This is a genomic window from Oscillatoria sp. CS-180 (assembly GCF_028330965.1).
Classification (GTDB): Bacteria; Cyanobacteriota; Cyanobacteriia; order Phormidesmidales; family Phormidesmidaceae; genus Halomicronema.
On record NZ_JAQMUB010000031.1, the window covers coordinates 1 to 86,898 of the forward strand.

Annotated in this window: 77 protein-coding genes, 1 tRNA gene and 1 pseudogene; 38 read left to right on the forward strand and 41 right to left on the reverse strand. The window is 49.4% G+C overall.

Going from position 1 to position 86,898, the window contains the following annotated elements; genetic code table 11:
- Positions 1-321 (forward strand): hypothetical protein (locus PN498_RS06575; RefSeq protein ID WP_272061926.1); only part of this gene is annotated, 321 nt, incomplete at its 5' end.
- A 20-nt stretch (positions 322-341) separates the two neighbouring features.
- On the opposite strand, the gene PN498_RS06580 is transcribed toward PN498_RS06575, so the two are convergent.
- Entirely contained in the window at positions 342-1,406 is a 1,065-nt protein-coding gene (locus PN498_RS06580; protein ID WP_272061927.1) for an adenosine deaminase, read from the reverse strand.
- Between the two features lie 277 nt (positions 1,407-1,683).
- On the opposite strand from PN498_RS06580, the gene PN498_RS06585 reads away from it, so the two are divergent.
- The 5 genes from PN498_RS06585 (at position 1,684) to PN498_RS06605 (ending at position 6,292) form a co-directional block, all read left to right on the forward strand.
- On the forward strand, positions 1,684-3,021 hold the full coding sequence (locus PN498_RS06585; RefSeq protein WP_272061928.1) for an adenylosuccinate synthase: 1,338 nt from the start codon (positions 1,684-1,686) through the stop codon (positions 3,019-3,021).
- A 53-nt stretch (positions 3,022-3,074) separates the two neighbouring features.
- Positions 3,075-3,692: a 50S ribosomal protein L25/general stress protein Ctc gene (locus PN498_RS06590; protein WP_272061929.1), complete on the forward strand. Its 618-nt coding sequence runs from the start codon at positions 3,075-3,077 to the stop codon at positions 3,690-3,692.
- A 142-nt stretch (positions 3,693-3,834) separates the two neighbouring features.
- On the forward strand, positions 3,835-5,364 hold the full coding sequence (locus PN498_RS06595; protein WP_272061930.1) for a bifunctional aminoglycoside phosphotransferase/ATP-binding protein: 1,530 nt from the start codon (positions 3,835-3,837) through the stop codon (positions 5,362-5,364).
- Between the two features lie 114 nt (positions 5,365-5,478).
- On the forward strand, positions 5,479-5,781 hold the full coding sequence (locus PN498_RS06600) for a hypothetical protein (protein WP_272061931.1): 303 nt from the start codon (positions 5,479-5,481) through the stop codon (positions 5,779-5,781).
- A gap of 13 nt (positions 5,782-5,794) precedes the next feature.
- Positions 5,795-6,292, forward strand: coding sequence for a GNAT family N-acetyltransferase (locus PN498_RS06605; RefSeq protein WP_272061932.1), 498 nt, complete (start codon positions 5,795-5,797; stop codon positions 6,290-6,292).
- Positions 6,293-6,331: 39 nt separating this feature from the next.
- Here PN498_RS06605 and PN498_RS06610 read toward each other — a convergent pair whose 3' ends face one another.
- Positions 6,332-7,495 carry a tetratricopeptide repeat protein gene (locus PN498_RS06610; RefSeq protein ID WP_272061933.1) on the reverse strand — a complete coding sequence of 388 codons (1,164 nt, stop codon included), beginning with the start codon at positions 7,493-7,495 and terminating at the stop codon, positions 6,332-6,334.
- A gap of 253 nt (positions 7,496-7,748) precedes the next feature.
- Here PN498_RS06610 and msrA point away from each other — a divergent pair, with 253 nt between their 5' ends.
- Positions 7,749-8,240 (forward strand): peptide-methionine (S)-S-oxide reductase MsrA, encoded by a 492-nt coding sequence (gene msrA, locus PN498_RS06615; protein WP_272061934.1) that lies wholly within the window; start codon positions 7,749-7,751, stop codon positions 8,238-8,240.
- 25 nt (positions 8,241-8,265) lie between these two features.
- Here msrA and PN498_RS06620 read toward each other — a convergent pair whose 3' ends face one another.
- The 4 genes from PN498_RS06620 to rpmI form a co-directional block, all read right to left on the reverse strand.
- Positions 8,266-8,808, reverse strand: a complete 543-nt coding sequence (locus tag PN498_RS06620) for a tetratricopeptide repeat protein (protein ID WP_272061935.1) — start codon at positions 8,806-8,808, stop codon at positions 8,266-8,268.
- A 131-nt stretch (positions 8,809-8,939) separates the two neighbouring features.
- Positions 8,940-9,710, reverse strand: coding sequence for a transporter substrate-binding domain-containing protein (locus PN498_RS06625; RefSeq protein WP_272061936.1), 771 nt, complete (start codon positions 9,708-9,710; stop codon positions 8,940-8,942).
- 30 nt (positions 9,711-9,740) lie between these two features.
- Positions 9,741-10,091 (reverse strand): 50S ribosomal protein L20, encoded by a 351-nt coding sequence (rplT, locus tag PN498_RS06630; protein ID WP_272061937.1) that lies wholly within the window; start codon positions 10,089-10,091, stop codon positions 9,741-9,743.
- An 89-nt stretch (positions 10,092-10,180) separates the two neighbouring features.
- A complete protein-coding gene (gene rpmI / locus PN498_RS06635) occupies positions 10,181-10,378 on the reverse strand; it encodes a 50S ribosomal protein L35 (RefSeq protein WP_272061938.1) in 198 nt (65 codons plus the stop codon).
- 340 nt (positions 10,379-10,718) lie between these two features.
- Between rpmI and PN498_RS06640 the strand changes: the two genes are divergently transcribed.
- The 6 genes from PN498_RS06640 (at position 10,719) to PN498_RS06665 (ending at position 15,194) form a co-directional block, all read left to right on the forward strand.
- Positions 10,719-11,162 (forward strand): Fur family transcriptional regulator, encoded by a 444-nt coding sequence (locus tag PN498_RS06640; protein WP_272061939.1) that lies wholly within the window; start codon positions 10,719-10,721, stop codon positions 11,160-11,162.
- An 83-nt stretch (positions 11,163-11,245) separates the two neighbouring features.
- Positions 11,246-11,938 carry a response regulator gene (locus PN498_RS06645; protein ID WP_272061940.1) on the forward strand — a complete coding sequence of 231 codons (693 nt, stop codon included), beginning with the start codon at positions 11,246-11,248 and terminating at the stop codon, positions 11,936-11,938.
- Between the two features lie 224 nt (positions 11,939-12,162).
- Complete coding sequence (locus tag PN498_RS06650; protein ID WP_334312227.1) at positions 12,163-13,149, forward strand: RpoD/SigA family RNA polymerase sigma factor; 987 nt, start codon at positions 12,163-12,165, stop codon at positions 13,147-13,149.
- 82 nt (positions 13,150-13,231) lie between these two features.
- Positions 13,232-13,981 carry a class I SAM-dependent methyltransferase gene (locus PN498_RS06655; protein WP_272061941.1) on the forward strand — a complete coding sequence of 250 codons (750 nt, stop codon included), beginning with the start codon at positions 13,232-13,234 and terminating at the stop codon, positions 13,979-13,981.
- A gap of 65 nt (positions 13,982-14,046) precedes the next feature.
- Positions 14,047-14,586 carry a photosystem II reaction center PsbP gene (gene psbP / locus PN498_RS06660; RefSeq protein ID WP_272061942.1) on the forward strand — a complete coding sequence of 180 codons (540 nt, stop codon included), beginning with the start codon at positions 14,047-14,049 and terminating at the stop codon, positions 14,584-14,586.
- Positions 14,586-15,194 (forward strand): Maf family protein, encoded by a 609-nt coding sequence (locus PN498_RS06665; protein ID WP_272061943.1) that lies wholly within the window; start codon positions 14,586-14,588, stop codon positions 15,192-15,194. The genes psbP and PN498_RS06665 overlap by 1 nt, the downstream gene beginning before the upstream one ends.
- 115 nt (positions 15,195-15,309) lie before the next feature.
- Here the strand turns inward: PN498_RS06665 and PN498_RS06670 are convergent, their stop codons facing one another.
- A complete protein-coding gene (locus tag PN498_RS06670; protein ID WP_272061944.1) occupies positions 15,310-16,065 on the reverse strand; it encodes an ABC transporter ATP-binding protein in 756 nt (251 codons plus the stop codon).
- Positions 16,066-16,069: 4 nt separating this feature from the next.
- Complete coding sequence (locus PN498_RS06675; RefSeq protein ID WP_272061945.1) at positions 16,070-16,762, reverse strand: hypothetical protein; 693 nt, start codon at positions 16,760-16,762, stop codon at positions 16,070-16,072.
- A gap of 326 nt (positions 16,763-17,088) precedes the next feature.
- On the opposite strand from PN498_RS06675, the gene PN498_RS06680 reads away from it, so the two are divergent.
- Together PN498_RS06680 and ileS are read left to right on the forward strand one after the other, a co-directional pair.
- Entirely contained in the window at positions 17,089-17,505 is a 417-nt protein-coding gene (locus PN498_RS06680; RefSeq protein ID WP_272062000.1) for a phosphomannose isomerase type II C-terminal cupin domain, read from the forward strand.
- Between the two features lie 531 nt (positions 17,506-18,036).
- Entirely contained in the window at positions 18,037-20,943 is a 2,907-nt protein-coding gene (gene ileS / locus PN498_RS06685; RefSeq protein WP_272061946.1) for an isoleucine--tRNA ligase, read from the forward strand.
- A gap of 68 nt (positions 20,944-21,011) precedes the next feature.
- Here ileS and PN498_RS06690 read toward each other — a convergent pair whose 3' ends face one another.
- On the reverse strand, positions 21,012-22,631 hold the full coding sequence (locus tag PN498_RS06690) for a bluetail domain-containing putative surface protein (protein WP_272061947.1): 1,620 nt from the start codon (positions 22,629-22,631) through the stop codon (positions 21,012-21,014).
- A gap of 531 nt (positions 22,632-23,162) precedes the next feature.
- Here PN498_RS06690 and PN498_RS06695 point away from each other — a divergent pair.
- Positions 23,163-23,236 (forward strand) — tRNA-Pro (locus PN498_RS06695).
- Between the two features lie 181 nt (positions 23,237-23,417).
- Here PN498_RS06695 and PN498_RS06700 read toward each other — a convergent pair.
- The gene (locus PN498_RS06700) at positions 23,418-23,732 is read right to left on the reverse strand and encodes a Uma2 family endonuclease (protein WP_272061948.1); all 315 of its coding nucleotides are present in this window, start codon (positions 23,730-23,732) and stop codon (positions 23,418-23,420) included.
- Positions 23,733-24,233: 501 nt separating this feature from the next.
- Here PN498_RS06700 and PN498_RS06705 point away from each other — a divergent pair.
- From PN498_RS06705 to PN498_RS06740, 8 genes are all read left to right on the forward strand, one after another.
- A complete protein-coding gene (locus PN498_RS06705; RefSeq protein WP_272061949.1) occupies positions 24,234-24,425 on the forward strand; it encodes a heavy-metal-associated domain-containing protein in 192 nt (63 codons plus the stop codon).
- A gap of 10 nt (positions 24,426-24,435) precedes the next feature.
- The gene (locus PN498_RS06710; protein ID WP_272061950.1) at positions 24,436-26,694 is read left to right on the forward strand and encodes a heavy metal translocating P-type ATPase; all 2,259 of its coding nucleotides are present in this window, start codon (positions 24,436-24,438) and stop codon (positions 26,692-26,694) included.
- Positions 26,695-26,923: 229 nt separating this feature from the next.
- Entirely contained in the window at positions 26,924-27,487 is a 564-nt protein-coding gene (locus tag PN498_RS06715; protein WP_272061951.1) for a cupredoxin domain-containing protein, read from the forward strand.
- 435 nt (positions 27,488-27,922) lie between these two features.
- The gene (locus PN498_RS06720; RefSeq protein ID WP_272061952.1) at positions 27,923-28,219 is read left to right on the forward strand and encodes a PepSY domain-containing protein; all 297 of its coding nucleotides are present in this window, start codon (positions 27,923-27,925) and stop codon (positions 28,217-28,219) included.
- Between the two features lie 285 nt (positions 28,220-28,504).
- The gene (locus PN498_RS06725; RefSeq protein ID WP_272061953.1) at positions 28,505-29,002 is read left to right on the forward strand and encodes an HNH endonuclease; all 498 of its coding nucleotides are present in this window, start codon (positions 28,505-28,507) and stop codon (positions 29,000-29,002) included.
- Positions 29,003-29,128: 126 nt separating this feature from the next.
- Positions 29,129-30,370 (forward strand): DHH family phosphoesterase, encoded by a 1,242-nt coding sequence (locus PN498_RS06730; RefSeq protein WP_272061954.1) that lies wholly within the window; start codon positions 29,129-29,131, stop codon positions 30,368-30,370.
- Complete coding sequence (gene sixA, locus PN498_RS06735; protein ID WP_272061955.1) at positions 30,348-30,860, forward strand: phosphohistidine phosphatase SixA; 513 nt, start codon at positions 30,348-30,350, stop codon at positions 30,858-30,860. Before PN498_RS06730 ends, sixA begins: the two co-directional genes overlap by 23 nt.
- Before the next feature lie 446 nt (positions 30,861-31,306).
- Complete coding sequence (locus PN498_RS06740) at positions 31,307-32,482, forward strand: citrate synthase (protein ID WP_272061956.1); 1,176 nt, start codon at positions 31,307-31,309, stop codon at positions 32,480-32,482.
- 252 nt (positions 32,483-32,734) lie between these two features.
- Here PN498_RS06740 and PN498_RS06745 read toward each other — a convergent pair whose 3' ends face one another.
- The 4 genes from PN498_RS06745 to PN498_RS06760 form a co-directional block, all read right to left on the reverse strand.
- Positions 32,735-33,844, reverse strand: coding sequence for an alpha/beta hydrolase (locus PN498_RS06745; RefSeq protein ID WP_272061957.1), 1,110 nt, complete (start codon positions 33,842-33,844; stop codon positions 32,735-32,737).
- Between the two features lie 76 nt (positions 33,845-33,920).
- Complete coding sequence (locus PN498_RS06750) at positions 33,921-36,338, reverse strand: heavy metal translocating P-type ATPase (RefSeq protein ID WP_272061958.1); 2,418 nt, start codon at positions 36,336-36,338, stop codon at positions 33,921-33,923.
- Between the two features lie 113 nt (positions 36,339-36,451).
- The gene (locus PN498_RS06755) at positions 36,452-37,639 is read right to left on the reverse strand and encodes a DNA double-strand break repair nuclease NurA (RefSeq protein ID WP_272061959.1); all 1,188 of its coding nucleotides are present in this window, start codon (positions 37,637-37,639) and stop codon (positions 36,452-36,454) included.
- 201 nt (positions 37,640-37,840) lie between these two features.
- The gene (locus PN498_RS06760) at positions 37,841-38,638 is read right to left on the reverse strand and encodes an HAD family hydrolase (RefSeq protein ID WP_272061960.1); all 798 of its coding nucleotides are present in this window, start codon (positions 38,636-38,638) and stop codon (positions 37,841-37,843) included.
- Between the two features lie 114 nt (positions 38,639-38,752).
- Here PN498_RS06760 and malQ point away from each other — a divergent pair, with 114 nt between their 5' ends.
- Positions 38,753-40,249 (forward strand): 4-alpha-glucanotransferase, encoded by a 1,497-nt coding sequence (gene malQ, locus PN498_RS06765; protein WP_272061961.1) that lies wholly within the window; start codon positions 38,753-38,755, stop codon positions 40,247-40,249.
- Between the two features lie 259 nt (positions 40,250-40,508).
- Here malQ and PN498_RS06770 read toward each other — a convergent pair whose 3' ends face one another.
- The 6 genes from PN498_RS06770 to PN498_RS06795 form a co-directional block, all read right to left on the reverse strand.
- Positions 40,509-41,261, reverse strand: coding sequence for a fasciclin domain-containing protein (locus tag PN498_RS06770; RefSeq protein WP_272061962.1), 753 nt, complete (start codon positions 41,259-41,261; stop codon positions 40,509-40,511).
- A 180-nt stretch (positions 41,262-41,441) separates the two neighbouring features.
- Entirely contained in the window at positions 41,442-42,284 is an 843-nt protein-coding gene (locus PN498_RS06775; RefSeq protein WP_272061963.1) for an SWIM zinc finger family protein, read from the reverse strand.
- Between the two features lie 101 nt (positions 42,285-42,385).
- Positions 42,386-43,084 carry an SDR family oxidoreductase gene (locus PN498_RS06780; RefSeq protein ID WP_272061964.1) on the reverse strand — a complete coding sequence of 233 codons (699 nt, stop codon included), beginning with the start codon at positions 43,082-43,084 and terminating at the stop codon, positions 42,386-42,388.
- 35 nt (positions 43,085-43,119) lie between these two features.
- Positions 43,120-44,127, reverse strand: coding sequence for a DnaJ C-terminal domain-containing protein (locus tag PN498_RS06785; protein WP_272061965.1), 1,008 nt, complete (start codon positions 44,125-44,127; stop codon positions 43,120-43,122).
- A gap of 398 nt (positions 44,128-44,525) precedes the next feature.
- A complete protein-coding gene (locus PN498_RS06790; protein WP_272061966.1) occupies positions 44,526-44,915 on the reverse strand; it encodes a metal-sensitive transcriptional regulator in 390 nt (129 codons plus the stop codon).
- A gap of 41 nt (positions 44,916-44,956) precedes the next feature.
- Positions 44,957-45,361, reverse strand: a complete 405-nt coding sequence (locus tag PN498_RS06795) for a glutaredoxin family protein (protein ID WP_272061967.1) — start codon at positions 45,359-45,361, stop codon at positions 44,957-44,959.
- 228 nt (positions 45,362-45,589) lie between these two features.
- Between PN498_RS06795 and PN498_RS06800 the strand changes: the two genes are divergently transcribed.
- Positions 45,590-46,768 (forward strand): HhoA/HhoB/HtrA family serine endopeptidase, encoded by a 1,179-nt coding sequence (locus tag PN498_RS06800; RefSeq protein WP_272061968.1) that lies wholly within the window; start codon positions 45,590-45,592, stop codon positions 46,766-46,768.
- A gap of 591 nt (positions 46,769-47,359) precedes the next feature.
- Here PN498_RS06800 and PN498_RS06805 read toward each other — a convergent pair.
- The 5 genes from PN498_RS06805 to PN498_RS06825 form a co-directional block, all read right to left on the reverse strand.
- Positions 47,360-48,115 carry a TspO/MBR family protein gene (locus PN498_RS06805; protein ID WP_272061969.1) on the reverse strand — a complete coding sequence of 252 codons (756 nt, stop codon included), beginning with the start codon at positions 48,113-48,115 and terminating at the stop codon, positions 47,360-47,362.
- A 524-nt stretch (positions 48,116-48,639) separates the two neighbouring features.
- On the reverse strand, positions 48,640-49,620 hold the full coding sequence (locus PN498_RS06810) for an NAD(P)-dependent alcohol dehydrogenase (RefSeq protein ID WP_272061970.1): 981 nt from the start codon (positions 49,618-49,620) through the stop codon (positions 48,640-48,642).
- Positions 49,621-50,322, reverse strand: coding sequence for a DUF4386 domain-containing protein (locus tag PN498_RS06815; protein ID WP_272061971.1), 702 nt, complete (start codon positions 50,320-50,322; stop codon positions 49,621-49,623). It lies immediately after the preceding gene.
- A 147-nt stretch (positions 50,323-50,469) separates the two neighbouring features.
- Complete coding sequence (locus tag PN498_RS06820) at positions 50,470-53,178, reverse strand: LuxR C-terminal-related transcriptional regulator (RefSeq protein WP_272061972.1); 2,709 nt, start codon at positions 53,176-53,178, stop codon at positions 50,470-50,472.
- A 443-nt stretch (positions 53,179-53,621) separates the two neighbouring features.
- Entirely contained in the window at positions 53,622-53,936 is a 315-nt protein-coding gene (locus PN498_RS06825; RefSeq protein WP_272061973.1) for a hypothetical protein, read from the reverse strand.
- Between the two features lie 10 nt (positions 53,937-53,946).
- On the opposite strand from PN498_RS06825, the gene PN498_RS06830 reads away from it, so the two are divergent.
- Positions 53,947-54,120 carry a hypothetical protein gene (locus PN498_RS06830; RefSeq protein ID WP_272061974.1) on the forward strand — a complete coding sequence of 58 codons (174 nt, stop codon included), beginning with the start codon at positions 53,947-53,949 and terminating at the stop codon, positions 54,118-54,120.
- A gap of 177 nt (positions 54,121-54,297) precedes the next feature.
- Here PN498_RS06830 and PN498_RS06835 read toward each other — a convergent pair whose 3' ends face one another.
- From PN498_RS06835 to PN498_RS06860, 6 genes are all read right to left on the reverse strand, one after another.
- Positions 54,298-54,627, reverse strand: coding sequence for a type II toxin-antitoxin system PemK/MazF family toxin (locus tag PN498_RS06835; protein WP_272061975.1), 330 nt, complete (start codon positions 54,625-54,627; stop codon positions 54,298-54,300).
- Complete coding sequence (locus PN498_RS06840; protein WP_272061976.1) at positions 54,605-54,808, reverse strand: hypothetical protein; 204 nt, start codon at positions 54,806-54,808, stop codon at positions 54,605-54,607. Before PN498_RS06840 ends, PN498_RS06835 begins: the two co-directional genes overlap by 23 nt.
- A gap of 343 nt (positions 54,809-55,151) precedes the next feature.
- Complete coding sequence (locus PN498_RS06845) at positions 55,152-55,487, reverse strand: hypothetical protein (RefSeq protein WP_272061977.1); 336 nt, start codon at positions 55,485-55,487, stop codon at positions 55,152-55,154.
- Positions 55,488-55,802: 315 nt separating this feature from the next.
- Positions 55,803-56,255: an HNH endonuclease gene (locus PN498_RS06850; RefSeq protein WP_272061978.1), complete on the reverse strand. Its 453-nt coding sequence runs from the start codon at positions 56,253-56,255 to the stop codon at positions 55,803-55,805.
- Complete coding sequence (locus tag PN498_RS06855; RefSeq protein ID WP_272061979.1) at positions 56,242-56,484, reverse strand: hypothetical protein; 243 nt, start codon at positions 56,482-56,484, stop codon at positions 56,242-56,244. Before PN498_RS06855 ends, PN498_RS06850 begins: the two co-directional genes overlap by 14 nt.
- Before the next feature lie 20 nt (positions 56,485-56,504).
- A complete protein-coding gene (locus tag PN498_RS06860; protein WP_272061980.1) occupies positions 56,505-57,326 on the reverse strand; it encodes a restriction endonuclease in 822 nt (273 codons plus the stop codon).
- 454 nt (positions 57,327-57,780) lie between these two features.
- Here PN498_RS06860 and PN498_RS28565 point away from each other — a divergent pair.
- Positions 57,781-58,002, forward strand: a pseudogene (locus tag PN498_RS28565) (phage integrase N-terminal SAM-like domain-containing protein); the annotation flags it as partial.
- A gap of 309 nt (positions 58,003-58,311) precedes the next feature.
- Here PN498_RS28565 and PN498_RS06865 read toward each other — a convergent pair.
- Complete coding sequence (locus PN498_RS06865) at positions 58,312-58,773, reverse strand: hypothetical protein (protein ID WP_272061981.1); 462 nt, start codon at positions 58,771-58,773, stop codon at positions 58,312-58,314.
- A gap of 1,099 nt (positions 58,774-59,872) precedes the next feature.
- Positions 59,873-60,778: a nucleotide exchange factor GrpE gene (grpE, locus tag PN498_RS06870; protein ID WP_334312228.1), complete on the reverse strand. Its 906-nt coding sequence runs from the start codon at positions 60,776-60,778 to the stop codon at positions 59,873-59,875.
- 318 nt (positions 60,779-61,096) lie between these two features.
- Here grpE and PN498_RS06875 point away from each other — a divergent pair, with 318 nt between their 5' ends.
- The 5 genes from PN498_RS06875 (at position 61,097) to PN498_RS06895 (ending at position 67,294) form a co-directional block, all read left to right on the forward strand.
- Positions 61,097-63,103 carry a GspE/PulE family protein gene (locus PN498_RS06875; RefSeq protein WP_272061982.1) on the forward strand — a complete coding sequence of 669 codons (2,007 nt, stop codon included), beginning with the start codon at positions 61,097-61,099 and terminating at the stop codon, positions 63,101-63,103.
- Positions 63,104-63,268: 165 nt separating this feature from the next.
- Complete coding sequence (locus tag PN498_RS06880) at positions 63,269-64,396, forward strand: type IV pilus twitching motility protein PilT (RefSeq protein ID WP_272061983.1); 1,128 nt, start codon at positions 63,269-63,271, stop codon at positions 64,394-64,396.
- A 225-nt stretch (positions 64,397-64,621) separates the two neighbouring features.
- Complete coding sequence (locus tag PN498_RS06885) at positions 64,622-65,842, forward strand: type II secretion system F family protein (protein ID WP_272061984.1); 1,221 nt, start codon at positions 64,622-64,624, stop codon at positions 65,840-65,842.
- 157 nt (positions 65,843-65,999) lie between these two features.
- The gene (locus PN498_RS06890) at positions 66,000-66,488 is read left to right on the forward strand and encodes an orange carotenoid protein N-terminal domain-containing protein (protein ID WP_272061985.1); all 489 of its coding nucleotides are present in this window, start codon (positions 66,000-66,002) and stop codon (positions 66,486-66,488) included.
- Positions 66,489-66,850: 362 nt separating this feature from the next.
- Positions 66,851-67,294, forward strand: a complete 444-nt coding sequence (locus PN498_RS06895) for an Hsp20/alpha crystallin family protein (protein WP_272061986.1) — start codon at positions 66,851-66,853, stop codon at positions 67,292-67,294.
- 146 nt (positions 67,295-67,440) lie between these two features.
- On the opposite strand, the gene PN498_RS06900 is transcribed toward PN498_RS06895, so the two are convergent.
- From PN498_RS06900 to PN498_RS06910, 3 genes are all read right to left on the reverse strand, one after another.
- Entirely contained in the window at positions 67,441-68,832 is a 1,392-nt protein-coding gene (locus PN498_RS06900) for an alanine/glycine:cation symporter family protein (protein WP_272061987.1), read from the reverse strand.
- Between the two features lie 353 nt (positions 68,833-69,185).
- Complete coding sequence (locus PN498_RS06905) at positions 69,186-69,632, reverse strand: DUF6918 family protein (protein ID WP_272061988.1); 447 nt, start codon at positions 69,630-69,632, stop codon at positions 69,186-69,188.
- Positions 69,633-69,865: 233 nt separating this feature from the next.
- Positions 69,866-70,933 carry a S66 peptidase family protein gene (locus PN498_RS06910; RefSeq protein WP_272061989.1) on the reverse strand — a complete coding sequence of 356 codons (1,068 nt, stop codon included), beginning with the start codon at positions 70,931-70,933 and terminating at the stop codon, positions 69,866-69,868.
- 145 nt (positions 70,934-71,078) lie between these two features.
- On the opposite strand from PN498_RS06910, the gene PN498_RS06915 reads away from it, so the two are divergent.
- The 3 genes from PN498_RS06915 (at position 71,079) to PN498_RS06925 (ending at position 74,539) form a co-directional block, all read left to right on the forward strand.
- Entirely contained in the window at positions 71,079-71,465 is a 387-nt protein-coding gene (locus PN498_RS06915) for a DUF1823 family protein (RefSeq protein WP_272061990.1), read from the forward strand.
- Positions 71,466-72,136: 671 nt separating this feature from the next.
- Positions 72,137-73,939: an aspartate--tRNA ligase gene (gene aspS / locus PN498_RS06920; protein WP_272061991.1), complete on the forward strand. Its 1,803-nt coding sequence runs from the start codon at positions 72,137-72,139 to the stop codon at positions 73,937-73,939.
- A 186-nt stretch (positions 73,940-74,125) separates the two neighbouring features.
- On the forward strand, positions 74,126-74,539 hold the full coding sequence (locus PN498_RS06925; protein ID WP_272061992.1) for a DUF6464 family protein: 414 nt from the start codon (positions 74,126-74,128) through the stop codon (positions 74,537-74,539).
- Between the two features lie 104 nt (positions 74,540-74,643).
- Here PN498_RS06925 and PN498_RS06930 read toward each other — a convergent pair whose 3' ends face one another.
- From PN498_RS06930 to PN498_RS06945, 4 genes are all read right to left on the reverse strand, one after another.
- Positions 74,644-75,903, reverse strand: coding sequence for an adenylate/guanylate cyclase domain-containing protein (locus PN498_RS06930; RefSeq protein ID WP_272061993.1), 1,260 nt, complete (start codon positions 75,901-75,903; stop codon positions 74,644-74,646).
- A 404-nt stretch (positions 75,904-76,307) separates the two neighbouring features.
- Positions 76,308-77,525, reverse strand: a complete 1,218-nt coding sequence (locus PN498_RS06935; RefSeq protein WP_272061994.1) for an FAD-dependent monooxygenase — start codon at positions 77,523-77,525, stop codon at positions 76,308-76,310.
- 47 nt (positions 77,526-77,572) lie between these two features.
- On the reverse strand, positions 77,573-79,825 hold the full coding sequence (locus PN498_RS06940; protein WP_272061995.1) for an amino acid permease: 2,253 nt from the start codon (positions 79,823-79,825) through the stop codon (positions 77,573-77,575).
- Positions 79,826-80,335: 510 nt separating this feature from the next.
- Entirely contained in the window at positions 80,336-81,790 is a 1,455-nt protein-coding gene (locus PN498_RS06945) for an NOL1/NOP2/sun family putative RNA methylase (RefSeq protein ID WP_272061996.1), read from the reverse strand.
- A gap of 45 nt (positions 81,791-81,835) precedes the next feature.
- Here PN498_RS06945 and PN498_RS06950 point away from each other — a divergent pair, with 45 nt between their 5' ends.
- Positions 81,836-84,523 carry a M48 family metalloprotease gene (locus PN498_RS06950; RefSeq protein ID WP_272061997.1) on the forward strand — a complete coding sequence of 896 codons (2,688 nt, stop codon included), beginning with the start codon at positions 81,836-81,838 and terminating at the stop codon, positions 84,521-84,523.
- Positions 84,524-85,196: 673 nt separating this feature from the next.
- On the forward strand, positions 85,197-85,631 hold the full coding sequence (locus PN498_RS06955; protein WP_272061998.1) for an RNA recognition motif domain-containing protein: 435 nt from the start codon (positions 85,197-85,199) through the stop codon (positions 85,629-85,631).
- Positions 85,632-86,074: 443 nt separating this feature from the next.
- Here the strand turns inward: PN498_RS06955 and pflA are convergent, their stop codons facing one another.
- Positions 86,075-86,857 (reverse strand): pyruvate formate-lyase-activating protein, encoded by a 783-nt coding sequence (gene pflA / locus PN498_RS06960; protein ID WP_272062002.1) that lies wholly within the window; start codon positions 86,855-86,857, stop codon positions 86,075-86,077.
- Between the last annotated feature and the right edge of the window lie 41 nt (positions 86,858-86,898).

Sequence of the window (86,898 nt, forward strand, 5' to 3'; positions counted from 1 at the left end):
AGCGTGGTGAGACGGCAAAAAGTATTGAATGGTAATCACTGGGGATTCCTCCAAGAATCATGTTGGGTTGGAATCCCCGAAGATTCAGTCGCCCTTAGACGAAGCGCTTCGGTGGGGCGACCTAAAATAGGCAAAGCCCGTACGACAGATTGTTCCTGTCTATGGGTTAGGCGCTGGTTTGTGTTACGACCACTTGCCAGTGCCGCCGACCAAATGTTCGGGGAAGCAAGCTGCACGGATGCAGCTATGGTTGCCGATGATAATTCATTTGATCCTCCAGAGCAACCGTACTGTTCGACTGAGCTTGTGGGCAAAGGCTAAATCCTATCCCTCATCACCAACTACCGACACACGACAGATTCATCAATTTCACCTTCCATCAAGTCGTCAAGCTGATGGCGCAGCAGATCATTGATCAGCGAACCGGGCTGGCGATCGTGGGGCCAAGCAAAGGCGTGACGAAACGCTGCGGCCTGACAGGCTTGAAGCTGCTCGAAGCTGATGATGTCCTGCGTCAGCAAGCTTTCATACTCAAAGGGCAAGCGAACGTTGTGCAAGCCTGCGTTATCGGTGCAAATGGCAATATCAACCCCGGCCTCAAAGCAGCGATCGAACACAGGTTTTAGCTCTTTGATTTCGTCTAAGGTGCCCGTCTTGATGTAAGTCGTGGGACACACTTCCAAACACTGGCCTCTAGCCGCAATTTCCTTCAGCAAGTCGGGTCTTTGAAGTGGAATCTGAATGCCGTGTCCGATTCGCATCAAATAGGGCAGCAGCTCTGGATAGCAGCCGTCCTTAGTTTCAAACAAATGGCCTGTGGTGCTCAGTCCTAAGCTTCTGGCACGGGAATACAGCGCCGCAAATTCGTCGAGGCGATCGCCATACTGTGCGTCTCCTCCAGCAATATCTACAGCACAGACATAGTGACGATACTGACCAGCCAAGTCGACGATCGCCCGATTAACTTCATAGGGCAAGCGTGAATGCATACAGAGAATCTGGCGCGTGACCACAGGATACTCTGTTTGCTGGCTAGCCTGTCCCACCACCTCAATAATGTCTGCCATCTTGTCGATCCGTTCATGCTGAGGCAGATGCTCCGGCGTCCTTAAATAAGGGGTATAGCGAAGTTCAAGGTAAGCCAAATTCTCAAAAATATAGGCTCCACGAATGAGCCGATAGATAAAGTAAGGCAGTGCCTCGTGGGTTTGCACACTTTCAACTAAGGTGTGCAGTTCCAGATACTCCGCCAGTGTGTTACGGGGGCGGGTGTAAAAATCCTCGAATTCTAGATAACCTGCAAAGCGATCAGCGACATCAGGCCGATTACGCTGGAAATAACGCCACAAAATCCTAGGGACAACAGACCCACCTAAGTGACGGTGAAGCTCAGCATAAAGACTCATGAAAACCCCTTGGCGATGGAACGAACAGCCTCCAAGATATAAAGTTTTGCAAAACAACTCGGAAGTTATCTACTGTTCTACCGCAAAAAATGTCGAAAGAAGTATATGATGAAAAATTTTATTTTTCGTTCATTGTGCACCTAATAACAGCAATCACTCCGTTGAGGTAGAAGAGAAGCGTTGTGGAAGGTATCCCAAAGTTGTTTATTCAACGCTTGACAAGGTTACAAAAACCCGGAGATAATGGTCATTTGTGTGATTAGAAGACCTTAAGAAATTGGCTAACGTCGTTGTGATTGGTGCCCAATGGGGCGACGAGGGAAAAGGAAAGGTAACTGATTTATTAAGTCGGTCGGCCCATGTGGTTGTTCGGTACCAAGGCGGCGTTAACGCAGGCCACACCGTTGTAGTGCAGGGGCAAACGTTCAAGCTGCATCTGATTCCTTCCGGTATTCTCTATCCCGAAACAGAATGTGTCATCGGAAACGGGACTGTTATTGATCCCAGAGAGATTATTAAAGAGTTGGATATGTTGGAGGGGTTAGGGATTTCAACCGAGAATCTTTACATCTCCAATTCTGCTCATGTGACGATGCCGTATCACCGCTTGCTCGATCAAGCCTCTGAAGAGCGGCGAGGCAGCAAGAAAATTGGTACGACTCGTCGAGGAATTGGACCAACCTACGCGGATAAATCTGAGCGCGTTGGTATCCGCATGGTGGACCTAGTTGAGATGGATGGTCTTGAGGAGCAGCTCGAATGGACCATTCAATACAAGAATTTTGTTTTGGAGAAGCTTTACGGTTTAGAACCGTTAGATCCCAAGGCGGTTATTGAGGAATACAAAGCCTATGCTGAGCGTCTAAAGCCTCACATTATTGATACGTCGCTACTGATTGATCGCGCCATTCGGCAACGCAAAAATATCCTCTTCGAAGGCGCGCAGGGAACGCTATTAGATTTGGATCACGGCACCTATCCTTATGTCACCTCCTCTAATCCTGTAGCGGGGGGGGCCTGTATTGGTTCCGGGGTTGGACCCACGATGATCGATCGCGTGATTGGTGTCGCAAAAGCTTATACCACTCGTGTGGGCGAAGGACCTTTCCCCACAGAATTAGTGGGTGGTTTAGGCGACAAGCTCTGTGAACTGGGTGCCGAGTTTGGTACGACCACAGGGCGACGACGGCGGTGCGGCTGGTTCGATGCTGTCATCGGTCGTTATGCCGTGCGAATCAATGGCATTGATTGTGTTGCCATTACCAAACTGGATGTGTTGGACGCACTGGATGAAATCAAGGTTTGTACGGCCTACAAAGTGAACGGGGAAACCTGCCGCGATCTCCCTAGCAGTGCTCGCTTGTTTGCACAGTGCGAACCGATATACACTACATTCCCGGGTTGGAAGACATCCACAGCGGAATGTCGGTCTTTGGAAGATTTGCCGCCCCAAGCGCTGACCTATCTGAAGTTTTTGGCTGAGTTAATGGAAGTCCCGATCGCGATCGTGTCGCTAGGGGCTAGTCGTGACCAAACCATCATTGTGGAAGATCCCATCCACGGTCCGAAAAGAGCGTTGCTGTATGAAAACGGTAGCACCTCTCAAGTTGCCTGATTGTTAGATTGTTTGTTTGCCCAATAGATCATTCTGAGTTGTAAGTAAGTCCTATGGAACTGTCGATTGAATGCAGTAAGCGCCAAGATGGTGCCAACCCCAGAGCATTGCGCCGAGAGGGATTAGTCCCTGCTGTTTTGTACGGCCACGATGGTGCTAACTCTGTTTCCTTGCTTGTGAATGAGCGAGAAGCCCAGAAGCTAGTGAGACAGGCTTCGGTCAATAACTCGTTAATTACAGTCAAGGTTCCTGACATGCCTTGGAGCGGTCAGGCGCTATTGCGCGAGGTCCAAACGCATCCCTGGAAAGGCAATCTCTATCATTTGAGTTTCTTTTCTATCGCCAGTCAGTCCAGTGTGCAAGTGGAGGTGCCCCTCCACTTCACAGGAACTGCGAAAGGCGTTAGGGACGAAGGGGGTGTCCTCGACATTATCGTGTCTCAGCTAGGGATTCAATGTGCACCTGGTGCTATTCCAGAAACTGTGGACGTTGATGTTTCTGACCTAGCAGTTGGAGACAACCTGCATATTAGTGACCTCAAGCTACCTAAAGGGGTAGAAGCGATTTCTGATACTGATAAAACAGTGGTGATGATAGCTGCTCCTAGAACGGTTGCTTCTGAAGAAGCTGAAGAAGCGGTTGTTGAAGTTATTCCAACGCTTGAGGCATAAGTCGTCTTTCCCATAGGTCCTAATCGGGTTGCCTCTAGGAGTTGTCACATTCAAATAACGTCTCCCAAACACAATAGGGGTGTGGTACTGCCGCACCCCTATGATGTATGAGTATTGCTCTAACCTTTAAAGAAAGTTTGCTATGGCTGATGTCTCGCTTCCTCCTCTGATTCAACACATGCTTCAGCCGGAGTTTTATCCTCATCCGGTGATAGAACCTATCCGCCTCATGCAAACTCACGTTTCCTACGTCACGCTGACTGGAGATTATGCTTACAAGGTCAAAAAGCCGGTTGATTTTGGGTTTCTTGATTATTCAACCTTGGAACGACGCCAACATTTTTGTGAAGAAGAACTGAGACTCAATCAGCGAGCAGCGGCGTCCATCTATCTAGAGGTGTTGGCGATCGCCCAGTCCGATAAAGGTTATAGCTTGGGCACCGAAGACACTGTGGTGGAATACACCATCAAAATGCGGCAGTTTCCCCAATCGGCCCTTCTAAGCCAAATGTTTGAGCAGGGCGACCTGACAGAAGCGCTATTGCGACAGCTCGCTGAAGTCATCGCTCAGTTTCACCAAACGGCCAAAACCAACGACTATATTCGTGCTTTTGGCACCGTTGCAAACATTCGCCAGTCGATTGACGAAAACTACGAACAGACTGAAAGTTTCATTGGTGGACCCCAAACTCAACAGCAGTTTCAAGAAACTCAAGCCTATACCGACAGCTTTTTCAGTACCCAGCAGGAACTGCTACAGCAGCGCATTAACCAGGATAGAATTCGGGCCTGCCATGGCGATTCGCACCTCAACAACATTTGCTATTGGCAAGATCAATTACTCCTGTTCGACTGCATTGAATTCAATGAGCCTTTTCGCTTTGTCGATGTCATGTTCGACATCGCCTACATCATCATGGATTTAACCGTTGAAGGCCGCCAAGATTTGGCGGCCACGTTCCTTAGTCACTATGTGGAACACACGGGAGACTGGGAAGGACTCCAAGTACTCCCACTTTATGTGAGTCGTCAATCCTACGTCAGGGCCAAGGTGACTTCTTTCCTATTAGGCGATCCGTCTATCGATGAGGCTGAAAAACAAAGGGCTTCTGCTAAAGCCGCTAAATATTACACACTGGCTTGGTCATACACGCAGCCTCGAACGGGCCGACTGCTCATTATGTCTGGGCTGTCAGGCTCTGGGAAAAGCACTGTTGCCCGTGAACTGAGTCGCAAACTGGGAGCAATTCACATTCGGTCAGATGCGGTTCGGAAGCATCTGGCTGGCATTCCACCTCAACAACGGGGTGACGATAGTCTTTACACCCCAGAAATGATGCAGAAAACTTACGAGCGTTTGATTCGCCTAGGAACCCTACTAGCCCAGCAGGGCTACACCGTCGTGTTGGATGCCAAATTTGACCGTGAGGCAATGCGCCGTTTGGCGATCGCTCAAGCACAGGAACAAGCGATCACTTTTCAGGTTGTTTTCTGCGACGCACCACCAGAGATTTTGAAACAGCGGGTTGAGCAGCGCGAAGGTGATATTGCCGATGCCACGGTGACCGTACTAGAAAAGCAGTCTATGGACCCCTTTACTGATGCAGAGCGCGAGTATGTTATCTCCCTGGATACGACTCAGTCCTTGTCCTCTCAATTGGGGACTATATAGAGGCGTAGTGCTGAGTTGTTGGCCTCCGCTGTGTGCGTTACCCTTGGCACAGATTAAAATTGCTTGGATAACAAGGTTTTTGAAACTTTGGAGAGGTCATTCCTCCTATAAGCTGTGACTGATAAGATCTTTCCCATTGCCCTACGGCTGTGGCTGCTGTTTCTACTAACGTTCTTGGTACTGGGATATACCATTCCAACTAGTATTATTCTGGGGGCGATCGGCGGTTTTGCTGGAGGAACGGTCTCTGCTTGGTGGCAAACTCCTGGCGGTGAGCCTAAGGAAGAAGAATTGGAGCCTACCGCATTGGACAAACTTGCAGACAGATTACGGACGCCTCAGGTACGCACCCGTTTGCCTTTTTTGAAATTGTTCACGCGCCGCGATCGCCGTCACCCTGGGTCTCGTCGCCTGTAGTTGACCCTAATTCATGACCTTCAAAATTCGCGATATTCAGGCGCAAGACAATACGAGGATGGCCGAAATCATTCGGCAAGTACTAACTGAATTTGGTGCCAACCGTCCCGGCTTTGCGTGGACCGATCCTGAAATTGATACCCTATTTCAGGCTTATGGAAAACCGGGTTCTGTCTACTTAATTGCAACGGTCGACGATGCCGTTGTCGGTGGTGGAGGCATCGCTGCGTTTCCGTGCGAGTATCCCCAAATATGTGAACTGCAAAAGATGTATGTTCTACCAGAGTTTCGAGGACGGGGTATTGGCACCTACCTGCTTAAGCAACTCCTCAAAGTCGCTCAAGATCAACACTATCAGGGCTGCTACCTAGAGACATTTGGACCGATGCAGGGAGCTATCCGACTCTACGAGACGTTAGGATTTACCCGCCTATCCCAACCTTTGGGCAATTCAGGTCACTGCGCCTGTGACAGGCCCTATCTGCTTTGGTTTAACCCGCCGAGGGCTTAGGCAAAAGGATGAAGGCAAAACGAAACCTTTAACGTCTCACTAAAGTTTTTTCTCGGTTGATTCAGAACTTTCAACAAAGGCTGTTTTAGCACCAGGGTTAGGATATTCGCCTTCTACATGGGTGTATACGCCATAGCTAGCGAGTCCAAACAGCATCAAACCCATAATGGCTCCACTACTTAAGCAGAGCTTTCTGACCGCTTGAGAAGCTCGGGCCGCGATGGGATAATCACCACGTCGATAAGCAGGTTTGACTTGAGCTGCTAAAACCAATGCGACTACGCCAAACGGAGGAAAGAGTAGAAGCGTTGTGGCAAATGCATCGCGCCAGCGAGACGGTGGACAAGGAGCCTTATCGTAAATGCCGTAGGTTTGGTCCCATTCCGACAATGAAGATTCACCCGCTTTAGCAACTAGACGAAATCGTCTTACTTCCGGGATTTGTAGTTCTACAAGGCGATCGCGCAGCGTATTAGGTAGTTTGAAGTAGTTAATGGGTGTACCGACTGGACGATGAAGCGTTAAAACAAGCAGCGTGCCCTGTTGTTCAGCCGTTAACCAAAAACCATCTGGCAGCAGGTCAGCAAACTGGTCTTGCAGAAAAACGTTTTCGGTTTTCTCCTGCGTTTTTGCCAATAAATGGTGAGCTTCATCAAGTCGCAAGTCGTTACACAATGCAAGTTCCCAATCTTTTACAGCTCCAATGGAATCGCCTAATTCCTGCTTAACCTTGCCCCTGTGAAGATAGGCTTCTGCTAGCAGTGGATTTTTATCAATAGCGACGTCAAAATCAGCTAATGCTGCTTCATATTGCTTCTTTTGAGCAAAAATAAGACCCCGATTGTAGCGCACGTCGGCCTCACCGGGCTGCAAGCTAAGCGCCATTGCCCAATCTTCCAATGCGCCATCCTCATCATCCATTTGATAGCGTACTAAGCCACGATGTCCATAGGCTCGTGCATCTTGAGGATCCAACGCGATCGCCTGATTAAAGTCAGCTAATGCTTCTGCGAAAGCATCCTGCTGGAAGTAAGCGACGCCACGCTTGAGATGAACCTCTTGGGGTTGGGGATGAAACGCTAGCGCTCGTGTTAACGTTTCGATAGCTCCATTTAAGTTGCCCTTCTGTATCAAACTTAGCCCGTGTCTCAGCAAATATTTGCCCTGCTGTTGCTGCACCCAAGATTGCAGTGATCGTGTCATCGCTCTTGCCTCGTTGGACAATTCCATAATGCCCACTACCAAGCTTGACAAACTGATTCCGCAATAACAATACTGTTTCTTGAAAAGCAATAGTTTCTGCTCCTCTAAAGGAACAAAATATACCTTGAGACAGGTCTTAACGCTGCCAATGCAGCCCTATCTTTCGTTTCCTTGCGGCCTTGCAACAATGCTGATTGGCAATATTTCTTGCCCGCGTCATAACAGAAGCTGAAGAATTAGCGTCATAGATGCCATGAATGAGAAAGCAACTGCATTAGCCACTTTTGGAGCAGGCTGTTTTTGGGGCACCGAGGCTGCTTTTCGTCGGTTATCAGGCGTTGTTGAAACCTCTGTCGGATACATGGGTGGCCATTTCGAAAATCCTTGCTATCTAGATGTGCTTTCTCGAATTACGGGTCATGCAGAGGTTGCCCAAGTGTGCTTTGTGCCAGAAGAAATCAGCTATCAAACCCTGCTTGACGTGTTCTGGACAATCCATGATCCCACTAGCTTGAATCGTCAGGGTGCAGACCGGGGGGACCAATATCGCTCCGTTATTTTCTATCACTCATCAGAGCAGCAGACGATCGCTCAGCGCTCCAAAACCGAACTAGACAGATCGGGGAGGTACGACAAAGCGATCGCAACTCAAATTGAGCCCGCAAGTCCTTATTGGCTAGCGTCCGAGGAGCATCAGCAGTATTTTGAAAAACAGGCCCTCAAGCAAGCAGCCTCTCCCCATTAAATTTGGGACACTCTTTTGCTGTCCCCTATTCCTTCTCACCAGCCGGTACAAACCGCTTCCGCAGCGAGCTGGCCCGCCGCTTAGCCGTTTCATTCTCAGGCTCGTGGTTAAGCGCTGTCTCATAAGATTCAAGGGCCTGAGCAGTCAGTTGTTTACGCTCATAGCTATGGCCCAAATTATTCCAGGCCGTCACGTAGCCCGGTGCGATGTCTAGCGCCTCTTTATATTGGCGAATCGCCAGGTCGTATTGCTCTTGGGCAAAATATGAAAATCCCAGCGCATTGTAGATGAGAGCTGCCTTATCGGAATCTTCTTCTTCCAACAGCTTGAGTGCCTGCTTAAGATGAAGCACTGCTTGAGAGTAAAGCTTTTTGTCCAACATTAAACTACCCAACTCGTAATATTCCTGGGCAGTTCCCGTTTCTTGACTCAACTTATTCTGCAGGCGATTAAGGTTGCCCTCAACCCGTCGAGTCTTAAAGACCTGACGAATGACCAACACCGTAGCGACACTTAGCAGGACGACGAGCGTCACTAGATAGATCAACAGCAGATTGGTATCTTCCATATCACCGCTTTCAAAAACTCAGCTTTAACGTTTAGTTCTATATGGACTATCCTGACACGTCGGCATCCATCCTCATTCAGCCGTCCTTCCTCACCCTATCACTGTCATACCTCTGCACTTGTACATTTTCTCTAAGGTAATCCCCAATAAGTCGCTCGCTCTTCTAACCAACCCTCTTCGTGCCACTGCTCTAAGGTCATGTTGATGAACCGTCGGAGTTCCCCATACTGGTTCCCTTTGGGCAGAGTGATGGCAAGCGGCTCAGCGGTCAGGATGCTGGGCAGCAATCTGTATTCTGGATACTCTTGAACCCAGCCTGCGAGAACAGTGACATCCCCTGCGATCGCGCTTACCTGCCCTGCTTCAGCCGCTTCATAGGCCGCTTTATAGGAAGGAAAGCCAACCAAGTCAGCCAGCGGCAGGGTGTAATCAACATGGGTTACCGCATCGGATCCTTCAATTAAGGCGATCGTTTCCTGCCTCAGATCTGTAATGTCTTGAATGTCAGGGGACGGGGTGACAAATGCCGTGCCGTCAAGATAGTAAGGCGTGCTGAAAGTGACAATACGCTGTCGCATGGCAGTAATCGAGATGCCTGCGATCGCAATATCCGCTTCGTCGTTCAGCACAGCAGGAATGCGGTCCTGATTAGAAACTGGATAGAACTGCACGGCTGAGGCGTCATCAAACAGGGTTTCAGCAAGCCTTGAGGCAATATCAATTTCAAAGCCAACCAAATCACCGTCCTCATCAATGAAACCTAAAGGACGCCAGTTATCCTTTACTGCTACAACCAGATAGCCTCGCTCTTGAATAGTTTCTAAGTCAGCAGAAACAACAACTGGGGACGCAACTAAATGCATCCCCAGTAAAACGCCGCAGCCAAGTAATGAAAAACGCATGTGGTTTGCTGGCAGGTCAACCCCAAAAGTTTATGCCTTACTGGCAATTTCGACCACTTTGCTAAATCCTTCTGGATCGAGGACGGCCATCTGAGCCAGCATCTTACGGTTGATCTCAACGTTTGCCTTTTTCAGCTGACCAATCAGCTGACTGTAGCTCATGCCCTGCTGACGAGCAGCAGCGTTGATACGAGTAATCCATAACCGTCGAAAATCGCGTTTACGACGACGGCGATCGCGATAGGCATATCGCAATGCCTTCATAACCTGCTGATTAGCTGTCCGAAAAAGCTTCGAATGAGACCCTCGGAAGCCCTTCGCCAGCTTTAAGACCTTTTTGCGGCGCTTGCGGGCGACATTACCGCGCTTAACCCGTGCCATTGTTGTTTAACCTTTGTAATTACTACTTTACGCTGTGTCCAAATGTCGTGGAGAACGCCAGACTAGGCGCCAATTCTCCTGCTAAGCCTCTAGGAATAAGGAAGCATCAGCTCAACATTGGGAGCATCGACCTCAGCGACAACCACTTTCTGGCCCAAACGAACTTTACGTTTGGTCTTCTTCTTCTCTAGCAGGTGATTTCGGAAAGCTTTACGGCGCATAAACTTGCCACTACCAGTGCGCTTGAAGCGTTTAGCAGCCGCTCGACGGGTTTTTAGCTTCGGCATAACGACGTTTTCTTGTTTTCGACACAGTCTTGTATCTTATACTGAACATCTCTATATGCACAAGCCCCAACTGGAGTCTTCAATCCAATAAATTATTGATTTTTGCGCAAGTTTTTGGGTCGCAAGCTAAAGTGGTACTGAGTATGGGTTGATAGCTTGGTATAAGCTGATTGCAGAGGTGCGATCGCGATTTGAAAGGAGCACTTTCCTGTAAAAGCATTCTATAGTTGTCGCCAGTTCCATTGGAACTAGATGACTAAAGCTAAACCAACTTAAAGTTAACGGTCAGACCAATTTTTGGGGGTCGGCCTAGATGTGATAGAAACGCGGAGTAGATTTGATGCAAAGCCCAATGGCACCCACTCCAATTCGTTCTTTAGAAGATGCGCTAGAGCGATGTCAAAATTTGGGCATGCGTCTCAGTCGCCAACGCCGCTACATTCTGGAATTACTTTGGAACGCTAAAGAGCATCTTTCAGCTCGTGAGATTTACGACCGTCTTAGCCGTCAAGGTTGTGACATTGGTCATACATCGGTGTATCAAAATCTTGAGGCGCTCTCCGAGCAGGGTATTATCGAGTGTGTTGAGCGATCAGATGGCCGATTGTATGGTCATATCAGCGATGCTCACAGCCATGTGAACTGCGTTGACACGCAGCAGATCATTGATATTCATGTGGAACTGCCCGAAGCTCTGATCCAACAGGTCGAGGCCCAAACGGGGACTAAAATTACTGAGTACCGCGTTGACTTCTTTGGCGTACGCCAGTCAGAGCAGTCTTAAGTCCTGTTTAGCCAAAGGCCCGTTTGATTAGGGCAGCAGAGAAGAGGAGATGTTGTAGTCGTGTTTGCGTAGAGGCTTCTTTCATGACCGAGATTCGCATCATTATTGTTGAAGACCATGATCTAACTCGCATGGGTCTCAAAGCTGCTCTCCAGCAACAGCCTCAGATCTCGGTTGTGGGCGAAGCAGCGAACGGGAAACAAGGACTAGCGCTGCTACAGCAGCTTCAACCGGATGTCGCCATCGTGGACATTGGGCTTCCAGATATTGATGGTATCGAGGTGACACGGCAGTTCAAGCAGGCAGAAGGCGAGGAAGCTCCAGCGGCAACTCGAATTTTGATGCTGACCATGCATGATACTGAAGAGTCCGTGATGGCATCGTTTGCGGCAGGCGCTGATTCCTATAGCGTCAAAGATGTAGACATCCAACAGCTAGTTGAGGCCATTCGCTTGACCCACGAGGGTCAGGTATGGATCGATCCAGCGATCGCTCGCATTGTTCTCAACCAGGCAAAGCGCATTACGCCATCTACTGCTATCGCAGGTACTGAGGATGGCTACGCCCAAGTTTTAGAAATGTCGCCCTTGACGGAGCGAGAATTAGAGGTTTTGGAGCTCATTGTGGCGGGCTATAGTAATGCTCAGATTGCGGAAGAGCTTTACATCACTGTAGGAACAGTTAAAACTCACGTTTGCAACATTCTAAATAAACTTAGTGCGAGCGATCGCACCCAAGCCGCTGTTCGTGCTCTTCGCACAGGCCTTGTTCAGTAGGCTCTAACCAAAATAGTTTTGCAGGTTGTTAAGCACGACTTTCCAAGCAAAGCTCTTCAGCGCTCCTCAATTAACCTTTTTCCTGATTATCTACCCCTACTATCCACAGTTACAAATCACTCGTTTGTCACGTAACACTTATCAGCCAGTGTTTCCAGGATTTTTCTCTCGCCACAGATCTTCCCCTCGAAGGATGTGTAATTGGTGAGGATCCTAGATGCTAGATGAACATCCGTAAAGTCCTCATGCATCCTATGCGAAACACTAAATCTTCTGACGCTGTTTATTCTTACCTCAAATCCATTGGTCGCGTTCCCCTTTTGACTCACGAACAAGAGATCAAGTTGGGCAAGCGAGTGAAAGAACTTATGCCTCTTGAAGCTGTTCAGGCGGAACTGGTTGAGGCGTTAGATCGTGAGCCATCTATGGAAGAGTGGGCGGACCGAGCAGATGTTGATGTACAAACGCTGAAGAGGATTGTCCGTTCAGGCAATGCTGCTAAGCGCAAAATGATTGAGGCCAACTTGCGTCTGGTGGTCTCGATCGCCAAGAAGTACACAGACCGAAACTTAGACCTGTTAGATCTGATTCAGGAAGGTTCCATTGGTCTGAACCGAGCGGTTGAGAAGTTTGATCCCGCCAAAGGCTATCGCTTCAGTACTTATGCCTATTGGTGGATTCGTCAAGCCATGACGAGGGCGATCGCTGAGAAAAGTCGCGTTGTTCGCCTTCCCATCCACATCACAGAGACCCTCAACAAAATCAAAAAGACGCAGCGTCAACTCACTCAAAAGTTAGGACGTACGGCCTCAGTTGAAGAAGTTGCTGAGCACCTAGATCTTACGCCCAAACGGGTTAGAGATTGCCTGCGCCACGCTCGTCGTCCCCTCTCGTTAGAAATTCGGGTAGGTGACAATCAGGATACTGAGCTGGCTGACCTGCTGGAGTCCGACGAAGATTCACCCGAGGACTTCGCTGCTCAGCGAGCATTAAAAAGCGACCTGAACGATTTAATTGCCTCCCTTACACCCCAGCAGCAAGAAGTCTTATCTCTAAGATATGGGTTACGGGATGGTAATCCTCTGTCCTTAGAGAAAGTAGGCCGACGGTTAAATATCAGTCGCGAACGGGTTCGGCAACTTCAAAAGCAGGCTGTCAGCAAGCTGAGACAGCATCGCAGCGAGCTAAGAGATTACTTAGCAGCTGTCTAAGTCCTAATCGAGTTGCGATCGCTGCTCGCACCCAAGGGAAACACCTATTAAGCTAAATGGGAAAGTTTTCTTCTGAGTGGAAATGTTGTCGCAGATTAAGTCATCGGTTCGGTTGTTGTTAGTTAGCCTTGCTAGCCTGGTTTTGTTAAGCTGCCAGGCAAACGGCATTATCAATGGCAGCAATCTTGGCGGCAGCGTTTATCAACAGCGACAGCCGAGTCATGATGGCATCGGCAAAATTTACTTGGGTCGTGAGATTGCTCAAGTTATGGGACATGAGGGTGCGTATTGGCTGGAGCGTCCAAGCCGAGAGCTTCAGGAACATCCGCAGTCAGTTGTAGACCTGCTGACGCTCGATCCGACGGATGTCGTTGCGGATATTGGCGCGGGTACTGGATACATGACCGTCAGGTTGGCGGAGCAGGTACCTAACGGCAAAGTTTTTGCGGTAGACGTTCAGCCCGAGATGCTAGCTTTGCTCAATCAGCGTCTTCAAGAACAGGGAATTACCGTCATTCAGCCTGTTCAAGGCGACACTGATGACCCAAATTTGCCGTCTGAGAGCGTTGATTTAGCCTTGATGGTGGATGCTTATCATGAGTTTGAGTATCCCCACGAAATGATGACGCATCTGAAAGAGGCTATTAAACCAGGTGGGCAAGTCGTTCTTGCAGAGTACCGAGCCGAGAATCCCCTGATCTTGATCAAACGCTTACATAAGATGAGTGAAAAGCAGGTGAAGCGTGAGTTGCAGGCGGTCGGCTTTAAGTGGCTCAAAACAGACGAGACTTTGCCGCAGCAGCACCTACTCTTTTTTGAAAAGCCTGCCTAAGTTCAGTATTTCTCCCATGAAATGAGAAGATAGGACATGGCGATCGCACCTCTTTCAGAAGACCTATGCTAAAACGTTTTGCTACTGCATTCCTCATCCTGACTGCTCTTGTTCTTCAGAGTTGTGTAGGGGCAGGCGTTGGATTGCAGCCCTATACGGACAGCTACGACGGATACCGCTTCCTCTATCCCACAGGGTGGACTGAGGTCAAAGTGATGGGCAATACTGATGTCGTTTTTCATGACATTGTGAATGAGACTGAAAACATTAGCGTGGTTATTAGTGACGTGCCGGAAGGACAAACACTAACAGATCTAGGAACCCCGACTGAGGTAGGCTACAAACTCTCCAAAAGCATCAATGCGATGACTGGCGATGATCGAGATGTTGAGCTAGCTAATGCGATTGAAATTGAGCGAGACGGTCAGCCATACTACATTCTGGAATACATTGCCGATCTCCCCTCTGGTGTGCGCCATAACTTGGCTAGCGTAGTGGTCCGGCGCGACAAACTCTTTACCTTTAACGCCTCGACAGAAGAAGCGCGCTGGGATAAGGTCAAGGATTTGATGAAACAAGCGGTTGCTTCCTTCTCGGTTGACTGATGCAGCTTCCAGAACTCCAGTTCGTTCTCGCGTCTGCTTCCATTGCCCGCCGTAAGCTTTTAACGGATGCGGGCATTTCGGTCTATGTTTGTCCCAGTAATTTTGACGAGGATCAGATACAGCTTGCTGATCCGGCAGCGTTAGTCACTGCTCTCGCGAAATCCAAAGCAGAGGCTGTTGCTCCCCAGTTCAGCAATGCCTTAGTGCTTGGATGCGATTCGGTTCTCGCTTTTCAAGGCAAGATTTACGGCAAACCTGAGACACCGGATGATGCAATTGCTCGCTGGCATCAAATGCGTGGCAATATCGGTGAACTCTATACGGGTCACGCTCTGATTGATACTCTACGTCAGCAAGCCGTCGTACGGTGTCGAATGACTGAGGTGTTTTTTGCTCAGGCCAGCGATCGCCAAATTGAGGACTACGTTGCGACAGGCGAGCCTTTGCGGTGCGCGGGTGCCTTCGCGATCGACGGGCGAGGCAGCGTCTTTATTGAAAAGCTAAACGGTTGCCACACCAATGTCATTGGTCTAAGTATGCCGCTCCTCCGTCAGCTTATTCATGAATTGGGCTATGACATCACTGACTTTTGGTCAGTCGCCCCGTAGACACTCCACCGAAGAATAGTGGGAACTTTGCGAATGACAAACCTGCCCGCTTATCTGCCTTAGTTTTGCAGGGCTTTGCCCTTCCTGGAGGGTATTTTGAATTCCGCTAGCGTTACTAGTCAAAGTCTTCACCCCAGTCCTCTCGCTCCTTCAAATCTGCATCCACCAGGGTTTGCCGGAGGCTGGCCCAATCGACGGCTGAAGTAGCTTTGTCCGACAGAAGACGACCTTGTTCTACGTAAAGGATGCGATCGCAAAATTCTTTGACTAGGTCAATCTGGTGGTTGCTCATTATCACTGTCATGCCTTGCTCTTGAATACGGGACTTAATCATCGACAGGATGCGGGATGCCGATCCTAAATCCAGAGCTGACGTTGGTTCATCCATCAGCAATAAGGCTGGACGAGTGACCAGGGCACGAGCGATCGCGACTTGCTGCTGTTGCCCTCCTGATAGCTCAAGCTCCGTTTTCTCTAGCCATTCTGTCGGTATCCGCAGCATATCAATACACTCAGCAACTCTACGGTTTCGCTCTGCAACTGGCAATTTCTGTAGCACCAGTGGATAGTGCAGCGCCTCCATTGCTGTCATCCCCAATAGGCGAACGTCCTGGTTCAACAGCATGGCCTGGCGGCGAAGTTCATAGACCGCGATCGCTTCTATCGGCTGTCCCTGAAAGCGAATCACCCCAGACGACGGGCTTTGAAGACGATTCAACAGCCTTAGCAAGGATGATTTGCCAGCTCCAGAGGGACCTAATAGAGCGACTAACTCACCCGAGCCAACGCTCAATGAAATTGAATCTAGGATAAGGTGATTGCCGGTAGTGGCTTTTAAGGAGACGTTATCGAGTTCCAGTAGTGTACTCAAAGGTCTAGCTCATCCCTGAAAAATGAGCGGCAGTCCAGAGGGTCCAGGCATCTACTAGCAACAAAAGGACGCTAAATCCAAGCAGGATGATGTACATCCAGGGCTGAGCTAGTGGCTTCACGTCCTGAGTATCCAGTTGAGTGTACGCTTCAACATAGCGCAAGAGCTCCGCAAACCCAGCAATTCTCATCGGCAGCAGATAGGCTTGCTGGTGGCGATCGCTAGTGAAGTAATAGACCAGTCCACCTTGGCCCGTTGTGCGCGGTTTCAACGCTCGGATATCTCGCCAATCTAACTGCCACTTACGGCGTAGTAGCCACCCAATCCATTGGGGATATCGCACTTCAATCCCTGTTTGATCAACACGGACTTGCTCGCTTAATCCCCCATAGAGCAGAGCACTACCGATTAAGATCCCTGTCCGAAGCATCCAAGCAGGCACTGGAGCACTGGTAACCGTCGCTAATGTTGGCAGCGGCAGCGTTAGAGCAATGTAAAGCGTCAACAGCGTTAGCCGAATCAGAGGAGAAATACTAAACGTTTTTGGGGGCAAATTCTGCTGGCTTGATTCGGCTACAGATGAAGGCTGAGTAAGACGATTGTCGGACATAACAGTGGATAGTGAAGACAGTTCGGCTGGGTCGAAGTTCAATACCGAAATAGTACGACTTTTAAGCGCTAGCAAGGTAGTGAACACAGTTCAAATCAGTGCTTTTGAGCAGCGCGGCAGTCACTGATTACTTCGCAAATTGAATCTGAGCGTTCCTGAAGGAAGAGCCAATCACAGCGCTTTCAGTTTAAAGTTTTTGTATGCTTCATGACTGTGATATCGGGATTCCTAGCAGCAACGGCTAAGCTGACGAAGGAACTTTGGCAATAGTTTGGGCCTCTCCTATTGACTATTCCGAGTTTTTAGGGAGCGTAATAGCTTAGTTACTCGGGAACTCTTTGCTAAGCACTTGAGACTGATTGTTAAGCAATGTACTTTTAAGACTAAGGTTGGAGGATTTTCTCGTGCCTAAAATGCAGGAACTTGTTGAACCTAAAGCGAATCTGGCATTGCAGTCTGTCTCTGCGCCAGAAACAGCATCTGAAACGGAATTGCGCCCTTGGGGATCTTTCACCATCCTGGAGGAAGGCAAGGGCTACAAAATCAAGCGTATTGAGGTGAAGCCAGGACATCGCTTGAGCTTGCAGATGCATCATCATCGCAGCGAACACTGGATTGTCGTTTCTGGAACAGCCAAAGTCACCTGTGGCGATAAAGAGACGTTGCTGTCCACTAATCAATCAACGTACGTCCCCCCCTGCACCTCTCACCGGCTAGAAAATTCTGGTGTGATTCCTCTTATTTTGATTGAGGTTCAAAACGGTGAGTATCTTGGGGAAGACGATATTGTTCGTTTCCAGGATGATTACGCACGGACCAGCAAAAACTAGAGACTGCTATCAATTCTCTGCCCAATGATGACAAGTCTTGAATTCTGCCTTTTGCTGAGGTCATAGATGAATACAGCAACGCACTCCTGTTGAGGTATTGAAACCTTTAGCACCGCATTGGAGACCTTGCTTCAGGCAGCTGCATTTAGCTTTCTAGGCTAATGCACCTAGTAACGCTGTTCATACATCGTCTTGACCTAATAGAACCAACGACGGCTATACCTCTGATTCTCTATATTGAATCTGAATGCGCTTGCGGTGATAGACCTGTGAGCGCATTTTCATTGATAAAGACCCTATAGCGCCACAGTCTCCAAATCAAAATTCCAAAGTAGGCACGCGGAAATTGCGTCGGCCTTCCGGTATATGAAGATTGGTCAGAGAATTTTTGCAGCGATCACGTCCAAATACTCCTGTCTGACCTACGCTAGAAAGAAGGTTTTCATTGACTGATACTATCTACCCGGTAGAAGAATAGGTCCGCTGTAAAAACCTTCTGATTCAGTGCAAAAAACATCTGTCTGAGCGACCGTGACTGACACTAAAAGCTACAAAGACACCGTTCTCTTACCCAAGACCACATTTGAAATGCGGGCCAACGCTGCTAAGCGGGAGCCTGAAATTCAAAAATTTTGGAAAGAGAACAACTTTTACGAGAAGCTTGCTGAGACAAATCCAGGCGAGCCGTTCGTGCTACATGATGGGCCTCCTTACGCAAATGGCTCGCTGCACATTGGCCATGCACTGAATAAGATTCTGAAAGATATTATCAACAAATACCAGGTTCTTCAGGGACGGAAAGTACGCTACGTTCCAGGTTGGGACTGCCACGGGCTACCCATTGAGCTAAAAGTGCTGCAGAAAATGGATGCTGAAGCCCGTGCTAACCTAACTCCCCTCAAACTGCGATATAAAGCTAGAGCTTTTGCCCTGAAAACAGTTGATGAGCAGCGTGAAAGCTTCAAGCGCTATGGCGTCTGGGGCGACTGGGAGACGCCCTACATGACCCTACAGCCCCAGTATGAGGCAGCTCAAATTAATGTCTTTGGGCAGATGTATCTCAAAGGCTACATCTATCGGGGTCTAAAGTCGGTTCACTGGAGCCCAACATCTCAGACCGCCTTAGCAGAAGCTGAGTTGGAATATCCTGAGGGTCATAAATCTCCCAGTATTTATGCGGCATTTCCAATGGTTAAGGCTGCTGAAGCCGCAGAGTCAACTCTTGCCCCTTATCTATCTGATTTGGGGATTGCAATCTGGACGACAACGCCGTGGACAATCCCAGCCAATATGGCAGTGGCCGTCAATCCAGAATTAACCTATGCCGTTGTGGAAGTTGCAGCAGGGCAGCCCTTTAAATATCTGTTGATTGCCAAGGATTTGCGCGATCGCTTAACTCAAGTTCTAGAAACGGAGTTGACCATTCACGCTGAACTCAAGGGGGCCGATTTAGAAGGCTGTGAATATCGTCATCCCTTGCAAGATCAGTTACCGACTGACAAACGAGGTGAAACCAGTCCCGTTTTGATTGGCGGAGACTATGTCACAACGGAGTCTGGAACTGGGCTAGTTCACACGGCCCCTGGACACGGTCAAGAGGACTTTCAAGTAGGACAGCGCTATGGTCTGGCTGTGCTGTGTCCAGTAGATGAACGCGGCGACATGACTGAGGAAGCCGGGCCTTTTCAGGGCATGAACGTGTTGAAGGACGCCAATCCTGCGGTCATTGAGGCCTTAGAACAAGCCGGTTCTCTGCTAAAGCAGGAACTCTACGAGCACAAATATCCTTACGACTGGCGAACCAAAAAACCGACCATTTTCCGAGCCACCGAACAGTGGTTTGCGTCCGTAGAAGGCTTCCGGGAAGAAGCCCTGAAGGCCATTCAAAATGTGACATGGATTCCCGCTCAAGGTGAAAACCGGATCACGCCGATGGTAGGCGATCGCTCAGACTGGTGTATTTCTCGTCAGCGGACTTGGGGTGTGCCGATTCCCGTTTTTTATGATGAGGCGACTAACGAACCGCTCATCACCGAAGAAACACTGGCACACATTCAAGGGATTTTTGCCGAGAAAGGATCTGATGCTTGGTGGGAGCTGCCTGTAGAGGAGTTGCTGCCAGAATCCTACCGCAACAACGGTCAGACCTACCGAAAGGGTATGGATACGATGGACGTTTGGTTTGACTCAGGTTCCTCTTGGGCGGCGGTGGCTGATCATCGAGATGGCATGAGCTATCCCGTTGAAATGTATTTGGAAGGTACGGATCAGCATCGAGGCTGGTTTCAATCGAGTTTGCTCACGAGCGTTGCTGTGAACGGCTGTGCGCCTTACCGCCAGGTGCTGACTCACGGATTTACCCTGGACGAGCAGGGACGCAAGATGAGTAAATCGCTAGGGAACGTCGTTGATCCTCGCATTGTGATTGAAGGCGGCAAAAATCAGAAGAAAGAACCGGCCTATGGTGCAGATGTGCTGCGCCTTTGGGTTTCGTCGGTGGATTATTCTTCGGATGTGCCTTTGGGAGGCAATATCCTCAAGCAGATGGCTGATGTCTATCGCAAGATCCGCAACACAGCGCGATTTCTGCTCGGTAATCTGCACGACTTTGATCCAGCTAAAGATGCAGTTCCCTACGCTGAACTGCCTGAGTTAGACCGCTATATGCTCCATCGGGTTACTGAAGTGTTCGACGAAGTGACTGATGCCTTTAATACGTATCAATTCTTCCGATTCTTCCAAACCGTGCAAAATTTCTGCGTTGTCGATCTGTCGAACTTCTATCTTGATGCCGCTAAGGATCGCCTCTATATCAGCGACGCTAATTCACTTCGCCGCCGTACCTGTCAGACGGTGTTGGCCATCATTATTGAAAATTTGGCGTCGGCGATCGCACCTGTCCTCTCTCACATGGCAGAAGATATTTGGCAAAACCTGCCCTACACCACGTCCACGCAGTCTGTGTTTGAGTCAGGTTGGGTGAAGCTAGAAAGCGAATGGCGGCAGCCCACTCTCGCTGAGAAGTGGGAGCAGCTTCGCGATGTCCGTCAGGAAGTGAACAAAGTGCTAGAGCAGGCAAGGGCTGAAAAGGCAATCGGGTCCTCTTTGGAGGCCAAGGTGCTGCTATATGTCGCGGATGCTGATCTACGACAGACCCTCAGAGCAATGAACCCAGAGAATAGCATTGCTTCCGACAGCATCCACGTCGATGAACTCCGATACCTATTTCTGGTGTCTCAGGTGGACATTTTGGACACCCCAGATAGGCTGGCTAACGTCAAGTACCGCAGCGAAACCGACCACCTTGGCGTAGGCGTCGTGGACGCAAACGGTGAAAAGTGCGATCGCTGCTGGAACTACTCGACTCATGTCGGGGAATCGCCAGAACATCCCACTATTTGTGAGCGCTGTGTGGAAGCCTTAGCGGGTCGATTCTAGAACAACGAAGCTGGCTGTTCAATTGCCATAGCAGATGGACAGCTGCAGATGGACAGCTGGTGACCGTCTTAGGCGATCGCAAAACTGGCTAGGTCACCGGTATACCCGGTAATCTCAATCACTGCATCGCTAACAGCTTGGAAACCAGCAACTTCATTATTCAGGGCAACGAAAGTCCTTTCCTCGACAGTAAATGTGGCTGCTCCCAAAGCGGGGAACAGATCATTAGTTAAAACAGCTCGAAGACCGGCCTGATGTAGCGCCCGAACAGGACCTAGCTGGAGAAGTTCTTCAGCAGAAACAGCCGAAGGTGCATCGATGATATCTATTCCGATTTCAAGATCCACAATAATGTCGAATCCGCTGAGCAGTGAATGCTCCAACGTACTGTAGAAAAAAGTGTCGCTATTAAGGACGGTCACAGGATCGGGAGGCTGTTCAACGGTGACTCCATCTTCGATGGGTGAAACAACCGGATCGGGAGCTGCTATGGCAGGTTCTTCATCCACAGTGGGGGCGTCAGGAGCGATCGCAGGTGGTTCGATAGGCACAACAATCGGTTCCGGGATGATCAGAGACGATTCGTCATCCGCAACCGGTGCCTCGGCGACGTCAATGGGTACTTCGAGAGGTGTCGGAGGACCTTCCAGTATCAGAGACTCCTCAGCCGCAGGACCTTCGATGGTGACTAGAGAATTCTCCAAAGATGGAGCAGCTTCAGTCGTAGATGCTGAGACAATCGCTGCGCCTTCCGGTGACACAATATTCTCTTTGACCAATTCCTGCTGTAGGGAGTCATCAGCCGGCACATTCGTCGGCTCTACAGGTCGAGCGTCTACTGTCCGTGGCTCCGCAGGCGCTAAGCCTTCAGAATTCTCAACAGGTAGCAACCCTTCGGGTGCACTTTCAGCAGTAGTGCTCTCTGACGATGACGTCGCCGCACCCCCAGAAGCTGTAGGTGCCGACACCAATTCATCATCCGCTGTCTCAAATGGTGCTGCGGGCGGTGCACTGAATTCTCCTGTATCCGGTAGGATATCCGGCACGGTATCTAGCTCATCAACACTATTGGGAGGATCTGCATCGGTTCTCCCATCTGAAATCAATGGCTCGTCTTCGATGATCGATGGTTCGCCCTCAATTTCCTCTGGTTCAGGAATGAAACTTCTGTCCCCTTCCAAACGATCTGACCCAAAGCCGCCCTCAAGAAAATCGTTGCCTTCGCCGCCAATTAAAATATCGTTGCCGAAGCCGCCAATAAAGGTGTCATTGCCTTCGCCACCTGATAAGGAAACACTAAATAAAACACTTGTGGCATCGATGAGATCGCCGAACTGTGAACCGATAAATGCCTCAGTATTGGTGAGTCCAAAAACAGAGGCTGACAACCTAATTGGCTCAATAGCGTCGACGGCATTGATAGTGTCGTTTCCGTCTTCACCATTTAGGGGAAACAGCCGGGTTGGATTGAAGAAATAGACAACTTCGTTGAGGCCGTTGCTGTCAGTCAGGTATAAGACGTCATCTCCGTTTCCACCCAAAACTGTATCGAAACCTGGGCCATCGTAGATAGCGTCATCGCCGTCACCACCATACAGTAGATCATCCCCCTCATTGCCAAATAGGATGTCAGATTCGGGAGTTCCTTGAAGAAACTCGGATTCAATACCACCAATTCTCGTTGCCATGTTCGTGAAATGCCAATCGCTAAATCAACCAATGTCAATCAGGATCCAAACAGCAGCTACCACCCTTTCAGAAGGAGCCTTTGCTCAAGATGTATAAACCTTCAAGGTGAACCTATCCGTACTTCTGTCAGGCTCAGACTCTATCACAATTGTTGCCAGGGCCAATGAGATCCACTTGACCAACCTCTCATCCTTGGAGACTTATTCCTGTAAGCGTAGATGCACAGACAGCAGACCCTACTAACATCAAAGAACGTCTAGATCCAGCTTCTGCACAATCCCTGATTGCTAAACCTATGCGGTTATCAGCGATCGCTGACTTGCTAACACCTTAATCGATCTTCCATGTCCCGCGTCGAAGAAATGAAGTAGTCTTTATGAAGGATTCGTAGGTATTTCACACTAGATTCATGATTTCTTGACATAGCGGATAGAGCTTGCGTCTTTAGAACCGAGCTTCTACGCTTTTGCAGCAGTGCCCGCCATTGTTCACCCCTTTTGTGCTAGTCTATTCGAGCAGTAAAAAAACACCGGGGCGTAGCGCAGCTTGGTAGCGCACCACTTTGGGGTAGTGGGGGTCGTGGGTTCAAATCCCGCCGCTCCGATTGGTTAAAACCTGCTCAATGAGCAGGTTTTGCTGTTTTTATAGAGCGTCGACAGTAGCACTTCAGCACAAACCTGAATGTGTCAAATGTGTTCATTTTGCGTCAACCATACTCAGAAATTGAGATTCGATTGAGATTACACACAGAGTTGAGATCTCAATGAGTAAAGCTAAGAAAGGAACTAAGATTTTTGCTCCCAGATCGACAGTACTTCGGTCGGACAACGGATCTCAATTAGCCAGTCCGGTGCGGCTTGCAAATGCCCTGTTTCGGGTAAGCGAGCTTCAACCACTACAGCAATATCAGGAACTGGCGATAGATTACCCACGTTGCAGCGAAGTTCTTGAATGGCTTCATAGGAACTGTGGGCCGCGTTGATCAGATTAGTCAAATTGCGCTGTAGCCGCGAGTGCTCGACGGTAGGCATAGGTTTTTGAACAGCCCCCTCGGCCAACAACTCCCAAGCCGGACTCGCCTCAATATCTGGGAGTTGCAAAAAACTGCTTTAAGGAAAAAAGAGTAGCGGCTGACATAAGACGAGCTTAGGCAATTTCATTCCCTAGATTGTGGCATGAGCCAAGAGGACTTTTCTCATTGGAGGCTCGCACCTTGTTCTATTCTCGTCCAAGGATGATGTGTTTTCATCCAGATCAAAGAAGCGTTGAACAAATCCCTCTCTTCCGGCAGTGAGTTCATCGATCTGATCTAGCAATGGCTTCCACTGGTCGGTGACTTCGGTGTCTTTGATTAGCTAGTTCTCATACGTGAAATACATGAAAGCACCCATTAGTTCTGTCAAAAACTGTTCGTAAGTCATTTTTTGTGCGTATGAATTTGTGGGATAGAGCAACTACTCGGACTAAAACACAGGGTTTCCGGTAGTTTAATTTCCTAGCAGGAAAATGGAATTCGTTCGTACTTTCTATGTTGCACCCCTTGACCCTAGAGTCGACTAGAGATTTCAAGATGGAGATATCACTCATTAAAAAGGGTTGTGATGAAACTCGATTTGTACGTTTCTGACCTTGCCTGCTCTGCCTACATTGAAACTGTAACCCGAGCTGTTCATTCTGTAGATGCTACAGCTCAAGTTGCTGCGAATCCTCAAACTGAGGTCAGCGTTGTCATGAGAGCAGCTGAAGCCGACATCAAAGCGGTCATCACAACAGCGGGATATACGATCGCATAAGGACGCCACAATGGATAGTCAAACCTTTAAGCTACACGGCATGAGCTGTGCTGCTTGTGCCAGCAACATTGAAGCAGCGATTCGCTCCGTTCCCGGAGTCAAGACTTGCAGCGTTAACTTTGGGGCCGAGCAAGCTACGGTTGCCTATGACGCTGACCGCCTGAGTGCTGCTGATATCCAATCAGCGGTCGATGCGGTAGGCTATCGCGCTCAGCCCGTTGACGATAACCCGCTAACAGCTGGAGACGATGCTGAACGTCGCGAGCGAGCCACTCGGCATCGAGAATTGACGCACAAAGTGATTTTTAGTTTGGTCATCAGTGGCGTACTCATGGTGGGTGCACTGCCGATGATGACTGGGTTGGACATTCCGCTGATTCCAGACTGGATGCACAACCCTTGGCTACAGTTGATGCTGACTTTGCCCGTCATGGTGTGGGCCGGGAGTGATTTTTTCATCAATACCTGGAAAGCCCTGAAACATCACTCGGCTACCATGGATACTCTCGTCGCTGTGGGTACCGGCACAGCTTACTTGTACTCGCTATTTCCAACGGTGTATCCCCAGTGGTTTATCAATCAGAGGCTGCAACCTGATGTTTATTTTGAGATTGCGGCGACCATTGTTTCCTTGATTTTGCTCGGCAATTTATTGGAGAACCGAGCCAAGGGACAAACTTCGGAAGCGATTCGTCAGCTGATGGGGCTGCAGGCGAAAACAGCGCGGGTGATTCGCCAGGGTGAAACCATCGATATTCCGATTTCAGAAGTCGTTTTAGGAGACATTGTACTTGTCAGACCGGGTGAAAAGGTGCCGGTAGATGGGGACATTATTGAGGGCGCCTCGACGTTGGATGAGGCGATGGTGACGGGTGAGAGCATTCCTGTCCAAAAGCAGGTGGGCGACGAGGTGATTGGTGCCACTCTTAACAAGACGGGGAGCTTTAAGTTTCGAGCAACCCGAGTGGGCAAAGATACCTTTCTAGCTCAAATCGTCAAGCTCGTGCAGCAGGCCCAAGGATCTAAAGCGCCTATTCAACGATTGGCCGATCGCGTGACGGGCTGGTTTGTCCCGGCGGTGATTGCGATCGCCATTCTCACCTTTGTTATCTGGTTCAACCTTGTGGGCAACGTGAGCATAGCCCTGATTACCACGGTGGGAGTGTTGATTCTCGCCTGCCCTTGTGCCCTGGGACTGGCGACTCCGACCTCAATCATGGTGGGGACGGGTAAAGGAGCCGAAAACGGCATTTTGATCAAAGGGGCGGATAGCCTAGAGCTGGCCCATAAGATTCAAACCATTGTGTTGGACAAGACCGGCACCGTGACCCAGGGCAAACCAACGGTAACGGACTACATTACCATCAGGGGAATCGCCAACAGCCATGAACTGCCCCTGCTCAGATTTGCGGGTTCCCTAGAGCAAAACTCCGAGCATCCTTTGGCAGAAGCGATCGTGCAGTATGCCCAAGAGCAAGGGGCAACACTCACAGCGCCCACCGGATTCGAAGCTGTAGCCGGAAGCGGCGTTCAGGGTCAGGTTGAAGGATACCGAGTGCAAATCGGCACCTATCGCTGGATGCATGAACTTGGTATTGAGACCCAACGCCTTAAACCCGAATGGGATCAGTTAGAGTCGCAGGGCAAAACCGCCGTTTGGCTAGCAGTAGCGGGGCAGGTAGAAGCCATCATGGGCATTGCTGATGCGGTTAAACCCTCCTCTAAGAACGCCATTCAGACGCTACAAAAAATGGGACTGGAGGTCGTCATGCTCACGGGTGACAACCGTCGCACCGCTGAGGTGATTGCCCGTGAAGTGAATATTCAGCGCGTAATGGCGGAGGTGCGTCCCGAGCAAAAAGCTGATCAGGTATTGGCATTGCAGCAAGAAGGCAAATTAGTCGCAATGGTGGGTGATGGCATCAACGATGCTCCTGCCCTGGCGCAAGCCGATGTTGGCATGGCCATTGGCACAGGCACCGATGTGGCGATCGCCGCTAGCGATATCACACTCATTTCCGGCGATCTGTGGGGTATTGTGACGGCCATTCAGCTTTCCCGCGCCACGATTCGCAACATTCGCCAAAACCTATTTTTTGCCTTCATCTACAACGTGGCGGGCATTCCTATTGCTGCGGGTATCCTCTACCCAATTTTGGGTTGGTTGCTCAACCCCATCATTGCAGGAGCAGCCATGGCCTTTAGCTCCGTCTCAGTAGTCACCAATGCCCTGCGACTGCGCAACTTTCGCCCCAAAACGCAGACCTAGAGAACCCCTTACCCACTACTCCCCACCTCCCCATTCCCCCATCTCCCTACTCTCCATTCCTCCATTCCCCCATTCCCCATCTCCCCATCCCACAAAGGATCTAACCATGACCTACCCCCTCTCCTTCCTCGCCCTACTCGTCGGTGCAGGCTTTTTACTCGGAGCCCTTTCCGGCATTTTGGGCAATTTCATTATCTTTGGCATCGTTAGCTAGCTCAGGAGGTTGACCATGCGTTGTTTTCACAAACTAGCTTTGAGTAGCTTGACCAGTTTAGGGCTACTGCTGACGGTGGCTACTGGCTCTCCAGCTCAAATGACCCATGAGCCAAGGTCTGAATCTAACGGTGGATTTCGTCGGATTGAACAGCCGCTGTGGGCAAAAGCCCTTGTAACGACAGGTGGCTTGGGTTTGATTGGACTAGAACTGTGGTGGTTTGTTTTCAGTCAACCCAAATTGAGCCAAGTCAAGGCCCAAGACGGCATACAGGAAATCACTATCGAGGTAGATGGCGGCTATGAACCGAACCAAATTGTGGTGCAAGCCGGTTTACCCGTACGGCTCAACTTCCATCGTACTGACCCGAGTAGTTGTCTAGAAGAGGTTCGCCTACCTGATTTTCGCATTGCTAAAGCCCTGCCGGTGAATCAAACCACCGCGATCGAGTTCACCCCGGATGAGCCTGGACGATATGAATTTGCCTGCGGCATGAATATGTTTCGCGGCATCGTTGAGGTCGTGGACCACTCCCTGAAAACTAACTCTACTGATTTGGCTACAGTAGCTGAATCGTAGCTCCGGCTTACTGATAACACCGAAGAATAATGTCTTGAAAACGGCAGCGGCGATCGCGATCGCTCTGGCAACAACAAAATCTAATCGCTTCAAGCGTGCTAGGGCTTTCGCTCCTGGTGTACGTTTAGGTATCGCATCAAGGGAACATGCGGCACTATAACTGGTTTGGCTTACAGGATATTATCCGTATCGTTGAGTAGTTGTTCACTAGCCCAAAAAGGGCCACTATCAGATCGTCGTTATTGCTTTCAGTACGCTATCTGAAGTGCTTCTACTGGGTTGGGAGTTCGTTAGATTGCCGCCAGAAGTGCTTCGCTATAGTAAAAGATAAGCCGATGATGGACAATTTCTGCAATCCTTTAAGAATGTTGGATAGAGCCTCCGGAGCAGAATTCACCTGCTAGTGCAGACGGCAACTTGATGGATTGTTAATCTATGAAATTGCAGCCACTGTTTCGAAAACTACATCGTACCCTTGCGCCCATTGTGCTGTTGCCTCTTTTAACGACAGCCATTACAGGGGTTGTCTATCGTCTTTCTAAAGACTGGTTCGGTTTATCCCGCGACCAAGTTCACATCCTCATGACGATCCACGAAGGAGAATATTTAGGCCCGACCCTGGAACCGTTCTACGTCCTGCTTAACGGATTAGGATTATTGTGGATGCTGGTAACGGGCAGCGTTATGGCCTTTCAACATTTCATGCGTTCTCGAAAATCGGCCAAGTCGTGAGCGCCATCACCAGTTCCCTTAGAACAAGACGGTGAGTCATCTGGCTGCACCTCCAGCACCACATGCGGTTAGGTGCACAAGCCCAGATAGCTAAAGCTACAAACGGAGAGAAATTAGGTTTTGAGAATTGGGCCAGCGCGTAGCTGCAATCGAGACGATCATTTGCTCAAGACTTCTCAATATTTATTCGAAAAACTTTGATGAATGTTCGCTAGATCCAAGCTTAAACAGCCGCTCCTAAGGGCTTGTGTTAACATCAGTAAAATATTCTCTAAGCAATCACCGATGAGTAAGGTTCTAGTGCTTAATGCCTCCTACGAACCGCTCAACATCACTAGTTGGCGTCGAGCGATTGTCCTTGTCATCAAAGGTAAGGCTGAGGAGGTTGAACATAACGGACGGTTCATCTATCCAAATATTCCATTACCGACTGTTATTCGTTTGAGGCACTATGTTCGAGTGCCCTACAAGGAAATCCCCCTTACTCGTCGCAACATTCTTCAACGAGACACCCACACCTGCCAGTACTGCGGTTACTCAGGGGATGGTCTAACCCTTGATCACGTACTACCGCGATCGCGGGGTGGTGGTGACACTTGGGAAAACATGGTGACTGCCTGCGTACGCTGTAATGTTCAAAAGGGCAATCGCACACCTCGCGAAGCCTCCATGCCGCTGCAAAATCCGCCTCGTCGTCCTCACAGCAGTCTATATTTCGAAGTGACGCGACAAGTGCGAAGTGGGACTCATGAAGAGTGGAAAAAGTACGTCATCGGGGTATAGACAGTGGCTGTTATCGGTTGAATGAAAGGGCTGTCATTCCTGACATGCCCTTCAATGTGTGGCTTTAGAGGGGTACGCTTGCGATCTGAGGAAGTTATCCTAAAGAGGAAAGCTAAGTAATTACTTGTGACTAACTCCAACAAAGCATCATCCGCTACAGTTAAGGATTCTGACACTTCGGCTACGAATCAATCTACGAAGACAGTTTCAGCTTCGGTAGGACAGCGGGCGATCAGTAAGAGAGCTAATGACGAAGAGCGTAGCCTTGTTTTTCAGCTCAGTAAGTTGTTGTCAGAGCGCTCGGGCCATCGTCATTTAGTGCTCATTCAGGATTTCCCCGACCCTGATGCGCTTTCGTCGGCGTGGACCTATCGATTAATCTGCAAGAATTACAACATTGACTGCGATATCTACTACGGCGGCACCTTGAGCCATCAAGAAAATATTGCGCTGGTGCGCCTGTCGGGGATGCCAGTTCGCCGTTGGAATTTACAGACTAACAGTGGACCGGACCTGAGTCAGTATCAAGCTTACGTGCTGTTAGATACGCAAGGAACGACGAGTCAGCTCATTCACCTTGTCGAAGCAGCAGAACTCCCCCTATTTTTGGTTGTCGATCACCATGCCCCCCAGCACGAGATATCCGCTAGTTTGGTAGACTTGCGGCCTCATATTCGAGCGACGGCAACGATTCTGACGCAGTACTTGCAGAGTGAGCAGCTATTAACGCTAGATCGAGGTAACAGCACTCATGTTAAATGTGCTACGGCTTTGATGCATGGTCTGCGGGCTGATACAAATAACCTCATGCATGCAGCTGAGGCCGATTTTGAAGCAGCCGCATACTTGAGTAATTATTACGATCCACAGCTGCTGGCAGCGATCTTAAGGGCCTCGCGATCCAAGCGGGTAATGGATGTCATTGAGCGATCGCTGCGCAATCGTCAGGTGCAAAACAACTTCTCGATTGCAGGGGTGGGCTACCTGCGATACGAAGACCGAGACGCCATTCCGCAAGCAGCCGATTTTCTTGTCACTGAAGAAAACGTGCATACTGCCGTCGTTTACGGCATTGTTCACGATGAAGATGAAGAAAGAGAAGTTGTCATCGGCTCACTTAGAACAAGCAAGATCACCCTCGATCCAGACGAGTTTATCAAGGAAGCCTTTGGTCGCGATACAGAGGGACGGTTCTTTGGGGGTGGGCGCACGACGGCAGGTGGCTTTGAAATTCCCATTGGGTTCCTGTCCGGTTTTTATGAAAATAGCGACTACAACCGCCTAAAATGGGAGGTCTTCGACATTCAAGTCAAGCAAAAGCTACTGCGTCTCATTAATCCAGAAGATGGCCTCATCTCCACAGACTGATCTGTATTTCATCCGCCACGGTATCGCAGCAGAGCGAGGCACCTACGACAATGATGATGAGCGTCCCCTGACAGAAAAGGGGCGATCGCGAACGAAAAAAGTAGCTCGACGTTTGAAGGAGCTAAACCTTGAGTTTGATTTGGTACTCACTAGTCCCCTCATTCGCGCCTCTCAAACCGCAGAGATCTTGTTGAAAACGGGCCTGGCACCTATATCAGAAACCAGGCTGGAACTGGCTCCAGGAGGTAGTCTCCAAGCCTGGTTGCCTTGGCTAGCTCAATGGCAGACCTGCCATTCTGAAAGTCGCCTCGCGTTGATCGGCCATGAACCCGATCTGACTATGTGGGCGCAGCAGCTGGTGATAGGACAGATTAGCGATCGCTGGCACCTTAAGAAAGCCGGCATTGTTGGAGTGCAGGTCTTAGCGGCAGAAGAGGCGATCGCCAACAGCATGCTCTTCTGGTTCACACCGCCGCGACTGATGCTGTAGCAAAACTTGGGTAAGTTCCCCAAAGCCTTGACAACAGAGTGTTTGTCCTCACGTTCCGCTTCCGTTGATAATAGGTGGGAATTGTCCCTGTTGGAAAAGCGATGGCAAAACACAAAAGGAGCACGGCAGAAAGCAGAACAAATCCTGTATGCAGTGCGGATTTTGACATTCTTGACTCTCTTGAACTTGATAGCTACGGCTCCCAAAAGCCAACCTTTTCTAGTCTTGAGACAACTAAAAATCAATATGCGTTCAATCAAAACAGATTGAAGGACCCAACTTCTGTTACTGAAAGTTTTGTAGCAGAGTGACTCCACAATAGCAGCACAGTATTTTGAGTTCTATCGCCTAACTAAGCCATTATCGATAATGAGGTGTCTCACGATGTACTGCTGGAATCTGGAGATTTAAAGGTATCAACTAACGCATGGGAGCGATGCACCACAATGACAGTCTGTGACTACAAACCTGGTTTAGAGGGGATTCCAGCAACTGAATCAGCCATCAGCTATGTCGATGGCCAGCAGGGAATTCTGGAATATCGAGGTATTCGCATTGAAGACTTAGCTCAAAGCAGCACCTTTTTAGAGTCTGCATACTTGCTGATTTGGGGCGGTTTACCCACCAAAAAAGAACTGGAAGAATTTGAATACGAGATTCGACATCACCGTCGATTGAAGTATCGAATTCGAGACATGATGAAGTGCTTTCCTGAGGGTGGACATCCGATGGATGCGCTACAAGCCTGCGCTGCTGCCCTAGGGTTGTTTTATTCCAAACGGGATTTAGATGACCCGGTCTACATTCAGCAAGCCGTTGTTCGCCTGCTTGCCAAGATTCCGACGATGGTGGCCGCTTTTCAGCTGATGCGAAAGGGAAATGATCCGGTCACGCCGCAGGATGATTTGGGATATGCGGCAAATTTTCTTTATATGCTGAATGAGCAAGAACCGGACCCGTTAGCAGCCCGAATTTTCGATATTTGTTTGACGCTACACGCAGAACACACCATCAATGCGTCCACGTTCTCAGCAATGGTGACTGCATCCACGCTAACGGACCCCTATGCAGTTATTGCATCTGCGGTAGGCACGTTAGCAGGTCCTCTTCACGGTGGTGCCAATGAAGAAGTCATTACCATGTTGGAAACCATCGGCAGCGTCGAGAATGTGCGGCCTTATATTGACGACTGCATTAAGCACAAGAGGAAGATTATGGGCTTTGGACACCGAGTCTACAAAGTCAAAGACCCACGGGCTAAGATTCTGCAAAAGCTGGCAGAGCAGCTATTCGAAAAGTTCGGTGGGGATGAGTATTACGAGATTGCGCTGGAGCTGGAGCAAGTCGTTACTGAGCGCCTGGGTGAGAAGGGCGTCTACCCTAATGTCGATTTCTATTCTGGATTGGTGTATCGTCGCCTCGGGATTCCGACAGACCTATTTACGCCCGTCTTTGCGATCGCCCGTGCCGCAGGTTGGTTAGCTCACTGGAAAGAGCAGCTCAAAGAGAACCGTATTTTTCGCCCTACCCAAATTTACACGGGGTCGCATGGGCAGCAGTACATTCCTATTTACAATCGCCCACAAATTTGGGACAAAGCCTCTAAAAACGGCCACATGTGAAGGGTTTCACCCCTCTTGTCACTATGAGACAAAGGCCGCAATATTACTCCAGTGACGATTTTCAGGAACTCCAGTCCCTCCATTCGTGGAGGGATTTTTCGTTCTATCGTTTTTTCAAATAGCCGTCGCCAATTCCGTTAGGACAAGCGGCCAGCCATTGGGCTATCGCCCCGGCTGCTGTTGCGGCCACAAGCCCATAGCACTATGGCGCAAAGTATGGCAGAAAGGTTGATTCGCCCTTGTGCTCTTGAACTATAGCTGGCTGGTCAAAAAGTCATTGATCGCTTTTGTCCAAAAAGATTTATCGACAGTGACTAACAAGCTGTGACCTGTGTCAGGAAAGAGCGCTAATTCCTTTGTGCCCTGAAGGTTCTCATAGATAGTCCTAATCTCATCAACCGTTGTCCAGCGATCGTCTTCTCCGTGAAGAATAAGCGTTGGCACTTCAACTGATTTAGCGTATCGAGCCGGATTGTGAACGAAGCCATTGTAGCCGTGTTGCACACTGCCCCAAAACACGATTAATTCAGCAATTCCTAAGGTTGGAAAATCTTGGGCTCTCATCCGCGATTTCACTGCGCTCATGAAATAAGCGAAGGGCGCTTCCAGAATGGTCGCATCCGGTTGTAGGCCATCTCTTACGGCTTTCAAGATGGCCGCACTCCCTGCTGAGACGCCATATAAGACGTACGGTTTGGGTAAGCCAATGTCTTCAGCGTGCTGCATTGCGTAAGCCACATCATGGGCTTCTCTCATGCCAATGGTTGTGCTGTTGCCGCTTGATCCGCCTTGCCCGCGAAAGTCCACCATCAGAGTGTGATAGCCCAGTTGGTTAAAGACGCTAGCCGGCAGCATGAGCTGATGGGCTTTATTGCCTCCATTGCCAGGAAACAGTAGGACCGTTCCTTTGGATTCACCATAGACTGGAATGCGCCAAGCCTCTAGCCACTCATCTTCATTAATTGCAATTCGCTCAGTGGCGTAATCCAAACCGAAATCTGCGGGTTTGCGGGCGTTCTCAGGCTTGGGCGCGAATGCTAAACCGGGTAGCAGCGAGTCGTTGAAGTGCGTCAGCGTATAGGCCCCAAAGAAGGCGAGACCATTCAGCAGCACCAACAGAACACTTATGCAAAACAAAATATAAGTTCGACTTTTGCGACTCAATAGTCCCGCCAGAAAAAATGCGATCGCTCCTGTTCCCCCCAACCAAAGCGCAATGGTCACTAGCGGCAGACGACTCATCGAAAACCGTGCCTGGGGTTGCAAAAGCAAGAAAACAATGACGCCCAAGGTCAAGATTCCCCAAGCAAAGAATCCAATCTGAAGCAACACCAAACGAGTCTTAGAACGAGAGCGAATCATGGCTAGATGACTGAAGGTAGCAGGGCGGATAAGTAGGGAGTTTGGAGGCTCGGAAGGCAGGTGAGGTCTCTATGCTCTATTGCAAGTCCCCGATGGGTTGCGTTTTGAGCAGTAGGGAATTGACGACGACGGTCACTGAGCTGAAGGCCATGAGGCCACCTGCAACGGCAGGACTGAGACTGATGCCATAGACGGGCAGCAGAACGCCAGCAGCAGCGGGAATGCCAATGAGGTTATAGGCAAAAGCCCAAACCAGATTTTGCCGAATTTTAGCAACAGTTGCTCGCCCTAGATGCAAGGCCACAGAAATTTCTGTGAGGCGATCGCTCATCAGCACCATATCAGCGGCTTCGGCAGCAATATCAGTCCCGGAACTGAGGCTAATGCCAACATCGGCTTGAGCAAGGGCTGGCGCGTCGTTGATGCCGTCACCCACTAGAGCAACGTGATGCCCTGCGGCCTGAAGGTCTGCAATAGCTTGAGATTTATCGGCTGGAAGAACTTCGGCAATCACACGGTCGGCTGGGATGCCAACGGTCTGAGCAACGGTTTTGGCGACGGGAGTGCGATCGCCTGTCAACACATGAAGGGAGAGTCCTTCTGCTTGAAGCGTGGCTAGGGCGGCTTGCGCATCAGGACGAATAGTGTCAGCAACCGCGATAATACCAACAACTTGGTCGGCAATCACAACGTAGACTGCCGTTTGGTCCTCCGAAATTTGAGCCATTGCGTCTGAGGCAGCCTCTGAAATAGCAATCCTTTGCTTTAAAAGCCAAGTTGAATTGCCGAGCAGTACGGTTTGGGATTGTCCTTGCCAAAGAACAGCAGCAGCAACGCCTAGACCGGCTTCCGTTTGAAAGTCAGTGGCTGTAGGCAGATCCAAATCACGGTCTTGTGCGGCCTGCTGAATCGCGATCGCCAGGGGATGCTGAGTGCCGCTTTCGACTGCCGCCGCAATCCGCAGCAGATCAGTTTCGGTCAACGTATCATCCAAGACCCGACAGGCAGTGACCTGCGGTGTTCCTCGGGTCAGCGTCCCTGTTTTGTCAAAAACAACAGTGTCAACTTTGCTCAAAGACTCCAAGACATCACCGCCCCGGATGAGCAGTCCCCGCTCTGCGCCAATTCCTGACCCCACCAAAATGGCTGTTGGGGTAGCCAGTCCCAAAGCACAGGGACAAGCAATCACTAGGACAGCGATCGCCAGCTTCAAACTGATGAGTGAAGTTGAAGATTGCAAGGTCATGTGATGATGGGCATGAACCGATCCCAGAGCGCTGGTGAGCACGTCCGGCCACAGGTTGAGACCGATAAAATACCAGAACACGAACGTCAAAGCCGCAAGGGTCAGAACGCCGTAAGTGAAGTAGCCGGAAATAATATCTGCTAAGCGCTGAATGGGAGCTTTGCGAGTTTGGGCCGCTTCCACCAAGCGAATCATTTGCGAAAGAACCGTATCGCTGCCAGTTTCAGTCACTTTGAGAGCGATCGCGCCCGTTTGGTTGAGAGTTCCGGCAGTAACGGTCGTTCCTGGCTGCTTTTCGACCGGGATCGATTCACCTGTCAGCATGGATTCATCGACCGTGGTTTGTCCAGCGACGACTTGCCCATCGGCTGGAATCGTCTCTCCGGGCAACACTCGCAACCATTCCCCGGATTGCACCGCGCTCACAGGAATCTCAACGCCGGGCTGGGTGGCACCGTCGGTTTCCGCTGTGCCAATGAGTCGAGCTTTAGTAGGCTGAAGGGCAATCAGCGATCGCAATGCATCAGTTGCTCGAAAACGTGCCCGCTGCTCCAAGGTTCGTCCCAGCAGAATAAAGCTGAGCAGCATGACAGGTTCGTCAAAAAAGCACTCCCATCCCAGACCAGGAAACACCAGCGCGACAACACTGGCACTGTAAGCACTCAAGGCCCCTAATGCTACAAGCGTATTCATATTAGGTGCCCCGTTCCGGATTCCTTGCCAACCATCAAGGACGATTTCACGGGCCGGAAACAATAGAGTTACCGTTGCTAGCACGAAGTGGAACCAGAGATTGCTTAAAACGGGAATCGTCACCCAACCGAAGTGATGGAGGTGTCCTACGGTAGAGAGCGCAAGAAGCGTAAGGGCGATCGTCAATTGCTGGGTCTGACTTTGATTCTCCGCCTGTTTTCGAGCTAGCCAGTCTGTCAGACCAGTGTTGGGGCCGTCAGCGTCATCTGCAGCCCGTCGAACTTGAGACGGAAAGCCCGCTTGAGTCAGGCGATCAGCCAGATCAGTGGGATCCACTGCGGATTTGGGCTCGGTTTTGACAACCGCAACTTCTGTGATTAAGTTAACCGTTGCGTTCATCACCCCTTCGCAGGCTGTGAGCTGTTTTTCAACGGTTCGCACACAGCCAGCACATTTCATACCACTGACATCGAACACAAAAGATTGAGTCGCGGCAGGCTGTGGAGGGGTCTGATCCTGACGGTCTGTAGACGGCGCGGAGGGGGCTTTTACCATTACGGAAGAAAAATGGACTGTATTGTATAGTTTGAGCGTAAAGGTGAATATTTATAGTTGTGGAGAATTATTGAGTTTTCTTTGTGATTGAGAAGCAGGAAGATGACTTAAATTTAAGCGATGCTGCCGCGCTTACGAGCTTCTTTGTAGGAAGTCCCCACATTCTGTAGCCCTACTCGAATCATTTCTCGTTCCAGCAGGGCAAAGAAGCGGGTGCGATCACCCCCTCTAACCACGGCCTGATTGTGCGCCTCTGCTAAAGCAACGGGATAACCATAGCCTTTCTGAACCTGAGTAATCATCATCTCTAGGGCGGCATTTCGCAAAGTGTCATCTAGGGCAACCCATTCGGGCATCTCTACCCGCGCCACCTCCGCTCCAACATGGACATAGCAAAAATAAACGCGATGGTCGCCATAGCTCTCCAAGATATTGGCTGAACTGCGGTAGAGAGGACCACGCTGGCCCGGAGTCAGGTCAGTTGCCCACAGTGCAACATCTCGCAGGGGATCAAAAACCTGACAGGGGAGGCGATCGCGCTCAGCAGCACAGTGGGTTAAACAGTCTGGGGTCTCAAAAGGACAACTCTGCAACCGCAAAAAGTTGAGCGCTTCGCCGCTGCGGGACGCGCTGACATAGCCGATGAGGGGAATACTCGCGGCCTGCAGTTGGTCCCAAGCAGACAGGATAGGCGGTAGGATGCGATCGCGAGCGTTCCCTGGCAAATCCTCTAAAAACCAATAGATTAGAGAACCATCAGTTAAGGCAAGAGTCGGAGCTGTGCCAAAGCGATCGCCGTGGGCAGAAATAGCTAGTTCGGACAGAGCGACTGCCTCCGAAACCGTGCGCCGATGCCCCATCCATTCCTCGGTACGAATCCCCCACTGGCGAGACACGTGAAGATCTTCGGGCCGATAAACCACTTCCGGCAGGCTATCCAGCAGGGGATAACGGCTCTGACCATAGTGCAGCACGACTCGCCCAATATTGAGCAAATAGCAGTAGGCAATCTCGTGATGGCTGGGGGAAATTTGAGAGCCGTCTGTAGCAAGTACGGTGTGGGCTTCAGGAGCTGTTTGAATGTCGATGCGCGTATTAAGCGGTTCGATAGGTTGGGCGATCGCAAAGGGGATGCGATCGCGAAACGCCTCTAGCTGCTCCACCAACTCAGTCTGACGGGTCTGCGCCTGGGACATAAGCTTGGTGGCAATGGACACGCGCCGTCCTGCGGCTTCTGCCTCGTTTCGCAGGTGATTACTAATACCCTGCATCTGCTGGGCTAGCTTCATCAGATCCAACATGGCAAACCACCGTTTAGATACAGCTTTAGCCTTGAGGCTCATGCAGCCAATAGCGCCTGGATGCTTGGCTCATAGCCTAATGGCTGGCCGTCTTGTTCTGACAGAACTGGCGACGGCTATGGGTGCTCAGAGTTTGGCCGTAGCCGTGAACTCGGACTGGTGGGCGTGCTCACCCTACTGGTATCTAATCCAATGTAGGCACTAGGGGATCGATAGCCATTCTGAGAACCCACGTACTAGCTGAGACAACGATAACAGATGAATGCGGGGATCGCTCGCAGCGCTGTCCTTTTCTGCTGTGGTGTTGTAGCCCCAGTCCACTAAAAAGAGCGTAATGTCTTGCAAATTAGCTTCAGCTTTTACCTTAGTCAGCGTCTTTAGCCGATCTTCGACAAACCAGATAGGCTGCTTGCGGGATGCTTCGGCAGGAGGGGACTGCTGGAGTTGTCTGAGAGTGACTGATTTAGATTGCTTGTTTTCTTTACCAATAATCCGTTCACGAGGCAGATCTATCCCTTCTTGCGCCAGCAGTGCGTGGATAAAGCGTCCTTCCTTGGTGGAAATGATGAGTGGAAAAACGTCGGAGGCGATCGCTTGCTGCAGTCGTTCAATCACACCAGGATAAAAGCGATGAAGGCTGAGCCAACCCTGTAAATCCTCTTTTATCCAGCGATCACGGGTGCCGTCTACCGCTGTCATCGCCTCGTCAGGGTTAACACCCGTCTCTTGAAGAATATCCTGCACGATGGACTGCCAGTGATCCAGTACTGCTGTATCTTGAACGCCCTGTTGCAGGGCATGGAGCAGCAGTGGCATTTCCCATCCCGTTTCGATCACCGGACGCAGCGGATAGAATTGCTCCGCCAGTCCGTCAGGAGGGGCTTTTTCGCGATCTAGAAAAAGCTGACAGTAGGCTTTCCAAGCGGTTTGAAAATACTCTACTAGCCCATCACACAAAACCCCATCAAAATCCAAAGCCAAAATTCCTGGAGCAGCCATCTCACAATCCTCATACGTTGATTGGTTATCCCTCTTTGAGATTAAATCTATCTGTGGATTATTGAGGCGGTTGGCGGTCAGGGCTATGTTTGGGGAGTTGCTTGCAATCAGACTATGCCCTTCCAACGCTCCAGCGGAATTATTTTGCATCCCACCAGCCTCCCCGGTCGTTTCGGTATCGGTGATCTGGGTAAGGCTGCTTATGAATTTGTGGATTTTTTGGAACAAAGTGGTCAGAAAATTTGGCAGATATTGCCCTTAGGCCCTACGGGATACGAGCACTCGCCCTACACGATGAACTTCAGTGCTTTCGCCGGTAATCCATTGCTAATTAGTCTGGAGCAGTTAGCTAAAGAAGGGCTGTTGCAAGCAGACCAGTTAGAGCCACTATCAAATTCAGAGACAAGCAACCGGGTCGATTTTGATCAGGTCATTCCGTACAAAACCCAATATCTCAAACAGGCGTTTCAGAAGTTCCAGCCTGATGATGCTTTTCATCAGTTTTGCCAAGAGCAGGCCTATTGGCTGGATGATTACGTATTGTTCATGGCGCTGCTGGAAGCTAACGATGGCAAAGAATGGAGCGATTGGGATAAGGCGATAGCTCGACGAGAACCCGATGCTCTTAAGGCACAGGCCGAGGCGCTGAAGGACGAGATTCAGTACCACCGTTTTGTTCAATTCAAATTCTTTGAGCAGTGGAAGGCGCTGCGGGCTTACACGAACCATAAAGACATTCAGATTGTCGGGGACGTTTCCATCTACGTTTGCTATAACAGCGCCGATGTTTGGGCCGATCCGCAATGCTTTAAACTCGATCCAGAAACGCTGAAGTCTACCTACATTGCAGGCGTTCCTCCCGACTATTTCAGTGCCACCGGACAGCTCTGGGGCAACCCAGTTTACGACTGGGACTATCTTGAGCGCACCGACTTTAGCTGGTGGGTAAAGCGGTTCAGAGCTACCTTAGAATATGTAGACATCGTTCGCATCGATCATTTCCGGGCGTTCGAAGCCTATTGGCAGGTGCCCGCAGGCGAAGAAACCGCCATGAATGGTGAGTGGGTCGAAGCACCGGGATATGTTTTCTTTGAAACCCTGGGCGATCGCCTCGGCAGCTTACCCGTCCTGGCAGAAGACCTAGGCATCATCACCCCTGAAGTGGAGGCCCTGCGGGATCACTTTGAGTTCCCCGGCATGAGGATTCTGCTGTTCGCTTTTGGGGACACCGCTGAAAATCTCTACCAGCCCCACAACTATGTCCAGAACTGTGCCGTGTATGTAGGAACCCACGACAACGATACGGCAATGGGCTGGTGGGAACAGGGCGCAACCGACCCAGAGAAGGCGGCGATCGCCCGCTACCTCGGCCTGCCTTCCCCCGATGCCATTCAGGAAATTAACTGGACGCTGTTGCGGTTAGCCTTTGCCTCAGTTGCGGATCTGGCGATCGTGCAGCTGCAAGATGTGATGGGTCTTGGCCACGATGGTCGCATGAACGATCCCAGCACTCCCTACGGTAACTGGCGCTGGCGCTATCCCCGCTCCGAGGACATCACTGAGGCCATGACGCAGCGACTGCTAGAGGTCACTCAAACCTACCGACGTTAGGAAGGGAAAGCTTCATTAGGGAACGGAATAGATTTGGACTGTAGCATTTCCGCTTGTCAGCCCAACGGTTGTGGTTCATGGCTGAATCCGAACTCTATAAGCTGCACTGAAAATGCAGATCAGATGGATTCTGCCTTCGGTCATCCCCTCTAATTTCCTCTGATTTGTGATTAATTCGCGATTATATAAAAAAGTAGAGCGCTCCGATCAACGATCTGGAGCGCTCTGCAATGACCAAATTAGGGAACTCTTTCAGCGTTTACCAGAGACCACGTACAGGTTCAGGTTCAGGTTCGGGCTCTGGCTCTGGTTCAGGCTCTGGCTCTGGTTCGGGCTCTGGCTCTGGTTCGGGTTCGGGTGTCATAGGCTCAGTCGTTTCAGGAGGTTCAGCAGCTGCTTCTTCGCGGCCTTCTTCGAGTGCCGCAACGACACCGTCTGGTAAAAGCACACTTTCAATAACGTGGATGACACCATTGGTAGCGGGGACGTCGAAAGCGGTAACGACGACACCATTAACGTCAATATCTTCATCGGTTCGGTTGACCTGTAGCGTGCTTCCGTCAACAGCTTCTAGGGGTGTAGCGCCGTTGGGAATATCACCGGAGGCGACCGCAGCTCCAGGCACAACGTGATGCGTAAGGACCTCCGTTAAGAGCTCACGATTTTCTGGCAGCAATAAATCAGCGACTCCAAGCTCATAGCGAGAACGGAGCAAGTCATCCAACTCTGCAAAGGCATCGTTGGTGGGCGCAAACACCGTGAAAGGACCTGGACCTTGTAAGGTTTCTTCAAGTTCCGCCGTGCGAATGGCTTGCACGAGCGTGGTGAAATCATCAACACTGCTGGCTACGGTGACGATATCGGCGTCGGGAAGGGTCTCAACCTGTGCAACAAGCTCACCTTGAATAATGGAGGCGTCCTTCTCTGGAATCGCTATAGCCAAAGGTGCAATGCCAAAACTGAAAGCACCCGCGATCGCGATACCCTGCAAAGCAGAAGATAAGTAGACCATCGTTTTTCTCTCGGTTGGTTACACAATCTTTAATTTTAGTAGTCTATTACGAGATCCCTGTAAATGCGATGAAATCTATTAGAATCCTCCCACATAAACGATTGTTCTTTGTTTTATGACGTGACTGTCCGAGACAGTCTGAGACTTTCAGCACTTGTCTCAGTTCTGACAATGACAATATTACTCACTGTTGGGCGAAAGCGCCTTCATCGCTGCCTTTTGGCTGACTGTTTGATAAAGATCTCGGAAGTAGGCCATCACCACCCGCGCATCATTAACGGGTAGAGGAATGTTATCCAGCCTATCCAGGGCCGTTGAGCTAGAAGGCGTGATGACGACCAGTGAAGAATCTAGAGGTTGCTCATACTGCCAAAAGCTGCCGATATCTAGCGATGTCTGCTCCTGCTTCTGATTTTGACTCTTAGAAACGGTTGTGTCAGGGGTGCCAACTTCAGCTAAACGATCAGCCGATTGCTGACGCTTCTGTCGCAAGGAGTCTAGAATCTGCTGGCGATCGCGTCCTCTCAGTTGAAACAAAATGAAGGGATCTTCTCTAAAAAAGTCGCCTAGCTGGTAATACACCGCTGCAATATGCTTACAGGGATTTTTGGGGTCAGGGCAATCGCACTTGGAGTGAACCTCAGAAAGTTGAAACGGAAACAGACTCAGGCCATTGGCTGTAAATACCGATTCAATATCATCGGGCATTTCGCCTGCCAGAAGCTGTGCCGAAAACAGGGCATGTTCTGCAAGGCTTTCGATCACATAACTCCAGTCTTCATCGGTGAAAGCATCTAGCCAAATTGAAAGTTTGTAGGGTTCCTCAGCCGTACCCTGCACCAGAGCGATGACTTTTGCACCTTTATAGTCAATATTGAGAATATTGCCTTCGCGGGCATATTTTCGGCCCCGCTCTAAACGCTTTTTGAAGCGATAGTTGTTCAGCAGATCGACCCATCGCTGCACCCACCAAGCCTCTTCATTGAGTTCAAAGTTGGAAGTGGACTGAAAGCTGCTAGCCATAGTTAAGATGTCCTGAGGGAAAGATGGAAGGGTTTGCGATTTTAGACTGACGATTTTGAACTAGACGTCGACGACTATTACAGGAAGAGAGACTAGAGAACCTATTCTCGCTGGTATAAGTTGATGTCACCAACGTCTACCGCTTTTGAAAGGGAAAGAATCCAGGCGATCGCAGAAATAATATCGCCTAGTGGAATAGGGACTTGTGGTGGGAATCGGCCTTCGCTGATATCTGTCAGAACTTCGTCGGTAGCAACATTTTCAGGATTGATAACCGTCAAGCCAACCCCCTGAGGATGCAGAGATCGGCGCAGGGATTGTACAGCTCCTCTCAAACTATACTTCGAGGCCGTATTGGCTACTTCAACCGAGGCACAGTTCTCGATGCCTGAAAGCGAGCCGATAAAAATGGCTCTGGCGTTGCTAGATTTCGAGAGATTTTTAGCTAAGCGTTTTGTCAGTTCAATGGGGGCGATCGCGTTCACAGCAATCACATAGCGGGTCTCAGCGTCAGAACTGCTCATGAAGTCATATTGATCGGTGAAAGCATTTTCCTCCCAAACACCGCCCATGAACAGCAGCGCATCCACAACTGAATTTCCCACCGCGTTCACAACAGTATCAATGCCTGCTGCTGTTGAAATATCCGCCGATATCCACCGCCCAGCCACTGCCTCACTTCTGGAGATTGAGGTCACCTCGTAACTATCTAAGGCATCAAAATGCTGAGCTACAGCTGCGCCGATACCACGACTAGCACCGATGACAACAACCTGTTTTAGTGTCGTTGTCTCTGGCATGGGTCCGCTTTCCTAATCATTCGCCATAATCCCCTTTATAAACTGACCTGACTCAAATGACTACGAGGATTGCTAGATCGTTGAGTCTGAATCTGTTCATAGAGAGTCCGCTCTTGATCAGTTAATGTCTTGGGTGGCGTAATCACCACTCGCACCAGTTGATCACCTCTGTCGCCCTTAGGACTCGGCCAGCCTTTACCCTTCAACCGCAACGACTGACCAGACTTGACGCCAGCAGGCAAATTCATTGTGACGCTGCCATCCGGCGTAGGAACCTCAATCTTGCCACCCAGAACCGCCTCATCAGGTGCAATTGGAACTTCGCAGACGAGTTTGTCGCCTTCGAACTGAAAAATGTTGTGAGGCAGCAGATTAACGATCAAGTAAATATCACCCCGCTGCTTAGAATAAGGATTCAGTTGACCCTTACCGCGCAAACGGATTTTAGTCCCCTGCTTAGCCCCTGCGGGAATGCGAACTTTGACCTCATCACCACCAATATTGAGACGCTTTTGCGTACCTCGAAAGGCCTCTCTCAAGCTGAGAGAAATATTAGCTTCCTGGTCAAAAGACTGCTGTGAGGAGGGGGCACCTGTATTGAAACCACTGAAGTCAGTACCAAAACCGCTGCCTCTAGGAGAAGTTCGGTACGAGGTATAGCCACGGGATGCACTGGAACCGCCAAAGCCACCTGTCGTCCCAAACCGCCCTAGCAGTTCGTTAATGAACTCGTCGAAACTACCATAGTTGCTGAAATCGAATCCACCAAAATCAGCAGCATTGCCGGTGTAGGCTGAGGTCCGATCAGCCTGCTGCCAATAGCGACCAAACTGGTCATACTTCCGGCGCTTGTCGTTATCTGAAAGGACTTCGTACGCCTCGCTAACCTCTTTAAATTTGGCCTCAGCTGTATTATCCCCTGGATTAACATCAGGATGATACTTCCGGGCCAGTTTGCGAAAAGCACGCTTAATATCATCAGCACTGGCCGATTTACTGACCCCTAATATCGAGTAGTAGTCTTTGAAGTCAGTGGCAGCCATTCAGATATCTCCTCCAATCAAATCTTAAAAACAGAGCTTTTAGTAGGCTACTTCATACGTCAGATGGGTTTACAATCCTCGCTGACGCTATGGGGCCGCCGTCGCTAGTTCTGTTAGGACAAGACGGCGAGCATCGGGCTATAGAACTAAGCATCTGGATGCTATCAAGTGCACAAGCCTAGACGGCTAAAGCTATATATAGGCTACCAAAGGGGTTTATAAATACAAGTTCGGTTTTTTCGCCGATGCGATCGCATTCTCCTACTAAAAGATTGGCTGTTCACGGTGCAAGTAGGTGCACCACCGGGTTGCAAAGCTTACCTTCAGCGCTATGCACCTTAAAGCAGGATTTGGAGGAGAAAGCAGTTGAGGACAGCTTTGAATTTATAGATAGTAATTTAGGGGAGGAAGCGATCAAGGGCGGCTTTAAGCTCATCAATCTCTGCTTCGATGTTACCTTTCTCAGATGCACGAGTGATGCACTGGCTGAGATGCTCATCTAGGATGATGCGGGATACTCGATCAAGGGCGCCCCGAACAGCTGCAATCTGAACTAAAACGTCAGGGCAGGGACGGCCATCCTGAACCATTGTTTTGATGCCACGAATGTGTCCTTCAATACGGGCAAAGCGATTAAGTATGCGCTGCAGCGATTCTGGATCATGCACGTGCCCATGGTGATGACCATTAGCATCATGGCTATGAGTGCCGGGGTTATGAGTGCCAGGGTTATGAGCGTGAGGTTTGAGGTTCTCTTCGTGAGAGGATCCAGACTTTGCGATCGCCATACAGATTTCCTATTACATAGTCGGAGAGAAGCAACAGTTGTTTACTGTTCAAAGCCAGAAAGCCTTGCGAGTTCTGCTAAGGGTTGAGCCCCAATATAGAATTCGCCGTCAATCTCCCAAGTTGGATACCCTTGGATATTTTTTGATTTACAGAGTTCAGGTTGAGCATTCTTTCCATCAGCAGCACATTCCACATAGGGAATGTCTTGAACCGCTTCTCCAAACATCTCTTTCTGATCGGCACAGTGAGGACACCAATAGGCACCATACATCGTTGCACCTTGTTCCGTTAAATGAGCAGCAAGCTGACTTTCATACGAGTTAGCCGATGTGCTATCGGCAACAGATGCACAACCGGCGGCAACGACGCCAGCAATAGCAACCGTGCCTGTCAGCTTCAAAAGGGAAGAACGCTGCTTTGAAAAAAAACGATGAGCCTGTGTCATGAATTTCTTGGGGGAAAGACCAATTAAACCTTAGCTAGATAGTTTTAATTAATGATGCAGCAGTAGACCACTTGATTATTCGGAAATCCCTGCTTGGGTGAAGAGGAACTCCTCGTCTATCCTAGCTAGTTAACATGAGACAGAACGTTTTTCATATGGTAGCGCTCGATAAATATCATTATTGATATTTGAGTGTTTTTTCTTCAATTCAATCCATCGGAGACTTCAATGGCGGTAATAGCTTGGCTTCATTCCTGGCGACATCTGCTGGTACGGCTACTGGCGATCGCACTCTGTGCAGTTTTGATGTTGCTTACCGATCAGCGCCCTGTCTTTGCGCAGGATACTTCTGAAATGGTAAGTCCAGCGCTTTTGGGACGAAGAAGCTTTGTCGCAGCTGCTGTTGAGGATGTCGGTGATGCAGTCGTTCGGATTGACACCGAAAAAACAATTGTGCGTGAGACACCTGATTTGTTTTTTGACGATCCCTTTTTTCGAGGCTTTGGTGGCCCCAACGGTTTTCCAAGTTACCCTCAGGAGCAACTGTTGAGGGGGCAAGGTTCGGGTTTCATCATTTCCGCTGAAGGCGACATTTTGACAAACTCCCATGTCGTTAATGGGGCAGATCGTGTGACTGTTCGCTTGAAAGATGGACGTAGCTTCGAAGGGATTGTAGAAGGAGAAGATAGCGTAACTGATCTGGCCGTCGTTCGGATTGATGCGGGTAATGAACCCCTACCGATCGCTCCTCTAGGTGACTCTAGCAATGTGCAAGTCGGGGATTGGGCGATCGCGGTGGGTAATCCTTTGGGTCTAGATAATACCGTTACCTTGGGGATTGTGAGTACCTTGAAGCGCTCCAGTGCCTCGGTAGGCATTCCCGACAAGCGATTGGACTTCATTCAAACTGATGCTGCCATCAACCCTGGCAACTCAGGTGGACCGTTGCTAAACCAAACGGGACAGGTCATTGGCATCAATACCGCTATTCGAGCTGACGCGATGGGAATTGGATTCGCGATTCCCATCAACAAAGCGAAGGAAGTCAAAGATCAGCTGGTGCGGGGTGAAAGTATTGCTCATCCCTATTTGGGAGTACAGATTGCAACGCTGACTCCAGATGTGGCTAAACGCAACAACGAGGATCCCAATGCGGGTGTGTTGCTGCCAGAGGTTGCAGGCGTTTTGGTCATTCGAGTAATTCCTAATACCCCAGCTGACAATGCGGGACTCCGTCGAGGAGACGTTGTTCTTGAGATCGATGAGCAAGCTGTGGCCTCGGCAGATGTATTGCAGCGGAAAGTTGAAGCTAGCAATATCGGACAGACTCTACGGCTTAAAGTACGACGAGGTGACCAGGTCGAGCAGTTGCAGGTGACAACAGCTGAACTGGACAGTAAAAAGTAATCAAAAGTACTTGGAGTACCGTATAGCCTTTCTCATGTTGCCTAAGTACAGTCCAAAGGGAACAGCAAGTAGGTGATCGGTAGTCGTTGTCAATCCGAATTACATAGGACTTACGCACGGCCCCCTTGCATCCCCCAATTTTGGGGGACGTTGCATCTAGCTTCCCCATATTTGGGGATTAAGGGGCCAAAGTCGGATGCAACTGCGTAAGTCCTGTTACAGCGATCGCTAGTGCTATTAAGACAACACGGCAAACTATCGGGCTACAGGCTAAGCACCCAGATGCTACTAGCGCATAAGCCTAGTCGTCTGTCTAGCTTGGATTCGTAGATACTGTTTGGTTTCCTAGGGGTCAAGTGCTTTGAGGCACTAAATTTTTGGTCTTGGATAGCCTTTGACGCGAGCCGGATTGACGACGCTGACAGTGGGGTCCTGCTGATACAGATAGCGCGCTAGCTCATAACCCTAGAGGTTGATCGCTTCCAGGCACCCATGCACTTGCTACGCCTTGAGTGTCTAGCCACTGGCTAAGCTAGGTACGTGTTCTCAGCGCTAAATCCGGGGTGTCTGAGACAATGGCGGCTCAAAATACTATCCAGTCTGCTTGCGATCGCCCATGTATTGAGATATCAGCGGATACAGGGGCTCCTTGCCATTCAATTGCCAAAGGCTGATACACAATGCCGTTGCCACAGTAAGCCATACCCAAGACGGGAAAATAATCCAACCCGCTAGCGGTGCTGTTTGATAGTAGCTGATAGTCAGTATCGCTACGGAGAGAAACGGCCCCAAAATCACTGCTGGTACCGCCAATCCTAAACGACCCTCTACCGTGAAAATTGTGTTCCAGGTGTCACCTAAGCTGAGGTGGACTACAAAGAGAACTAGAGGCAGGCATAAAAACGTCTGCTCCATCGCTGACCACACTAAATAGGCAGACACCACTCGCAACACGGCAATGCTCATCCAGACAATGGGAAAAGCGAGGGGCGGTGGTGCCCAACTAGGTCGCCGAAGCGATGTGTATCGACCACTGTTGCGCGTATTGTCTAGCAGGGAAAAGAAGCGAGAACGCAATGTAACAAATGCAAAAAATCCACAGGCGATCGCAATCGGCATCCAATCAGGTAAAGCTTTGATGTCAAAACGAGCAAACGCGAAATCCGCACTCCAGAGGAGTCCAACTAGCACTGCAATTTGAACCAGTGTTGCACCTATGTACTTCAGCGTCACAGCCTTATCCCACTGGGGATTCTCCAAATTAGTCTGAACTGTTCTGTCTTCAGTCACCTCTTTGACACCCATCACGGTATTGATGCCGCCTTTAATAAATTTTTGATTATCCATCTGTGTTGAAATTGGTGATTGACGTGTGCTGTCGCAGAATCTATGGCTAGAAGAATAGCGAGAAAACGGTTGGGCTGTGTGGGTCTTATTTCTGGCTAGAGGCAATCGAGCATACTGATATGGCTGTAGCCATCTAGGTTTGTGCATTTCTAATAGCATCCGGGTGCTTGGCATAGGCCAGATGGCTCGCCGTCTTGTCCTAACGGAACTGGCGACGGCTATATCTTGCATTCAGCACAATATCTTACATTTGTGTTTGCCTTCTAGATCCCCTAATTTCTATCTCTCAGGCAAAAGTCGGTAAAGTCTCAGATGGTAGGGCTTCTGGCTGCTGCATGCAATGGGTCATAAGACGACTCCATCGGTTTCGTTAGGCGGGCTGAGGGAAATTTTCGTTTTGCCCCAGCCCCCTTTTCCCCGCCAGCAGTGTTCAGCTACTCCAGACATGTTTTCGCATCAATACCCAGATTCTATAATCCGTCCGCTCCGGCGTAGTGTTTAGGCAGCTAGAGAGAATTCGTGCCTCACGAGCTGTGATCGTCGGGGCTCATAGTGACGATTACTTTTCCTTTGGCATGACCCGCCCCAAGATATTGAAGGGCATGTGATGTTGCCCTTAATGGATAACATCTATCAATCACGGGGATGACTTTGCCAGATTCAAGCAGCTCTCCAATAATAGACAGGTTCTTTTGCTTTACTTGCGCTATCCCCATAAATGAAAATTGTCGACGTCCAACTTTCGATAGTATGGGTCCCACAAGCACTGCCTGAATAATTTGAGTCAGCTCTCCTCCAGCTGAGACATAGATGCCCGTAGGACTCAATGCCCTACGATAATCAAAAATCGAGTGATAACCGTTGACAGCAAAAATCAAGTCAAATTGCCGCCCATTGGTCGTGAAATCTTCTTGCGTGTAATCGATAACGTAGTCTGCCCCCATTGAGTGAGCGATATCCAGATTTTGGGTGCTACAGACAGCCGTTACTATGGTCTCGAAGGATTTGGCTATCTGCACAGCGAACGTCCCTACGCCACCAGAAGCTCCATTGATGAGAACCTTTTGACCTGGCTGGATTCGACCTTTATCGTGAAGTCCTTGTAGCGCTGTCAAGGCCGCTACCGGGGTGGAGGCAGCAGCCTCAAACGACACGTTGGCCGGTTTTCGTACCAACTCATGTTCATCAGCACACACATAGTCTGCAAATGAACCTTTGGCTATGCCGAAGACTTCATCCCCTGTCTGAAACTGGGTTACGCGATCGCCTACAGCTTCAACCCGACCAGCCACGTCTAATCCAAGTGAAGTCTTTTTGGGTTTGGAAAGTGTACCGTTCGTTAAACGGATCACCGGAGGACCTGTTAGATGATACCAGTCCAACATGTTGACAGATGCCGCATGAACCTTTAGCAAAATTTGATTATCTTTGGGTACCGGTTTCTCGGTCTCTATGAGTTCAATAACATCTGGGGAACCATATTTTGTGTATACAATCTTTTTCATTTAGATGACCTTTTGTTCAAGATTTACACCCTTAATCAACAACGACAAACAGAGTGTTGTCTCCCCAAAAAAACAGGGGATAAAGATATAAGGGAATAAACTAACAGCGAATTCAGGGACTAGAAAGTTGGCGAAACTATTAATCAGGTAACACGCTCCCCCTATCGCTAAAAGCAAACCTATTATTCGAGGAAGGACACCTAATCTAAAAATCAAATAACCAGCTAGAAGGCAATAGCAGCCAAAAAATGCAAGGCTGAGATTAAACCCAATCTCATGTAGCAGGAAGTGCATATAAGCCGTAGCTTGAAGCTGTTCTGCGGTCATTGTGGCAGCACTCTGTAAAAGGATTAGAGGGACAAAATTATTGAGTAAACTGACACCCTCAATAGTTGCTGCTACCAATATAAAAAGCATTACCAGTCGGGAGAGACTCTGGTTTGCAAATTTGAATAGGTCGTAAAAGATGACTGCTAGAGGGATATTACAAAGAACTACGATGATATGAACTCCGAGTCCGAATCTATAGAGCGATTCGTTTGCCAGAATGTTATTTACCGTAGCTGCTGCATCACCATGCACAACAATCGCGGAAGGAACATAGCCCGCACCGAAGAGTCCTCCAATGATAATAATTAAGTATAAGACGCCACCCATTCTTGCCTTGAATGGCAACGAAGCTTCTGCAATCTGTTCTTTCATCTTTCCTTACTCCATTCCTGTTGTAAGTGTTTATCACCGACACAAGAAGCTTACAAATAGGACGGTGTGAGAGTCATACCACTGGGGTATTACTCAAGGAGTAATTACCCATTGATCAAGGGGATTAGGTGATGGGAAACCTGATGACTATATTGAGGACAAAATTCCCAAAGTACGGGCTTTCGCGACGGCATCTGCCCGGTGATGGGCACTCAGTTTGCCGTAAATATTTCGAGTATGCACTTTCACTGTATTTACCGAAAGGAAAAGTGTCTTTGCAATTTCCTGATTGGTCCGACCATCTGCTATCAGGTGAAGCACTTCAATTTCTCGCTTGCTTAATGGTTCGAGCAGCTCGGCTACTTGAGATTGTGTTTTTAACGATCTTTTTTGCTCTAAGTCGTTAAGAGGAAACGCAGTTAACACGCGCTGTACATAATTAGAATCAGGGGTTATTTCGCGGGAAAGGGCCTCATAGAGCAAACGTGCCATGGGTTCGCCTTCATTGACAAAAATGCGGAGGTAACCCTCAGTTTCTGCGAGTGTGAGGGCGCGTTCCAAAAACTTGAGGGCGGAAGAGAGATTACCTTGTGCTTCATTGATAATTGCTTGCAAGATGAGAATCTCAATCATGCTGCCTGACCTGTTGCCTGCTTCTGCCGCTGAGTACAGCTGTGCTAGAAGTGCGATCGCTTTTTGAAAGGTCTTTTCTGTTGAGACACGTCTATATTGAGCAATCAGCACTCTGGCTAATGTGATGTACTCGAATTCTTGTAAATAGCTGAGCTCATTATCAATAGACAGGCCTTGCTCACGTACCCAACCAAGGGCTTCTGCCAGCCTACCTTGTCGGAGCCATACCCGCGCCTTCAAGGCGGCTACAGGGCAAAGATTGGGAACAGGACTTCTACGGTAGAGTTGTCCCGCTTCTTCGAGTAACTTGAGGGCATCATCCAGGTCTCCCTGCTCGACCTTTAATTGAGCCTGAAAAAGATACAAGCCATAGGGCCATTCCGGTAATGCTGCTCGTTTGTCAAGTGTCTCGCATTTCTGCAGGTGTTGTTTAGCAGCTTCCTCGTTGCCTTGTTCATGATAAAGCTTGCTCAACCCGAGATGTAAGTCGGTTGTGCCCGGCAATACTGGCTCGCCTTGCGCTGTCGAAAACAGTAAGGTCTCTTTATAGAGATTGACTGCGTCAAAAAGACGACCCTGGGCAATCTTAATACCAGCCAGCGTATAGGACCCACTGATTGCAAAAAGGAGATGTCCTGTCGTCCGCAAGCGTGCGATTGCATCCGACATATACTGAACGGCCATCTCCAAATCCCCATTCCTCCAATAAGCCAGACCTAGCAGAGAGCTTGCGAGGCCAGCAATATAATGGTTCGTTTCAGATAGGAGGTTGAGTGTTTGCCGGGCATGTTTGATCGTGCCAGCATTATCGCTGAGTGCCTGAGCGTGAAAAGCCCAAGCAACGCCTAGTAATCCTTGTTGCGAACAAAATATTTTCTCATCCTGACTGCTTGGCGAAGCCTCCAGAGAATCACTTGTCAGTTCCAATAAACGATCTGCGTCCTTCAGTCGGTTCTCTGCAGCCTGCAACTGACCTGAGAAAAGCAACTCCCAGGCAAGTCCAATACTGAGTGTAGTCCGGGTTCGGACTAACTCGTCTGGCAGTGTCTGTACCCATTCTGTCCAGGCTGCATTCTGGTAATAAGAGCCACTATTAGCTGACCATTCCAGTTCGATTAGATCCGCCGCACGCTCGAAATGTCGGGCAGCGAGGGCGTGGTGGATCGCACTGGGTCGAAAATTATTCTGCTCGTACCATGCACATGCTCTTAGATGTAGCTCAGCTACAGGGTCGGGGTGCCCCTGAGTTAAGCGTACTTGCAGAGCATCTGTAAAAAGATGATGGTAGCGATACCACTCGCGTTTGTTATCGAGCGGAACCAGCAGCAAATTTGTGCGTTCTAGATACTCTAAGATTTCTTGGCCTGGGGTAGAAGCTTGGAGCAGAACAGCATCACAAAGAGAGCCACATAGGCGATCGAGAATGGACGTGGATAATAGGAAGTTCTGGATGCTTTTGGGCTGCTGTTCTAGAATTTCTTCAACCAAATAATCCAGCACAAAGTAATGACTACCGGAGAAAGATTTGATAAAGGTGGCCGTGTCTTGGTGTCCTTGTAAGGATATTGCTGCCAATTGTAGTCCGGCAATCCAACCTTCAGTACGGTTTTCAAGTGCGGTAATCTCTTCTGTCGAGAGATTAAGATTCATCGTTTGGTTAAGAAATTCGGTCGTTTCGACTTGGGTAAAGCGCAAATCGGGGGCTCGCACTTCAGTCAGCTGACCGCGTGCGCGCAGTCGTGCTAGAGGCAGCGGTGGATCTTCGCGGGTGGCAATGACAAGGTGCATGGATGTTGACGGCAGGTACTGAACCAAAAACTCCAGTGCCTGATCCACTGGTTCGGATTCAATGCGGTGGTAGTCATCAAGGACGAGAATGACGTTTTCGGAAACAGCCGTAATTTCATTGATCAACGTCGTTAGAAGCGAATTGAGTGGGGGCAGTTGGGGTGATTTTAATGCTCTTAAAACTCCTTCACCGAGTTGAGTTTTCCCCTCAACCTTGCTTAGGGTGAGCGTTTGCAAGGCAGACACAACGTAAACCAGAAAGCGAGTTGGATCATTATGCTCCTCATCCAGCGACAACCATGCCACCGGCTGTTCACAGACGGCAATCCATTCGCTGAGTAAAGTTGTTTTGCCAAAACCAGCAGCGGCAGAAATGAGGGTTAGCTTGCGGTGTAACCTTGCATTCAGCCGTTCAATAAGACGTGGACGCACCACAGCGTCGGGTCGTGGTGGAGGGATATACAGTTTGCTGGTTAAGATTGGCCTGTACATTCCTTAAATCATAAAACACTTAAAAACAGCTTCCAGTTTTGCTTCATTCTGAAGGCTTAGGATTATCCCACTGAAGTAGTCAGCGAGATCAAAATTAAGTGCTTCAATAAAAATTCCAGATAATCATATTCACGTTAGCTACAAGACTTTTCTCGCTATTGCTATGTCAAAAAGAGTGTATGGCCCAGGGTAAAGTCTGCCTAACGTTCCGGTTGAGCGGTTGCAAGAACTTTCCGACCAAACTTTGCCAGTCCGCTCCAACCGGGTTGTTGGGCTGCGTTTACTTTGAACTTAGGAGATTTCTGAAAATGAAAATACCCAGCTATGGTGCATTTCGCTGCGCCAACGACACCTTACTAGCGGTAAATTCTGTCCTAGAGATTCCCTTAGGCAACAGAGAATAGATAACTCATAGCCGCGACGACAAAAAGAATTAAACTCAACCCTGCAAATACAAAGCCAATGTTAACTGTAAAGTGCTTCTCTCGAACATTCTTTGAAAGAATATAAATTTCTTCTGCCAGTACTCTAAGCTCGAATTTCTCTTCGATAGACTTAATAGTAGCCTGGAACTTTTGCCGATTCAAACCCTCAATAAACTGAAAAAACCACATTATTTTTTCTGGAGGGTAAACATTAGAGTCTTGATATTCTAACTCGGCTTTTTTAATAATTCGCTTGACTTCATCGGATGAATACACTCGTGACCGAATGCAAGCTATCGACGATCCAATTGATACTACTAACGACAAAAGCATCGAAGTTAGAGTTAATCAAGTTACCCAATTAAATTCAGCAAGAATTGCTCGTAGTTTATCAGGTTCGGAAAAAACTGTATTTGTGAGAAATGCTAAGAAGCCAGCATCGATTGCTAAAACTACCTGAGCCTTTGAATCCGCACTTTTGTACCAGTCTAAAAGACTTTCATATAGTCTTTGTGCATACTCCAATCTGTTAAACATAGTTGCATATCATACCCAAGCTTTTGTTCTTGAGGCTTCTATTATGCCCGTTTGCAGCCCAACGCAGTGTCTAGTGCGGAGCTGTAGCTATTAATTCAAATTACAAACCTAACCAGCCTCGCAAAGACTGTTCGAGTTGATCAGCATCGACCTTAACCAACTGACTAATTACTTTAATCACCAAACTTTCATGCACTGTATATACACCTCTTTTGACTGCAGTAGCTACGTTCAATCCGGCTACTGCCCACTCAGACAACACAAACTCCCCAGCCAATAATGAAACTGTTTTGCTTGTTAAAGGAGTAATGAGAATGTCCTGAGATGGGTGCGACGTACTTATAACAACAGCAGGTCTTACCTTTGAACTCGATAAATCTGAGAAGGAATAGCGCACTAATATAACATCACGCTTGGAGTAGCTGGGCATACACGTCATCCTCAGTATTATCCCAGACTGCATCAAGTGATGCTTGACTTGCTTGTAGCCAGAACTCAGCCTCGTCGTCAGGTAGGACTGTTACCAGTACTCTTACCCCTTCTGGTAGTTCTGCTGACTCCGATAATTCAATTTTTCCTTGCCGAACCGTAGCCCAAAGTGTCTTTAACATATTCGTTGCATGAAACCATGACTTAATTTTACGTCGTAATTACAATTGGCACGACCGCCTCACCAATACCCTCAAGGCAGTGCTCCGCAGATAACCCTAGGGTAATTAACCTTCAACACCAACAGCTAACCTTGCGGTACCTTCCCCGCCGAGAGATGGAGCAGCCCAACGTTCCCCATCACCCGCCGCAGATAACCTTTGCCATGACCGATCAACCTTCAACGGTCGACGCGCATGGGCGTTGCTAGCTGGCTCTCGCTATACGATCTGCTCCCGCCAAACTTCTTTCTCAGTCTTCACTAGCAAATAGAACCAAAATGAAACAGCGTATAGCTCTGTGGATCTATCCAAGATAAGACATAAAGTCTGATAGCATTGCCACAAATCGTTTTCCAAATACAGCAGATAATATTCCAGACAGGATAGGCAACGCTACAAGAAACTTAGTGCCAAAGGTATTCCAGTCCATACTGTCACCTAAAAAAACATAATACAAAAAGCTAAGAAATAACGGTATTAATCCAAACAATGTACCGACTAGAAAATTTTGCCCAATGTGGTTTAAACCTCGATCTTTGTCTTGAAGTATTTGCTCTTTAGGTTGCATATTTGATCTCTCCATAACTAAAAGCTTTTTAGCAGATTTTTCTGTTGAAAAGAACAAGTTTATTATAGCCATCCAATTTCAGTTTGAGAGCTAACGGCAAAGGTCAGCAATTGTAAGGAACTCACAATGCAGCCAGCCATCGCCCCTCAGTCCGCTGCACCATACGTGCTAGCTAGAGTATGCACTGACAGCCTCTCACTACCGCCTTACCAGCCACTTCCTGGGTAGTTTTGGGCTGACGGGCAACCTCGAAGAAGGAGGGCAAGGACTTTGAGCAGAGCTAGCTAACGGTGGAGTTGTGAGGCGGCAGATAACCCTGAACTCAGCACCAAGATCTCTCGCCCGTCTGCACCAACGCAGTGTTAGCTGGCTGGCATTAACGCAATATCAGGCTTGACGCGGATCCTCTACTGGTGGATGTAGTCCAGTTTTTATCCAAAATCGTCTCGTTTCTCGAATAGAATCTTCTTCTGGGTAACGAGTATCATTCAAATCAAGGCGAAGGCAGGTTGCGCGGCCAACTGGTGTAGTTCCTTCAATAAAGACGCCTTGAGCTAACCAAACAAAATGCTCACCCCAGTTCTGCTGACGAGGATTGAAAATGCGAACGATCTCCTGCGTTTTTGGATCTATACCAGCTACAAAGTTGTAGCGCCTCTCATTACAGCGACGGCAGGCAAGTGCGAGGTTATCAAGTTCATCGGAACCACCCAGAGATCTAGGAATAACATGATCAACGGTAAATCGATTAGCACTCAACCGCTCTGGAGAATGGCAATACTCGCAGATATATTTAGCACGCTCTCGAATTACTTGCCTGAGTGCATCACTGATTGACATTTTGAGCTGCAAGCATAGCGTTTATGTGAGTAAAAATGCGATCTAGCTCTCCGATCACATCCAATTCGGCAATTTCATCAGGAGTAATTTGGTCAGCCTTCTTCTTTTCTAATAGGCTCTCCATTCGCAGTTGCAGCGACTCACTAAATTTGAATAAATTCCAGTTGTCTATCCTCTCAAGTTTGATCTCATGAATCAGCGAAGATGGCTTGTTAAGAGTTATAGTCATATTAATTGGTCTTCATCCCGTTAAATTTTGGTGAACCAGTCAGCATCAACTTCAACGGATTCGATCATTGTTATCTCCACACCAAGCCCTAACTCTTTCAAGCGCTGAACCAGTTGCTCACCGTCTATCAAGTCAATGGGTGGCGCACCATCTCTGGTTGCTTCTTTAATGGCATCTCTAGTGAACGTCCCCGTTGTGATCAATAATCCCTTATCCGTTCGTCCTTGCATGGCTCCTCGAAAATCCCGTATCTGGCTTGATGTAACTGATCCTTGATAGCGCTTGCACTGAAAAAGGACATGAAAACTTAGAAACCCATTAATTCTAGCGATGCCAACTCCATCAATGCCACCATCACCGGATTTGCCTGTAACTTGCACCTGAATGAACCCGGACTCCCGTAGTAAGCGTTGAGCCAGTCGCTCAAAAGCACTAGGGTCTAGCGATAATAGCATTTGATGAAGCTGCTGCTGCCATGCAAGTTCGTCTGGTGTTTCAATGGCTTCAGAAGGCTCATCTGAAGGTTCCGAAGCAATCGATTTCTTTTTATCAACGTCTCGAACCGCCTTAACAATTTCTCTCGCATCAAGATTTGCAGGATTAATGGAAGTAGAGACTAATGACCAGACTCCTCGCGCTGAGTTTTCTAGGAGACCATATTTTTTAAGGTAGGTGCGACTCCAAGCCAATCGATATTCGACCTCGCTCTGAGATGTGCTGCCATGGGTGATTTCCAAAACCTGATCAGGAAGATTAAGAAGTTGCACTACTTGCTCATAGATTTCTTCAATTGTTCCAGATCCTCCTAATGCTTGTAAGGCTTGAATTGTAGGAATAAGCATTGAATCGAAGGTTGGCACCGAAGACGCTGATCGCTTCATGCAGAATTGCTAGTCCTTCTTTGAAAATACTATCTACTCAATATTAAACGTTGCACAGACTCCGGATTCTTTGCAACTAATTACTTTTTCACAGCTGATCTGGGCAAACTCCTCAAGTTCAGGAACGAAGCCAGCTAACTATTAAATAGAGGGACACTTTCCACCTAAGATTCCCATACGGGTAAATAGGTAGAAATATTTCCGCCTAAGATCCTGTTTTGGGCAGATAGGTGGAACACCGTCCACCTAAGATCTACATGTGGGCAAATAGGTGGAATGATTCAATATAATCATCCCTTCAATTCCAGGCTGAACCTGTTTAGAGTTTATTCAGCATCTCTTTTCAGGCCGTCTACCGATGCAAGCAGAACCTCGTCCAAAGAAGCTACTCGACTAGGTTCCGGACGCGGTTCGCTTAAAGCACTATTCCTACCGCACAGAACAAACCTATCTGCAATGGATTCACCGCTTCATCTTGTTTCATAACAAGCGTCACCCTCAAGCGATGGGTGTTCCTGAGATTGAGGCTTTTCTTACCCATCTGGCTGTGCAAGAGCAGGTGGCGCCCCACCCAAAATCGAGCATTGAGCGCCCTACTTTTCCTGTATCGACATATTTTACAGCTACCGTTGGATGAGCGGATTGATACCATTCGAGTGATAGCTTCTATAAAGTCTATGCCATCAAGCTGGATGAGTTGGTGCAGGGCGTTATGCTTCTAGAAACACAGGGGCGATCGCTTCTGGTTAGCGGAGCGATCACCCTTGGTCTACATTGAATGCTTGGCTTCTGCTCGTTAGAATAGCGTCAACCTTGAATAAAGCCCCCTCGGTAAGCTTAAGGGGGCTAAAGAGTGTGTGAGTGAGTGGAAGTTGGCCTTCGGAATCTAGGAGCCTCCTGACTTCTGGCTCCTGACTTCTAGCTAGGCGATACTCCGCTGGAGTGGCTACGCCACCGCGTCTTTCTCCAAGTTTTCCTGACGCAATTCATCAAAGTCGATCGCAGCGACCACTTCGTAAACCGCATCCTTGTCGAGATTCTCGCGCCGCAACTCGTCGAAGTCCACAGCGTCTTTGTCTAAGTTTTCACGACGTAGCTCGTCGAAATCAATGGCCGCGACCTCGTAAGCCGCGTCCTTGTCGAGGTTCTCACGACGTAGTTCGTCAAAATTGACTGCATCCTTATCCAAATTCTCACGGCGCAATTCATCAAAGTCGATCGCTTTCACCTGAATGGTTTCGACCGCATCCTTGTCGAGATTCTCGCGACGCAGTTCGTCAAAGTTGACGGCGTCTTTTTCCAGGTTCTCGCGGCGTAGCTCGTCGAAGTCAATGGCAGCGTGGCTAGCGGGAGCAATGGCGATAGTAACAGCGGTCAGAGCAGTGAGGGCAAGTGCAATGCGTTTCATGGTTGAACTCCTGGGTTGATGTGTTGTTTCAATCATCTTGAGTTCTATAGTGCAGGCCCTCCCTGAGCCGTTCCTGACCACAAAATAAGTCTGCCTTAATCGCTTCCTGAGAAGTCTGAGCGCTGCCACATAATGGCCTGAGATGAACTATTGGGAAGGCAATACAGAGGTGAAGGGCGTCGGAGGTGTTGTGTCAGGTGGAGGACAAGGTACGAGCTGGATAGGAAACAGGGAAGAGATTTCACTCACAGGGCAAATGATGCTGGATGGGTTTACTTATCACGATGAGCGATACAGCGACACTTGTCTTGATGGGTTTTGCTGGTGAGGGTTGAGGAGCAGGCGAAGGTGACAAAATTTGGGGCGTGGGCAACTCCTAACGTAACTAAACCATAGGACTATCGACGATAAAGTGGAGCCTGTTATAGCCGTCGCTAGTTCCGTTAGGGCAAGACGGCGAGCCATCTGGTCTATGCTAAGCACCCGGATGCTATTGGGAATGCACAAACCTAAGTGGCTACAGCTATAACTCAGGAATAGTGATAGAGAAATTTTTCAGAAACTCCTTTTGTGAGAACCAATAAGACCTCTACAGATATTAGTTAATGCCCAAAGAAAATGCCCTGGTTTCTGAAGGCAGAAGCAGGGCATTTTCTATATATTGAGTAATGGACAAATCGAAATTAGACAAACCGTTTGCAGCGCTCAAGCTAGTCCGTGAGGGACTTCCTCAAATGAGTGATATTTTCTAGAGATGTTGAGATACCGTCGTTGAAGCTGGTTGGGTCTCTAGGTATCGGTACAGTGCTCTCTTAGATACAAGTGGAGGGAGTATCAACAACTGAGTAGAGTGCTGCTGATTTTGATGCGATAGATTCAGACGTTAAATCGATAAGAAACCTCCTTTAACGTGAACTGAACTTATTCGGAACGAGGGAATATTTATTCACCTCTTAGTTATTAGAATACTCCTGCTATTGGTGAATGTCGCCGCATGATACTAAAGTTTATCTTTCGGCCTATGCATTCTGGCAGCTACGCTCATAGCATCCCGTATGGATACCTTGACCGGATGAACAAAACTTTAGGTTTTGGCCGCTTACTCTGATCCAGGTGCCGCCTCAGACACTGGCTCAGTCCCAGGCTCAGGGGGAGCTGCTACCTTGACCATTGCATGGCGGAGCACACGATCGCCAATCATGTAACCGCGTACTAACTCCTCCATCACCGTACCTTCAGGATGGTCGCTAGTGGGCTCGCGCATAACAGCTTCATGCAGGTTGGGATCAAATTCCTGTCCTTCTGCCCGCATGGCAGAAACACCCAGCCGCTTCAGACAATCCACTAACTGCTTGTAGACACTTTGATAACTCTTATGAATAGTCATCTCTGTCTCAGTTTGAGGCTTGATCTGTGCCCGTGCCCGCTCAAAATTGTCAATGACCGGTAGTAATTCGGTAATCGTGTTTCGTTTGATCTGAACTTCTTGATCTTCTCGCTCTTTGCTATTGCGTCTACGGTAATTCTCGAAGTCAGCCGCAATCCGCATATACTGGCTAGTGCGATCTTCAAGCTGGGCTTTTAGATCCGAAATCTGAGCTTCTGCTTCAGGTGCGATCGCCTGGTTGCCTATTGTCCCATCAGCGTCCTCCGCTCCTGAAGAAGCGGCATCCTCTGACAGAGCTGCCTCAATATCAATATTGGTAGCTGCATCTTCCGCGTGAAGTTCTTCAATGCCTTCCATCGCATCCTCCCCAGCTACATCTGGAGTTTCTTGAGAAGAATCATCAGGCCGAGTTTCATCCACCATATCGCTAAATAACCTAAAGTCTCTACACAGGGTAATCCAAATTACATCATCATCGGGAGCATTTAGAGTCTTGCACCCATGAAAATTTTTCAAGAACGTACCAACATACCAAAGTAGCAAATATTGAGGCGATCGCTCCTCTACCTCAGGAGCTATTTGCCAACTCAGGCCAATAGTTGGCTCTGTTTGCCCCAAACATCGGTATCACGTCAGCACTTGCAGCCTTATTTACACAGCTTAAAATGCAGCGCATAGAAGTGTAGACCGATACGCTCTACAGCGATCGTCTAAAACCCAATCTCAAACAATCGTTGTCAATTCATAACCACACTTTTGCAGATGAAGTTATTATCGTTTCAGCCATCATGCACGAATCAGAAGTAGTTGAGCTTCCGGGCTGTTGCTCCCAAGGCTTGTTGTTCCGACAATGAGTTTGAGGGGCACACTGTGCACTAGCAGTTTGAACTTCTAATTCGGTATATCCTCCTTAAACCTAGATCTTTCGCATCCGCTATGACGAATTCTTCACAGCGTCGCGCCCTTGTTATACAACGTAGTTTTTCCCCCTTCGGCAACAAGCTAATTCAAGCGGGTTTTGTCGATGGTGAGCAAATGCAGCAGGCTCTAGCGGAAAGCAGGCGTTCAGGACGTGCTCTAACGGATGTCCTTGAGTCCATTACAGGACAACAGCTTTCGCCCGAATTGTTGCGTCAGTACAAGAAGCAGCAGCTTTTTGAGCTTAAGATCCTCTACGGCATTGAATCTGTTGATCCGGAACTCGATTCGGTTTCTTCTCAACAAATCGGTCGATTCATTGACACACTCATCCCAGTGGATATCTGTCGTCGTCATCAGCTAGTGCCGCTCTCGCGCGATGACGAAGAAGAGGATCCTTCTGTCTTGGTCGCAATGGTCGATCCAGAGAATCTGGAGGCTCAGGATGATCTGAATCGTATTCTGCGGCCTCAGGGCTTGCGTCTAAGGCGCATGGTAATCACGGTTGAAGATTATCAGCGGCTCATTTCTAGCTACCTGGATGAGAAGGTTGCCCGTGAAAAACAGCGGGATATGGAACAGGCTGTCGATGTTCAATCTGACTTAGAAGATCTCGACTTCGATGGTTCTGCTCTTCAGGACATCAGCGAAGAAGAGCCTGATCTGAATGATGCATTACAGGATGCAGGGGCGGCTCCAGTTATTGCGCTGGTTAACAAGGTTCTCGTAAAGGCACTACAGGATGGTGTTTCTGATATTCACGTTGAACCGCAGGAAGAAGCTCTCAGAATTCGCTTTCGGAAAGATGGGGTTCTACGAGAAGCTTTCCAAAAATTCCCTAAAAAGATCATTCCCGCCGTTACAGCCCGCTTCAAGATTATTGCAGAGCTAGACATTGCTGAGCGTCGTCTGCCTCAAGACGGTCGTATTCGGCGTATGTTCCAAGGTCGTAAGATTGACTTTCGAGTCAGCACTCTGCCCAGTCGATATGGCGAGAAAGTTGTTCTACGAATTCTTGACAATTCAGCAACTCAGCTGGGCATTGATAAGCTCATCACGGACAATGATTCCTTGAATATTGTCCGAGAAATGGCTTCTCGTCCGTATGGACTAATCTTAGTGACGGGACCCACCGGATCGGGTAAAACGACGACTCTCTATTCGTTGCTTTCTGAGCGAAACGATCCAGGCATCAACATTAGTACGGCTGAAGACCCTATCGAATATGCGTTACCAGGGATTACTCAGGTCCAGGTGATTCGTGAAAAGGGAATGAATTTTGCATCTATCTTGAGAGCTTTCTTGAGACAAGATCCAGATGTCATTCTGGTTGGTGAGACCCGCGACCCTGAAACAGCCAAGACGGCTATTGAGGCAGCCCTAACTGGACACCTCGTATTGACCACCTTGCATACCAATGATGCGGCAGGCGCGATCGCTCGTTTAGAAGAGATGGGTATGGAAGGGTTTCAGGTGTCTAGTTCGCTAATCGGCGTTTTAGCCCAGCGTCTGGTCCGCCGAGTTTGCACTGAGTGTCGTGTGCCTTATACACCGACCTCAGAGGAACTCGCTCGTTTTGGATTAACGGCCATTGGTGACACTGACCTCACCATCTACAAAGCCAATGTTCTTTCCATTGATCAGTTTGAGGAAGCGCGTGCTGCAGGAAACTTCTGCGAGGTTTGTCAGGGCGTCGGCTACAAAGGAAGAGTCGGTGTTTATGAAGTCATGCAAATCACAGAAAGCATTCAGAAGATGATTTCTGAGAACGCTCCGACTGAGCAGATCAAGGAAGTGGCCGTTGAGGAAGGCATGAAGACGCTCTTGTCCTACAGCTTAGATCTGGTTCGACAGGGGTACACGACACTCGACGAAGTTGAGCGGGTAACCTTTACCGATAGTGGACTGGAAGCCGAGCTAAAAGCTAAACGGAAGAGTTCTTTGACCTGTGATTCTTGTCAAGCGGAGTTGAAACAGGATTGGCTAGACTGCCCATATTGCTTAACTCCTCGCTTTAAGACCTAACGTGAGCGATCGCGTAGCCGCGAATTTGTCCTTTTAGGACGTACGCAGGATGTCTACAGGTAGGGCGGGCACTACCCACCATAGGGTTACCGCTAGAGACTAAACAGCTTGTTCGCGAAAGTTCTGCTTGTATCAATCAGGAATAACCCAAAAAGAGGTGATGCTATGGAATTAATGATTGAAGACCTAATGGAGGAAGTCATTGAACGGGGAGGATCAGACCTTCACCTCTCAGCTGGACTCCCCCCTTACATTCGGATTAGCGGTAAATTGACGCCGACCGATCATGAGCCGATGACGCCGGAAGCGTGTCAGCGTCTCATCTTTAGTATGTTGAACAACAGCCAGCGAAAAACGCTAGAGCAAACCTGGGAACTGGACTGTTCTTATGGGGTCAAGGGGCTAGCTCGCTTTAGGGTTAATGTTTACAAGGACCGGGGCACATATGCAGCTTGTCTGAGAGCGCTCAGCTCTAAGATTCCTAGTATGGATTTGCTAGGACTGCCTCCCATTGTGCGAGAGCTGTCTGAAAAGCCCAGAGGCCTTATCCTTGTGACGGGACCTACGGGGTCGGGTAAGTCAACAACCCTGGCATCGATGATAAACGAGATCAATATGACTCGTCCAGAGCATATTCTGACCGTTGAGGATCCCATTGAATTTGTTTACGAACCTATCAAGAGCTTGATTCATCAGCGCCAGATTGGAGAAGACACCAAGAGTTTTGGAAATGCGCTAAGAGCAGCCCTGCGGGAAGATCCCGATGTCATCCTGGTGGGTGAGATGCGGGACTTGGAAACCATTTCTCTGGCTATCTCCGCGGCTGAAACAGGTCACTTGGTCTTTGGAACGCTGCACACCAGTTCAGCCTCTCAGACTGTTGACCGGATGGTTGATGTCTTTCCACCAGAGCAACAAACTCAGGTTCGGGTACAGCTGTCTAACTCTCTGGTTGCTGTTTTGAGTCAGTGTTTGGTGCCAAAAGCAAATCCCAAGCCGGGTGAGTTTGGTCGAGTCATGGCTCAGGAAATCATGGTCGTGACGCCAGCTATCTCTAACTTGATTCGCGAAGGTAAGACGGCCCAAATCTATGGCGCAATTCAAACCGGTGGTCGCTTGGCGATGCAAACCTTAGAAAAAGCCTTGGCGGATCAGTACAAAGCCGGTGGCATTTCCTTTGAATCAGCAATGGCGAAGACATCGCGCCCAGAGGAATTGCAGCGCTTGATCGGTGGCATGGCAGCCGCAGGTAAAGAAAAGCAAGCCGCAGCAGGAGCCGCCAGACGCCGATAGATTCATTCAGCAGAGGGGGCTGCATCGCTAAAGGGTGACTGAAATCCGCGATCGCCCATAGAAATTGCCTTAGCCCTCTCTGTTTTAAGCTTTGTGTGTTAACGTGGCTTCATTCTGAGGGGAGATTATTCATAATCATCCTTTCTCAAGGGTGCTACTTTTCACAATAGGGTTGGATTTTCACAACCGGGTTGATTTTTTCATAACAGTGCCAACTTAAGCATCATGCCTACTTACGTTGCTACCGGACGAGACAATACTGGGCGTCAGCGCAGAGAAAAGATTGCCGCGTCCACCCCTGCTGAAGCTCGGGACAAACTTAAAGAGCAAGGGCTATTTATCCAAGATCTGAAAGAGGAGCGCAGCTTTAACCTTGATCTAAAAGAGATCCGGCTGGCTCTAACCTCGGTCTCTGTCAAAGATAAGGCAGTTTTCTCTCGTCAGTTTGCGGCTTTGGTCAACGCAGGGGTGGCTCTAGTAAGAGGCTTAGGTGTCCTGTCTGAGGAATGTCCCAATCCTAAATTGAAGCGAGCGCTTGAAGACATTAACTCTGACGTGCAGCAGGGAACTAGCCTGTCGGACTCGATGAGTAAGCATCCAAGCTGTTTTGACAAGCTCTATGTCAGCTTGATTCAGGCTGGCGAAACGGGTGGTGTCTTGGACGAAGTGCTGAACCGATTGGCAAAGCTGCTAGAAGATTTGAATCGCTTGCAGAACCAGATTAAGTCAGCGATGGCTTATCCAGTAACGGTTTCTATCCTGGCGATCATCATTTTCATTGCGATGACGGTCTTTTTGTTGCCTACATTTGCAGCCATCTTTGAAGAGCTTGATGCTGATCTGCCTCTGTTTACTCGCATCATGCTTCAGATCAGTGTATTTTTGCGTCAACCGCTTAATTGGGCCGTTATCATTGGTGTCATCTTTGGCGCAACGTTTGTATTTAAGCGCTACTACGCTACTCATAATGGTGAGCGTACCGTTGATCGTCTACTCCTCAAACTTCCTTTGTTCGGTGACTTGGTTCAAAAAACTGCAACTGCCCGCTTCTGCCGGACGTTTGGCTCCTTGTCTCGCTCTGGGGTCCCCATTCTGACCTCGCTGGAGATTGTTCGAGATACAGCAGGTAACAGCATTATTTCGGACGCTATTAATGAGGCCCGGAGTGAGATTCAGACTGGTGGCATGATCAGTTTGGCGTTGCAGCAGCACAGAGTGTTTCCTGCTATGGCGATTCAGATGATCAGTATTGGTGAGGAAACAGGTGAGCTTGATCAGATGCTGATGAAAGTCGCAGACTTCTACGAAGACGAAGTAGAACAGGCTGTGAAAGCTCTGACCAGCATCATGGAACCTTTCATGATCGTCATCTTGGGTGGCATGGTAGGTTCAATTCTGGTGTCAATGTATTTGCCGATGTTTAGGATTATGGAAGTCGTCGGGTAATCGTCTTCCTAAGGAAAGACTTACCATTTCCGGCGATCGCAGGATGTAGCCCGCAGGGCGATCTTGATAGCTTACTCATAAAGAAATTCCCAGTCGTAAGGTCCTTTTGAGGTTGACTTGGGTCTTTTTTTGTAGGAAGCCAAAATGGATCGCATTTATGACGACTAACAATACTGCGGTAGACGACACTAACAAAGCCATCGAGTCCTTTCGTGGACTGGGCGTAGACGAACAACTCGCGTGGCTCTGGTACGTCTACAAGAAAATGGGAGATTCCGTTACCCCAGCAGCACCGGGTGCTGCTTCCGAAAGCATTGCTGAAGGTTTGTTTAACCAAGTCAAGCAGCAGTCCAAAGAGGAGCAGCTTGAGTCGATGCGGGCGATCGCCCGCAGTGATGCTGATAATCAGATCAGTCGAGAATATGGTTCTCTAAGCGCCAACACCAAGCTAGCATTCTGGTATGCATTAGCCATCGGCATGGATGAAGGCTCCATTATCGGTATGCCTGAGGACTACAGTGCTAGCGACGGGAGCAAAAACCTACTCAGCACCATCGAACAAATGGACCTTGAAGAACAAATTACGCTTCTGCGTAATGCGGTAGAGCCAATGGGTGCAGATCCAAAGGTTGGTGCAACGGCATAACGCTTGTAACGCAAACTGAAAGCTATAACCGTCGCCAATTTCGTTAGAACAAGATAGCTATAGCTATAAATTAAAGGTCGTGGTTGGCATCGCTTCAACCATGACTCTTTTGCTTTAATACCCTTTTTGGGAGTTATCCGAAGAATCATGAATGGAGAACCGAATAGGCTTTCTAAGATTAGGTGAATCCCAACATAATAGGTGTCTAAAACCGAATTTCTTCCCTTCAAAAATTCGATAGTCTTACATCAAGAGGAGTCAAGAAAACGTCTACTTTGAGCTGATTTTTCAGGCTCCTTATCAATTGGACACATTCACCCTTAAAGGGAATTTGTGGAAAAGTTACAGGAGGTTAGAAACCTATGACTCTTACCCGTTGGGAACCGTTTAGAGAAGTCAACGCTTTGCAGCGAGAGATGAACCGCCTATTTGAGACGTTGAGTCCTTCCCAGGATAGTCGGCTTGAAATGGGTACCTTCATGCCTGCGGCAGAGATTAACGAAACTGATGAGGCTGTCAACTTGAAGGTAGAATTACCTGGTCTTGATGCAGACGATATTGACATTCAAGTATCCGCTGATTCTGTTGCGATCAGTGGTGAGCGTAAATCTGAAAGCAAGTCCGAAGAAAACGGGGTCGTCCGTAGTGAATTTCATTACGGTTCTTTCCGTCGAGTTGTGCCGCTCAATGTTCGAGTTGACAACGCCAACGTCGAAGCCAACTATGACAACGGCATCCTAACGCTTCACATGCCAAAAGCACCTGAGGAGCGCAACAAAGTCGTGAAGGTCAACGTTGGTCAATAAGCTTTCTCACCCCCAGAAATCATCTGGGACGGCTATGTCGGCATTGAGTTGCATTAGCACATATCGAGTAATCTGCATGGCGGTAATCTCTTTGAGGTTGTCGCCATCTTTCTTGTCAAAATGCCGCTCCCTTTGTACCTCACTCGCTAAAGCTTGACGCCATGAATGGGCATCTTGCCTGAGGTAAGCCTCTGCCAATAGTCCTCCAAAGAGCGGGCAACATCGCTAGATAGCCAAATGCAGCCAATCAAATTTGGAATTGCGATCGCAAACAGCATCATATCGCTGAGGGCTAGGACAGTACTAGGTTGAGTGACCGTTCCAACAAATGTAAATCCTACGTAGAGTAAACGATAAGTCAACACGAAGCGATCGCCGGTTAAATACCGCCAGCATTGTTCGCCATAGTAGGCCCAGGAGACAATAGTTGAAAAGGCAAACAGACACACTGCAAAGGTCAGCAGGACAGAAAAACCCGGTACGCTAGTCTCAAATGCTGTAGCGACCAACTCGAAACCCAATGCGGATTGGGGCGCCCTTTGATAGGCTCCTGTCACGATGCAAACCAAAGCCGTGATGTTGCAGATGACGACCGTATCGATGAACGGTTCAAGGGACGCAACAATGCCCTCTCGTGCAGGCTCTTGCGTACGGGTAGCAGCATGAGCGATCGCCGCAGAACCGTTGCCTGCTGAATTTGAGAAAAAGCCTCTTCGAATTCCCTGTACCAAGACGCCAACCATTCCTCCTGCGACCGTTTGGGGATTGAAAGCTTCTTGTGTAATTAGAACCACAGCCCCTGGAATGTCGGAGAGGTTGGTCAAAACCACCCATATGCTAGCCAAGATGTAAACGCCGACCATGGTGGGCACAATGGTTCCAGCGACCGCGCCAATACGTCGAATACCGCCAACGATCACTAGCCCCACTACGGTAGACAGCCCCAAGCCATAAACCCAGGTGTATTCCCTCACAACAGGTAAAACATGAGTGACAGCAGCCTGAGTTTGGCTAGCTTGAAACATATTGCCGCCACCGACTGCGCCCAAAGCACAGAGCAACGCAAAACTCATTGCCAAAATCCGACCCATCGATTTGAAGCCCTGCTTGGCTAGCCCCTGGGAGAGATAGTACATGGGGCCGCCTGCAATAGTGCCATCGACTCTAATTGTGCGATATTGCTGAGCTAGAGTACATTCCACAAACTTAGTGGACATTCCCAGAAAGCCTGCTAAGGTCATCCATACGACTGCGCCTGGACCACCGAGCTGAATCGCGATCGCGACCCCAGCAATATTTCCGAGTCCAACGGTGGCTGACAGGGCCGTGGCGATCGCCTGAAAGTGACTCACTTCACCAGGCTCATCTGGACTGTCATAGCGTCCTAACGTGATATTGATCGCATGTTTGAAGGCTCGGACGTTAATGAAGCCCATGCGAAGCGTGAAAAAGATGGCTCCGAGCAACAGCCAGAGAACAATAATGGGCAAGCCACCAACACTGAAGAATAATGTTTGCTCTAGCCCATTAATGCTCAAATTAAATATCTGATTGAGCCTATCAAAAACACTTTCAAGTCTGAAGGGAAGAGAAAACTGGAGAAAAACTGACAAAGCATGTCTCAGCGGCAACGCTCTTCATTATAGGCAGGTTGAAACTCTAGGGGCTGTTGTCATTTAGTGCTCAAATACTGTGTCAGAAGAGGTTTCAGCCCTTCGCCATAAATTGAGATGAGCGCAGCAATGCTTGTGTTACAGGACTTCTAAAACTAATCGAATGGTTGATTCACCCTGATGGTCTAATTTCCCCCGTGAGTTAAGAATTTACTCTCCGCACTCCCTACTTTTCCACGCTTTTGCGTTTCAACTGTTTGAGCTAGGCGTATCGTTACTTAAGCTTGCTGCACAATTTGGACATGCTTGTTGATGATGCTCGCCAAACTAGGAACAGCCTCTTCAACATCCCCTTTCACTGATTTGCGAAGCTTATTGTAGGCTCCTGCAACAACGCCCGATGCCTTTTTGACTCGTGCGTCGGTCACGCTGAGAATAACATCGGCAGTGCGTGATCGATGTTCGACTAGGTAACCCACCGGATCACCGGCCTGTAGACCCTCGTTCCACATTGGATCTAATGCTTTAAAGGCTTCGGGCAGCACTCGACCAACGGCCCCTGGCACATAAGTAGGTCCTACGCCCTTAACAACTCGATAGGCTGTTTTCAGCGCCATTCCTGAGATTCCACCCTTGCTGGATACTTGGTCGTCAATTAAGTCGGTACACTCTTCAACGATACTCGCTTTGACAGAGCGGTCTTTGATTACATCGCTGAGTTTCATCGTGAATCTCCTAACGTGCGCTTGTCTTTTTCGATTGTTCACAACTTCGGAGCTAAATCAACGTTTCCTCTTGAATGTTCGAATTTGCTTTATGAAACTGTGAATTTTCGTGCGCCCAAAGGGATTTGTCCCTTTAGGGTTACTTCGTTGCAGGGCTATGGATGAAGAATGCAAACCTGAAGGATAAGGACAATTGGGGGGAAGAAATAATCGCCACACTGTAGGAAATGGTATTAGGCGATCGCCCTTTCTGTCATGATCATTTTCCCGTCATCAGCATTGATTTCGACGTCCAATCCCATGGGAATCGTCAGGATGGGTTCGACATGCCCAATTGCCGCGTTGGACCAGGCCGGAATTCCTAGCGGTGCAATATGATCTTGCAGAACTTCTTCTAGCGTGAGTGCACCATATCCTCCAGAAGGACCACATCGAGTACATTGGCCAAATACAAACCCGGCGAGTTGGTCAAGAACACCGCTGAGTTTGAGCTGAGTCAACATGCGGTCAATGCGGTAGACCGACTCACCCACATCCTCTAAGAACAGGATGGCTCCTGTTAAATCAGGCAGGTAGGGTGAGCCAGCAATGCCTGCAATGACCGAGAGGTTGCCGCCATAGAGACGTCCCCGTGCCTGACCGGATGTAATCGTATTGACGCGAAACCGCGTTTGCATGAGGCGATCGCTGTCCTCAGCCGCAATCGGATTCTCAAAAGCAAAAGTTTGTCCCTCCAGCAGGACCCTTCGGAAAGATTCAGTTTGATCTGGTTTCCAGGAAGTCAGCCCATTGGGACCATGAAAAGTCACTAAGCCAGTTTGAGCTGTGATGCCTAGCAGTAAAGCCGTGATGTCACTAAACCCAACAATAACTTTGGGATTTTGACGAATAATTTCGTAGTCCAGATACGGCAGGGTGCGAGCGCTGCCCCAGTCACCGCGAATAGGCAGTAGTGCTGCAATATTGGGATTGGCAAAAAAACGATTGATATCAGCAGCGCGATCGCGGTCTTGCCCTGCAAGATAGCCGTATCGATCCAGTGCACGGGGCGCAATTTGGGGGATTAGTCCCAGCCCACGAACTGCATCAACCACAATATCCAAATCCGTTGAGTCGAAAGTGGCTCCGGCTGGACTGACAATCCCAACCCCATCTCCTGGCTGCAGACGAGACGGTTTAAGTACGGGCATCGTGGTGGCGGCGTTAGCCTTGCCTTGCTGAGTCACTGCAAGAGGAGCGATCGCCGCGATCGTGCCTAATCCTGTGATCAACTGCCGCCGAGTCGGTTGTTGTTTGCCCATACTGTCCTTGTCCAGACTCCTATCTCTGCTCCATTACTCTACTGGAACCAATGCCTATCACTTTGTTTCATCTTAAATGGGACCATACTGACGAGCTACCCTTGAATTAAGGCGCTTATAGAATGTGAGGCTTGGATGTGAGGCAATGGAAAACTTACCACCACTAACAACTGAAACGGTTTGGGACATTCTCAACGACACCCTCGAAGACGACACCGTGAATCGATTGGTGTGGTATCACTTGGGCTACCGCTACGATTCGGAAACCCAGCAGTGGAGCATGGACCAAGTCGAGCCAGCCTGGATTGAGAAGTTTCCAGATCCTCCGAACTTTATTGAAAGCCGCCCTGCAACGGTGCAGCTTACTCGTTCAATTCCGAAGGAGAACAAGCAACTCCTAAAAGAACACTTGGGTTTCAAAGGTTACAGCGTAGATCAACTCATCCCTCGACTGACACGCCGGGCAACAATGGCAAACTGGCTGCTTAGCGTGATGCGGCAGAAAGGGATATTGGTGGATGCTTTGGATTGAAAAATTTCTCGCTGCTGAGCGTTTTAGATACCGGCTCATACCGCGTCGGCTTCGTCAGCGATCGCCCTCCACAATTAATTCACCCCCGCAGAAAGGCTTTCTTCACTTTGCCCTGAACGTTGCACCCTTCAAACAGTGAGTAATCAACATTGGAATGGTAAGTACTCGCGCTCAAAACGTGCTGATAATCTGGCGTTGTCTTGATTTTCCTGTAATCGCCACAAAGGAACAAACTTAACCACATTTGCTCCTGCTGCAGGTGAGGTTGTTTGGCTCTTCAATCCGAGAAGGCAAGCTAGGGTAAAGCATTTCACTTTAGCTGTAGGAGGAATCGAGGGCATTACGCCGACGGGCCGAGCAACTGTCAAACTCTTAAGGCTCAATATGCCAAACCAGATTTTAGAACGCCAGCTGCTGACAGCACAAAAGTGTCATTCCCAAAGCTCTCAATCACCCTAGTATCTCCACGGTAGCCATAGAATACTCCTGCCTCCCACCTCCTGAACTCTGTCTCCTGCCTCTCCACTCACTCAGAACACTCCATCCCAAACGGCTCCCCATTGACTCTGTTCACTCCATCAACGACAGGGGGTATGCTCTGGTTGCAGAATCTTACATAATGAAAAGGTTTTGTAGACCTTTCGCGTTCAAAAGCACCCCACAAAAAGATCATGCGTACCCACTACTGCGGCCACCTGCGAGCGACTGATATAGGAGAAACCGTTACCCTGTTTGGCTGGGTGGATCGTCGTCGCGATCATGGCGGCGTGATCTTTGTGGATTTGCGCGATCGCACCGGGGTTGTGCAAATTGTTAGCGATCCGGAGCGCACCCCCGACTCCTTTAATATCGCCAACGACCTGCGAAACGAATACGTTGTTCGGATCAAGGGCAAAGTCAGTCAGCGCCCCGATGAGTCTCTGAACCCGAAGCTACCTACGGGAGAAGTCGAGATCTACGCAGACGAAATCGAGCTACTCAACGCCGTTCGCAAACAGCTTCCCTTCCAGGTTTCCACTGCTGAGCCGGAATCTGTCAGAGAGGAACTGCGCCTGCGCTATCGCTATCTTGACCTGCGCCGGGAACGCATGGCTCAAAACTTGCAAGTGCGCCATGCCATCATCAAAGCCATTCGCCGTTTCTTAGAAGACGAAGAACACTTCACCGAAGTCGAGACGCCCATTTTGACTCGATCTACTCCTGAGGGAGCGCGAGACTTTCTGCTGCCCTCCCGCGTCAATCCGGGCGAGTGGTTTGCGCTGCCCCAATCGCCGCAGTTGTTCAAGCAGCTGTTGATGGTTGCCGGGGTCGATCGCTACTACCAAATTGCTCGCTGCTTCCGAGATGAAGACCTGCGGGCCGACCGTCAGCCTGAATTTACCCAGCTCGACATGGAAATGAGCTTCCTGAGCCAAGAGGAAATCCTCGACCTGAACGAGCGGCTGGTCTGCCATGTGTTCAAAATGGTCAAAGGTATTGACCTGCCGCGCCCCTTTCCTCAACTCACCTACGCTGAAGCGATGGATCGATACGGTTGCGATAAGCCAGACACTCGCTACGGCCTGGAGCTGGTTAATGTTTCCGATCTTGTGGCGGATTCCGGATTCAAAGTGTTTTCGGGGGCAGTCAAGTCGGGTGGTCTAGTGAAGGTGTTGCCCATTCCTGGCGGAAACGACGTCATCTCAAACGTACGGATTAAGCCCGGTGGTGACTTGTTTAAAGTGGCGGCAGAGGCAGGAGCCAAAGGGCTAGCCTACATTCGGGTGCGAGAGAACAACGCCATCGACACCATTGGGGCGATCAAAGACAACCTCTCTGAAGAGCAAATGCAGGAACTGCTGGAGCGCACGGAGGCTCAACCGGGCACGCTGCTGCTGTTTGGCGCTGGTCCCAGCGATATTGTCAACGCCACGCTTGATCGCGTCCGCCAGGCGATCGCTAAAGAAATGAGTTTGATTCCCGCCGATAAACTCAACCTGCTTTGGGTGACGGACTTCCCTATGTTTGAGTGGAACGCTGATGAGAAGCGATTGGAAGCATTGCACCATCCCTTTACGGCACCTCGCCCTGATGAAGTGGACGATATCAAAACGGCCCGTGCTCAAGCCTATGATCTGGTCCTCAACGGTTACGAGATTGGGGGAGGCAGTCTGAGAATCTATCAGCCGGACATCCAGAAAGAGGTGTTCGCAGCTATTGGCCTTTCCAATGAAGAAGCTCAAGAGAAGTTTGGCTTCTTGCTGGAAGCGTTTGAATATGGCACTCCGCCTCACGGAGGCATCGCTTACGGACTGGATCGCCTCGTCATGTTGATGGCCGGCGAAGAGTCGATTCGAGATGCGATCGCCTTTCCTAAGACACAACAGGCTCGCTGCTTGCTCATGTCGGCTCCTTCTACGGTCGACAAAAAGCAGTTAAAAGAACTTCATGTTGCGTCTACCTATCAGCCAAAACCCAAAGAAACGGATCAATAGAGTGTATAGCCTGACTTCCAGGTGTTGAGTTTGGTTCACAAATAGGAAGCTGTGTGCCATCAGCTTTTCACAACTTTACGCAAATCCATACAGATTACTACAAATACACAAAGGCGGCACCAGGGACTCTCTTAATCACGATAGGATTTCATCAATTGCCATTCGTGATGAAACTTTTGAGTTCTTATGCTGATCGTTCTGCTTATTTTTGGCCTGAGCTTGGTGCCTGCCCTGATTTCTGCATGGATTAGCTTGCGAGCACAAGATCGCGTTCAGGCCGAGTTTGGTCGGGCTATTGAAGTTGCTAGCCAGCGCGGATTAAAAGCTGCTATCCAGCGCGATCGCGACCTGAACTATATAGAAGGTTTAGGCTACGTGATTGGTGACTTTAGTTGTCAGATGAATGCGCGATCGCCTTATCTACGCTGTGCCATGAACCCTTGCGGTCCCTGTGAGGGCTGTCAGTTTTATGAGCCGCCTGTGATTAAAGAAGTTGTCATGGCAGTTCCTGAAACAGCCAGTGCTTGTCCTATTCCTCCGATGCCTGCAACCTGTCCTCTACCTGCATTTTCAGCAGCGACGACTTTTTCGGCGTCGTAGGCTAGGCAGGAAAGATTTCAAATAACTCATGCCGAAAACTCCTGGCAGGGGAGAGCATTAATGTTCATCCCCGGCCAGGAGTTTCAGCTTTAAAGAACGGTCTATTACCCATCTGACGGTAGACCGAACACTTCGATCTGCTTATCCCGGCCTCGCAGCGGCATTTTGCCTAAATGAACCAGAGGCAAATTTTTGAGATGACGGTGGGTTTCTTCACTGATTAGAAGCGATCGCCCAACTTCTTTAGTCATCGCTTCCAGACGAGAGGCCACGTTGACCGTATCGCCAATGACGGTGAAGTCCAAATGGCCGCCAACGCCGAGGCAGCCTGCAACAATGATTCCAGAATGGAGTCCAATACCAATGGGTAAAGGACTGACTTGCTGAATGTCCTTGAGGATGGCCTTTCCCGCAGCGACGGCTCGTTCGGCGTGGTTGTCTAGTGATCGTGGCGCACCAAAGACCGCTAACATGCCATCCCCCATAAACTTATCAACCCATCCTCCATGCTCCTCCACTGTGCGGGACAAGAACCCCTGCATCTGGCTCAGAAAGCTCAGAACTTCGAGCGGGTCCAGCTTTTCCGAATATCGAGTAAAACCCCGCAGGTCGGTCACCATAATAGTGACTTCGCAGCGAATGGGTTCTTCCAGCAATTGCAAAGGATTTTCGAACGCCGCCTCTACCACCGTTTCTGGCAAAAACTGCTGTATCAGCAGCCGTCCCGCTTCATTCTTGCCCTGCCGCCTAACAATGCCTGCCGTCAGTAGACCTAGCAGTCCGGTTCCCAAGATGGTGAACAGGGCAAACAGGCTCACCGCAATATCCAAACGAAAGAGTGCTGCCCCATAAGCAAAATTGCCCAGCGCCAATGTGGTGGTCAAGATAGAAGCTCGGCGTTGGATGCGAATCCCTCCTGAAACGGCCAACAGGCAGGAAAAGGCGGCAATATTGGTGACAATGGCGGGCTGAATTTCTCCTAAAACATGCCAAATGTTCGTGATAAAAAGATTTAGCAAAACACCGTCGAATATTGGGATAGCCGTCTGAAGACTGTTGGACCATCGCCAAGCCTGAGGTCGCAGGAGTGCTACCAAAAAAAACAGTGAAATTAAGCAGGCAACGATTGAGATTAGGGCGATCGTCGGAGCAACACTGTCTTGTCCAATCAACGGTTGCGGAAAAAAGAAAACCAGCACGTCCAAAATGCTGGAAATAATGAGGACTACAACTCTGACGTAAGCCAGCTTCTGCTCATTCTTTAAGGATTCCTGCGCGAGAACTCGACTGACGGCTACCTTGATGACATCGCCGTCAATCGAATTCTGAGACGCAAAAGGCGAATAAGCAGTTTGTTCAGCCATGATTGATGACCTACAGGCAAAGAAAAAGGCGCGGTCACCTTGCCTCTAATCGCTGCTCTTGATTAAGCAAATCGACAAGGCACGGCAAAAGGGCAGAAGGCAAAATCAATCCCTCTATATCAACCCTTCTACACAGCAACTCTCCGGAGAAAAGCGCTGTTGACAGTAGTCGGCCATCCGTCTGGTGATGCTCTGCTGCAACGGTGACCGTATGAAGATGCACTGAACAGGACTCTTCGCCTAGGTTAACAGTTATGGAAAAGGGGATTGATAGTCAGGCAGAGGTATAGCTTTAGCCATCTAGGCTTGTGCACTTATTAGCATCTGGGTGCTTAGCACGTTGCCAGATGGCTCGCCGTCTTGTCCTAATGGAACTGGCGACGGCGATACAAGGCTCGAACCCGTTAATGCTCAAGACGGACGGATACTGCTCCGTGGCGAAGCTTGCGCTGTTGGTATAGCCAAGCTTGCTGGGTGAGTCCAAACCGTCCTAGTAGGTTGGCAACTGTCTTGAAGGCTCGATAGGTGAAAGGGGAGGCAGTGAAGGCGGCAATTTTTTGCCACTCTTCAAGCTGAAGGTGCTGGATGGCTGCGATTTCTGGCAGCCGTTCCGACTGAATGGCTTGTAGCGCAGCCGTAATCCTGTCAAGCGTGCCTGAGTTTTGTAGGACTGGGACTAGGTGATTGGCGGCGGCAATCGCATCTCGCAATCCCATATTGATTCCCTGAGCGCGATTAGGAGCCATTGGATGAGCAGCATCGCCAATCAGTAACAAACCTGGAATTGACCATTGGGGACAAACTCCAACAATGACGTCTAAAAAGATCGGACCTTCAAGCTCGTCGCAATGCTCGCGAAAGTGCTCAGCCAAAAAGGGAGGCGCAGCTTGGGCAAATTCTTCGGCCCAATCTCGTTCGGCAGATGTCTTGCCCTGTCCTTTTTCAACAATCCAGCCTATTTGCAGGCGTTCATCCCAAGATGGATAGAAGGCATACTGCCGCTGCCGCTGGAGACAAACGGTGAAGGCCGTTTCACAGAGGACTTCAGCCGGCGCTGGCAGTTTGAACCAGAGGACGTCAAACTGGGTTTGAGACTGGTGTAGAGAGAGATCCGCAAGTTTTCGCGATCGCGAATATCGCCCCTCTGCCACGATAACGAGATCGCCCATGAAATCTTGAGTTTGGTGGCCGTTGGTAGCTTTTACCCCACAAACGCTAACGTCGCTTCGGATCAATTCGCGAACTTGCCAGCCGGGATAAAACTTGAAGTGAGGCAGCGTCTTCGTCTGTTCGACAATGTTCTTAAGCAAAGCAGATTGACAGATAATCTGGGTGGAAAATTTGCCCAGCCGGCCCTGAGGTTCAACAACTCGCATCCGTCGCTGTTGATCAATGTAGAAATCCCAGGCGTCTAGAGTTCTGGAAGGAATCGCCTCTAGGCATTGCCCTAACCCCATTTCGTAGAGCGCTTCGACGCCCGAAGGCATCAAACCTTCGCCTCTAAAAACGCGGTTAAACTGGGTTTCTCGCTCAATTAGGCTAACTTGAATACCCTGTCGAGCTAAGAGGAATGCGATCGCTGCGCCGGATGGGCCAGCACCGACAACCACCACATGATTCATAGACGCGATCGCTTTTTCGAGAAACGAAGATCAAGAATGACAGTCCTTTAGTCTTTTTGGAGAACTTCAGAGAACGACAACTCTTCGGATGCCATGACTAGTAGCGTGTTGGGTAAATCAGTAATGCGGTGTTGGAGTTTGGTGTAGTACTCGCTGAAGTCATCAACGCTGCCAGGAGTGGCAAGTCCTATTAGAACAAGATCGGCAGTTTGCGAAGAGATAAGGAGAATTTCGTCGAAGGAACGCCCGTTCGCCACGATGACTTGAGGGACAGCACCAATTCTCAGACTGGCGGTTAAACCCATTAAATTTTCTTCTGCTGAGGCTGCGGCTGCCTGATCAGGCACGACCAGTTTGAGACAAATTTCTGCTCCGCGCCAATCCCAGCTAGTCCGCAAAAGGTAAGCCAAAATCAGCATCAGTCCGCCATTGGCTTGGAGTCCGCCCCACCATACGTCAATGCGACGAAACCGAGCAGGCCGACGGCGCACCAATGTAAACTGCTCTGGGCTGCTCCTTAAAATGACGACGTTGCGCTTGGCCTTATGGCACTGGGCAACGAGCTGGCTGAAGCGATCGCGTCCTTGAGGATTCTCTGTGTCTCCTAGCAACACTGTATTGGGCAACAGCGGTCCAATGCCATAGGCTTCGATCAGTTGCTTCATCCCTTGAAATGGATCAGAAGCTGTCACCAGTCGGACGAACGCTTGGATCCCGCGTTTTTCCAAATAGTCCTGCAGGGTCATCTCCATACTCTCTTGACGCCCTACATCTCGACTTCCTTCCGGCAGAACACTGGCTACCGTAAATAACCCTCGCTGATGGGTCAAAGCGTTTGCCATATCTAGCAAGTGCCATCGCTTAGTTGGGGCACCCGAGAACACTAAAAGATGGGGACGCCAGTTTTTGGAGTCCAGAGGGCCTTTGATGCGAAATAAACCGGTGCGAATCAAGGATAACCAGATACCCTGACGGATATCGCCCCATGTCCCTTCGATTTCGCGTCGTTCCAGCCAGAGATAAATGCCCAGCACAATAAGTGCGGCAACGACTGTTGCGATCGCATTGATCAAAAACATGATGCTGATACAACCCACGGCCCCAAGTAAAGAGAAGATCCAGGGAACTTTGAAGGTTGGTCGAAAAGATGGGCTTTGTAGGAAGCCTTCAATTCCAGCCGCAACGTTCAGCACCATGTAAGTGGTCAAGAAAAACATCGTGAGAACTGGGGCGATTAGGTTCAAATCGCCAATACTGACGGCGGCTAATGCCACGCCTAAGCTGAACAACGTTCCTAGTCGCGGCTCATCTTGGGGACCGCTACCCTTGCCGAGCCAGCGCAGCGATTTAGGTAGAACGCCGTCTCGCGCCAAGGCCTGGAGTACGCGGGGTGCTCCCAGAATGCTGCCGATCGCACTGGACAAAGTGGCACCCCAGACGCCAAGCAGAATTGAATCGCCCCATATAGCAATCCGTCGCATTATCAGCGGATCCGCAATCAGTGTCGCAGAATCGGCTTGCTGGCTCAGGAATAATGGAATAACCATGTAAATGACATAGCCAACCCCAATAGCTGCGAGGGTGCCTACGGGGATAGCTTTGGATGGATCCTTGAGGTCACCAGACATATTGACCCCAGACATGATGCCGGTCACAGCTGGAAAGAAAACCGCTAGAACAGCCCAAAATCCAACTGAGCCGGGTTCTTCTACCGGAGTGGCTGCCAAGTCTAAGGCACTTGCTGAACCGATGGGTTGCCCTAACGCAAGACAGATCAGCGATACGACGATCGCCGCCATAATGAAATATTGGGCCTTAATTGCAATCTCAGCAGATTTCAGTGCGAGTAGGGTTACTAAGATCGTGACGATGAACGCCACCATCGTTAGGTTTAAGTTGGGGAAAATGCGGACAACGCTCTCTGCAAATCCCAGCGTGTATAGGGCAACCGAAAGGGCCTGAGCAAAGAAGAGGGGAATCCCTACAGCACCACCCGTTTCAATACCCAGAGACCGACTGATCATGTAGTATGCCCCCCCAGCTCTGACCACCTGGTCTGTCGCGATCGCAGAGATCGAGAGACCCGTAAAGAAGGTGATGCTAGTCGACAGGGTAACAATTATTAGGGTATTGATTAACCCGACGTGTCCGAGAACCCATCCGAAGCGCAAGTACATAATGACGCCCAGGATAGTGAGGATAGATGGGGTAAAAACTCCTCCAAACGCACTTAAACCGGGTTTTTCGTCTTGAGAGGATTTCCACGAGACCGTTCCTGGCTCAGGACTTGGTAGGGGCATGCTGTTTCAGAATTCAAATGATTAAAAACGTCGAATAGCCAAGCAGCTGTGCACCATTCACTGCACTTATACTGCTGATAGCAGAAGCACCGCGAAACAGTGTACGCCTGATTGACCCAATCACTACTCATACCTACAGACTATTCATGTAGAGTCGCATCTCAACAGTGAACTGACCTGGCTTGATGAAGTTTCTGTAGAAAACTGCAATCAAAGCTGTACCTTTCGGCTTGACCTTGTTCTAAAACATGTTCCTTGGAATGGACGGCACTACGGGTATATGTAACGCCAAGCGTAGTCTCGCTTCTGAGACTACGTAAACCAAGATCGACGATTTTCGGTACAAGAAACTGTTTGAGAATCATGGGAACCCAAGCAATGAATTCCTTCAGAGATTGATGCTGAGAGGTTTCAAAGGTGAAGTTCAAAGGGCAACAACCGGACTCGATTCCATAAATTCTGAGTAAAGCCTGCGGACGACTGAACGGGTGCCTAACTAGTCTAGCGGGGCTATCCCCCTTTTGGTCTGAGGGGAGTAGCCAGCCAGCGAAGTGTCTTGGGAAGCTGTGACTGTAGCTGTCCGTTAGTGTAGCGTCCGCAGCCCAGTTCAAATTCTTGAAATTGAACATGTACATAACCGAAGTCGGCAGTGCTTTTAACGGGCTGAGTTTTCCCCTGCAAGAATAAACTTGCAGCTTCCTCGTTGGGCAAATTAATCTTGTTCCGTTGAATCAAATGCCCGAAACGCTGGAGGAAAGCCGTCGAAGGCTTCAGTCCTAAATTGGTGTTGGTCGCTAGGGGAATGCCATAGGATTGGGGACGCACTTGTGATGGTGAAAGGGATGCCCCGCTCGCTAACCAAAGTCGCCGTTTTCCAGTGGCCCAACAGGTGTAGGTAGGAAAAACATCAGGGGCGATCGCAAACCGCTTTCTTAAAGTGTCCACTGGGTTCCCCGGCACCAACGCAACAGGTGGTAGCTGAGAACTTACGAGCGGAGAGAAAGAACAGAGTTGAGTATTCGCTCTCCTCAGCTTGGCAACAAAAAAACCACCCGTGTTATTGAAATGAGGAAAATAACGCCGGGCTTGAACGATATCCTGACGGTACGACTGTCCTTGCCATTGAGTTAGTCCAGGTTGTCCTCGCAGTTCAGGAATCGTGAAGGGTTCTATCCAAGCGCGATCGCCGAGTACAGCATCCAGCACCGCCTCGTTTTCCTCCGGAGCAAACGTACAGGTGCTATAGACCACAGTGCCTCCAGGCTTGACCAGATCTAGGGCACGGCTGAGCAATTTTTTCTGGGCAGTGGCAATGCGCGCTCCATAGGTCGGCTGCCAGACTTGAGGATGTTGCCGTCGCCGCAGATTTCCTTCCCCTGAACAGGGTGCATCCACCAACACCCGGTCAAAGGTATGAGGAGCCAAGGGGAGCGATCGCCCGTCAGCCTGCGTAGTGATGACAGAGGTCAATCCCAACCGAGCCACAGTAACGCTGAGACTGGGTAAGCGATCGCGGTGTATCTCATTGGCAATGACACACCCTGTTTCACCTTGGCGAGTGGCGATCTGCGCCATCTTGCCGCCCGGTGCCGCACACAGGTCCAGAATCGTTTCTCCCGGCTGTGGATCGAGAGCAGCCACCGCTGCCATCGCGATTTCTTCCTGCACATAGTACCAGCCTGCCGTGAAAGCCAGTGTCCGACCAGGAGTACTCCAAGCGTCTGTCCTAAAGGCTCCCGGCATCCAGTTCACTGGCTCAAGTCTGACGCCTAATCCTTGTAAATAGTGTTGAAGGGCTTTGGGAGTGCTCTTGAGCGGATTTGTCCACAGGCAAATAGGTAGTGGCTGCTGGCTGCTATCAAGAAAAGCTTGGGGATCATCGACGATCGCAGCATATCGTGCCAAGATAGCCAGAACTTCATTAGAAGCACCCCGCGAGCGAACCCATAAGTCTGTATGCGACAAATTTGCGTACCCTTGTCGTAAGTAGTATTCACAATCGTCAGCGGCATGTCACATCTGCCTCCGTCTTCTTCTCAGGCAACCTCTGCCTTTGAAGACTCTCCTAATGATGGTCTTCAAAAGGGGCTGATGGCCCTGAGAGAACAAAACTACCCTACCGCTATTCGAACGCTTTCCAAGCTATTGCAGAATCGGGCTGCGACAGGGGCAACTCGGTTGAAAGCTCACATTGGCCTGGTCAAAGCTCTCCGGGGCGACGGGCGGCTGAAGGACGCGATCGCCCTTTGCCGGAAGTTGGTGAATCATCCCCAGGCCAAAGTGCAGCAGTGGGCCAAGCAGACCCTGACCGCCATGGAGCAATCCGCTCTACCTCAAACTCTATCCACTTCCTCAGAAACTGGCGATCTTAGTGGGTTTCAGCCGCTGACAACGGAGGCAGCCGCTGCCCCTCTAGTGGTCCCTGCTTCGCAAACGAATTTGCCACAAACGCCTGCTCAGACCAACCCAAGTGGTTTTCAACCGCTTGAAGATTCTAATGAGGATAAACCTCTATCTGTACACAACAATTCCACCAATGACCCGAATTCGTCGGCGTCGGCTGCCGATGAAGCTGTAGATCCTCAGACCAGATTGCCAAACTCTGATTTGACAAACTCCGACGATGCTGAGTCGATTGAGGCGGCCTCTGAACCAGAAGCCGTTGAAGGGGCAAACTACCCTTCGGCTGATACGGCAACCAATGCGTTGGCTTCCGAGACATCCCTTTTCCATTACGAGCGATTAAATCATGCCTTGCCCTCGGATACTAATGTCGGCAATGTTGACAGTACGGATGCTGACAATGCTGCGCCGCCCATTACCTCTCAAGCTCCAACGGCTTCTGAAGATACCTCTCATAACCCAGAACCCAACGTTTCTGAACCGTTAGAGTTCGCCGCTTCAGAGCGGCTGTCGCGGCTGCGATCGCTGCCCAAGCAAGCAGGTGCGGTCGTCCAGATTTGGCTGGTTCAGGGAGTCAGTGCGATCGCGCTATTCTGGCTTTGCCACGCCCTGACACAGATCGTTCTGGCTCAGGTGGCTAAACTGCTGCGGCCTTTAACCCGATTTGTTTCCATTCCCTTGGGGTGGCGCTATGAGGACCATACGGTCTTGGTGCTAGCCGGTTTAAGTAGCCTGCTGCTAGCCTCACCGTGGATTTTGGACTGCCTCCTTAAACAGACAGCACAGCTCAAACCCCTTTCAATTCAATCGCTTAAGCAAAAAACGCCTGAAGGCTGTCGGCTTCTCAACCGGGTGAGTCGAGAGCGCGGTTGGCTGTTACCTTCACTGCACGAGTTGCCGACCGATGCGCCGCTTATTTTTAGTTATGGATGGTTGCCACGCTACAACCGCATCGTGATCAGTCGTGGCGTGCTGGAACGCCTGGATGATGATGAGCTAGCCACCCTAATTGGATATGAACTCACCCATTTCACGACAGGGACGCTGCCCTTCATGTCCCTTATCAGCATGATGCTCCAGCTGCTCTATCAGGGATATTGGCAGTCGGCTCGATTGGGCGATCGCAAGACCCTTGATCGGGCTAGCACAACCCTGACAGCGTTCATCTCGGCGCTGTGCTACGGACTGTACTGGCTCGTTCGGAAGGTCACTGTGCCGTGTTCTCGGGCACGGGTGTTGTGGTGCGATCGCCGCGCTGTGGAATGGACTGGAAATCCCAATGCCTTGATGCGTGCTTTGGTCAAGCTGGAAAGTGGGATTGCTGAAACCATCTCTAATGCGGGTTACACGCCACCTCTAGTCGAAAGCACAGACCTGATGACGCCTTGTGGGATTGAAGCGACGCTCAGCCTCGGCAGCCTTTTCCCACATACTGCGTTTCTGCAAGCGCTTCAGTGGGATATTCAGAATCCCTATCGTCACTGGCTATCCATCAATAGCAGCCATCCGCTTCTAGGAGAACGGCTCAAGCGGCTAACGGGCTACGCTTTGCGCTGGCAACTGACCCCTGCCCTGCCCGTTGCGGTCATGCCTTCGTTGGGGGCATCGTCGAGCAAACTAGCAAGCCAGTCAGCTCCTCGGATCACTTTTTGGAGCCGATGGCTTCCCTTCCTCCAACAGGTGAGTCCATACATTGGACCGCTTGTGGGCGTTGTGATGGCAATGCTGCTCTGGTTCTTTGGGGGATTATTTGAACCGTTGGGCCTTCGACGAGTTGCTTGGATTTACGGCGATCGCAGCGTTTTGTGGGGTAGTCTTCTTCTGGGACTAGGCATGGGCATCATGTTTCGCATCAATCCCTATTTTCCAGACATCACCACAGTCAATCGTCTCAAGCATCCGCCGCTACCCGATCTACTCCAAAATCCCCTGTCGCTGCCGACAGATAGTCAGCCGTTGCGACTAGAGGGAAGACTGCTGGGGCGCAAGGGAATGGCCAATTGGTTGTGCCAAGACCTGATCTTAGAAACGTCCTCAGGACTGCTGAAACTTCATTTTTTGTCTATCCTGGGCGCTGTCGGCAATCTGCTCATTCATCCTCAACACCCTACCAATTGGGTCGGACACCGAATAGCGGTTCAAGGATGGTATCGCCGAGGGGCGATCAGCTGGATCGATATTGAAGCGCTGCTGAAATCTGGCAAGGTTGTCGCTCGTGCTAATCATCCTTTACTCGCCGTCTTACTGAGCTTGACTTTTTGTGCCTGGGGACTGATCATCCTGATTCGCGGATAATTCTGTGTGTATTGAGTTAGCTCTGTAGATTGAGACAGTATCATGTCGAGTTATTCTCCTAAAGGAGGATTTTGACTTCACAGGGCGCTAAAACGTTATGGCGATCGCGGCATCTATGTTGCGGAGTTCGAAACATAGTGTTACCTTTCTTAACAGAGTTCTAGTGCACCTAATCGTGGCTGATCCGCAAAAGTCCAGTTCGGTCACATTCCCTAGTCGAGGGCTAGGTATTGGGTTCTCCTACTCTCAACACAGCAAAATCTGCCAGCTGCTCTTCAGAGTGGCTGGCTTTTATTGCGACGGTGCTGATCATGAATATTTTGGATTCCTTAGTCTGTTGCGGATGGTGCGTGTTACTTTAATTAATGGCTCTCAAACGTTGAGCAGTAGGTTTCAATATTGTACGTTCAAGTTTTATCTGCTATCTGCGAGAAGGGTATCTCAACGGATGCCTGAGAGTGCCTAAAAAGCTTTTCCCTTTAGAAGCCGATTCCTTAGTAACAATGTGTTCAGAATTTGTTGCGTCATGAGAATTAATCCTTGAATTGCAAAATTTATTGAGATTAGACGACAGCAAAGTCATGTTCTCTAAGCATCATCAAGGCTGTTTTGAAGTGATTTTTTGCTTTTTGTGAGTGTTGACAATTACGTGTTCAAAAGAGGTATCTAGATAATGTCTGTTAGAGTTTACGTTGGTAATTTGCCCAAAGATATCGAGCGTGAGCAGCTTGAGGAAGTTTTCTCAGAACATTCCGAAGAGATTGTCTCTATCAAGCTGGTAACTGACCGAAAGACTGGCAAATGCCGTGGTTTTGGCTTTGTTACCGTTAATTCGGATGAGCAGGCGGACGCTATTGTTGAAAAGTTCAGCAACTACGTCCTCCAGGAAAACACCTTAAAGATTGAAAAGGCTCTGCCTCGTTCAAAGAGCAAAGATGAGGAAAGTTCTGGTGGCTCTGGTAATAACCGCCGTAAGGGTAACAAGCCCAACCGCAACAAGTCCTCCAACAGCGGTGGTAGTGCTGAGGCTGCACAGCCTGATCCTCGCTGGGCTGAAGAACTTGAAAAGTTGAAGCAAATGTTAGCTGCTCAGACCACTGGTTCTTAGTTCCATCCCAGCAGGAGACTTCCTTATAGGGCGTTTCTGGGTATCCTCTTTTCACAGTTAGCTAAATAAGCATATTTAGGGCTAGTTTCGTGAGTGAAGCTAGCCCTTTAGATTGATGATTTATCGCAACAAGCAGACCACGAAAGGCCCAAAGGTAGAAGCAACAAGCAGCTACCGTCGCCAATAGCCTCAGACCTAATAGTTATGACTTATAAAAGCTAAAGAATTCCCTGCAAAAACAAAGCTCTTGACCGGCCTGATTGTTATGAACTTAATGACGACGACACAGCTAGCACGCACGGCAGAAATCTGCTCACCATTCAAAACAATAGGAAAGCTTATCTGCACTTAGTTTTGTAGAGCTTTGCTCTTCTCGCGGAGTATTCTGAATTCTGTAGGGCTTTGCCCTTCCCGAAGGGTATTTTGAATTCCGCGTAGCGACACTAGTCATCAATGTTTAATCCGTGTTGTCTGAAGATGGTTTTGACGGTGCTTACCTGGGTCGGGGTAGGCGGATTGGTGTGACTGAGCTGATAGGTGAATCCAAGCTCTTTCCATTTGTACTCGCCCATCTGGTGGAAAGGAAGAACTTCCACTTTCTCAACGTTTTTCAGGGTTGAAATGAACTGAGCTAGCCCCTCAACATTGGCGAGATCGTCAGTTAGTCCTGGAACTAGGACGAAGCGAATCCAAGTGGGATGTTGTGTGGCGCTTAGGTGTCGGGCGAAATGGAGCGTAGGTTCGATCGCAACGCTGGTAACTTGGTGATAAATCGCTGGATCAAATGATTTGATATCGAGGAGTACCAAATCAACGTAGTCTAGAACAGGCTTGGATGCTTCAAAGTCAGGAAAGCCAGAGGTGTCGAGCGCGGTATGAATGTCGAGTTCACGGCAGCGACGAAATATCTCGCGGACAAACTCAGGCTGAAGTAAGGGTTCGCCACCGCTGATGGTGACGCCGCCCCCAGAGTAGGTGAGATAAGAGCGATAGGTTTTGATGTCATCAATAAGTTCGTCTACGGTGACCTCTTGGCCACTAGTCGGGTCGCGAGTATCTGGGTTATGGCAGTACTGGCAGCGTAGGAGACAGCCCTGCGTGAAAATAACGTAGCGAATACCGGGTCCGTCCACCGCACCGCACGTTTCGATGGAATGAATGCGACCTCTTTGAGTTGAGTGAAAATTGGGTAATGGTGTGTGATGGTGTGTGGTTTGAGAAGTCATGGCAATACGTGAGGACGACGCATCCGAGGCAGCATTTTGGC

Coding starts and splice junctions, on each gene's coding strand:
- PN498_RS06885 (WP_272061984.1), top strand. CDS start 64,622: ATGCCTACTTACGTTGCTACCGGACGAGACAATACTGGGCGTCAGCGC.
- PN498_RS06725 (WP_272061953.1), top strand. CDS start 28,505: ATGAGTAAGGTTCTAGTGCTTAATGCCTCCTACGAACCGCTCAACATC.
- PN498_RS06775 (WP_272061963.1), bottom strand. CDS start 42,284: ATGGCTAGCAGCTTTCAGTCCACTTCCAACTTTGAACTCAATGAAGAG.
- sixA (WP_272061955.1), top strand. CDS start 30,348: ATGGCCTCATCTCCACAGACTGATCTGTATTTCATCCGCCACGGTATC.
- PN498_RS06690 (WP_272061947.1), bottom strand. CDS start 22,631: ATGGCAACGAGAATTGGTGGTATTGAATCCGAGTTTCTTCAAGGAACT.
- PN498_RS06915 (WP_272061990.1), top strand. CDS start 71,079: ATGGAAAACTTACCACCACTAACAACTGAAACGGTTTGGGACATTCTC.
- PN498_RS06645 (WP_272061940.1), top strand. CDS start 11,246: ATGACCGAGATTCGCATCATTATTGTTGAAGACCATGATCTAACTCGC.
- PN498_RS06850 (WP_272061978.1), bottom strand. CDS start 56,255: ATGTCAATCAGTGATGCACTCAGGCAAGTAATTCGAGAGCGTGCTAAA.
- PN498_RS06750 (WP_272061958.1), bottom strand. CDS start 36,338: ATGGTAAAAGCCCCCTCCGCGCCGTCTACAGACCGTCAGGATCAGACC.
- PN498_RS06640 (WP_272061939.1), top strand. CDS start 10,719: ATGCAAAGCCCAATGGCACCCACTCCAATTCGTTCTTTAGAAGATGCG.
- PN498_RS06595 (WP_272061930.1), top strand. CDS start 3,835: ATGGCTGATGTCTCGCTTCCTCCTCTGATTCAACACATGCTTCAGCCG.
- PN498_RS06805 (WP_272061969.1), bottom strand. CDS start 48,115: ATGGATAATCAAAAATTTATTAAAGGCGGCATCAATACCGTGATGGGT.
- PN498_RS06745 (WP_272061957.1), bottom strand. CDS start 33,844: ATGATTCGCTCTCGTTCTAAGACTCGTTTGGTGTTGCTTCAGATTGGA.
- PN498_RS06710 (WP_272061950.1), top strand. CDS start 24,436: ATGGATAGTCAAACCTTTAAGCTACACGGCATGAGCTGTGCTGCTTGT.
- PN498_RS06865 (WP_272061981.1), bottom strand. CDS start 58,773: ATGAAACGCATTGCACTTGCCCTCACTGCTCTGACCGCTGTTACTATC.
- PN498_RS06835 (WP_272061975.1), bottom strand. CDS start 54,627: ATGCCCAGCTACTCCAAGCGTGATGTTATATTAGTGCGCTATTCCTTC.
- PN498_RS06770 (WP_272061962.1), bottom strand. CDS start 41,261: ATGGTCTACTTATCTTCTGCTTTGCAGGGTATCGCGATCGCGGGTGCT.
- PN498_RS06890 (WP_272061985.1), top strand. CDS start 66,000: ATGACGACTAACAATACTGCGGTAGACGACACTAACAAAGCCATCGAG.
- aspS (WP_272061991.1), top strand. CDS start 72,137: ATGCGTACCCACTACTGCGGCCACCTGCGAGCGACTGATATAGGAGAA.
- PN498_RS06790 (WP_272061966.1), bottom strand. CDS start 44,915: ATGGCGATCGCAAAGTCTGGATCCTCTCACGAAGAGAACCTCAAACCT.
- PN498_RS06795 (WP_272061967.1), bottom strand. CDS start 45,361: ATGACACAGGCTCATCGTTTTTTTTCAAAGCAGCGTTCTTCCCTTTTG.
- pflA (WP_272062002.1), bottom strand. CDS start 86,857: ATGACTTCTCAAACCACACACCATCACACACCATTACCCAATTTTCAC.
- PN498_RS06940 (WP_272061995.1), bottom strand. CDS start 79,825: ATGCCCCTACCAAGTCCTGAGCCAGGAACGGTCTCGTGGAAATCCTCT.
- PN498_RS06680 (WP_272062000.1), top strand. CDS start 17,089: ATGCAGGAACTTGTTGAACCTAAAGCGAATCTGGCATTGCAGTCTGTC.
- PN498_RS06895 (WP_272061986.1), top strand. CDS start 66,851: ATGACTCTTACCCGTTGGGAACCGTTTAGAGAAGTCAACGCTTTGCAG.
- PN498_RS06800 (WP_272061968.1), top strand. CDS start 45,590: ATGGCGGTAATAGCTTGGCTTCATTCCTGGCGACATCTGCTGGTACGG.
- PN498_RS06605 (WP_272061932.1), top strand. CDS start 5,795: ATGACCTTCAAAATTCGCGATATTCAGGCGCAAGACAATACGAGGATG.
- PN498_RS06840 (WP_272061976.1), bottom strand. CDS start 54,808: ATGTTAAAGACACTTTGGGCTACGGTTCGGCAAGGAAAAATTGAATTA.
- PN498_RS06910 (WP_272061989.1), bottom strand. CDS start 70,933: ATGGGCAAACAACAACCGACTCGGCGGCAGTTGATCACAGGATTAGGC.
- PN498_RS06625 (WP_272061936.1), bottom strand. CDS start 9,710: ATGCGTTTTTCATTACTTGGCTGCGGCGTTTTACTGGGGATGCATTTA.
- PN498_RS06925 (WP_272061992.1), top strand. CDS start 74,126: ATGCTGATCGTTCTGCTTATTTTTGGCCTGAGCTTGGTGCCTGCCCTG.
- rplT (WP_272061937.1), bottom strand. CDS start 10,091: ATGGCACGGGTTAAGCGCGGTAATGTCGCCCGCAAGCGCCGCAAAAAG.
- PN498_RS06950 (WP_272061997.1), top strand. CDS start 81,836: ATGTCACATCTGCCTCCGTCTTCTTCTCAGGCAACCTCTGCCTTTGAA.
- PN498_RS06955 (WP_272061998.1), top strand. CDS start 85,197: ATGTCTGTTAGAGTTTACGTTGGTAATTTGCCCAAAGATATCGAGCGT.
- PN498_RS06855 (WP_272061979.1), bottom strand. CDS start 56,484: ATGACTATAACTCTTAACAAGCCATCTTCGCTGATTCATGAGATCAAA.
- PN498_RS06715 (WP_272061951.1), top strand. CDS start 26,924: ATGCGTTGTTTTCACAAACTAGCTTTGAGTAGCTTGACCAGTTTAGGG.
- PN498_RS06815 (WP_272061971.1), bottom strand. CDS start 50,322: ATGAAAGAACAGATTGCAGAAGCTTCGTTGCCATTCAAGGCAAGAATG.
- PN498_RS06655 (WP_272061941.1), top strand. CDS start 13,232: ATGTTGTCGCAGATTAAGTCATCGGTTCGGTTGTTGTTAGTTAGCCTT.
- PN498_RS06665 (WP_272061943.1), top strand. CDS start 14,586: ATGCAGCTTCCAGAACTCCAGTTCGTTCTCGCGTCTGCTTCCATTGCC.
- PN498_RS06740 (WP_272061956.1), top strand. CDS start 31,307: ATGACAGTCTGTGACTACAAACCTGGTTTAGAGGGGATTCCAGCAACT.
- PN498_RS06755 (WP_272061959.1), bottom strand. CDS start 37,639: ATGTTGGATCTGATGAAGCTAGCCCAGCAGATGCAGGGTATTAGTAAT.
- PN498_RS06875 (WP_272061982.1), top strand. CDS start 61,097: ATGACGAATTCTTCACAGCGTCGCGCCCTTGTTATACAACGTAGTTTT.
- PN498_RS06860 (WP_272061980.1), bottom strand. CDS start 57,326: ATGCTTATTCCTACAATTCAAGCCTTACAAGCATTAGGAGGATCTGGA.
- PN498_RS06590 (WP_272061929.1), top strand. CDS start 3,075: ATGGAACTGTCGATTGAATGCAGTAAGCGCCAAGATGGTGCCAACCCC.
- PN498_RS06905 (WP_272061988.1), bottom strand. CDS start 69,632: ATGAAACTCAGCGATGTAATCAAAGACCGCTCTGTCAAAGCGAGTATC.
- PN498_RS06935 (WP_272061994.1), bottom strand. CDS start 77,525: ATGAATCATGTGGTGGTTGTCGGTGCTGGCCCATCCGGCGCAGCGATC.
- rpmI (WP_272061938.1), bottom strand. CDS start 10,378: ATGCCGAAGCTAAAAACCCGTCGAGCGGCTGCTAAACGCTTCAAGCGC.
- PN498_RS06780 (WP_272061964.1), bottom strand. CDS start 43,084: ATGCCAGAGACAACGACACTAAAACAGGTTGTTGTCATCGGTGCTAGT.
- msrA (WP_272061934.1), top strand. CDS start 7,749: ATGAATGAGAAAGCAACTGCATTAGCCACTTTTGGAGCAGGCTGTTTT.
- PN498_RS06880 (WP_272061983.1), top strand. CDS start 63,269: ATGGAATTAATGATTGAAGACCTAATGGAGGAAGTCATTGAACGGGGA.
- PN498_RS06705 (WP_272061949.1), top strand. CDS start 24,234: ATGAAACTCGATTTGTACGTTTCTGACCTTGCCTGCTCTGCCTACATT.
- PN498_RS06720 (WP_272061952.1), top strand. CDS start 27,923: ATGAAATTGCAGCCACTGTTTCGAAAACTACATCGTACCCTTGCGCCC.
- PN498_RS06930 (WP_272061993.1), bottom strand. CDS start 75,903: ATGGCTGAACAAACTGCTTATTCGCCTTTTGCGTCTCAGAATTCGATT.
- malQ (WP_272061961.1), top strand. CDS start 38,753: ATGCCCTTCCAACGCTCCAGCGGAATTATTTTGCATCCCACCAGCCTC.
- PN498_RS06845 (WP_272061977.1), bottom strand. CDS start 55,487: ATGGCTATAATAAACTTGTTCTTTTCAACAGAAAAATCTGCTAAAAAG.
- PN498_RS06610 (WP_272061933.1), bottom strand. CDS start 7,495: ATGACACGATCACTGCAATCTTGGGTGCAGCAACAGCAGGGCAAATAT.
- PN498_RS06830 (WP_272061974.1), top strand. CDS start 53,947: ATGCAAGCTATCGACGATCCAATTGATACTACTAACGACAAAAGCATC.
- PN498_RS06785 (WP_272061965.1), bottom strand. CDS start 44,127: ATGGCTGCCACTGACTTCAAAGACTACTACTCGATATTAGGGGTCAGT.
- PN498_RS06810 (WP_272061970.1), bottom strand. CDS start 49,620: ATGAAAAAGATTGTATACACAAAATATGGTTCCCCAGATGTTATTGAA.
- PN498_RS06650 (WP_334312227.1), top strand. CDS start 12,163: ATGAACATCCGTAAAGTCCTCATGCATCCTATGCGAAACACTAAATCT.
- psbP (WP_272061942.1), top strand. CDS start 14,047: ATGCTAAAACGTTTTGCTACTGCATTCCTCATCCTGACTGCTCTTGTT.
- PN498_RS06760 (WP_272061960.1), bottom strand. CDS start 38,638: ATGGCTGCTCCAGGAATTTTGGCTTTGGATTTTGATGGGGTTTTGTGT.
- PN498_RS06580 (WP_272061927.1), bottom strand. CDS start 1,406: ATGAGTCTTTATGCTGAGCTTCACCGTCACTTAGGTGGGTCTGTTGTC.
- PN498_RS06620 (WP_272061935.1), bottom strand. CDS start 8,808: ATGGAAGATACCAATCTGCTGTTGATCTATCTAGTGACGCTCGTCGTC.